The sequence below is a fragment of the Micromonospora inositola genome, from assembly GCF_900090285.1.
Classification (GTDB): domain Bacteria; phylum Actinomycetota; class Actinomycetes; order Mycobacteriales; family Micromonosporaceae; genus Micromonospora; species Micromonospora inositola.
In genome coordinates this window covers 2,588,609-2,699,516 of the sequence record NZ_LT607754.1, presented here as the reverse complement: position 1 = coordinate 2,699,516, position 110,908 = coordinate 2,588,609, and the positions used below count along the sequence as shown (strand labels likewise).

Genomic DNA, 110,908 nt, shown 5'->3' with positions numbered 1-110,908 from the left:
CGCAGGTGCTGGCCGGCGACGACCCGCTGGCCCGCTACCGGCCCCGGCCGGTGGTGACCCGGCTAAAGGCGGCCGGCATCGACCTGGCCGCGATGGGCGACGCCACCGACGGCCCGGGGATCGGCGGGCCGGTGGAGGAACTGACCTTCGCCGACCCGGCCCGGGGGACGTACGCCCGGTTGCGGATCCGCGACGAGCGGCTGACCGGGGCGATCCTGCTCGGCGACAACCCGGCGGTCGGCACCGTGGTGCAGCTCTTCGACCGGGGGGCCCAGGTGCCGGCGGACCGGCGGTCGCTGCTGCTCGGCCGGGCCTTCGGCACGGTCCCGGCCGCGCCAGCCGCGTCCCCGGCGCTGATGCCCGACGCGGCCACGGTCTGCCAGTGCAACGACGTCAGCAAGGGGGCGCTGGTGGCCTGCTGGCGCTCCGGCGCCCGGACGGTCGACGCGCTGTCCGGCGCGACCCGGGCCGGCACCGGCTGCGGCGGCTGCCGGGACGCCCTCGCCGGCATCGCCGACTGGCTCGGCGGGGCCGAACCGGTGGCGACGCGATGAACGGGATGGACGGCGACGCGGTGGAGGTGACGGGATGAGCGGCGGCGATCTGGTCGTCATCGGCAACGGCATGGTGGGGCAGCGCTTCGTCGAGGCGCTGCGCGCCCGGGACCACGACCGGCGCTGGCGGGTGACGGTGCTCGCCGAGGAGCCCCGGCCCGCGTACGACCGGGTGCGCCTCTCGGCCTTCTTCGACGGGGTGAGCGCCGAGGAGTTGAACCTGCACACCCGCGACGACGGGGTGGCGCTGCGGCTTGGCGAGCCGGCCCTCAGCATCGACCGGGCGCGACGGATGGTGCGCACGGCGGCCGGCGAGCACCCGTACGACGCGCTGGTCCTCGCCACCGGCTCGTACCCGTTCGTGCCGCCGGTCGACGGCACCGCGCTGCCGGGGGTCTTCGTCTACCGGACGCTGGACGACCTGGCGGCGATCCGGGCGCACGCCGTGGGCCGGCGGACGGGCGCGGTGATCGGTGGCGGCCTGCTCGGCCTGGAGGCGGCGAACGCGCTGCGGCTGCTCGGCCTGCAGACCAGCGTCGTCGAGTTCGCGTCCCGGCTGATGCCGGTGCAAGTGGACGAGGCGGGCGGCGCGATGCTCCGGCGCTACGTGGCGGAGCTGGGCGTCACCACGCACCTCGGAGTGGCCACCACCGCGCTCCGCCCCGGCCCGGACGGCGCGGTCGCCGCGCTGGAACTCTCCGACGGCAGCATGGTCTACGCCGACCTGGTCGTGGTGGCCGCCGGCATCCGGCCCCGCGACGAGCTGGCCCGGACCGCCGGGCTGGAACTCGGCCCGCGCGGCGGCGTGCTGGTCGACGCGACCTGCCGGACCTCCGACGAGCGGATCTGGGCGGTGGGCGAGTGCGCGGCCGTGGACGGCACCTGCCACGGCCTCGTCGCCCCCGGCTACGCGACGGCCGAGGTGGTCGCCGACCGGCTGCTCGGCGGGGCGGCCACCTTCCCCGGCGCGGACACCGCCACCAAGCTCAAGCTGCTCGGGGTCGACGTGGCTTCGTTCGGCGACGCGCACGGCACCACCCCGGGCTGTCTCGACGTCACCTTCACCGACCCGGCCACCCGGTCGTACGCGAAGCTGGTCCTCTCCGACGACGCGCGGACGCTGCTCGGCGGCGTGCTGGTCGGAGACGCGAGCGCCTATCCGACGCTGCGGGCCAGCGTCGGCGGGCCGCTGCCCGCTCCCCCGCTGGCGCTGCTGGCCCCGGCCGGCGAGACCGGCGGCGGGGTGGCCGCGCTGCCCGGCGCGGCGCAGGTCTGCTCCTGCAACGCGGTGACCCGGGTGGCTGTCGACGCGGCGATCGCCGGTGGCGCCCACGACGTGCCGGCGCTGAAGGCGTGCACCCGGGCCGGCACGAGCTGCGGCTCCTGCGTCCCGATGCTGGCTTCTCTCCTCGACGCGGCCGGGGTGCAGCAGTCCACCGCGCTCTGTGAGCACTTCGACGCCAGCCGGCAGGAGCTGTTCGAGATCGTCCAGGTGCGCGGCATCCGCACCTTCTCCCAGCTCATCGCCGACCACGGGCGCGGGCGGGGCTGCGACATCTGCAAGCCGGTGGTGGCCTCGATCCTCGCCTCGCTCGGCACCGGGCACGTGCTCGACGGCGAGCAGGCGTCGCTGCAGGACACCAACGACCACTTCCTGGCCAACCTGCAACGCGACGGCAGCTACTCGGTGGTGCCCCGGATCCCCGGCGGGGAGATCACCCCGGAGAAGCTGATCGTGATCGGCGAGGTGGCCCGGGACTTCCGGCTCTACACCAAGATCACCGGTGGGCAGCGGATCGACCTGCTCGGGGCCCGGGTCGAGCAGCTGCCGCAGATCTGGCGCCGGCTGGTCGACGCCGGCTTCGAGTCCGGCCACGCGTACGGCAAGGCGCTGCGCACGGTGAAGTCCTGCGTCGGCGAGACCTGGTGCCGGTACGGGGTGCAGGACTCGGTCGGGCTGGCCATCGCGCTGGAGCTGCGCTACCGGGGCCTGCGCGCCCCGCACAAGCTGAAGTCGGCGGTCTCCGGGTGCGCCCGGGAGTGCGCCGAGGCGCGCAGCAAGGACTTCGGCATCATCGCCACCGAGACCGGTTGGAACCTCTACGTCGGCGGCAACGGCGGCTTCCGGCCCCGGCACGCCGACCTTCTCGCCACCGACCTGAGCACCGACGAGCTGGTCACCCTCATCGACCGGTTCCTGATGTTCTACATCCGCACCGCCGACCGGCTGCAACGCACCGCCGCCTGGATCGAGGCGATGGAAGGCGGCCTCGACCACCTGCGCGCGGTCATCGTGGACGACTCCCTCGGGCTCTGCGCCGACCTCGACGCGGCGATGGCCCGGCACGTGGCGTCGTACTCCGACGAGTGGCGGGACGTCCTCGACGACCCGGACCGGCTGCGCCGGTTCACCTCCTTCGTCAACGCCCCGGACACCCCAGACCCGTCCATCACCTTCGCCGTGGAGCGCGGCCAACCCGTACCGGCACGCGGGGCCCCGCCGGCGGCCGGCGCGGACCGCCGCCGCCAGCCGGTCGCGCTCGGCCTTCCGGAGGTACGCCGATGAGCGAGGTGGAGCGATGAGCCCGACGAGCACGCTGGACTGGACGCCGGTCTGCCCCCTCGACCGGCTGGACCCGGACCGGGGCGTCGCCGCGCTGGTCGACGGCGTGCAGGTGGCGCTCTTCGTCACCGGCGGCGAGCTGTACGCGGTCGACAATCTCGACCCTTTCGGCGGGGCGTACGTGATGTCCCGGGGCATCGTGGGCAGCCGCTCCGGGGTGCCGACGCTCGCCTCCCCGCTGCACAAGCAGGTCTACGACCTGCGGACCGGGCGCTGCCTGGACCTGCCGGACCTGACGCTGCGGCGGCACGAGGCGCGCTGCCGGGACGGGGTGGTCGAGGTGCGGCTGCGACAGGAGGAGTGATGGCCGACGAACTGGCCGGCTTCACGATCGGGGTCACCGCGGACCGGCGGCGGGACGAACTGGCGGCGCTGCTCCAGCGGCGCGGCGCCCGGGTGGTGCTCGCCCCGGCGCTGCGGATCGTGCCGCTGGCCGACGACACCGACCTGCGCGAGGCCACCCGAGCCTGCCTCGACCGGCCTCCGGACATCCTGATGGCGAACACCGGCATCGGGATGCGGGGCTGGCTGGAGGCGGCCGAGGGTTGGGGGCTGGCCGAACCGCTGCGCTCGGTGCTCGGCCGGTCGTACGTGGTGGCCCGGGGGCCCAAGGCGCGCGGCGCGATCCGGGCCGCCGGCCTGCACGACCAGTGGTCGCCGGACTCGGAGAGCTGCGAGGAGGTGGTGGAGCACCTGCGCCGGCGCGGCGTCGCCGGGCAGGTCATCGCCATGCAGCTGCACGGCGACCGGCAGCCGGAGTGCACCGCCGCGCTGGAGGACGCCGGGGCCACGGTGATCGAGGTGCCGGTCTACCGCTGGGCCGCGCCGACCGACCCGGCGCCGCTGGACCGGCTGATCGACCTGGTCGCCGGCCGGCTGGTGGACGCGGTCACGTTCACCTCCGCCCCGGCGGCGGAGGCCCTGCTGCGGGCGGCCGGGGACCGGACCGAGGCGGTGCTGGAGGCGCTGCGCGGTGACGTGCTGGCCGGCTGCGTTGGCGCGGTCACCGCGGAGCCGCTCGTCCGGCGGGGGGTGCCGGTGAGCGCCCCGAGCCGGGCCCGGCTCGGGGCGCTGGTCCGCACGATCGTCGACGAGCTGCCGAGCCGGACGGTCAGCGTGAAGGCCGCCGGTCACCTGCTCACCCTGCGCGGGCACGCGGCCGTGGTCGACGGGGAACTGCGCCCGCTCGCCCCGGCCCCGATGGCGGTGTTACGGGCGCTGGCCCGGGCCCCGGGCCGGGTCCTGTCGCGGACCGCCCTGCTCCGGACGCTCCCCCGGGGCGCCGACGAGCACGCGGTGGAGATGGCGGTGGCCCGGCTGCGGGCGGGCCTGCGTGCCCCGCGCGTGGTGCAGACCGTCGTCAAGCGCGGCTACCGGCTCCGGGTCGACTGACGCCACGGCGGTCGGCGTGGTCTGCCCACCGGATCGATCTGCCGCTCACGACCGATATACCTGTGAGCCATATTTATGCCTCACAGGTATATCGCCGAACAGAGGTGCGTTCCGGAGCCGAGCAGCCGGCGGGATCCGTCAGCCGACCGGGGTCGGGTAACCCCGGCCGTGCTCGGCCTGGAGGCGGAGCATGGCGTGCTCGACGACCGTCACCAGCACCTGCTTGACCGACTCCCGCTGCCGCGCGTCGCACATCACCAGCGGCACGTCCGGGGAGATCGCCAGCGCCTCGCGGACCTCCTCCGGCTCGTACTGCGGCGCACCGTCGAACCGGTTCAGCGCCACCACGTACGGCAGGTTTCGGTTCTCGAAGTAGTCGAGCGGGGCGAAGGCGTCGGTGATCCGCCGGGTGTCGACGAGCACGGCGGCACCCACCGCGCCCCGGATGATCTCGTCCCACATGAACCAGAAGCGGGTCTGGCCCGGCGTGCCGAAGAGGTAGAGGATCAGGTCCTGGGCCATGGTGATCCGGCCGAAGTCCATGGCGACCGTGGTGGTCTCCTTGCCGGGCACCTTCGACGGGTCGTCGATGCCCACCCCGGCTGCGGTCATCAGCGCCTCGGTGGTCAGCGGAGTGATCTCGGAGATCGCTCCGACCAGGGTCGTCTTGCCCACGCCGAAGCCGCCCGCGACCACGATCTTCGCGGAGATGATCTCCCGGCTGCGGTGCGCCCCGGCGGGGTCATAGTTCGCGAAGTCCACTTAGCACCCTTCCAAGCAGGTTCATCCGCTCCTCGAACCCCGTCGCGGGAGCGGCAGTGTGTAGCGTCAGCAGGCCCTCGGCCACCATGTCGGCGACCAGCACCCGGGTGACGCCCAGCGGCATCCGGGTGTACGCGGCGATCTCCGCGAGCGACTGTGCCCGGCCCTCGCAGACCGAGGCGATGCGGTACTTGTCGTGCCCGGCGAACCGCGCCTCGGCCACCTGGGTGGGTGTGCACGACAGCACCGCTTCCAGGGCGATGTTCTGCAGCGGCTCGGTGCGGCCCCGGGTGACCGCGTACGGTCGCACCAGCGCGCCGCGCGGGTCCCGCCGTGGTTCCATCTCGCGATCACCTCCCTCCGTACGGAGCCGGGCCGGCTCCGGATCACCTGGTCACGCGGGTTCCGGTCAGGACCGCACGACGTCCCGGGGCAGCGGCACCAGGGCGGCACCCACCCGCTCCACCAGCAGCGCCATCTCGTAGCCCACCTGGCCCACGTCGCAGCTGCGCGCGGCGAGCACCGCCATCGACGAGCCGTCGCTGATCGACATCAGGAACAGGTATCCGCTGTCCATCTCGATCACGGTCTGGAGCACGCCGCCCGCGCTGAACATCCGCGCCGCACCCTCGGTCAGGCTCACCACGCCGGCCGTGATCGCGGCGAGCTGGTCCGCCCGGTCCCCGGGCAGGTCCCGGGAGGAGGCGAGCAGCAGCCCGTCCGCGGACACCGCCACCACGTGGGCGATGCCCGCCACGCTGTCGGCGAAGTTGGTGAGCAGCCAACCCATGTCCTGCATGGCCGCTGGCCTGTTCATCGGTTCGTCTCCTTGATCGAGGTGCTGTTCAGGTCCGCGCCGGCCGTCCGCCCCCGCTGCACACCGCGGTGGTAGGCCGACAGCAGGCCGCGTACTTCGTCCGGCGTGCGCCGGCTCTGGGACCGGCCCCCCTTCGGCTCGATGCCGCCGGGGACGAGCTGGGCCTGCGGCACCCGCTTCGGCAGGCCGGAACGGGTGGTGCCGCCGGTGGTCGGCTCGGCGGCCCGGGTCGCCCGCGACCAGCCCTCGTCGGCCGCCGTCCGCCAGGCGTCCGCGTCCGCCGCCGGCGGCGCCGACGCCGGCGCGGAGGCCGGTGGCACGGACGGGGGTACGGCCGGAGCGGGCGGCACGGACGACGCCGACGGCGGAGTGTACGGCGGCGGCGACGTCACACCCGACGCCTGGGCGCCCGAGGTACGGGTCGGCAGCGGCGGCCGCGACGCCGCGGCGACCGGCTGCTGCGCGGCCGGGGCGGGCTCGTCGAACCGGGGCCGGGTGAAGATCGTCGTCTCGTCGTCACCGTGTGAGCGGAACCAGACCGCCTCCATCTCCCGGAAGATCGGCGCCTCGGCCCGCTGGTCCGGCCGGGCGACCACCGGGGCGGCCGGGGCCACCGGCGCGGACGGAGTCACCCGTGCCGCCGCGACCGGCGGGATCACGGGCGACACCGGGGCCGGGCCGGCCGCGGCGGCGCCCAGCCCGGCGATCGGACCCACCGGCAGCCCCGAGGTGCCCGGGCTGGCGGTCTCCCCGCCGCGGTTCCGCTTCGGCAGCGGCTCGCGGATGGGGTGGGCGCCGGTGGGCGTACCCACCGACAGGCCGCTGGAGACGGGGGCCGGCGGCGGGGGCGCGGCCGGCGTGGTGGCCGGCATGGCGGGCAGGCTCGGCAGCGCGCCGGTGGAGCCCCCCACCTGCACCGCGGGGCCGGTGTCCCGCGCCTCGGTCGCCCCCTGCCAGCGGGCCGGCGAGGGCGCCGCGGTACGCCACTGGTCGGTCAGGGTGGCCGCGGCGGTACGCCCGGCGCCGTCCAGCGGGTCGGCGTGGCCGACCGGGGACAGCGGCGCCTGCTCGACAGCCAGCGGCTGGCGCGGCCGGGCCAGCGGCGCCGGGTCGTGGCCCCGGCTGGCCGGCAGCACCACCGTGGAGTTCGGCAGGGTCACCTGGACGACGGTCCCGCCCTCCACGTTCCGCCGCAGCTCCACGCGGACGCCGTAGCGGGAGGCGAGCCGACTCACCACGGCGAGGCCCATCAGCCGGAACGCGGCCACGTCCACCGTCGGCGGGGCGGCCAGCCGCCGGTTCAGCGAGTCGAGCTGCTCGTCGGTGAGGCCCAGACCCCGGTCCTCCACCTGGATCAGCACGTAGTCCCGGATCCGCCGGCCGTCGGCCACCACGGTGGTGTTCGGCGGGGAGAACCGGGTGGCGTTGTCCAGCAGCTCAGCGACCAGCCGGACCACGTCGTTGACCGCGTGCGCGGCGACCGACACGTCGGTGTCGACCGTGCCGAACTCGATCCGGTTGTAGAGCTCCACCTCGGACTGGGCGGCCCGCAGCACGTCCACCAGGAGCGCGTCGTCGCGGCGCGGCACGGCCGAGTCGGCCCCGGCCAGCACCAGCAGGTTCTCGTCGTTGCGGCGCATCCGGGTGGCCAGGTGGTCGAGCTCGAAGAGCTGGGCGAGGCGCTTCGGGTCCTCCTCGCCGCGCTCGATCGCGTCCAGCTCGCCGATCATCCGGTCGACCAGGGTCTGACTGCGCCGGGCCAGGTTGAGGAACATCGCCGACACGCTGGTCCGCAGCGCGGCCTGCTCGGCCGCCACCCGGACGGCCTCCCGGTGCACCACGTTGAAGGCCACCGCCACCTGGCCGACCTCGTCGCGGTTGCTGAGCTTGATCGGGTCCCGGACCTGCTGGACGATCTCCTCCACCCCGCCGTCGCCGATGGTGCCGACGTTCTGCAGGCGGCTGACCGCCTCCGGCAGGTCGTGGTTGGCCACCGCCAGGGCGCCCTCCCGCAGCCGGCGCAGCGAGTGGTTGAGCGAGCGGGCGAGGACCACGGCGAGCGTCACCGCGATGATCAGGGTGAGCAGCACGAGCGACGTCTCGACGACCGCCTGTCGGATGACCTCCGTACGGGCCGCGTCGGCCTCGGCGAACAGCCGGTCCTGGAGCTGGATCTCGGCCCACCGCATCAGATCGTCGACCGCGCCGATGGCGGCGGAGGCATCGTCCCGGGTGACCAGCGGGACCTGCCCGACCGACCGGGACAGGTCGGCCGCGACCCGGTCGGAGAGCTGCACCGCGTCGCCGGAGACCGTGCTGTCGACCAGGGCCCGCTGCTCCGGCTCGGCGGCGCGCGAGAAGGAGAGCAGCGCCTCCTGCTGGCTGGTCAGGGTGGCCACGAAGGAGGAGAACTGCTCCTCGTCGAGCCGCCCGGAGGCGAGCGCGGTGAAGGCCACCGCCTGTTCCTCGGCGACCGCCGCCTTGGCGTGGGCGAAGGCCGCCACCGCCCGGCGGGCGTCGGCCAGGCTCTCCCCGCCCGGCTGCTGGGCGAGGGTGTCGCCGTACGAGACGAGGTCGGTGAGGATGATGCCGTAGCGCAGGCTCGCCTCGGCCACCGGCATCTGCTGCCGGTCCAGCACCTCCTGCCGGGTGCCGTTCAGCGTCGCCAGGTGGTCGTCGATGACCTTGAGCCGGTCCCGGACCGAGGCCGGCAGCTCGTCGAGCCGGCCCCGCTCCTCCCGGTACGCCGTGATCCGCTCGTCGGTGCGGCGGACCCGCAGGTTGTAGTCGTCCGGCTTCTGGTCGGGGGCGGCCAGGTAGCCGGCCGCGGCCATCCGTTCCTTGTGCAGGTCCTGGCTGAGCGCCGAGATGTCGATCGACAGCGCGGTGAGGGAGCGGATCCGGGTGGCGTCGTAGGCGCCCTCACCGACCGAGACGAGTCGGATGGTCGCCAGTGCGATGACGGCGGCCACCGGGACGACCAGGATGAGGGCGAGCTTGGAACGGATCCGCGCGTCCCGCAGCCGGGGCAGCCGCCGTCGCCGGTTCCGCGGGTCGGCACCGAGGCGCTCGGGCAGGGTCGTAGGTCCGGTGCTCACGACATCGCCTCCGTCGTTTCTTCCACGCCTGACCCGCCGACCCGTGCCTGGTACAGCGGCCAGCGCCACGCGCGGCACGGCCGCGATTTCATCAGAGAAGATCCTGTTTGGGAAGCCGCAGTGAGGCAGGAATCGGTCGGCGGGCACTCAAGCCGGTCTGCGGTCAACTATTACCTTCTTTTCCCCAGCCCCCTGAACAGGGCATGTGCGTCCAGCGTGGTCGGTCGATCCGGCAAAGTGAGCAACCGTAAACATTCGATGTCCCCACCATGTGGGATGAGCGTCCCGAAAACGGCTCCCGGCTTCCGCGCTTGACCACAGGGCCCGGCGTTGGCAAGGTTTTGCAGGCTTCGCGCACACCGTACGGCAGACCAATCCCGTTCTCTACTGAGGACGGACAAGCGGCGGTGATCGGGCTGCGCCCGCGCCGCACCTGGAGGACTGAGTTGAGCCCCATCCGCTCCGCGAGCATCGCCGCGCTCGCATCGGCCGTGCTGGCCACCACGCTCACCGGCTGCCAGTTCGGCGAGGAGCAGCAGGACACCAGCCCGATCGTGATCGCCGCGGACCTCGAACTCTCCGGCGCCTCGGCACCGGTGGGCAAGGTGTACCAGCGGGCGCTGGAACTGAAGGTCGAGCAGTTGAACTCCTCCGGCGCACTGGGCGGCCGGAAGATCGAGCTCAAGGTGAAGGACAACCGCTCGGACGCCGCCGAATCCTTGCGCAACATCAACGATTTCAGCAACGACTCCAACGTCAGCGCCATCATCATGGGCGGCTGCAACGAATGCGCGGTGGGCGCCGCACGCACGATCGACGAGAAGCGCATTCCGACGATCGCGCTCGCCGCCTCCGGCGCCGTCACCGAGCCGATCGCGCAGCGCCGGTACGTCTTCAAGCTGGCCCCCAACGCGGTGGACAGCGCCGGCGCGCTCACCACCGAACTGACCCGCCGCAACATCCGCAAGGTGGCCGTGCTGCACACCGCCGACAACTACGGGAAGGAGGGGCTGACCGCGCTGCGCGGCGAGTTCGCCAAGGCCGGCATCCGGGTGCTGCGCGCCGAGGCCGTACGGACCACCGACACCGACGTCACCAGCCAGGTCTCGGCACTCGTGGAGCGGGGGCCCCAGGCGCTGATCGTCTGGACGCCGCCGGAGCAGGCGTCGCTCGCGGCCGCCAGCGCCCGGCAGGAGAAGTTCACCGGGTCGCTCTTCTTCGACGCGTCGGCGGCGGGCGACCTCTTCCTCGGCGGCTCGGCGCGGACCACCGAGAAGGCGACCCTGATCTTCACCCAGACCATGGTGATCGACGACGTCATCGCCACCACCCCGGCCAAGGCGGCCCGTCGCCAGTGGTTCCAGGACTACACCGCCCGGTTCGGCGGGTACCACGGCTTCTCGTCGTTCGCCGCCGACGCGGTCCAGCTCATCGCGGACGCCGAGCTGCGCTCCGGCGGGGAGCCCGGCCGAGTGGACCGGAACGCCCTCCGCGACGTCCTGGAGACGTCGCAGCTGGACGGCCTCTCCGGCCCGATCCGGATGACCCCGGACAACCACTCCGGCCTGATGCCCCAGGCGCTGACGACCCTGGTCGCCAGGGGCGGCCGCTGGCGGCTGGCGGGCTGAACTCGTCGGGATCCTGGGAGGGAAGTGGCCCCCGCCCAGGGGCGACTTCCCTCCAGGATCACCCGGTCAGCGGGATGAGGTGGTGGCGCGTACCCAGGGGAGGGCGAGGCGCTCGACGAGGCTGAGGGCGGAGTACAGCAGGATGCTCATCAGCGCGATCAGCACGATCGCCGCCCAGGCCGTCGCGGTGTCCCCGATCCCGTTGTACTGGAGGATCTGGAAGCCCAGCCCGGGCTTGTCCGAGTAGAACTCCCCGATCACCGCGCCGATCGCGGCGAGCGGCATCGCCACCTTCAACCCGACGAACATCTGCGGCAGGGCGGCCGGGAAGCGCACCTTGCGGAACGACTGCCACCAGGAGGCGTTCAGCGACCGGGCCAGGTCGGCCAGGTCGGCCGGGGTGGTGGTCAGCCCGGTCGCGGTGGAGAGCACGATCGGAAAGAAGCAGAGCAGGAACACCATGGTCAGGATCGGCTTCTGACCCCAGCCCACCGAGACCACCAGCAGCGGGCCGAGCGCGATCTTCGGCACCGCGTTGATCGCCACCAGCAGCGGCGCGAACATCCGCTCGACCCGCCGGGAGGCGGCCAGCGCCATGCCGATCAGCACGCCGGCCACCGAGGAGAGCAGGAAGCCGAGGACGGTCATCGCGGTGGTGATCCCCAGCGCCGGCAGCAGCACGTCGCTCGTTTCGGTCAGCGCGCTCCACACCGCCTGCGGCGGCGGCAGGGACGCCGGATGGACCAGGTGCAGGCCCGACGTCACCGTCCACCAGACCGTCACCGCGATCAGCAGCCCGAGCGCCGGCAGCCCCACCGCCGCCGGGCGTACGCCGCCCCGGCGCGGCGCGGCCGGCTCCGTCGTGGACCGCACCGGCGCCGGCGTGCCGGCCCGGCTCCGGGTCAACTCCGTCAAGGTGTCCTCCTCTGCTCGGCCGGCCCCACGACCGGCACGCGAAGGGGGTGCGCCCCACCGGAACCCCGGCGGGCCGCACCCCCGATCTCCGGGTCGACCGGTCAGGCCTTCGGCGCGAGGTTGAAGTCGATGATCTGGTCGGGGGTCAGGTTCTGCTTGAGCGCGCCCGCGCCCTGCAGTAGCGCGATGCTCTTGGCGACCCGGCCGCTGTCCAGGGTGCCCAGCGCGGTGCCGGAGTTGCTGGACCGGACGTACGCGGCCATCAGCTGCAGCTCGGCGGCGGCCGCGGCCGGGTTGGTGGCGGCCACGTTCTTCTTCAGGATGTCCGCCGCCTCCTGCGGGTTGGCCAGGGCGTACTCCAGGCCCTTGAGCAGCGCCGCGGTGAAGCGCTTGACCATCTCCGGCTTCTCCTTGGCGATCTTCGTGGAGGTGATCAGCGCGTTGCCGTAGAGGTCCTGCATGACGTTGCTGTACGGCAGTACGACCGGCTTCTTCTTGGTCACCGCCTCGACGGTGGGCTGACCGACCACGAACTGGCCGATGCCGTCGACCGAGCCGGAGGCGAGCGTGCCCATCAGGGTCTGCGGCTCACCGTTGACCCAGGTCACCTTGCTGGCATCGACGCCGGCCAGCTTGGCGTACGTGGGGAAGAGGTTGCGCACGACGGAGCTGGGGGTGTCGGCGAGCTTCTTGCCCTCCAGGTCCTTCGGCGTGGCGATGTTCTTGCCCTCGACCGAGACGATGGCGGCCATGGTGCGCTGCTGGATCGCCGCCACCGCGACGAAGTCCTTGGCCTGGCCGTTGCCGAGCTGGAGGATGCCGCCGGTGAGGTCGATCGGGCCGAAGTCGGCCTGGCCGCCGACCACGGTCTGGATGACCGCGCCGGTGCCCTGGCCGGGCTTGATCTCCACGTCGAAGCCGGCGTCCTTGAAGAAGCCCTTCTCCTTCGCCACCCAGGCGTAGGAGTCACGGCCGAAGTTGCCGAACGAGGTGAGATAGGTCACCTTCTCCACCGTCCCGGCACCCGCGCTCTTGGGGTCGCCGGACTTGTCCGAGCCGCTGCTGCAGCCGGAGACCAGGGCGAGGGCGGTGGCCAGCGCGGCCGCGGCGACCGTACGGGTCAGCCTTCTCATCAGTGCACCATGTCCTTTCCGACCAGGTCATGCCACCCGGACGGGTCGTGGGTCCGACGGTGCCGGCAGGAGGGGGCAGCCGACGGGACCGTCGTGAGGGGACTCTTCGCGGGCACAGCGTACGAGAAGGGCAGCGTCGCAAGGCCGGGCGTACCGGTTGCGGAACGGAAACGAAGTTGCGGAACGGAAACCGACCATCGTCCATCCTGGACGGTGCTATAGGGACGACATCCGGTTACCCTTGCCGGGCTCGTGGTCGTCGAGCGGGAGGGAGCCGGCCGGAGATGATCAAGCTGTCCGCGGTGTCCCGCACCTTCGACGGCCGCTCGGGTCGCGTCGAGGCGCTGCGCGGCATCGACCTCGACGTCGCGGAGGGCGAGTTCGTCGCCGTCCTCGGCCGCTCCGGCTGCGGCAAGTCCACCCTGCTCCGCATGATCGCCGGGCTGCTGCCGGTCACCGAGGGCGAGATCACCGTGGCCGGCACGCCGATCACCCGGCCCCGCCGCGACATCGCCATGCTGTTCCAGCGGCCCGCCCTGCTGCCCTGGCGCTCGGTGTTGGACAACGTCCTGCTCCCGGTCGAGATCTTCGGCTGGAGCCGGGCCAGGCACCGCGAGCGGGCCCGGGAGCTGCTGGACCTGGCCGGCCTCGGCGGCTTCGAGAAGCGCCTGCCGCACGAGCTCTCCGGCGGCATGCAGCAGCGGGTCTCGCTGTGCCGGTCGCTGATCGGCGAACCGCGGGTGATGCTGATGGACGAGCCCTTCTCGGCGCTCGACGCGCTCACCCGGGAAGAGCTCTCCGGCGAACTCCAGCGGGTGCACACGGAGACGAGCGCGACCATCGTCTTCGTCACCCACTCGATCGACGAGGCGGTGCTGCTCGCCGACCGGGTCGTCGTGCTCAGCCCCCGCCCCGGCCGGATCCGCAAGATCCTCGAGGTGGACATCCCCCGGCCCCGCACCCTCGGTCGCAACGCCCACCTGGCCGAGGTGGCCCAGGTCAGCGCCGACCTGCACGAGCTGTTGATGGAACGGGACGTCCCGGTCGTCGCGGCACAGACCGAGGACGCGGCGGCGGCCGGCCCGGCGGAGACGCCGGCGGGGTCCGGCACGGGAGGGCGGTGACCATGCGGGTGTCGGTCTTCACCGAGCCGCACCGGGGGGCCAGCTACGACGACCAGCTCCGGTTCGCCCGGCTGGTCGAGGCGGCCGGGTTCGAGGGCTTCCTCCGCGCCGACCACTACCAGTCGATGGGCGACGACCCCGGGCTGCCCGGTCCCACGGACGCCTGGCTGACCCTGGCCGGGCTGGCCCGGGAGACCTCCCGGATCCGGCTCGGCACCCTGGTCAGCTCGGCCACCTTCCGGCTCCCCGGGCCCCTCGCGGTGATGGTGGCCCAGGTCGACCAGATGAGCGGCGGCCGGGTCGAGCTGGGCATCGGCGCCGGCTGGTACGAGCGGGAACACCTCTCCTACGGCATCCCCTTCCCGGGGGTGACCGAGCGGTTCGACCGGCTGGCCGAACAGCTCGAGATCATCACCGGGCTGTGGCGCACCCCGCCCGGCGAGACGTACCGCTTCACCGGCGAGCACTACCGGCTGGCGGACGCGCCCGCGCTGCCCAAGCCGGTGCAGCGGCCCGGCCCGCCGGTGATCGTCGGCGGCCGCGGCCCCAAGCGCACCCCCGAGCTGGCCGCCCGGTACGCCGACGAGTTCAACATGCCGTTCAAGAGCGTCGCCGAGACGGCCGCCGCGTACGAGCGGGTGACCGAGGCGTGCCAGCGCACCGGCCGTACGGAGTCCGGGCGGGCACCGCTGGTGCTCTCCGCCGGGATCGTGGTGGCGATCGGCCGGACCGACGCGGAGGCGCAGCGGCGGGCCGCGCCGCTGCACGTCAAGAGCGCCCTGCCGCCGGAGGACCCGGTGGTCGGCTCCCCGACGCAGCTGGTCGACCGGCTCGGCGAGTTCGCCGCGATCGGCGCCACCCGGGTGCACCTGCGGCTGATCGACTTCGCCGACCTCGACCACCTGGAGCTCATCGCCGCCGAGGTGCTCCCCCAGCTGGACGGAACCCGATGACCGAACTGTCCCAGGACGTCGAACTCGGCCCGGTGGGCCAGGAGGTCGTCTACGAGAACGACCGGGTGCGGGTCTGGCACATCCGGCTGGAGCCGGGCGAGCGGCAGCCGCTGCACCGGCACGACCACCCGTACCTGGTGGTGGCGATCCAGGGCGCGAAGAACGTGGTGCAGACCGTCGACGGCACCCGGATCGACGCCGACGAACCGACCGGCGGGGTGGTCTACCGCGACCCGGGCGCCGTGCACCTGCTCACCAATGTCGGGGACACGACCTATCTGGCCCGCCTGGTCGAGCTGAAGTAGCCACACCGGCGGCGCGCGCCGCGCCGCGCTGCGTCAAGGTGGCGATCGGGCGCACCGCGCCGTAACGTGCCCGACATGGCCTTTCGGACGTGGGGCAGGCTGCTGCTCACGGCGCTCGGGGTGAGCGTGCTGGCCGGGGCCGGCCAGCTCGGCATCGCGTACGGGTTCGGCATCGTGCGCCTCAACGGCGCGTTCACCGACGGCTCGGTCAACCGGTGGCTGGCCCAGCTCGTCTGGGTGGCCTGGTTCGCGGCGGTCGCCGCGGTGGCCGGCGCCGTCGTCACCGGACGACTCGCCCGCCGGTACGGGTTCCCGGGCGGCACCACCGAACAATTCTCGGTCGCCGGGGCCGCCGCGCTGGGCGCGATCGTCGTCGCGCCGCTGTGCATGCAGCCCGCCCGCGCGACCGAGATCGGCGGCACGGTCGACCCGGTCTGGGCGGTCGGCATCTGCGCCATCCTCGGCGCGGTGGTCGGCGCCGGGGCGGCGCTCGCCGTACTGCTGAACCCGCCGCTGGGCTGGAACATCGTGATGACGGGCGGCGTGCTCTGGCTGCTCGCGCTGATCTCGGTGGCGCCGGCGCTGGCCTCGACCGGGCCGCTGCCCACCGTACGCCTCGGGGTCCTGGAGCCGTCGTGGTTGGACGCGGCGACGGCGCAGCGCCTGGCCATGCTGGTCCTGCCCACGGTGGCGCTGCTCGCCGGCGCGGCCGTCGGCGCGCTGGCCCGCCGGCACGGCCACCAGCCGCTGGTCGGCGGCGCCGCGGGCGCGGCCGGCCCGGTCCTGGTGGCGTTCGCCTACCTGACCGCCGGCCCCGGCGACGCGGCCGACCGGTACCAGCTCGCACCCTACTACGGGGCGCTCATCGCGGTCGCCGCCGGCGCGCTCGGCTCGACGGCCGCCACCGTGCTGCGTCGACCGTCCGAGACGCCGGCGACCAGGGCCATCGAGCCGACCGACATCCTCCAGCCCCTCCCGACCGGGCCCACCGCCTCCTCGGCGGGGTCCCCGGTGGACCGGACGGAGGACCACCCGGCCTCCTCGGCCGACCCGAGCCGTGCCGGCGCACCGACCGCGGCCGCGGGTGGCAGCGCTGTCGACCTCGGCACCCAGTCGGCCGCCCGGGACACCCACCCGGCCGGCGCCAACCGACCCACCCCCGCACACTGGGAATGGCCCGTGGCGTCCAGCGGCACGCCGACGCCGGCACCGCCCGGCGTCGCCCGGCCGACCATTCGTCGGAACGCCCGTTCCGGCGACGACCGGGGCCCGGCAGCCCCCGTCCCGGCGTCCGCCGACGACCGCGACCTCGCGGCCCGGTCCGTGGTACCCGCCCACGACCGCGACCTCGCAACCCCGCCCGTCGCGCCCGCCGACGACCGTGACCTCGTGACCCCGGCTCCCGTCTCCGCCGCCGAGGATGACCCGGCTCGCCTCGCCGGCGCCCCGGCGTCCGGCGCCGTGGCCCGCGACCGCACCATCGGCCCGCCGGCCGCGATCGGAGCGGCCGGGGCCGGTCCGGTGATCGAACGGGACGCCGACGACCCGACTCAGAGCCTTCCGGCACCCACCCCGCTCTCGTCGGCGAGGCGCATCTCGGCCGTGGACGTGGTCGCCGCCGGTCGGACGTCGACGCCGAAGGCGACGCGACCCGGTACGACCGCGGCCGGGACCGTGCCCGCCCCGGCGACACCCACGCCAAGACCCGGCCGCTCGGCCCCGGAGGCGGCGCCCACGCCCGCTACCGGGACGGCGACGCCCGCTCCTTCGGCCCAGGCGGCCACACCCATGCCCGGGACGGCGACCCCCGGCCCGTCGGCCGAGGCAGCGGCACCCGCGCCCTCGCCCAGGACGGCGACGCCCAAGGTCGGCGCGGAGGTGCCCGGACCCGTCGTCCCGGCGCCGGCGGCCACCGCCGGGGGCGGAGCGGCCACGCCCGACGTCGAGTCGGCACGCACGCCGGAAACTGACGCGCCCGGACCGGGCGTGGGCGGTCCGGACGGCACCGCCCTGACCGGGCTGACCGGTACGGCGGCCCACGCCCCGGCGTCCCGGTCCGGTTCGCCCGCCGGGTCCCGGTCGGCGTCCCCGACGTCGTCGACGGGCCGGCCGAAGCGGGCCCGCAGGTCGCGGTCGGCCGAGCCGACGGCGACCGCCCCGACGCCGAGCTCGACCGACGCCGCACCGGAGACCGGGCACCCGACATCGAACGGCGACCCCGCCCGCACCAGCCCCGCACCGGTGGCCGCCACATCCCGGCCTGCCGACGTGGCAACCACCGTTTCCACCACGGACCTGCCGACGGCCATCTCGCCCTCGACGCCGACCGCCACGTCCGCCGCCGACCTTGCCCCGGCCACCGCCGCCCGGCAGTCCAGCGCCGCCGGCCGGTCCAGCGCCGCCGGCCGGTCCAGCGGAGCCGACCGGTCCAGCACCGCCGACCGCTCCACCGCCGCTGATGAGGCCACCGCCGCGGACCGGGCCGGAACCGCCGATCCCTTCGGTGCCGCAGGAGCCAGCCGCGCGCCGGGGATCGCGACAGGCACCGGCCGACCCGGCGGGAGGCTGCCGGCGGCACCGCCCGCCGGCCCGGCGCACCAGTCGCCGGCGACGCCCGACGGCGCTGCGGCGGAGGCTCGGCACGGCTTCTCGCCGAGCCCCCGCCCGATCTTCTCCGGCGACGCGGATCGGCGCGGCGACGTCCGGCCGGCCTGGCCGGTCGCGCCCGCGCCGGCCGGGCCGGCCACCCCCCGGCCGGCCGCCGCCCCGACCGGGCCCACGACGGACGCCACCGCGGCCGTCGACAGCGGCACCCCGGCCGCGCCGGCGCCGCGCCCCCGGCACCGGGCGCTGCCCGACCTGGACCGCGCGGCCAGTTGGGACGCCCTGGCGAACGCGCGGCGCGCAGTCGGGCCGAGCGCGGTCGACCCGGCACCAGCCGGTTCCCCCGGCGGCGAGCGGGCACACCAGGCCGACGACCCGGGGCGGGAGACCGACGACCAGTCTCCTTCCGCGGCCGACGGCGATGAGGAGGCCGGCACCGGAAAGGGCCGGTCCCGCCGTGGCCTGTTCCGGCGGAACCGGGCGAAGGGCGGCGAGGAGAGCACGGCGGAGCGGAACAGCCGCGAGGCGGAGCCGGTGCCGCCGCACGACGAGGAGTACGTCGACTGGGTCACCGGGCTGGGCCGGCCGGCCGCGGACGGCGACTCGGGCTCGCTGCGTACCGGGCGGCACCACCGGGACTGACCGGAACGCCGGTCGGGCCGACCGCGCGGGACGGCCCGACCGGCGTGACCTCAGGCGAGCGGGAGGTAGACCCGACCGCCGGCGGACAGGAACTCCGCCGACTTGTCCCTCATGCCCCGGGCGGCGTACTCCTTCAGCTCCTGGGTGATCTTCATCGAGCAGAACTTCGGCCCGCACATCGAACAGAAGTGCGCGGTCTTCGCCGGCTCGGCGGGGAGCGTCGCGTCGTGGTACGCCCGCGCGGTCTCCGGGTCGAGCGAGAGGTTGAACTGGTCCTCCCAGCGGAACTCGAACCGGGCCTTGGACAGCGCGTCGTCCCAGGCCTGCGCCCCGGGGTGCCCCTTGGCCAGGTCGGCCGCGTGCGCCGCGATCTTGTACGCGATCACGCCCGCCTTCACGTCGTCCCGGTCCGGCAGCCCGAGGTGCTCCTTCGGGGTGACGTAGCAGAGCATCGCCGTGCCGAACATGCCGATCATCGCCGCGCCGATCGCCGAGGTGATGTGGTCGTACGCGGGCGCGATGTCGGTGGTCAGCGGACCGAGGGTGTAGAACGGGGCCTCGTGGCACCACTCCTGCTGGAGGTCCACGTTCTCCTTGATCTTGTGCATCGGCACGTGACCCGGCCCCTCGATCATCACCTGCACGTCGTACTCCCAGGCGACCCTGGTCAACTCGCCGAGGGTACGCAGCTCGGCGAACTGCGCCTCGTCGTTGGCGTCCGCGATGGACCCCGGCCGCAGCCCGTCCCCCAGCGAGAAGGTGACGTCGTACTTCGCAAGCAGCGAACAGAGCTCGCGGAAGTTGGTGTAGAGGAAATTCTCCTGGTGGTGCGCCAGGCACCAGGCCGCCATGATCGAGCCGCCCCGGGAGACGATCCCGGTGACCCGGTCCACCGCCAGCGGCACGTACGGCAGCAGCACCCCGGCATGCACCGTCATGTAGTCCACGCCCTGATCGGCCTGCTCCACGACGGTCTCCCGGAACACCTCCCAGCTCAGCTTCACCGGGTCACCGCCGACCTTCTCCAGGGCCTGGTAGATCGGCACGGTGCCGATCGGCACCGGCGAGTTCCGCACGATCGCCTCGCGGGTCTCGTGGATCCGCCTGCCGGTGGACAGGTCCATCACGGTGTCCGCGCCCCACCGGGTCGCCCAGGTCAGCTTCTCCACCTCCTCGGCCACCGACGAGGTGACCGCCGACGTACCGATGTTGGCGTTCACCTTGACCAGGAACGCCTTGCCGATGATCGCCGGCTCGCACTCGGGGTGGTTGACGTTGAGCGGCAGCACCGCCCGACCGGCGGCGATCTCCGCCCGGACGAACTCCGGGTCGACACCCTCCCGGATCGCCACGAACTCCATCTCGGGCGTCACCACGCCGGCCCGGGCGTACGCGAGCTGCGTCGGCCGCCTGCCGTCCGCGCCCGCGAGCGGCGTCCCGGCGCCGCGCACCGGTGCCACGTCGCCCCGGGCAGCGATCCACGGTCCGCGCAGCGGCGGCAGCCCCACCTCCGGGTCCGAACCCGGCCCGGACGTGTCGTAGAGGCGGAGCGGCGGGTTGTCCCCGGCCAGCTCCACCTCGGCGAACGGCACTCGGACGTCCGGCCGCGACCCCTCCGCGTAGACCTTGCGACGTGCCTGCATGACAGCCTCCCTGATGGTCAACAGGACCAGCCGAAGTGGTCCAGCGGGCCGCGTCCCGCGCCCAGCTCCCAACCCCGCGCGCCGGTCAGCGCCCGGGTGACGTACTCCTTGGCGGCGGCTACCGCGACCGGCACCGGGTCGCCCGCCGCCAGCCGGACGGCGACCGCCGCCGAGAACGAACAGCCCGTGCCGTGGTTGTGCCGGGTCGCCACCCGCGGCGCGCGCAGCAGCGTGGTCGTCCCGCCGCCGACCAGCACGTCGACCGACTCGCCGGCCGCGTCCACGTCGCCGCCGGTCACCACCACGTGCGCCGGGCCGCCGGCCGCGAGCGTCTCGGCCGCGGCGACCATCTCCTCGACCGTGGTCACCGGGCGTCCGGTGAGGGCCGCGGCCTCCGCGCAGTTCGGCGTCGCCACCTCCGCGTACGGCAGCAGCCGCTCGACCGCCTCCACCACGCCGAGCCGGTGTCCACTCGTGGCGACCAGCACCGGGTCGACGACCAGGCGCGGCAGGCGCCCGGCCCGCGCCGCGTCCGCCACCACGTCGGCGACCGCCGGGGTGCCGAGCATGCCGGTCTTCACCGCCCGTACGCCGAAGTCGGCGAGCACGCTGTCGAGCTGCTCGGTGACCGTGCGGGGTGGCAGCGGCAGGACGGCGTCGACGCCCCGGGTGTTCTGCGCGGTGACGGCGGTGATGACGGACGTGCCGTACGCGCCGAGGGCGGCGAAGACCTTGAGGTCGGCCTGGATCCCGGCTCCGGCGCCGGAATCGGAGCCGGCGATGGTGAGGATGGTGGTCGGAGTCACAGTCTCCCCCGGTGGTTGCGGTTGAGGGCTGCGGCCGCCTCGTTGAAGGCTTCGGTCAGCGTGGCGGCTGCCTCGGTCGGGTCCTCGGCTCGCATGACGGCACCGAGCACCGCCACTCCGACCGCGCCCGCCTCCACGCAGGCGGTGACCTGTTGCGGTGTCTCCACGCCGCCGAGTGCCAGGACCGGCACGGGGCTCTGCCGGATGAGCTCCCGCAGCCCGTGTGGGTGCAGGGGTGGGCCGTAGCCGGGTTTGGTCCTGGTCGGGTGGACAGGTGAGAGGGTGGCGTAGTCCTCTGTGGTGAGTCGGTGCAGCTCCGCCCCGTCGTGGCAGGAGCGGCCGACCATGCCGAGCCGGGGCGGTGGGTACGGTCCCGCCGAGGGCAGGTGGATGGCGTCGCCGTTGAGGGGGTCGGGGCCGGCGACGATCAAGGTGCCGCCGACCTCGGTGAGGATCGTGCGCAGGTCGGCGGCGAGCGCGGCCCGTTCGGCGCGCGGGAGGTCCTTCTCCCGCAGCACCACCCAGCGCACTCCCCCGACGACGGCCGCCGCGATGACCTCGTCCAATGGCCGCCGCGCCAGCCGCCGCTCGGTCAGCACCACCAGGCCCGCCGGCACCCGCCGGGCGCGGCCCAGCCCTTCGCCCGCCACCGGGATCACCGCCGCCCGGGTCACAGGGCGGGCCTTCCCTCGTCGGGAGTGGAGGGGAGGGCGTGGAAGCGGCGGGGGATCCGGCCGGCGTCGTGAGCGAGGCGGCCGGCCTCGACGGCGTACCGCATGGCGGTGGCCATCGCCACCGGGTCGGCGGCCCGGGTGACCGCGCTGGCCAGCAGCACCGCGTCGCAGCCCAGCTCCATGGCGAGCGCCGCGTCGGAGGCGGTGCCGATGCCGGCGTCCAGGATCACCGGCACGGCCACGCTCTGCCGGATCAACCGGATGTGGTGCGGGTTCGTGACGCCCAGCCCGGAGCCGATCGGCGCCCCGGCCGGCATCACCGCGGCGCAGCCCACGTCGGCGAGCCGGCGGGCCAGGATCGGATCGTCCGAGGTGTACGGCAGCACGGTGAACCCGTCGGCGACCAGCTCCTCGGCGGCGCGCAGCAGTTCCACTCCGTCGGGCAGCAGCGTGCGCTCGTCGCCGATCACCTCCAGTTTCACCCAGTCGGTGTCGAACGCCTCCCGGGCCAGGCGGGCCACCTTCACCGCCTCGATGGCGGTGTGGCAGCCGGCGGTGTTCGGCAGCACCTGCACCGCGCACCGGTCGAGCAGGTCGAGCAGTCCGCCGGCGGTGCCGGGGGCGGTGCCGACGCGGCGCAGCGCCAGGGTGACCAGCTCGGTGCCGGAGGCGCGGATCGCCTGCTCCAGCACGTGCAGGTTGGCCGCGCCGCCGGTGCCCAGGATGAGCCGCGAGCCGAACGTCTCGCCGCCGATCGTGAAGGTCACCGCGCTCACCCGCCCTGGGCGGCGCTGAGCACCTCGACCCGGTCGCCGTCCCGCAGCACCGTCGCCGGCCAGCCGCCGCGCGGCACCACTTCGCCGTTGACCGCGACCGCGAGGCCGCGCTGCTGGGCGGTGACCGCCCGGACCACGTCCGCCACCGTCGCCCCGCCGGGCACGGTCCGCCCGGCCCCGTTCACGGTCAGTTCCACGTCTGCTCCTTCTCGGACGTCGGGCCGACCCCGATCGGACCGGGCGTGCCGGCCCCGGCGAACCGGCCGTCGCCGGCGCAGTCCGGATCGGGGCTGCCGGCGTCGGCCGGCGGGAAAGCGGCGAACCGGTCCGGGCGGAAGGGCGTCAGCAACGGGTCCGCCTCGCCGGTGACGATCAGGTCGGCGACCAGGTCGGCGGTGACCGGGGTGAGCACGATGCCGTGCCGGTGGTGCCCGGTGGCGGCGAACACGCCGGGTCGGCCGGGCAGCGGCCCGACGATCGGCGCGTTGTCCGGCGTGCCGGGGCGCAGCCCGGCGGACGCCTCGACCAGGTCGTACTCGGCCAGCTCGGGCACCAGGTCGACGGCGGCGCGGAGCAGCCGCAGCACCGCTCCGGCGGTCACCTCGGTGTCGACGCGCTCCTCGACGGTCGCCCCGACCACCACCTCGCCGCCGTCCCGGGGCACCAGGTAGACCGCCTCGCCGTCCGCGTACCCCCGGATCACGTGCCGGAAGCCCGGCGCGCCGCGACCGGGCGCGCGGAGCCGGAGCACCTGCCCCTTCACCGGCCGGACCGGCAGCCCGGTGAGCGCCGCCGCCCCGCAGCCGGCCGCCACGACGGTGACGCCCGCGTCCACGTCGGACAGCTGGGCGACGCGGCCCGGCAGCAGGGTCACCCCGGCCCGCTCGGCCGCCGCCCGCAGCGCGGCGACCAGCCGCCGCGGGTCGACCTGGTGGTCGCCGGGGGCGACCGCGCCGCCGCGCACCCGCGGCGCCAGCGCCGGCTCGCGCTCCCGCAGCTCCGACGGGCGCAGCGGCGTGATCGGCAGCCCCAACCCCTGCTGGTACGACCACAGCCGCCGCGCCTCGGCCAGGTCGTCGCCGGTGAGCCCGACCACCAGCGTGCCCTCGGTGCGGTACCCGAATCCGGTGCCGGCGGCCTCGGCCAGCTCGGCGGCGAAGCCCGGCCAGCGGGCGGCGGACTCGGCGAGCAGCCCGGTCAGCTCGGGCTCCCCGAAGTACGCCTCGGCCACCGGCGCGAGCATCCCCGCCGCGACGTGCGACGCCCCGGAACCCGGGGCCGGATCGTGCACGACCACCCGCAGGCCACGCGACGCGCAGCGCCAGGCGATCGCCAGCCCGACGGGTCCCGCCCCCACCACGGCGACGTCCGGTCGGGTCAGCACGTCAGCGCCCCGAGCAGTTCGGCGGCGGCGCGGGCGGGATCCGGGGCCCCGGAGAGCGCCCCGACCACCGCCACCCCGTACGCCCCGGCGGCCCGCAGCGCGGGCACGCTCGCGGCGGTCACTCCGCCGATGGCGATCACCGGCACCTCCACCGCCTCGGCGACCGCGTGCACCCCGGCGGGGCCGATCGGCGCGGGCAGACCGGCCTTGGTGCCGGTGAGGTGGCAGGGGCCCACGCCCAGGTAGCTGGCCCCGGCGGCGACCGCCTCGGCGGCGCTCACCGGCTCCCGCGCGGTCGCCCCGAGCACGGCGGTCGAGCCGAGCACCCGACGGGCCGCCCGCACCGGCAGGTCCTCCGCGCCGACGTGCCCACCCGCGGCGTCGACCGCGAGCGCCACGTGCAGTCGGTCGTTGACCAGGCACGTCGCCCCGTACGGCCGGCAGAGCGCGACCACCCGCCGGGCCAGCTCGTACGCCTGGCGATCGGTGGCGTCGTCCTCCACCCGGACCTGGACGACCAGTTCGGCGCGGGCCACCGGCAGGGCGGCACGCAGCACCGCGAGCGGGTCCCGCCCCGGCCGGGTGTCGGTGATCAGATGCAGTCGTCCCAGGGGCGGCACGGCAACACTCCTCCCTGCGCCGGCATTACCCGGATCAGGTTCGACGGTCGGGGGCTTCAGCCCCCCTCTCAGCCCGGTGCACCGGGCTCCCGTGGGTCACTTGCGGCCCACCGTACGACGGATGGGCGGATCCGCCAAGAGCGGGGGTCCGCTTTTCCCACTGACCGTCCGATGTCGACGTCGGGGGCAGCGGGTGACCGCCCGCTCACGCCATGCTGTCCGGATGCCCGCGGCCCGCGCGTTCCCCGACGGCTGTCGTTCCTGCCGTTCGGCGGCAGCCGGGCCGTCGCCGACGGACTGCTCACCTGGACGATGCTGCGTGGACCGGTTTGGCGACGGCTCTTCCCCGACGTGCCCAAGGGGCACGCCCCGGTGCAGCGCTCAGGGCACGGCCCGGTGCAGGTGCGCGGGCACGGCCTGACACGGCACTTACGCACGGTGCGGCGCGGTGCGGGCGCGGTGCAGTGCCCGGGCGGCGTGCGGCACGCCGGTCGCCCACGGTGGGGCGGCCGGGCGTGGTCCGGGCAGGGTGGCGGGCGGGTGCTGTCAGAGGATGGCGTCGAGGGCGTCGAGGTCCTCGTCGGTCGGCTGCCAGGTGCCCGCCTCGGCGTTGGCGCGCACCTGCTCGGGCGTGGTGGCGCCGGCGATCACCGAGGTCACCGCGGGGCGGGCGGCCAGCCCGCCGATGGCCACCTGGAGCGTGGTGATCCCGCGCTCCGCGGCGTACGCCTCGATCGCCTCGATGGTGTCCCAGTCCGCGGCGGCCAGGCGCTCGGCGTACCGGCCGCCGCCGGAGAGCCGGCTGCCGGCTGGCGGCGCCTCGCCGCGCTTGTACTTGCCGGTGAGCAGCCCGTTGGCGAGCGGGAAGAACGGCAGCATGCCGAGGCCGAACCGTTCGCACGCGGGGATCACCTCGGCCTCGACGGACCGCTCCAGCAGCGAGTAGTGGTTCTGCGCGCTGATGAAGCGGGCCCGCCCCTGGGAGGAGGCGGTCCAGTCGGCATCGGCGATCTGCCAGCCGGCGAAGTTCGAGTTGCCGAGGTAGCGGACCTTGCCGGCCCGCACCAGGTCGTCCAGCGCGGCGAGGGTCTCGTCGATCGGGGTGCCGGGGTCGGGCTCGTGCATCTGGTACAGGTCGATGTGGTCGGTGCCGAGCCGGCGCAGCGACGCCTCGACCGCGCGGGCGATGTAGCGGCGGGCGCCGCGGGCGCCGAAGTCCGGGCCGTTGAGGCCGTGCATGTCCATGCCGAACTTGGTGGCGACCACGACGTCGTCCCGGCGGCCCTTGAGCGCCTGGCCGAGCAGTTCCTCGGAGCCGCCCTGCGGCTCGCCGTAGATGTCGGCGGTGTCGAAGAAGTTGATCCCGGCGTCGAGGGCGCCGTCCACCACCGCCCGGGTGCCGTCGAGGTCGAGCTTGCGGCCGAAGTTGTTGCAGCCGATGCCGACCACGGACACCACGAGCCCGGAGTCGCCCAACCGGCGGTAGGTCATCTCAGTCACGAGATCCACCCTATGCCCGCCGGGTTGTGGTCGTCGGGCCAGCCGGCCGACGGACGGCCCGGGCCGGTCCGGCGGTCCCACGGGCGGCGGACCGCTGACCCCGGACGGCTCGGGCGTCGCGGCCACGGCCCCGCCCCGGCACGAGGGGTGATTCGTTCACGACATCAGCTTCGTAGCGGCCGCGAAGCATCCTCCGGCAGAGCCGGGATCACCTCGCGACCGCTGCCGCCCAACTTCGCTCCCCGGATGCAGCGGCTGCTCACCCGCGGAGCCGGTCGACCAACTCCGCGCCGATCACTTCACGTCCCAGACCGGCTCAGTCGTCTCCACCACCTCGCCGTCGCCCCGGAACAGCACGAACCGGTCGAAGGAGCGGGTGAACCACCGGTCGTGGGTCACCGCGATCACGGTCCCCTCGAACGCGGTCAGCCCCGCCTCCAACGCCTCGGCGGAGGCCAGGTCGAGGTTGTCCGTCGGCTCGTCGAGCAGCAGCAGGGTCGCCCCGGACAGCTCCAGCAGCAGCACCAGGAACCGCGCCTGCTGCCCGCCGGAGAGGGTGCCGAACCGCTGGTCACCCTGGCCGGCCAGCTCGTACCGGCTGAGCGCGGCCATGGCCGCGTGCCGGTCCATCCCGGCGCGGTGCTCGTCGCCCCGCCACAGGATGTCGACCAGCGTCTTCGCCATCAGCTCGGGCCGGTCGTGGGTCTGCGAGAAGTGCCCGGGCCGGACCCGGGCGCCGAGCCGCACCACCCCGTCGTGGGTGACCGGCGCGAGCGCGCCCGCCCCGTCGACCGGGGTGTTGGCCGGCTCCGGGTCGGTGCCGCCCCGGGCGAGCAGCCGGAGGAAGTGGGACTTCCCCGTGCCGTTCGCGCCGAGCACCGCGACCCGGTCGCCGTACCAGATCTCCAGGTCGAAGGGGTAGGTCAGGCCGTCGAGCTCAAGCTGCGCGGCGATCACCGCGCGCTTGCCGGTCCGCCCGCCGGTGAGGCGCATCCGGATATCCTGGTCCTTGGGCGGTACGGGGGGCGGCCCGGCCTCCTCGAACTTGCGCAACCGGGTCTGCGCGGACTGGTACCGCGAGGCCATGTCGGAGTTGTACGCGGCCTTCTGCTTGTACATCAGCACCAGCTCGCGCAGCTTCTGGTGTTCCTCGTCCCAGCGCTTGCGGAGCTCGTCGAGGCGGGCGTGCCGGGCCACCCGCGCCTCGTACCAGCTCGCGAACCCGCCCGGGTGCACCCAGGCGCTGCCGCCCTCGACCGCGACCACCCGGTCGGCGGTCTGGGCCAGCAGCTCCCGGTCGTGCGAGACGTAGAGCACCGACTTGCCGGATTCCCGCAGCCTGGCCTCCAGCCACCGCTTGCCGGGCACGTCGAGGAAGTTGTCCGGCTCGTCGAGGAGCAGCACCTCGTCGGTGCCGCGGAGCAGCAGTTCCAGGGCGAAGCGCTTCTGTTGGCCGCCGGAGAGGGTCCGGACGGGCCGCTCCCGGGCGGAGTCCCAGGGCAGGTCGAGCACGATCGTGGCGACGGTGTCGAAGAGCACCTCGCCGTCGTACCCGCCGACCTCGCCCCAGGCCGCGAGCGCGTCCGCGTACGCGAGCTGGGCCTTGCCGGCGGCGGTGCTGTACTTGCCGCGGACCTCGGCGTCCCGCATGGCCGCCTCGGTGACGACGAGCTGGCGGCCGGCGGCGCGCAGCGCCGGCGGGGCGAGCGACAGCGCCAGGTCGGCGAGCGTGGTGTCGTCCCCGATCATGCCGATGAACTGCCGCATCACGCCGAGGCCGCCGGAGCGGGCGACCGCGCCGGTCTTCACCGGCAGGTCACCGGCGACCATCCGCAGCAGGGTCGTCTTGCCGGCGCCGTTCGGCCCGACCAGGGCCACCTTGGCGCCCTCACCGACCCGGAACGACACGTCGGAGAAGAGCTCCCGACCGTCGGGCAGGATGTGCCCGACCGCTGCCACGTCCACGTATCCCACGCCGGCATCCTGCCGGAGTGGCCGGGTGGGCGACACTCGATTACCGGGTGACCCGCAACACCCGGTAGCCCTTCTGGCTGGCGTGCCGTTCCACCTGCCAGCCCTGCTCGACGAGCCAGCGGTGCAGCGAGTCGCCGCCGAGGTGCCGGGCGACGACCAGCCAGGCGACGCCTTCCGGGGCGAGCCGGGGCAGCCAGCGGCGCAGCAGCTCGTGCAGCTCGGCCTTGCCGATCCGGATCGGCGGGTTGGACCAGAGCTCGGCGAAGGCGAGGTCCGCCGGAACGTCGTCCGGGGCCGCCACCCGCACCCGGTCGGCCGCGCCGACCCGCGCGGCGTTGGCGGCGGTGAGGGCGCGGGCCCGCTCGTTGACGTCGACCGCCCAGACGGTGGCGCCCGGGGCGCAGGTGGCGAGCACGCAGGTGATCGGGCCGAATCCGCATCCCAGATCGAGCAGCGGCCCGGTCTCGCCGGGCGACGGCAGCTCCGCCTTGCGCAGCAGCACTGCGGTGCCGGGGTCGAGGCGGTCGGCGGAGAAGACGCCGCCGGCCGAGGTGAGGTTGAAGTCGCGCCCAGCGGCGGAGAACTCGACCTCGCGCGGTTGGGCCGCGGTCGTGGGTTCAGCGGTGAAGTAGTGGTCGCCGGTCACGTCCCGCATTGTCGCACCGGCCCGGCGAGGGTCCGTGGACGGCGTCTCGGACAGCACGCCACGCCACCTCCGCTGGAATTTCCCAATATTACCCCCTAAAGGGACAATCGGCCCTAGTGTGGCCACATGGTGTATCGGTACGAGTCCGATGAGGACGCCTTCCTGGAGTACCCGGAGCCCGAGTCCGACCTGTCGGTGCTCGGCGCCGGTGCGCCTCCGCCCGCCGGGCCCTCGCCGTCCCGCTTCCCGACCCCGTCGCTGCCGTCACCGGCCCGGCCGGCCCGGCCGGTGGCTGCCGACGCGAGCCCGACCCGACCCGCGGTCGACCCGGCCCCACCCCGGGCCACCGTTCCGGGGCCACAACCCGTGCCCGCCGGCCTGTCGCAGCCTTCGGCGACGACGTCCGGCATCCCCACGGCGACGCCTCCGACCGAGGCCCACGGCACCAGCGAGCTGCTGGACCTGCCCCGGTCCCGTCGCGCCGACCGCACCGGCGGGGGCGGCCGGACCTGGCAGGTGCTGATCGGCGGCGCGGCCGTCCTGGTGCTGCTCGCCCTCTGCGGGCTGGCCGCCGCCGCCCTGCTCCAGGACCGGACCACCACGCCGCAGGGCGCCGCGCCGACCGACCAGCCGGTGGTGGAGCAGTCGGCCGCGCCGGACGACGGGGCCGACCTCAACTCCCGGGACACCGACCAACTGGCGCTGACCGTCAGGGAGGTCTTCCCCGGCAAGGCGCTGGTGGTCACCGACGGCCAGCCGGCCTACCCGGTGCTCAAGACCCACTCCAGCGGCAGCTGCGCGGTCGCGGCGACCGGCGAGGTCGCCGACCTGCTGGTCCGGCTCGGCTGCAACCAGGTGGTCCGGGCCACCCTCCGCTCCCCGGACGGCGCCCACCTGCTCACCGCCGGGCTGTTCAACCTGACCGACCTGGCCAGCGCCCAGCGGGCTCGGGACCGGATGCGGCAGTTGCTCGACGAGCGGCAGGGCCGCCTCCGGGGCATGGCCGCCGGGAACGACACCGAGGCCGTGGCGAGCGCCGCCGCCCGGGTCGGCTGGCAGGTACGCGGCCACTACCTCGCGTACTGCGTGGTGACCCGGGCCGACGGAGAACGGATCACCGCCAGCGACGCCAAGGTCCGCGAGATCCTGTACGACATGATCGAGGTGTACCTCAACCGCGGGGTGTTGGAGCGGCGGGCGAACGCCGGCGTGGCCAGCCAGCCCACCGACGCCCCGACGGACGGCACCGCCGGCCAGGAGGGCACCCGCGACGGCCAGGAGCCGCCCGCCAACTGACCGGCGACACGGCGGCCCGCCGTTGCATGGCGGGCGGGGTCAGCCCTCGACCACCGGCACCCGGAGCCGGCGGGTCAGGTCGGCGCGGCGGGCGTACCCGGCCGGATCGTCCGGGTAGCCGACCGCGACCAGGGTCAGCCCGTGGGCCGCCGCCACGGTGACCTCGCTGGAGCGTTCCCGGCGGGTGAGCAGGCTCGCCGGCCACCCGACCGGCCGGCGGCCGTCCCCGGCCACCAGCATCGCGCCGACCAGGCTGCGCACCATCGCCTGGCAGAACGCGTCGGCCTGCACCGTGGCGACCAGGATGCCGTCCGGGTCGCGCCGCCAGTCCAGCCGGGTCACCTCGCGCAGCGTGGTGGCGTTCTCCTTCCGCCGGCAGTACGCGGCGAAGTCGTGCTCCCCGACGAGGCCGGCCGCGGCGGCGTTCAACGCGGCCAGGTCCAACGGCTTGGGCCAGGCCAGGGTGTCGCGGCGGCGCAGCGGCTCGGCACCCCAGGGGGCGTCGGTGACCCGGTACTCGTAGCGACGGAAGGTCGCCGAGAAGCGGGCGTCGAAGTCGGCCGGAACCTCGGTCATCGCCCAGACCCGAACGTCGGTGGGGAGCAGCCGGGCCAGCCGGCGCAGCAGCCGGACCTCGTGCTCCCGCCACACGGCGGTGGGCAGGTCGAGGTGGCAGACCTGCCCGGTGGCGTGCACGCCGGCGTCGGTCCGGCCGGCCACGGTCAGCCCGGTCGCGGTGCCCGCACCGAGCACCAGGTCCAGCGTCTCGACGAGCACCCCGGCGACGGTGCGCCGGGTCGGCTGGGCGGCCCAGCCGGAGAAGTCGGTGCCGTCGTACGAGACGTCCAGCCGCAGCCGGGTCCGCTCGTCCACCTCGTACCTCCCGTTGACGCCGTCGGGCCCGGCACCCCACGCAGGGGTGCCGGGCCCGACGGTGGTGCCTCTGCTCAGGCCTTGGTCTCGTTGGCCTCGTCGTCGTCCTCGCGCGCCTGGGCCGTGTCGCCAGCGGCCGAGATCGGCGGCTCGGAGTCCTGGTCGGCCGGGGCCGACGCCGGGGTCTCCTCGGCCGGGGCGAGGGCCTCGACCTTGTCCTGCTGGGCGGCCTTGCGGGCGGCGGTCTTCTTGTTCGCCTTCGGCTCGGCGACCTGCAGCTCCTCGACGAGCTCGATGATCGCCATCGGAGCGGCGTCACCCTTGCGCGGACCGGTCTTCACGATCCGGGTGTAGCCACCGTTGCGGTTGGCGTACCGGGGCGCGATCTGGTCGAACAGGGCGTAGACCACGTCCTTGTCCTTGACGACGCCCAGCACCCGCCGCCGCGCGGCGAGGTCGCCGCGCTTGGCCTTGGTGATGAGCTGCTCGGCCAGCGGACGCAGCCGCCGGGCCTTCGTCTCGGTGGTCTGGATCTTGCCGTGCTGGAACAGCGCGGTGGCCAGGTTGGCCAGCATCAGCCGCTCGTGAGCGGGGCTGCCGCCGAGGCGGGGGCCCTTGGTGGGCGTGGGCATGCTTGGTGCTCCTCAGGTGTGGCGGCAGCGCGGACTAGAGCTGCTCGGTCTCGCGGTAGTCGTCGGTGTCGTAGTCGGCCTCGCCGAAGGCGTCCACGACGTGCGCCGGGTCGAAGTTCGGAGCCGAGTCCTTCAGCCCGAGACCCATCCCGGCGAGCTTCATCTTGACCTCGTCGATCGACTTCTGACCGAAATTCCGGATGTCGAGGAGGTCGGCCTCGGTACGCCCGATGAGCTCACCAACGGAGTTGATGCCCTCGCGCTTGAGGCAGTTGTAGGAGCGGACGGTGAGGTCCAGCTCCTCGATCGGCAGAGCCAGGTCCGCCGCCAGCTGGGCGTCCTGCGGGGACGGCCCGATGTCGATGCCCTCGGCGGTCTCGTCCAGCTCCCGGGCCAGCCCGAAGAGCTCCACCAGCGTCGAGCCGGCCGAGGCCAGCGCGGTACGCGGGCCCATCGACGGCTTGGTCTCGACATCGATGATCAGCCGGTCGAAGTCGGTCCGCTGCTCGACGCGGGTCGCCTCGACGCGGTACGTCACCTTGAGCACCGGCGAGTAGATCGAGTCGACCGGGATCCGGCCGATCTCGGCGCCGGCCTGCTTGTTCTGCGCGGCCGTGACGTAGCCCCGGCCCCGCTCGACGGTCAGCTCCATGTCGAGCCGGCCCTTGCCGTTCAGGGTGGCGAGCTTCAGGTCCGGGTTGTGCACCGAGACACCGGCCGGGGGCTGGATGTCACCGGCGGTCACGTCGCCCGGGCCCTGCTTGCGCAGGTACATGCTGACCGGCTCGTCGTGCTCGGAGCTGACGCAGAGCTCCTTGATGTTCATGACGAGCTCGACCACGTCCTCCTTGACACCGGGGATCGTGGTGAACTCGTGCAGCACACCGTCGATCTTGATCGAGGTGACCGCCGCGCCCGGGATGGACGACAGCAGCGTACGACGCAGCGAGTTGCCCAGGGTGTAGCCGAAGCCCGGCTCCAGCGGCTCGATGGTGAACCGGGAGCGGGTCTCGTTGATCGACTCTTCGGAGAGAGACGGTCGCTGGCTGATGAGCATTTCTTCTCTTCTCTTCCGGGACGCCCGCTATATGACGCCCACGACACAAACTGTTCCGGTGGCCCGCCCACCGGGGGCGGGCCACCGCAACGAGCCCTTACTTGGAGTAGAGCTCGACGATCAGCTGCTCCTGGACCTGGGTGTCGATCACCTGGCGGGCCGGGAGCGAGTGCACGAGAACCTTCATCTGGCTGGGGATGGCCTCGAGCCACGCCGGAACGCTCTTGGAGCCGGCCTGAGCCTGCGCCACGATGAACGGGGTGAGCTCCTTGCTCTTGCCCCGGACCTCGATGATGTCGTGCTCCTTGACGCGGTACGACGGGATGTCGACCTTCTTGCCGTTCACGGTGAAGTGGCCGTGCTTGACCAGCTGGCGGGCCATGTCCCGGGAGGTGGCGAAGCCGGCCCGGTAGACCACGTTGTCCAGCCGCGACTCGAGGATCTGCAGGAGGACCTCACCGGTCTTGGCCTGCTTGCCCACGGCCTCCTCGTAGTAACCGCGGAACTGCTTCTCCAGCACGCCGTAGACGCGGCGGGCCTTCTGCTTCTCACGGAGCTGGAGCAGGTACTCCGTCTCCTTGGTGCGGCCGCGGCCGTGCTGTCCGGGCGGGAACGGCCGGGACTCGAACGGGCACTTCGGACCATCGCACTTGCTGCCCTTGAGGAACAGCTTCATCTTCTCCCGCCGGCAACGGCGGCAGTCAGCACCGGTGTAACGAGCCATCTCTCTCTACCTCTCAGACCCGGCGACGCTTCGGCGGACGGCACCCGTTGTGCGGCTGCGGGGTGACGTCGGAGATCTGCCCGACCTCCAGCCCGACGGCCTGCAGCGAACGGATGGCGGTCTCCCGGCCGGAGCCGGGGCCCTTGACGAACACGTCGACCTTGCGCATGCCGTGATCCATCGCCCGACGCGCGGCGGCCTCGGCGGCCAGCTGCGCGGCGAACGGGGTCGACTTGCGCGAGCCCTTGAAGCCGACCTGGCCGGCGGAGGCCCAGGAGATGACCGCACCGGTCGGGTCCGTGATCGACACGATGGTGTTGTTGAAGGTGCTCTTGATGTGCGCCTGCCCGTGGGCGACGTTCTTGCGTTCCTTGCGCCGGACCTTCTTGACGGCGGCTCCGGCACGAGCCTTCGGTGGCATAAGTCTGTGCGCTCCTAGTTACTTCTTGCCGGGCTTCTTCTTGCCGGCGACGGTCCGCTTCGGGCCCTTCCGGGTCCGCGCGTTGGTCTTGGTCCGCTGGCCACGAACGGGCAGGCCCCGGCGGTGCCGGATACCCGCGTAGCAGCCGATCTCGACCTTGCGGCGGATGTCAGCGGCGACCTCGCGGCGCAGGTCGCCTTCTACCTTGTAGTTGCCCTCGATGTGGTTGCGGAGCTGGACCAGCTCCTCGTCCGTGAGGTCCCGAGCGCGCTTGTCCGGCGAGATGCCGGTGGCGGCGAGCGTCTCCAGGGCGCGGGTACGACCGACCCCGAAGATGTAGGTGAGCGCGATCTCCATCCGCTTCTCGCGGGGGAGATCCACGCCGGCTAGACGTGCCATGTGCGGGCGTACTCCTCGTGATGTTGTGGCGGAGGTGTGGACCCGTCCCACCCCGCTACCGGCCGTCCCTGTCCTTCCGACGCTGTCAGCGCCGGCGACCGGGATCGGTCGCTGCCCGAGCGGGCCCCGGCCTCCGACCGGGGGTCAACCACGATCCAGTACGCGCTGCGTACCGCTCGCGGCTGGGACGAGCTGGTGGTGTGCTGTCGGGATCTACGACACCCGGGCCGATCCGACCGGCCGTGTCACGACCGGTGGGACTGGTTCAGCCCTGGCGCTGCTTGTGGCGCGGGTCGCTGCTGCAGATGACCATGACCCGGCCGTGCCGGCGAATAACCCGGCAGTTGTTGCAGATCCTCTTGACGCTCGGCTTGACCTTCACGGTTGCCTTACTTCCCATCTGGCCCGGAGGCGCGACGACGCGCGACGCCGGACGTCGAAGACGGACACGGGGACGTTCCCGGCCGTCGTCAGGCTTACTTGTAGCGGTAGACGATGCGCCCGCGGGTCAGGTCGTACGGCGAGAGTTCGACGACGACCCGGTCCTCCGGCAGGATGCGGATGTAGTGCTGCCGCATCTTGCCGCTGATGTGAGCCAGCACCTTGTGACCGTTCGCGAGCTCCACCCGGAACATGGCGTTCGGCAGGGGCTCGATGACCCGACCCTCGATCTCGATGGCTCCGTCTTTTTTCGGCATGTCCTCCGCTGTCCTGACGTCGGTTACTCCGGACGGCCCACAACGTCTTACACAGGCTCCGACGAGAATCGCCGGGCCCGAGCCAGCCGCGGCTCCGACTCCCACCGAAGCGCAGGGTGGGCATGCCGGAGTGGACGCTGTGCGCCGATCAGAAAGTGTACGCCCGCCCGCGGGCCGTCGCCAAACCGGCCGCCCCGCAGGTCACCCGCCCGGGGAAACCGGACACCCGGCGCGGATCCGCGCCCTGACGAGCGACGACGCTACCGCTCCCCCGCCCGGCGGGCCCGGCGGCGCTCCCGCCGGTCGTGCCGGTGTCGAGGCTCACCGGTCGCCAGGCCGCCCGCCGTCCGCATCAACAGCAGCGCGCCCCACGGCCCGAGCGCCCAGACCGGCCAGTAGAAGACCAGTTCCCGGGCGCCGACGGCGGACAGCACCCAGATCGCGGTCAGGATCGCCGCGACCCGCAGCCACGGCATCCACACCTCGAACAGCCAGCCGGTCCGGGCGCCGGACGGCACCGGCCCGGACGCCGGCGCGGCCGGCGGCGGCACCGGCCCGGGCGCGGCGACGTCGGCCGGGCCCGGCTGCCGCGGAGCCAGCGCCGAGCGTTCCAGCGGCGCCGGTCCGGGCAGATCGGCCAGCACCTGGCCCAGTTCCCCGTACGTCTTGGCCCCGTAGGCCCGCTGCAGCCGCTCGTCGTACTCGTACAGGTCGATCCGGCCCTCTTCGAGCGCGACCCGGAGCCGTTCCGCCGTCTGCTGCCGATCCGCGTCGGCCGCCCGCATCCCGTCCCGCCCCTCCATGGCGGCAAGCATGCCACCGGCCCGCCACCCGTTCGCCGGCGGGCCGCTGCGGCCACAGCCGGATACCCGGACAACGGGAACGAAGCGGCCCGAAGGTGTCGCCGTGGACGCCCGCCCGCGCTCAGCCGACCCGACGGGTCAACGGGCCGGGGAGTCGGCCGACTGGCGAGCGGTGACCAGTTCGCCGAGGCGGGCTCGGCCGCCGTCCTCGGCGGTCAGCACCCAGACGCCGTCGTCCAGCAGCGCCATCGAGTGCTCGACGTGCGCCGCCATCGACCCGTCCCGGGTCACCACGGTCCAGCCGTCGGCCAGCTCCACGGTGCGCGGGGAGCCCATGGTGATCATCGGCTCGATCGCCAGCGCCAGCCCGGGGACGAGGTGAGGACCCTTGCCCGGCCGCCCGTGGTTGAGCACGTGCGGGTCCTGGTGCATCTCGGTGCCGATGCCGTGCCCGCCGTACCCGTCGACGATGCCGTACCGGCCCCCCTTGCGGACCGCGTTCTCCACCGCGTGCGAGATGTCGGTGAGCCGCCCCTTGCCGCTCGCCGCGCCCCGGGCGGCGGCGGCGATTCCGGCCCACATCGCGTCCTCGGCGACCGCGGCCATCTTCAGCAGGGCCGGGTCGACCTCGCCGACTCCGACGGTGATGGCGGCGTCGCCGTGCCAGCCGTTCAGCACCGCGCCGCAGTCGATCGAGATCAGATCCCCCTCGCGGAGCACCTGGTGCGACGACGGGATCGCGTGCACGACCTGCTCGTTGACCGAGGAGCAGATGGACGCCGGGAAGCCGTGGTAGCCCTTGAACGACGGGGTCGCGCCGGCCTCGCGGATGGTCGACTCGGCGATGGCGTCGAGGTCGGCGGTGCTGACCCCGGGGGCTACCGCCTCCCGCATCAGACGCAGCGCACGAGCGACCACCAGACCGGCGGCCCGCATCTTCTCGATCTGGTCTGGAGTCTTCAGCTGGATGTCCAGCTGGGGACGACGCATCGGAGCCGTTACCTTTCGTCGCGCGGAACAGCGGGGCACGTCGGACGTACCCCGCTGTTCGCACTCTATCCGCCGGAGACCCGGCGGGCCGTCAGCCGCCGTACGAGCGCAGGGCGTCGATTGCGCGGACGGTGACATCCTCCACCGGCCCGGTCGCGTCGATGCCGACGAGCTTGCCCTGGGCGCCGTAGTAGTCGACCAGCGGCGCGGTCTTCTCCGCGTACTCCCGGAGGCGGGCGGCGATCGTCTCCGGCTTGTCGTCGTCGCGCTGGAACAGCTCGGCGCCGCAGCGGTCGCAGACGCCCTCGCGGGTGGTCGCGTCGAACTCGACGTGCCAGATCTTGCCGCAGCCCCGGCAGGTCCGCCGGCCGGAGAGCCGCCGGATCACCTCGTCGTCGTCGACGACCAGCTCCAGCACCAGGTCCAGCGCGGTGCCGAGGTCGGCGAGGAGCTTGTCCAGCGCGGCGGCCTGCGGCGTGGTCCGCGGGAAGCCGTCGAGCAGGAAGCCCTCGGCGGCGTCCGGCTCGGCGAGCCGGTCCCGCACCATGTTGATGGTGACCTCGTCCGGGACCAGCTTGCCGGCGTCCATGTACCGCTTGGCCTCAACTCCCAGGGGCGTGCCCTGGGAGACGTTGGCCCGGAAGATGTCACCGGTCGAGATCTTCGGCACCGACAGGTGGGCGGCGATGAACTCCGCCTGTGTGCCCTTGCCCGCGCCCGGCGGGCCAACCAGAACGAGTCGCATCTACCGCAGGAACCCTTCGTAGTTCCGCTGCATGAGTTGGCTCTCGATCTGCTTCACGGTCTCCAGACCGACGCCGACCATGATGAGCACAGCGGTGCCGCCGAATGGGAAGTTCTGGAACTGCTGGTTGTCCAACCAGATGAAGAAGAAGTTCGGCAGGATCGCGATGATGCCCAGGTAGAGCGCGCCCGGCAGGGTGATCCGGCTGAGGATGAAGTCGAGGTACTCGGCGGTCGGCTTGCCGGGGCGGATGCCCGGCACGAAGCCGCCGTACTTCTTCATGTTGTCCGCGACCTCGGTCGGGTTGAACGTGATGGACACGTAGAAGTACGTGAAGAAGATGATCAGCAGGAAGTAGATCGCGATGTGCTCCGGCGCGCTCGCCTTCACGATGTGGTTCTGGATCCAGGCCTGGGTCTTGCCCGGGTTGGTCTGGCTGAAGAACTGGAGCGCGAGCGTCGGCAGGTAGAGCAGCGACGAGGCGAAGATGACCGGGATGACACCGGCCTGGTTCACCTTGAGCGGGATGTAGGTGGAGGTGCCGCCGTACATCCGCCGGCCGATCATGCGCTTGGCGTACTGCACCGGGATCCGGCGCTGCGCCTGCTCGATGAAGGTGACCGCGGTGATGACCAGCAGGACCAGCACGATCACCAGGGCGAACATCCCCCAGCCCTTGGTGGTCTTGATCTTCCAGCCCTCGCTGGGCAGCCGGGCTGCGATCGAGGTGAAGATCAGCACGGACATGCCGTTGCCGACGCCCCGGTCGGTGATCAGCTCACCGAGCCACATCACCACGCCGGTGCCGGCGGTCATCGTCATGACCAGGATGGTCAGGGTCAGCCAGTCCGGGATCCCGGTGCCCCTGGGGACGATCGGGAACTGGTCGCACCTGTTCTGGAAGAGCTGCCCGGAGCGGGCCAGCGCCACGAACGCCGAGGACTGGAGGATGCCCAGGCCCAGCGTCAGGTAGCGGGTGTACTGGGTGATCTTCGCCTGGCCGGCCTGGCCCTCCTTGCGGAGCTGCTCCAGCCGCGGGATGACCACCGTCAGCAGCTGCAGGATGATCGACGCGGTGATGTAGGGCATGATGCCCAGCGCGAAGACCGAGAGCTGCAGCAGCGCGCCGCCGGAGAAGAGGTCCAGCAGGTTCAGCACGCCGGTGCCGCTGCCCTGGATGGTGTCGAGGCACTTCTGCACGTTGCCGTACGAGACACCCGGGCTGGGCAGCGTGGCGCCCATCCGGTAGACCGCGATGATGCCTACTGTGAACAGCAGCTTCTTGCGCAGGTCAGGCGTACGGAACGCACTGAGAAAGGCGGACAGCAACTTCTTCCTCCTGCGCGAGGCGGGCCGCCGGTGATCCCTGGCGGGTCGGGGTGGGTGCCGGGCGAGTGCCCGATATCCATAGCTGGGATGGGACTCTAACAGCCCGCTCCCGGTCCGGGCAGACGTGCCCGGCTACATAAACCGAATCCGATGTTACCCGGCGCACACGGGCCGGGTAGACCACGGCGCCCGCCCAGTCGCAGACAACTGAGCGGGCGCCACGGGTACCTCTGCCTTACAGCTCGGTGACCGAGCCACCGGCGGCGGTGATCTTCTCCTTGGCCGACGCGCTGAACGCGTGCGCCGACACCTGGAGGGCCACCCCGCCGAGGTCGCCGGTGCCGAGGACCTTGACCGGCTGGCCCTTGCGGACCGCGCCGGCCTCGACCAGCTCGACGGGGCCGACCTGGCCGCCGTTCGGGAAGAGCTCGGCGAGCCGGTCCAGGTTGACCACCTGGAAGACGACCTTGAACTTGTTCTTGAAGCCCTTCAGCTTCGGCAGACGCATGTGGATGGGCATCTGCCCACCCTCGAACGCCGCCGAGATGTTCTTCCGGGCCTTCGAACCCTTGGTACCGCGACCGGCGGTCTTGCCCTTGGAGCCCTCACCGCGACCCACGCGGGTCTTCGCGGTCTTGGCACCGGGCGCCGGGCGCAGGTGGTGGACCTTGATCGTCATTACTCGACCTCCTCGACCTTCACGAGGTGGTTGACCGTGAAGATCATGCCGCGGATCTCCGGACGGTCCTCCTTGACCACCACGTCGTTGATCCGCTTGAGACCGAGCGAACGCAGCGAGTCACGCTGGTTCTGCTTGGTCCCGATCTCGGACCGGACCTGGGTGACCTTCAGGCGAGCCATCAGGAAGCCACCCCCGCCCGCGACGCCAGCATGGCGGCCGGCGCGACGTCCTCGACCGGCAGACCACGACGGGCCGCGACGGCCTCCGGGGACTCGAGCCCCTTCAGCGCCGCCACCGTGGCGTGCACGATGTTGATCGGGTTGGACGAGCCGAGGCTCTTGGAGAGCACGTCGTGGATGCCCGCGCACTCCAGCACGGCACGCACCGGACCACCGGCGATGACGCCCGTACCGGCCGAGGCCGGCTTGAGCAGCACCACACCGGCCGCGGCCTCGCCCTGCACCGGGTGCGGGATCGACTGGCCGATCCGCGGCACCTTGAAGAAGTGCTTCTTGGCCTCCTCGACACCCTTGGCGATAGCCGCGGGCACCTCCTTGGCCTTTCCGTAGCCCACACCGACGGTGCCGTCGCCGTCGCCCACGATCACCAGGGCGGTGAAGCTGAAGCGACGACCACCCTTCACGACCTTGGCGACGCGGTTGATCGCGACGACCCGCTCGAGGTGCGGGGTCTTCTCGGCGGGCGCGTTTCCGCGGCCGCCCTCACGGCGGTTGTCGCGGCGACCACCCTCGTTGCCACCGGACCCGCCGCCACGGCGCTGTTGACCTGGCATCAGCAGCCTTCCTTATCTCTCGTGACGGGGTTTCTAGAACTCGAGCCCGGCTTCGCGGGCGGCGTCGGCAAGCGCGGCGACCCGCCCCGCGTACCGGTTGCCACCGCGGTCGAAGACGACCTTCGAGATGCCGGCGGCCTTGGCCCGCTCGGCAAGCAGGGCGCCGACCTTGCCGGCCAGGGCGCTCTTGTCGCCCTCGGCGCCGCGCAGCGAGGCGTCCAGGCTCGAGGCCGACGCCAGGGTGTGACCCTTGGTGTCGTCCACGATCTGGGCGACGATGTGCCGCAGGGAGCGGGTGACGACCAGGCGGGGACGCTCGGTGGTGCCGCTGATGTTCTTGCGGACCCGGAAGTGTCGGCGCGCACGCCCGACGGCGCGCTTGGCGGCGACGCCGCGGCGGCGCTTGAGCAGCGTGGCGCTCACTTCTTACCTGCCTTTCCAGCCTTGCGGCGGATGACCTCGCCCTGGTACTTCACGCCCTTGCCCTTGTAGGGCTCCGGCGGGCGGATCTTCCGGATGTTGGCGGCGACCTCGCCGACCTGCTGCTTGTCGATGCCGGCCACGTGGAACAGGGTCGGCCGCTCCACCGTGAAGGTGATGCCGTCCGGGGCGGGGACCAGCACCGGGTGCGAGAACCCGAGCGCGAACTCCAGGTCCTTGCCCTTGGCGGTGACGCGGTAACCGGTGCCGGCGATCTCGAGGCTCTTGCGGTAGCCCTCGGTCACCCCGACGATCATGTTGGCGACCAGCGTACGGCTCAGGCCGTGGAGCTCCTTGGCCTTGCGCTCGTCGTTGGGCCGGTTGACGTGCAGCGCGCCGTCCTCGCCCCGCTCCGCCTTGATCGGCTCGGCGAGGACGTGGCTCAGCTCGCCCTTGGGTCCCTTGACCTTCACGGTCTGGCCCTCGATCATGATGTCGACGCCGGCTGGTACCGGGATCGACTTACGTCCAATACGCGACATTTCTACCTGTCTCCCGTTACCAGACGAAGGCGAGGACTTCCCCGCCAACGCTCCGCTTGCGGGCCTGCCGGTCGGTGAGCAGCCCCTGGGACGTCGAAATGATCGCCACGCCCAGCCCGCCGAGCACCCGCGGGAGCCCGTCCGACTTGGCATAAACCCGCAGACCGGGCTTGGACACGCGCTTGATGCCGGCCAGGCTCCGCTCCCGGTTCTGGCCGTACTTCAGCTCGACGACCAGTCGCCTGCCGACGGCGCCCTCCTCGGGCTCCTCGACCGACCAGGTGGCGATGTAACCCTCGGCCTTGAGGACCTCGGCGAGGTTCGCCTTGATCTTCGAGTAGGGCATCGTCACCCGGTCGTGGTACGCCTGGTTGGCGTTACGCAGACGCGTGAGCATGTCTGCGATCGGGTCGGTCATCGTCATGAATTCGTCAACCTTTCTCGCCGGGGTTCCCCGGGCATCGCCCGGGGCCTACGGCGAAGAGACAGTTCAGCCAACGCGCAGAGCGCGCTGAGCTATTACCAGGAAGCCTTGGACACGCCGGGCAGCTCACCGCGGTGGGCCATCTCCCGGAGGCACACCCGGCAGAGCCCGAACTTGCGGTAGACCGCCTTCGGACGCCCGCACCGCTGGCAGCGGGTGTACGCGCGAACCGAGAACTTCGGCTTCGCGGCCGCCTTGATGATCAGCGCCTTCTTGGCCATCTCAGTTCTCCTTGAACGGGAAGCCCAGGAGCTTGAGCAGCGCCCGGCCCTCGTCGTCGGTCGTGGCGGTCGTGACCACCGTGATGTCCATGCCCCGCTGGCGATCGATCCGGTCCTGGTCGATCTCGTGGAACACCGACTGCTCGGTCAGACCGAACGTGTAGTTGCCGTGCCCGTCGAGCTTGCGCCCGTCCAGGCCGCGGAAGTCGCGGATACGCGGCAGCGCGATGGACAGCAGCCGGTCCATGAACTCCCACATCCGGTCGCCGCGCAGGGTCACCTTCGCGCCGATCGGCATGCCCTCACGCAGCTTGAACTGCGCGATGGACTTGGTCGCCCGCCGCACCTGCGGCTTCTGGCCGGTGATGGTGGCCAGGTCGCGGACGGCGCCGTCAATCAGCTTGGCGTCCCGAGCGGCCTCGCCGACACCCATGTTGACGACGATCTTGACCAACCGCGGCACCTGCATGGGGTTGCCGTAGTTGTGCTGCTTCTGCAGCTCGGCCACGATCTCGTTGCGGTACCGCTCCTTGAGGCGCGGCATGGTCTTGGTTTCGGTAGCCGTGGTCATCACAGGTCCTTACCGGTGCTACGCGCGATGCGGACCTTCTGGCCGTTGTCGTCGATCCGGTAACCGACCCGGGTCGGCTTCCCTTCGGAGTCCAGGACCTGCACGTTCGAGACGTGGATCGGGGCCTCCTGGGTGACGATGCCACCGGTCTTGGCGCCACGCTGGGTGGTGCTGATGCGGGTGTGCTTCTTGACCCGGTTCACGCCCTCGACCAGGACCTTGTCCTGCCGCGGGTAGGCCATGATGACCTTACCCTTGGCACCCTTGTCCTTGCCGGCGATGACGACGACCGTGTCGCCCTTCTTGACCTTCACGGTCACAACACCTCCGGCGCGAGAGAGATGATCTTCATGAACCGCTTGTCCCGCAGCTCCCGACCCACCGGGCCGAAGATACGGGTACCGCGCGGGTCCCCACCGTCCTTGATGATGACGGCGGCGTTCTCGTCGAAGCGGATGTACGAGCCGTCCGGCCGCCGCCTCTCCTTGGCGGTGCGAACGACGACAGCCTTGACGACGTCGCCCTTCTTCACACCGGCACCGGGGATCGCGTCCTTGACCGTGGCCACGATGACGTCGCCGATGCTCGCGTAGCGCCGACCGGAGCCACCGAGAACCCGGATGCACAGGATCTCCCGGGCACCCGTGTTGTCGGCGACGCGCAGTCGCGACTCCTGCTGAATCACGTCTATCTCCTATGTCTGCCGGTTCTCCGGCCGCCCGGAGGCGGCCGGAGCCTGGCGGAACCTGCGCCCGACCTTGCCGGCCGAGCTCGAGCCTTCGCTACTTGGCCTTCTCGAGGATCTCCACGAGCCGCCAACGCTTGGTGGCGGAGAGCGGCCGGGTCTCCATGATGATGACCCGGTCGCCGATCCCGGCGGAGTTCTGCTCGTCGTGCACCTTCAGCTTGCTGGTCCGGCGCATGATCTTGCCGTACAGCGCGTGCCTGACCCGGTCCTCGACCTCGACCACGACGGTCTTGTCCATCTTGTCGCTGACCACGAGGCCCTCACGCACCTTGCGGCGGGCCCGCGCGGCGGCGGCGGTGGTGTTCTCGCTCATGATGCAGTCACCTCAGTCGGCGCGGCCGAGAGCCCCAGCTCGCGCTCACGCATGATCGTGTAGATCCGGGCGATCTCCCGACGGATGACCTGCAGCCGTCGGTTGTTGTCCAGCTGCCCGGTCGCGGCCTGCACGCGGAGGTTGAACAGCTCCGCCTTGGCCTCCCGCAGCTTCGTGACCAGCTCCTCTTCGGAGAGCTCACGCAGCTCGGTGGCCTTAACGCCCGCTGCCATCAGGATTCACCCACTTCGCGCGTAACAATGCGGCACTTCATCGGGAGCTTGTGGATCGCGCGACGCATAGCCTCTCGCGCGATCTGCTCGTTGGGGAAGGACATCTCGAAGAGAACCCGCCCCGGCTTGACGTTCGCGACCCACCACTCGGGCGAACCCTTACCGGAGCCCATCCGGGTTTCGGCCGGCTTCTTGGTCAGCGCCTGGTCCGGGAAGATCGTGATCCAGACCTTGCCGCCACGCTTGATGTGGCGGGTCATCGCGATACGCGCCGACTCGATCTGGCGGTTGGTCACGTACGCCGGCTCGAGAGCCTGGATCCCGAACTCGCCGAACACCACCCGGTTACCACCCTTGGACGCGCCGTGGCGGTCCGGGTGGTGCGGCTTGCGGAAGCCCTTCGGGGGCTTGCGCGGCATCAGCATCTGTCAGCCCTCCTGCTGCGTTTCTGCCGGCTGCGTGGCGGCCGGAGCCGTCGCGGCCGCGGCGACAGCGCCGGCGTCAACCGGCTCGCCGCTCGGCGTCTCGGCCTGCTGCGCGATCGTGGTCGCGGCGGCCCGGCCGGCCTCGGTGCCGCCGGCGGTGGTGCCCGACGAACCCGACCGACCACGGCGCGGACGCTCGGGGCGGTCGCCACGGTCACGACGCGGGCGGGCGGGACCGGTCTCAGCCGGAGCCTCCCGGCCCGGGACGAAGTCGCCCTTGTAGATCCAGACCTTCACGCCGATCCGGCCGAAGGTGGTACGGGCCTCGAAGAAGCCGTACTCGATGTTCGCCCGCAGCGTGTGCAGCGGGACGCGGCCCTCGCGGTAGAACTCGGTCCGGCTCATCTCGGCGCCGCCGAGACGACCCGAGACCTGGACCCGAATGCCCTTGCAGACCGGGTTCTTCATGGCCGACTGCATCGACTTGCGCATCGCCCGACGGAAGCTGACCCGGCTGGACAGCTGCTCGGCCACACCCTGGGCGACCAGCTGCGCGTCCGACTCGGGGTTCTTCACCTCGATGATGTTCAGCTGCACCTGCTTGCCGGTGAGCTTCTCCAGCTCGCCGCGGATCCGGTCGGCCTCCGCACCCTTACGGCCGATGACGATGCCCGGCCGGGCGGTGTGGATGTCGACGCGGACCCGATCCCGGGTGCGCTCGATGTCGACCTTCGAGATGCCGGCCCGCTCCAGGCCCTTGGACATCATCCGGCGAATCTTGACGTCCTCGCCGATGTAGTCCTTGTAGAGCTTGTCCGCGAACCAACGGGACTTCCAGTCGGTCGAGATGCCGAGCCGGAATCCAGTGGGGTGAACCTTCTGACCCATTACTCGGCGCCCTCCGTCTTGCTCTGCGTGTCAGCCGGCTCGGCCTGCTTCGCCGGGGCCGCCTTCTTCGCCGCCGCGGACTTCTTCGGCGTGGCCGGAGCCACCGCCTCGACCGCCATGGTGATGTGGCAGGTGCGCTTGCGGATCCGGTACGCCCGGCCCTGCGCCCGCGGCCGGAACCGCTTCATGGTCGGGCCCTCGTCGACGAACGCCTCGCTGACGAGCAGCGCATCGGGGTCCAGCCGCTCGTTGTTCTCCGCGTTGGCGATCGCGCTCGCGAGCACCTTGTACACCTGCTCGCTCGCCGCCTGCGGCGCGAACTGCAGCACCGTGAGCGCCTCCTTCGCGGGCAGGCCGCGGACGAGGTTGACCACCCGGCGCGCCTTCGTCGGCGAGATGCGCACGTGCCGCGCAACCGCCCGCGCGCCCGGAAGCACCGGAGCGTCGCCCTTTCCTGGCATCGCTGTAACCCCTTGTTCCTCTATCCGTATGCCCGCGGCGTCAGCGCCGACGGCTCTTCCGGTCGTCCTTCTCGTGACCCTTGAACGTGCGGGTCAGCGCGAACTCGCCGAGCTTGTGCCCGACCATCGCCTCGGTCACGAACACCGGGACGTGCTTGCGTCCGTCGTGCACGGCGATCGTGTGACCCAGCATCTCCGGGATGATCGTCGAGCGCCGCGACCAGGTCTTGATGACGTTCTTCGAGCCCTTGTCGTTCTGCGTCTCCACCTTCTTGAGCAGGTGGTCGTCGACGAACGGGCCCTTCTTAAGGCTGCGAGGCATGTTCTATCTCCCTCAGCCGCGCTTACGCGTGGCGTAGCGGCGGCGGACGATCAGCCGGTCACTCGGCTGGCCCTTACGACGGGTGCGGCCCTCGGGCTTACCCTGCGGGTTGACCGGGTGGCGACCACCGGAGGTCTTACCCTCACCACCACCATGCGGGTGGTCGACCGGGTTCATCGCGACACCACGGACAGTCGGGCGCTTGCCCTTCCACCGCATCCGGCCGGCCTTGCCCCAGTTGATGTTCGACTGCTCGGCGTTGCCGATCTCGCCGATGCTGGCGCGGCAACGAACGTCGACCCGCCGGATCTCACCGGACGGCATGCGGAGGGTCGCGTACGCGCCCTCACGGCCCAGCAGCTGGATGCCGACGCCGGCCGAGCGGGCCATCTTGGCCCCGCCGCCCGGACGCAGCTCCACCGCGTGGATGGTGGTACCGACCGGGATGTTGCGCAGCGGCAGGTTGTTGCCCGGCTTGATGTCGGCGCCCGGACCGGACTCGACAGCGTCGCCCTGCTTCAGGTCCTTCGGCGCGATGATGTAGCGCTTCTCGCCGTCGGCGTAGTGCAGCAGCGCGATCCGCGCGGTGCGGTTCGGGTCGTACTCGATGTGGGCGACCTTCGCCGGCACGCCGTCCTTGTCGACCCGCTTGAAGTCGATCAGACGGTACTGGCGCTTGTGGCCGCCACCGTGGTGCCGCGTGGTGATCCGGCCGTGGGCGTTACGCCCGCCCTTCTTCGGCAGCGGAGCCAGCAGCGACTTCTCCGGCGTCGACCGGGTGATCTCGGCGAAGTCGGCGACGCTGGAGCCACGACGGCCCGGCGTCGTCGGCTTGTACTTACGGATAGCCATTGTCTACACCCCTCAGCTGACCGGGCCGCCGAAGGCCTCGATACGGTCTCCGTCAGCCAGCTTCACGATCGCCCGCTTGGTGGCCTTGCGCTGACCGAAGCCGGTCTTGGTGCGCTTGCGCTTGCCCTGACGGTTGAGCGTGTTGACCGTCAGAACGCGGACGTCGAAGATCTGCTGAATAGCGATCTTGATCTCGGTCTTGTTCGCGTCCGGGTGCACCAGGAAGGTGTACCAGTTCCGGTTCAGCTCGCTGTAGCTCTTCTCCGAGACGACCGGCGCGACGATGATGTCGCGCGGATCGGCGATCGTGCTCACTTGCCACCCTCCTCGGTGGTCTCGGCGGGAACACCCAGGAACTCGTCCAGGGCGTCCTTGGTGAAGACCACGTCGTCGGCCACCAGCACGTCGTACGTGTTGAGCTGGCCGGCCTCGATCAGGTGCACCCGCGGCTCGTTGCGCAGCGACACCCAGTTCAGCTCGTCGGTGCTGCTCAGCACGACCAGGACCCGACGGGCCTCGGTGAACTTGGCCAGCGCGGCCAGCGCGGCCTTGGTCGACGGCTTCTCGCCCGAGACGAACGCCTCGACGACGTGCACCTGGCCGGCGCGCGCCCGGTCGGAGAGGGCGCCACGCAGGGCGGCGGCCTTCATCTTCTTCGGGGTGCGCTGGCTGTAGTCGCGCGGGACCGGGCCGTGCACCACGCCACCGCCGGCGAACTGCGGAGCGCGGATCGAGCCCTGCCGGGCACGACCGGTGCCCTTCTGCTTGTACGGCTTCTTGCCGCCACCGGCGACCTCGCCGCGGGTCTTGACCTTGTGCGTGCCCTGCCGGGCGGCCGCGAGCTGACCCACCACGACCTGGTGCATCAGCGCGACGTTGGCCTGGACGTCGAAGATGTCGCCGGGCAGCTCGACAGAGCCGCTCTTGGCGCCTTCGACGGTGAGGACGTCAACGGTGGTCACTTGGCCGCACCGCCCTTCTTCGCCTTGGTCTTGGCCGCGGTACGGACCAGGACCAGCGCGCCCTTGGGGCCGGGAATGGCACCACGGACGAGCAGGAGGTTGTTCTCGGTGTCGACCGCCTGAACGGTCAGGTTCTGAACGGTGTAGCGCACGCCACCCATCCGGCCGGCCATCCGGGTGCCCTTGAAGACCCGACCCGGGGTGGCGCAGGCGCCGATGGAGCCGGGCGAGCGGTGCTTGCGCTCGACACCGTGGCTGGCGCGCAGACCGTGGAAGCCGTGCCGCTTCATCGGGCCGGCGTAGCCCTTGCCCTTGGTCTTGCCGGTCACGTCGATCGAGATCCCGGCGGGGAACTCCTCGACCGTGACCTCCTGGCCCAGCGAGTAGTCCGCGGCGTCCGCGGTGCGCAGCTCGACGATGTGCCGGCGCGGCGCCACGTCTGCCTTCGCGTAGTGCCCGCTGATCGGCTTCTTGACCTTGCGCGGGTCGATCGTGCCGTACGCCAGCTGGACCGCTGAGTAACCGTCCTTGTCGGCGTTACGAACCTGGCTGATGACGCAGGGGCCGGCCTGAACCACGGTCACCGGAACAACGCGGTTGTTGTCCCAGACCTGGGTCATGCCGAGCTTTGCGCCCAGGATCCCCTTGACTTGCCTGTCCATTTGTCCGGTCCCTACAGCTTGATCTCGATGTCGACGCCAGCCGGCAGGTCGAGGCGCATGAGCGAGTCGACCGTCTTCGGGGTCGGGTCGATGATGTCGATCAGACGCTTGTGCGTACGCATCTCGAAGTGCTCGCGCGAGTCCTTGTACTTGTGCGGCGAGCGGATGACGCAGAAACGGTTGATCTCCGTGGGCAGCGGCACCGGGCCTGCGACCTGCGCCCCGGTGCGCGTCACCGTCTCGACGATCTTCCGAGCCGAGGAGTCGACGACCTCGTGGTCATAGGCCTTGAGCCGGATGCGGATCTTCTGTCCCGCCATGGTGGCTTCTGTTCCTTCTCTCGATGCCGCTGTGTTGCGGGCGCCCATACCGGCTGGTAGAGCCCCACTTCGCCGACCCCCGCGGTCGGGCGTGTCGCGCCCTCGGACCAGGCTCCGCCCCGAGGCTCCGGAGCGATTCTCTGACCATGCGGTGGGTCATGGCGCCGATCGCGTCTCCGCGACCTGGACGCCGTGCGAGGGTGGTTGACCGCCCAGTGGCGATCAACCACCCTGCGCGCGACTGCTCGTCTTCCGGAGGTCCAGTATTCACCGGACGCGGGCGACTAACCGTCGTTACGCAACCTGACTAGTATGCCGTACGACTGACGGCCGCGCTAATCGGGGTTACCCAGCTCACTTGATGATCTTGGTGACGCGACCCGCGCCGACCGTACGGCCACCCTCCCGGATCGCGAACTTGAGGTTGTCCTCCATCGCGATGGGCTGGATCAGCTTCACGGTCATCGTGGTGTTGTCGCCCGGCATTACCATCTCGGTGCCCTCGGGCAGCGTGACGACGCCGGTGACGTCCGTGGTCCGGAAGTAGAACTGCGGACGGTAGTTCTGGAAGAACGGGGTGTGCCGGCCGCCCTCCTCCTTGGAGAGGATGTAGACCGTCGCCTCGAACTCGGTGTGCGGGGTGCTGGTGCCCGGCTTGACGACCACCATGCCGCGCTCGACGTCCTCGCGCTTGATGCCACGCAGCAGCAGACCGACGTTCTCACCCGCGCGGGCCTCGTCGAGCAGCTTGCGGAACATCTCGATGCCGGTGCAGGTGGTCTTCATCGACTTCTCACGGATGCCGACGATCTCCACCTCCTCGTTCGGCTTGAGGATGCCGCGCTCGGCGCGACCGGTGACGACCGTGCCACGACCGGTGATCGTGAAGACGTCCTCGATCGGCATGAGGAACGGCTTCTCGGTCTCCCGCTCGGGCTGCGGAATCGCAGTGTCAACCGCGTTCATCAGCTCCATGAGCCGGTCGGTCCACTCCGGCTCGCCCTCGAGCGCCTTCAGCGCCGAGACGCGCACGACCGGCAGGTCGTCGCCCGGGTACTCCTGCGCCGACAGCAGCTCGCGGACCTCGAGCTCGACGAGCTCGAGCAGCTCCTCGTCATCGACCATGTCGCTCTTGTTCAGCGCCACGACGATGTAGGGCACGCCGACCTGTCGGGCCAGCAGCACGTGCTCGCGGGTCTGCGGCATCGGGCCGTCGGTCGCCGCCACCACCAGGATCGCGCCGTCCATCTGCGCGGCACCGGTGATCATGTTCTTGATGTAGTCGGCGTGACCGGGGCAGTCGACGTGTGCGTAGTGCCGCGCCTCGGTCTGGTACTCGACGTGTGCGATCGAGATCGTGATACCGCGGGCCTTCTCCTCCGGCGCCTTGTCGATCTCGTCGAACGGCGTGTAGGGGTTGACATCCGGATACCTGTCGTGCAGGACCTTGGTGATGGCCGCCGTCAGCGTCGTCTTACCGTGGTCGATGTGACCAATGGTGCCGATGTTGACGTGCGGCTTAGTCCGCTCGAACTTAGCCTTCGCCACTGGTGTCCTCCTGTGGACTTCTTGGTTCGTTCGCCCCGGCGCGCCGGTCGGCGCTTAGGACTCTGTCGACAGCCGTTCCGGCCTGGCGGCCGGAGCGCTTTTGTGGGTTCTGCGGCGATGAAGCCTACAGGCCCGGTCTCACGCAACCCGATCGAGGTGGCCGCGGGCGGGAAGCACCCTCCCGCGACCAGCCTCGGACCATCGGATCAGCTCAGGTGAGCGTCACTCACCCGTCGCCTTGGCGATGATCTCCTTCGCCACGCTCTGCGGAACCTCGGCGTAGGAGTCGAACTGCATGCTGTAGCTAGCCCGGCCCTGGGTCTTCGACCGCAGGTCGCCGACGTAGCCGAACATCTCCGACAACGGCACCAGAGCCCGGACGATGCGGGCGCCGCTGCGCTCCTCCATCGCCTGGATGATGCCGCGGCGGGAGTTGAGGTCGCCGATGACGTCACCCATGTTCTCCTCCGGAGTGGTGACTTCAACGGCCATCATCGGCTCGAGCAGCGCGGGGTCGGCCTTGCGGGCCGCCTCCTTCATCACCATCGAGCCGGCGATCTTGAATGCCATTTCCGACGAGTCGACCTCGTGGTACTGGCCGTCCAGCAGCGTCAGCTTGACACCCACCAGCGGGAAGCCGGCGAGAATGCCGTACTGCATGGCGTCCTGGGCGCCCGCGTCCACCGACGGGATGAACTCCCGGGGGATGCGGCCGCCGGTGACGGCGTTCGCGAACTCGTAGGTCGGCGAGTCGTTGTCCAGCGGCAGCGGCTCGATGCTCACGATCACGCGGGCGTACTGGCCGGAACCACCGGTCTGCTTCTTGTGGGTGTACTCGATCTTCTCCACCTTGCGGCGGATCGTCTCGCGGTACGCCACCTGCGGCTTACCGATGTTCGCCTCGACGTTGAACTCGCGGCGCATCCGGTCGACCAGGATGTCCAGGTGCAGCTCGCCCATGCCGGAGATGACCGTCTGACCGGTCTCCTCGTCCAGCTTGACGCGGAAGGTCGGGTCCTCCTCGGCCAGCCGCTGGATGGCGGTGCTGAGCTTCTCCTGGTCGGCCTTGGTCTTCGGCTCGATCGCGACCTCGATGACCGGCTCCGGGAAGGTCATCGACTCCAGGATGACCGGGTTCGCCGGGTCGCAGAGCGTGTCGCCGGTGGTGGTCTGCTTGAGGCCCTGCACCGCGATGATGTCGCCAGCCTGGGCAGAGCCACGCTCTTCCCGCTTGTTGGCGTGCATCTGGTAGATCTTGCCGATCCGCTCCTTGCGGTCCTTGGTGGAGTTGACCACCTGGGTACCGGTCTCGACCGTGCCGGAGTAGACCCGGACGTAGGTGAGCTTGCCGAGGTGCTTGTCGGTCTGGATCTTGAAGGCCAGGCCCGAGAACGGCTCGGACTTCGACGGCTTCCGCTGCATCGGGGTCTCACCGTCGGTGGCGGTGCCCTCGATGGCCGGGACGTCCAGCGGCGACGGCAGGAAGTCGACCACGGCGTCGAGCATGGGCTGAACGCCCTTGTTCTTGAACGCCGAGCCGCAGAGCACCGGGTTGGCCTTGCTGGCGATGGTGGCGCGCCGGATGGCGGCCTTGATCTCCACGACGGAGATCTCCTCGCCCTCCAGGTACTTCTCCATCACCGAGTCGTCGACGTCGGCCAGGGTCTCCACCAGCTTCTCGCGCCACTCGGCCGCGGAGTCGGCCAGCTCGGCCGGAATCTCCTCGATGGCGTAGTCCTCACCCTTCTGGGTCTCCCCGCGCCAGGTGAGCGCCTTCATTTCGATCAGGTCCACGACACCGATGTGGTCACCCTCGAGCCCGATCGGGATCTGGAGCACCAGCGGAGTGGCGTTGAGCCGGTCGATCATCATCTGCACACAGCGGAAGAAGTCGGCGCCGGTCCGGTCGAGCTTGTTGACGAAGCACATCCGGGGGACGTGGTACTTGTCGGCCTGACGCCAGACGTTCTCCGTCTGCGGCTCCACGCCGGCGACACCGTCGTAGACCGCAACCGCACCATCCAGCACCCGCAGCGACCGCTCGACCTCGACCGTGAAGTCGACGTGACCGGGCGTGTCGATGATCTGGATCGTGTGGCCCTTCCACTCACACTTGGTGGCAGCGGAGGTGATGGTGATACCACGCTCCTGCTCCTGCTCCATCCAGTCCATGACGGCAGCGCCCTCGTGGACCTCACCGATCTTGTACGTGATACCGGTGTAGAACAGGATCCGCTCGGTGGTCGTGGTCTTGCCGGCATCGATGTGGGCCATGATGCCGATGTTGCGTACGTTGGCGAGCGCGTCTGCGGCGGCCACTTCAATCCCTACTTATCGTCGTCTCGACACAACTGGTGGCGGTTCCGGCGCCGGTCCGACGCCGGAACCAGGGTGTTACCAGCGGTAGTGCGCGAAGGCCTTGTTCGACTCGGCCATCTTGTGCGTGTCCTCACGCCGCTTGACGGCGGCGCCCAGACCGTTGCTCGCGTCCAGCAGCTCGTTCATCAGCCGCTCGACCATGGTCTTCTCACGACGCGCCTTGGAGTACGTCACCAGCCAGCGCAGCCCGAGGGTGGTCGCCCGGACCGGACGGACCTCGACCGGCACCTGGTAGGTCGCGCCACCGACACGGCGGCTGCGGACCTCGAGGGTCGGCTTGACGTTGTCCATCGCGCGCTTGAGCGTGACGACCGGGTCGGTGCCGGACTTCTCGCGGCAGCCCTCCAGGGCGGCGTACACGATGCGCTCGGCGAGCTGACGCTTGCCGCGCATCAGGATCTTGTTCACCAACTGGGTGACCAACGGCGAGTTGTACACCGGGTCAGCGACCAGCGGCTTCCGCGGAGCGGGTCCCTTACGCGGCATGTCAGCTCTTCTCCTTCTTCGCGCCGTAACGGCTGCGCGCCTGCTTGCGGTTGCGGACACCCTGGGTGTCCAGCGAACCGCGGACGATCTTGTAACGCACGCCGGGGAGGTCCTTCACCCGGCCACCGCGGACGAGCACGATCGAGTGCTCCTGCAGGTTGTGACCCACGCCCGGGATGTAGGCGGTCACCTCGATCTGGCTGCTGAGCTTGACACGAGCGACCTTGCGGAGCGCCGAGTTCGGCTTCTTGGGGGTGGTGGTGTACACGCGGGTGCACACACCGCGCCGCTGAGGACTGCCCTTCAGCGCCGGGGTCTTGGTCTTGGTCGTCTTGGCCTGGCGGCCCTTTCGGACCAACTGCTGGATCGTGGGCACCGGGTTTCTCCGCTCCCTTCGGCCGCTGTCGCGGCCGCACCGTCTGCTCGTAGCCGCCTGATGGTCGGCTCTCCTACCTTCCAACCAGGGCCACCTGACGGAGGCCCCAGCACCCGCGGTCGGGCGTGTCGCCCGGATCGCGGTCCCGGTCGCGGCGCTTGCGCGTCGTACCGGGTGTCACCGGCACGCGGATCACCGAGCACCGGATCTTTTGGCTTTGATCGTGCCCCGCGCGATCACCGGTGGACCGGTTCCAGCACACGCACGCATTGCCCGGGCTGGCCCGGGCACAAGGGGAAAGAGTACCTACCACAGCCGCGCAGGTCAAAACGGAGCGGTCCGGGAGGACTGTGCCGCAGCCCGCCCGCCGAACCCGTCATACCTGCCCACCCGCGATGGGCACCTACGGTGACAAGTGTACCGGCTTACCCACGGACCGGCCCGGCGGCCCCGGTTCCGCCCGGATGCCGAAACGCCCAGGTCCGCCCGTACGGCAAGGTCACGGACGACCCGGCCGGATGGTGAGTCCGGTCACATCACTTGGACGACCAGCGCCAGGCCGAGCCCGAGCAGGCTGAGCAGCAACCCCACCCCGCCGCAGCTCAGGCCGGCGACGGCAAGCCCGTTGCCGGTGAAGCGGACCGCGGGCGGGGGCGCCGCCCGCCGGATCTGCCGCCGCGCCAGCAGACCGGCGACGATCGCCGCCGTCCCGGCCAACGCGCCGAGCACGGTGAACGCCCCGGCGGCCCAGGCGCCGCCGTAGTCCGGACCGGCGATCCCGAAGCAGAGCACCAGGAGCGAGACCAGGATGGCGGCGATCCCGGTCACCAGCGACCCCACGGCCAGCCCCGAGGTCACCGGCGGCACGTCCAGGTGGACCACGCCGAAGGGCGTGCCGGGGAGCGGGTCGACCCGCTTCGGTGGGCGGGCCGGCTCGCGCGGGGGCGGCGGCACCGGCCCGGGCCGGGGACCCACCGCCGGCGGCATCGGCCCCCAGCCGACGCCGGGCGGCGGCGCGTTGTTCGGGTACGCCCCCGGCGTCGCCCATCCGCCAGGGGCGGCCGGCGCTGCGGAGTACCCCCCGGGGCGGGTCGGCTGGGGGTACCCGACGTAGTGGGGCGGAACACCAGGCGGAGCCGGCGGTCGGCCCGCGGTGCCCGGGGTCGACGGGTCCACGGGCGGATACGACCCGGGCGGGGCGGACGGCGGGGTGACGGGCGGCGGCGCGTACCCGACGGGGGCGACCTCCGGCGGCGCACTCGGCCCCTCGTCGACCGCGGCGCCCGGCGCGGCCCACGGGCTGGTCGGACCCGAGTCCGGAGCGGAGTCGAGCGGCGCGGACCGGGCCGGGTCCTGACCGGACCGGATCGGCTCGCCGTCCGACGGTGCGGCCGGTTCCGTCACGAGGTCCTCCTGTCGACACGCCTGGCCCACCACGGCGCGGCGGACACCGGCCAGGCTACCGTCGCCGCTCCCACCGGCGGGCCCGGGCGCGGACGCCTCCCCCCGGTCAGTCGACGTTCGGGGCGTAGTCGTGCCCGAAGGGGGCCTCGGCGAGCCGGACCACCCCGATCACCACCGCCGCCACCACCGCGACGGCCGTCAGCACCAGACCGGTCCAGGCCAGCCACTCCCCGCGCCGCAGCCGGTCCCCGCCGGTCAGGAAGCCACCCGAGGCGTACGCCTCCCGACGGGCCTGCCGGGCGAGCTGGAGGGCGATCGTCGACGGCACCACCCCGCCGACGAAGAGCCCGGTCAACGCCCCGATCAGGCCCAGGGCGAAGACCGCGCGGGCCTTCGTCGACCGGGTCGGCTCAGGATCGAGCGGATGACGCGGCCCGTGCTGGGTGACGGGGGCCGGCCCGGGTGCGGTCGTCATGCCCTCATCATGCCTCGTCGGCGCGGCCGACAGTCCGGATCGCCCGCCGGCTCCCCCACGCGCCCCGCGTTCCGCAGGCTCCAGGGACGCGACGAGGCCCCCGGCGGGTGCCGGGGGCCTCGTCGTCTTCTACTGCTTAGCGGTACGACCCGAAGTCGAAGTCGTCCAGCGGCACCGCCTGGCCGCTGGCCGGCCCGAAGCCGTAGTCGGTCTCCGGGTAGCCGGTCATCGAGTAGACCTTGGCCTTCGCCTCCTCGGTCGGCTCGACCCGGACGTTGCGGTACTTGCTGATGCCCGTACCGGCCGGGATGAGCTTACCGATGATCACGTTCTCCTTGAGGCCGACGAGCGAGTCGCTGCGCGAGTTGATCGCCGCGTCGGTCAGCACCCGGGTGGTCTCCTGGAAGGAGGCCGCCGAGAGCCAGGAGTCGGTGGCCAGCGAGGCCTTGGTGATACCCATCAGCACCGGGCGACCGGCGGCGGGCTCGCCGCCCTCGCCGACGAGCCGGCGGTTCTCCGACTCGAAGAGCGCCCGGTCGACCAGCACACCCGGCAGGAACTCGGTCGAGCCGGAGTCGATGACCGTCACCCGCTTGAGCATCTGGCGGATGATGATCTCGATGTGCTTGTCGTGGATGAGCACACCCTGCGAGCGGTAGACCTCCTGGACCTCCTGGGTCAGGTGGACCTGGACCGACCGCGGGCCGAGGATCCGGAGCAGCTCGTGCGGGTCGATGGTGCCCTCGGTGAGCTTCTCGCCGACCTCGACGTGACCGCCGTCGTGGGTCCGCAGCTTGACCCGCTTGGAGATCTTGTCGTAGACGATCTCCTCGCTGCCGTCGTCCGGCACCACGATGATCTTCCGGGACCGCTCGCCGTCCTCGATCCGGATCCGGCCCGGGGTGTCGGCGATGGGCGCCTTACCCTTCGGGACCCGGGCCTCGAAGATCTCCTGGACACGCGGCAGACCCTGGGTGATGTCCTCACCCGCGACACCACCGGTGTGGAAGGTACGCATCGTCAGCTGGGTACCCGGCTCACCGATGGACTGGGCGGCGATGATGCCGACCGCCTCACCGATGTCGACCGACTTGCCGGTCGGCAGGGAACGGCCGTAGCAGGCCGCGCAGACGCCCAGCTTCGACTCGCAGGTGAGCACGCTGCGCACCCGCACCGTCTCCACCCCGGCCGCGACGATCCGGTCGACCAGGATCGAGTTGAGGTCCTGACCCCGCTCGGCGACGACGGTGCCGTCCGGCCCCTTGATGTCGTCGGCCAGGGTCCGGGCGTGCACGCTGGTCTCGGCGTGGGTGTGGACGACCAGCTTGTCGTCGAGCCGCTCGCCGATCTGCATCGGGATGGCCCGGTCGGTGCCGCAGTCCTCCTCGCGGATGATGACGTCCTGCGAGACGTCCACCAGACGACGGGTCAGGTAACCCGAGTCGGCGGTACGCAGGGCGGTGTCCGCGAGACCCTTACGGGCACCGTGCGTGGAGATGAAGTACTCCAGCACGGACAGACCCTCCCGGTACGAGGCCTTGATGGGCCGCGGGATGATCTCACCCTTGGGGTTGGCCACCAGACCACGGATCGCCGCGATCTGCCGGAGCTGGAGCAGGTTACCGCGGGCACCCGAGTTGATCATCTTCCACAGCGGGTTCTCCTGCGGCAGCGCGGTGTCCATCTCCTTGGCGACCTCGTTGGTCGCCTTGGTCCAGATCTCGATGAGCTCGCCGCGACGCTCCTCGGCGGTCATCAGACCACGCTGGTACTGCTTGTCGATCCGGTCGGCTTCCTTCTCGTACTTCTCCAGGATCTCCCGCTTGCGCGGCGGAGCGATGACGTCCTCCATGCCGATCGTCACGCCGGACCAGGTGGCCCAGTGGAAACCGGCCTCCTTGAGCCCGTCGAGGGTGGCCGCGAGGGCCACCTTCGGGAAGCGCTCGGCGAGGTCGTTGACGATCGCGGAGAGCTGACCCTTGCGGATCTCGTAGTTCACGAAGCGGTAGCCCTGCGGCAGCGTCTCGTTGAACAGCACCCGACCGAGGGTGGTCTCCACGGTCAGCGGCTCACCCTCGACCCAGCCCTCGGGCGCGGTCCACGGCTCGGCGCCGGCGCCGTTGTCGACCCCGATGACGCCGCGCAGCCGGATCTTGACCGGAGTCTGCAGGTGCAGCTCGCCGTTGTCGAACGCCATCCGGGCCTCGGCGTCCGAACTGAACGCCCGGCCCTCGCCCTTCTCACCGGGGGTGAGGTGGGTGAGGTGGTACAGGCCGATGACCATGTCCTGGGTGGGCATGGTGACTGGCTTGCCGTCGGCCGGCTTGAGGATGTTGTTCGACGACAGCATCAGGATCCGCGCCTCGGCCTGAGCCTCGGCGGACAGCGGCACGTGGACCGCCATCTGGTCACCGTCGAAGTCGGCGTTGAACGCGGTGCAGACCAGCGGGTGGATCTGGATGGCCTTGCCCTCGACCAGCTGCGGCTCGAAGGCCTGGATGCCCAGCCGGTGCAGGGTCGGCGCGCGGTTCAGCAGCACCGGGTGCTCGCCGATGACCTCTTCCAGCACGTCCCACACGACCGGCCGCTGCCGCTCGACCATCCGCTTGGCGGACTTGATGTTCTGCGCGTGGTTGAGGTCGACCAGCCGCTTCATCACGAACGGCTTGAACAGCTCCAGCGCCATCTGCTTGGGCAGGCCGCACTGGTGCAGCTTCAGCTTCGGGCCGACCACGATGACCGAACGGCCGGAGTAGTCGACGCGCTTGCCGAGCAGGTTCTGGCGGAACCGGCCCTGCTTGCCCTTGAGCATGTCGGAGAGCGACTTCAGCGGGCGGTTACCCGGACCGGTGACCGGCCGGCCGCGACGGCCGTTGTCGAACAGCGCGTCGACGGCCTCCTGGAGCATCCGCTTCTCGTTGTTGACGATGATCTCGGGCGCGCCGAGGTCGATCAGTCGCTTGAGGCGGTTGTTCCGGTTGATCACCCGGCGGTACAGGTCGTTCAGGTCGGAGGTCGCGAAACGGCCACCGTCCAGCTGCACCATCGGACGCAGGTCCGGCGGGATGACCGGGACGCAGTCCAGCACCATGCCGAGCGGCGAGTTGCGGGTGTTCAGGAACGCCGCGACGACCTTCAGCCGCTTGAGCGCCCGGATCTTCCGCTGCCCCTTGCCGGAGCGGATGGTCTCGCGCAGGCTCTCGGCCTCGGCGTCCAGGTCCATGTTCTGGACCAGGGCCTTGATGGCCTCGGCGCCCATGCCGCCGGTGAAGTACTCGCCGAAGCGGTCGCGCAGCTCGCGGTAGAGCAGCTCGTCGGTGACCAGCTGCTTCGGCTCCAGCTTGCGGAAGGTGTCGAGGACCTCGTCGAGGCGGTCGATCTCGCGCTGGGCCCGGTCGCGGATCTGGCGCATCTCGCGCTCTCCGCCCTCCTTGACCTTGCGCCGGACGTCCGCCTTGGCACCCTCGGCCTCCAGCTCGGCCAGGTCGGCCTCGAGCTTGGCGGCCCGCTTCTCGATCTCCGAGTCGCGGCTGTTCTCGGCCTGCCGCTTCTCGGCCAGGATCTCGTTCTCGATGGTCGAGAGGTCACGGTGACGCGACTCGGCGTCCACGCTCGTCACGACGTACGAGGCGAAGTAGATGATCTTCTCGAGGTCCTTGGGGGCGAGGTCCAGCAGGTAGCCCAGCCGGCTCGGCACGCCCTTGAAGTACCAGATGTGGGTCACCGGAGCGGCCAGCTCGATGTGCCCCATCCGCTCACGACGGACCTTGGAACGGGTCACCTCGACGCCGCAGCGCTCGCAGATGATGCCCTTGAAGCGGACCCGCTTGTACTTACCGCAGTAGCACTCCCAGTCCCGCTGCGGACCGAAGATCTTCTCGCAGAAGAGCCCGTCCTTTTCCGGCTTGAGCGTGCGGTAGTTGATCGTCTCGGGCTTCTTGACCTCACCGTGCGACCACTGACGGATGTCGTCGGCGGTGGCAAGGCCGATGCGCAGCTCGTCGAAGAAGTTGACGTCGAGCACTATGTCCCCTATGTCGTCGTCTGTACTGCTTAGCTAGTGGGTGGGGTCGGGAGCCGGCGAGCCGGCTCCCGACCACTCACCTCAGACCTCTTCGACCGAGCTCGGCTCGCGCCGGGACAGGTCGATGCCCAGCTCCTCCGCGGCCCGGAACACCTCGTCGTCGGTCTCGCGCATCTCCAGGGCCACACCGTCGCTGGAGAGCACCTCGACGTTGAGGCACAGCGACTGCAGCTCCTTGAGCAGCACCTTGAACGACTCCGGGATGCCCGGCTCGGGGATGTTCTCGCCCTTGACGATCGCCTCGTAGACCTTGACCCGGCCCAGGACGTCGTCGGACTTGATCGTCAGCAGCTCCTGCAGGGCGTAGGCGGCACCGTACGCCTGCATCGCCCAGCACTCCATCTCACCGAAGCGCTGACCACCGAACTGCGCCTTACCACCCAGCGGCTGCTGCGTGATCATCGAGTACGGGCCGGTCGACCGGGCGTGGATCTTGTCGTCGACCAGGTGGTTGAGCTTCAGGATGTAGATGTAGCCGACCGCGATCGGGTCCGGCAGCGGCTCGCCGGAACGACCGTCGAACAGCTGCGCCTTGCCGGAAGAGCCGATCAGCTGCTTGCCGTCCCGGTTGGGCAGGGTCGACGCGAGCAGACCGGAGATCTCCTCCTCCCGAGCACCGTCGAAGACCGGGGTGGCCACGTTCGTGTCCCCCTCGGACTCGTGGGCGTCGATCGAGCGCAGCTGCTTCTTCCACGCCGCGTCGTCGCCGTCCACGCTCCAACCGGTCTTGGCGACCCAGCCGAGGTGGGTCTCCAGGACCTGGCCGATGTTCATCCGGGAGGGCACACCCAGCGGGTTGAGCACGATGTCGACCGGGGTGCCGTCCTCGAGGAACGGCATGTCCTCGACCGGCAGGATCTTGGAGATGACGCCCTTGTTGCCGTGCCGGCCGGCGAGCTTGTCACCGTCCTGGATCTTGCGCTTCTGGGCGACGTAGACCCGGACCAGCTCGTTGACGCCCGGCGGCAGCTCGTCGCCGTCCTCGCGGGAGAAGGTACGCACGCCGATGACCGTGCCGGTCTCGCCGTGCGGCACCTTCAGCGAGGTGTCCCGGACCTCGCGCGCCTTCTCACCGAAGATCGCGCGGAGCAGTCGCTCCTCCGGGGTCAGCTCGGTCTCGCCCTTCGGCGTGACCTTGCCGACCAGGATGTCGCCGGGAACGACCTCGGCGCCGATCCGGATGATCCCGCGCTCGTCGAGGTCGGCGAGCATCTCCTCGCTGACGTTCGGGATGTCGCGGGTGATCTCCTCCGGGCCGAGCTTGGTGTCCCGGGCGTCGACCTCGTGCTCCTCGATGTGGATCGAGGTGAGCACGTCCTGCTGCACGAGGCGCTGCGACAGGATGATCGCGTCCTCGTAGTTGTGGCCCTCCCAGCACATGAACGCCACGAGCAGGTTGCGCCCGAGCGCCATCTCGCCCTCGTCGGTGCACGGACCGTCGGCGATGACCTGGCCGGCCTCGACGCGGTCGCCCTCGAAGACGACCGGCTTCTGGTTGACGCAGGAGCCGGCGTTGGAGCGGCGGAACTTGTGCAGCAGGTACGTCCGGCGGTGGCCGTCGTCCTGGTGGATGGTGATGTAGTCGGCGCAGAGGTCCTCGATCACACCGCCGACCTCGGCGACGACCACGTCGCCGGCGTCGACGGCCGCGCGGTACTCCATGCCGGTGCCGACCAGCGGAGCCTCGGCCTTGACCAGCGGCACCGCCTGACGCTGCATGTTCGCGCCCATCAGGGCGCGGTTGGCGTCGTCGTGCTCGAGGAACGGGATCATCGCGGTCGCGACCGAGGTCATCTGCCGCGGCGAGACGTCCATGTAGTCGACGGCGCCGGGAACCACGTCCTCGGTCTCGCCGCCCTTACGGCGGCAGAGGACCCGGTCCTCGGCGAACGTGCCGTCGGCCTTCAGCGGCGCGTTGGCCTGGGCCTTGACGAACCGGTCCTCCTCGTCCGCGGTCAGGTAGTCGATCTGGTCGGTGACCCGACCCTCGACGACCTTCCGGTACGGCGTCTCGATGAAGCCGAACGGGTTGACCCGGGCGAAGGTGGACAGGGCGCCGATCAGGCCGATGTTCGGGCCTTCCGGCGTCTCGATCGGGCACATCCGGCCGTAGTGGGACGGGTGCACGTCACGGACCTCGAAGCCGGCCCGCTCCCGGGACAGACCACCCGGGCCGAGCGCGCTCAGCCGGCGCCGGTGGGTCAGGCCCGCCAGCGGGTTGGTCTGGTCCATGAACTGGGACAGCTGCGACGTGCCGAAGAACTCCTTGATCGCCGCCACCACCGGGCGGATGTTGATCAGGGTCTGCGGCGTGATCGCCTCGACGTCCTGGGTGGTCATCCGCTCGCGGACGACCCGCTCCATCCGGGAAAGACCGACCCGGACCTGGTTCTGGATCAGCTCGCCCACGGTACGCAGGCGACGGTTGCCGAAGTGGTCGATGTCGTCGGCCTCGTAGCCGTCCTCACCGGCGTGCAGCCGGCAGAGGTACTCCACGGTGGCGACGATGTCGTCCTCGGTGAGCGTGCCGGTGGTGATCGGCACGTCCAGCTCGAGCTTCTTGTTGAACTTGTAGCGCCCGACCTTGGCGACGTCGTACCGCTTCGGGTTGAAGAAGAGGTTGTCGAGCAGGGTCTGGGCGTTCTCGCGGGTCGGCGGCTCGCCAGGGCGGAGCTTCCGGTAGATGTCGAGCAGCGCCTCGTCCTGGCCGGCGATGTGGTCCTTCTCGAGCGTGGTCATCATCAGCTCGGACCAGCCGAACTTCTCACGGATCTGCTCCGCGGACCACCCGATGGCCTTGAGCAGGACGGTGACGGCCTGCCGGCGCTTGCGGTCGATGCGGACGCCGACCGTGTCGCGCTTGTCGATGTCGAACTCCAGCCAGGCACCCCGGCTCGGGATGACCTTGACGCTGGAGAGGTCGCGGTCGGAGGTCTTGTCCGGCTGCTTGTCGAAGTACACGCCCGGGGACCGGACGAGCTGGCTGACCACGACGCGCTCGGTGCCGTTGATGACGAAGGTGCCCTTCGGCGTCATCATCGGGAAGTCACCCATGAACACCGTCTGGCTCTTGATCTCGCCAGTGGTGTTGTTGGTGAACTCCGCGGTCACGAACAGCGGAGCGCAGTAGGTCAGATCCTTCTCCTTGCACTCCTCGATCGAGGCCTTGACCTCGTCGAAGCGCGGAGCCGAGAAGGAGAGCGACATGGTGCCGGAGAAGTCCTCAATGGGACTGATCTCTTCGAGGATCTCCGCGAGACCCGAGCGTGCGTGCGGGTCGTCCGCCGACCGGCCCTGCCAAGCCTCGTTGCCGACGAGCCAGTCGAAGGACTCGTTCTGGATGGCGAGGAGGTTGGGGACCTCGAGGTGTTCGGTGATCCTGCCGAAAGAAACTCGGCGGGGAGCGAAAGCGCTCGACGTACGACTGGTCTTCGCAGGGCGGGAAGCTGCCAAGATGCGTCCTTCCGAGGACCGGTGCTGCAGAACGGCTGGTACGCGTGCACTCCAATGACCCCACCAGAATTATCCGTAAACGGACATTTCCGAGCAGGGGTCAAGTCGGAAGGCAGCGCAAACTAGCAGTGTAGCCGAGAGGCTAACCGCTGTCCAGCCCACCCCGCAGGTCGTCGCGGAACTTGCCTCGGGACCCCTGGAAAACGGGTCTCACCGGGCGCTCCGAACGCGACGTTCCTGCCGGTCCGCTCGGGTGGTGCGGCCGATGGTGCTGCCGCTGCCATTACCCAAGAGGTGGCCGTTGCAAGCGCGGAAGGTCTTGCTGGTGTCAGCGTGCCTGTCAGCCCGGTCTCGCGTCAAGGGCCGGTTACCGGTCGGGGTGTCTTTCCCACCGACGGACTACCGACAGGACCCGCTGCGCGGCGGCACGCCGGACGCCGGACGGCCTGCTGACGCCGCTGCCACCGGAACCACCAACGACCAGCGGGCGGTGATCCGTTCCCGGATCACCGCCCGCCGCGACGCGGTGTGCCGCGGCTCACGTGAGCCGGACGCGCGTCAGGTCGTACCCAAGGTCACTTGAGGGTGACCTTGGCGCCCTCGCCCTCGAGCTTGGCCTTGGCCTTCTCGGCGGTCTCCTTGTTGGCCTTCTCCAGGACGGCCTTCGGAGCAGCCTCGACCAGGTCCTTGGCCTCCTTGAGGCCCAGGCCGGTCAGCTCACGCACGACCTTGATGACCTGGATCTTCTTGCCACCGTCGGCGTCGAGGATGACGTCGAACTCGTCCTTCTCCGGCTCGGCCTCGGCCGGGGCGGCACCCGGGGCGGCAACGCCCATCGCGACCGGGGCCGCGGCGGTAACCTCGAAGGTCTCCTCGAACTGCTTCACGAACTCGGAGAGCTCGATCAGCGTCATCTCCTTGAACGCGTCGAGCAGCTCGTCGGTGCTGAGCTTCGCCATGTCTGGCGTCCTTTCTAAAAGTGAAAACTAAGAACGTGGGTGCGCCGGGAGGCCTCAGGCCGCCTCGGCGCTCTCCTTCTCGCGCTTGTCCTGCAGGGCGGCCGCCAGACGGGCGGTCTTGGAGAGCGGCGCCTGGAACAGGGCTGCGGCCTTGCTCAGGTTGCCCTTCATCGCGCCGGCCAGCTTGGCCAGCAGCACCTCGCGGGACTCCAGGTCGGCGAGCTTCGTGACCTCGGCCGCGGAAATGGCCTTGCCCTCGAAGACACCGCCCTTGATGACGAGCTTCGGGTTGGCCTTCGCAAAGTCGCGAAGCCCCTTCGCCGCCTCGACGACGTCGCCCGAAACGAAAGTCAGCGCGGTAGGACCGGTGAACAGCTCATCGAGGCCGGAGATGCCCGCCTCGGTCGCCGCACGCTTGGCCAGCGTGTTCTTCGCGACCGTGTAGGTGGTCTCCTTGCCGAGTGAGCGCCGCAGCTGGGTGAGCTGGGAAACCGTCAGACCACGGTACTCGGTGAGCACCGCGGCCCCCGCGTTGCGGAAGCTGTCGGTGAGCTCAGCGACGGCCGTGGCCTTGTCGGCCCGGATCGGCTTGTCCGCCATGTCCCTCCTCTCTCGTTGCTCGAGGCTGGTCGCCGTCGACGAGCGAAGCTCTGCGACGGCGCCGGAGGCATCACGACAACGAGAAAAGCCCCGGCGCAGGGCGCGCGGGGCGAGGGCCGGCCTGATCACCATGGTCGGCGGACCACGGGAAGAACCGATTTTCGCTTGCCGCCCTGCGCGGGTCGCCCGTCATCGCGGGACCTTCGACCGTGCCGGGGCACGGTGACCAGCGGTCTCTGGGTGGAACTACCGCATCAGGTTACGCGACGGGTCCGCGTACCGCCAAATCGCCCCCGGAGTGCGCCCGGTCACCCGCTCAGGCCCGGGAGCGGCGCCGCCAGGCGTAGCCGGCGAGCGCCACCGCGGCCCACGCCGCGGCCCAGAGCGACAGCAGCAGCACCGTCGGCGCGGCCAACGAGCCGGTCAGCGCCCGGGCGGTCGCCATCACCGTCTCCCGCAGCACCCACGGGCCGCGTCGGTGGTACCGCAACCAGACGTTCTCCAGCCGCATGCCGCGAGCCTGCCACAGCGGACAGACGACGGGGGCCCCGCCACGAGTCGTGGCGGGGCCCCTCACTCCAGGCGTGCTCAGCCCTCGGTCGAGGTCTCCTGCAGGTTCTTCACCACGTTCGGGTCGACCGGGACGCCCGGACCCATGGTGGTGGTCAGGACGACCTTCTTGAGGTACTTGCCCTTGGCCGAGGACGGCTTGGCCCGCAGCACCTCGTCGAGGACGGCAGCGTAGTTGTCGATCAGCTGCGACTCGGAGAACGAGGCCTTACCGAGGATCAGGTGCAGGTTCGAGTGCTTGTCCACCCGGAAGGTGATCTTACCGCCCTTGATGTCCGCGACGGCCTTGGTGACGTCCATGGTCACCGTGCCCGTCTTCGGGTTCGGCATCAGGCCGCGCGGGCCCAGGATCCGCGCGATCCGGCCGATCTTGGCCATCTGGTCAGGCGTGGCGATCGCCGCGTCGAAGTCCAGCCAACCGCCCTGGATCCGGGCGACCAGCTCGTCGGCGCCCACCTCGTCCGCGCCCGCCGCGGCGGCCTCTTCGGCCTTCGCGCCGGCGGCGAAGACGATCACGCGGGCGGTCTTACCGGTGCCGTGCGGCAGGTTGACCGTGCCGCGGACCATCTGGTCCGCCTTGCGGGGGTCGACGCCGAGGCGCATGGCGACCTCGACCGTGGCGTCGAACTTGACGTTGGTGGTCTCCTTGGCCAGCTTGACGGCCTCGGCGGGGGTGTAGAGCTTCGACCGGTCGATGACCTCGGCGGCCTTGCGGTAGCTCTTGCTGCGCTGCATTTCTGGTTACTCCTGTGGTCTATGGCGGGCCGCGGTGACCGCGCGCCCTCCCACGAACTGATCGGGTGAGTGGTGTCCGACGTCAGTCGGAGACGGTCAGACCCATCGACCGGGCGGTGCCGGCGATGATCTTCTCAGCCTGGTCGATGTCGTTGGCGTTGAGGTCGGCCATCTTCTTCTCGGCGATCTCGCGCAGCTGGGCGCGGGTCACGGAACCGACCTTCTCCGTGTGCGGGACGCCCGAGCCCTTCTGCACACCGGCGGCCTTGATCAGCAGCCGGGCGGCGGGCGGGGTCTTCAGGACGAAGGTGAAGGTCCGGTCCTCGTACACGCTGATCTCGGCGGGGACGATGTCGCCCCGCTGGGACTCGGTCTGCGCGTTGTAGGACTTGCAGAACTCCATGATGTTCACGCCGTGCTGGCCGAGCGCGGGGCCGACCGGCGGCGCCGGCGTGGCCTGGCCCGCCGGCAGCTGAAGCGTGAACGTCTTGACGAGCTTCTTCTTCGGAGGCATGTCTCTTCCTGGGGCTTGGAACTGGGAAAGATGCCGGCAGCGGGCGCGCACGGTCAGCGCGGTGCGACAGCCGACGTTCTAGGGTAGCGCAGACTTCCGCCGCCCCCGCCGCCGAGGTCCGGCGGGCGGGCGAAACGACGCACCGGCGGCGGGCCGAAAGCCCACCGCCGCCGCGACCGTACGTCAGATCTTGGCGACCTGGTTGAAGTTCAGCTCGACCGGCGTCTCCCGGCCGAAGATCGACACCAGCACCTTGAGCTTCTGCTGGTCGGCGTTGATCTCACTGATCGTGGCCGGCAGCGAGGCGAAGGCGCCGTCGGTGACGGTGACCGAGTCGCCGACCTCGAAGTCGAGGACCCTGACCTCGGGCTTGGCCTTCTTCTCCACGGCCTCGACCGCCGGAGCCAGCCACTTCAGCACCTCGTCGAGGCTCAGCGGCGCCGGCCGGTCGGCCCGGTCCGTCGCCCCCACGAAGCCGGTGACCCCCGGGGTGTTCCGGACGCAGGAGTAGGACTCGGCGGTCAGCTCCATCCGGACCAGGATGTAGCCCGGGAAGACCTTCGCCTGGACCTGGGACCGCTTGCCGTTCTTGACCTCGACCTCTTCCCGGGTCGGCACCTCGACCTGGTAGATGAAGTCCTCCATGTCGAGGGAGGTGATCCGGGTCTCGAGGTTGGTCTTGACCTTGTTCTCGTAGCCGGCGTAGGAGTGCACCACGTACCAGTCGCCGGGCGCGTAGCGCAGCTTCTGGCGCAGCTCGGCGACCGGGTCGTACTCCTCGTCCGGCGCGGGCTCGGTGGTCGGGAATTCCGGCTCGCTGGCGGCCTCGACCGACTCATCGTTGGCCGCCGTCGCCACCGTGGACTGCTCGTCCGTGGTCTCGGCGGTCTCGTCGTACTCAGGCACGCTCGCTCACTTCCGTCACTATCGGCACAGTCAGCCGGTCAGCTGGGGTTGCCGAAGACCCACAGCACGCCCTTCGCGAACGCGAAGTCGAGAAGGCCCACGATCGTCAGCATCACCGCGACGAAGGTGACCACCACGGCGGTGTAGGTCAGCAACTCCTTGCGCGTCGGCCAGATGACCTTACGCAGCTCGGCCACGACCTCGCGGAAGAACCGCGCGATGCGGGCGAACAGGCCCACCCGGTCGGTGTCCTTGCGGGTCTTCCGACCGTCGGCCGACTCGGCCCGGGCCCGCGCGCGGGTCGCGGTACCGCCCCGGGAGACCGGCTCGTCCGCCTCGGTGGCGTCGTCGTCGGCCACGTCGTCGACGACCGCGTCTTCGCGCAGACGCTCGTCGCCGGCGTCCTCGCCGCGCCGCTTGCTCTCGGCCACTTCGCCCTCCGTGCGGGTATCGGGTCGCACGCCGATGGGCGTGCGCGGCGTTTGGTCACGCCGGCCGGACCAACCGTCCCGCGACGGGCCGCGGCCGGCGGACCGACCAGGAGGGGCTCCGATTGCCTCGGAACCACCCCGCCGGCGCCACCACCACGGGCCGGACGCCGCCGTTCGGCGGCGCGACCCACGGGAACGGTCAGGCCTGAGGCGCAGGGGTGACAGGACTTGAACCTGCAGCCTGCGGTTTTGGAGACCGCTGCTCTGCCAATTGAGCTACACCCCTGTGCGGCAACTCTCGCCCCACCCGGCCATGCACGGCCGCGCAGGGGTCACTTGCCCCACGGCGGACCAGTGTACGGGTAGTCGTACGACTTTCCCAACCGGTCTGCCCCCAGCGCGTCGGAACGCCCCTCAGCGGGGCGTCCGGATGGTCGCCCGGGCCTGCGAGAGCACCTTCTCCCCCAGGCAGGTCGCGGTCACGTCGAGCCTAGTCAGGCCCGCATCGGTGACCTCCTTGACCACCGCCGAGACCTCGATCTCGGTGCCCTGGTCGTCGTCCGGGACGACCACCGGACGGGTGAACCGGACGCCGAAGTCGACCACCGCGTCCGGCGCGCCGGCCCATGTGGTGACCGCCCGGCCGACCAGCGCCATGGTGAACATGCCGTGGCCGATCACCCCCGGCAGGCCGACCTTGGTGGCGAACCGGTCGCTCCAGTGGATGGGGTTGAAGTCGCCGGAGGCGCCCGCGTATCGGACCAGGTCCGCGCGGGTCACCTGGAACGTCTGGGTGGGCAGTTCCATGTCAGGCCTCCCCGCGTACGACGATCTTGGACCAGACGGCGACCACCGGCTCGCCGGCGGCGGTGCTCACGTCCGTGCGGGTGGTCAGGAAGCCGTGCCCGCCCCGGCTGGTGATCTCCTCGATGGTGTTCACGCAGACCAGCTCGTCACCGGCCACCACCGGACGGGTGTACGCGAACCGCTGGTCGCCGTGGACCACCCGGCTGTAGTCCACGCCGAGGGCGGGATCCTCGATGATCTGCCGGCTGGCGGCCATGGTGACCACCACGGGGAAGGTCGGTGGCGCGACCACGTCGGGGTGCCCGAGCGCGCGGGCCGCCTCCGGGTCGTGGTGGGCCGGGTCGGTGGCGCCGATGGCCGTGGCGAACTCGCGGATCTTTTCTCGGCCCACCTGGTAGGGGGCGGTCGGCGGATAGGTCCGGCCGACGAAGGACGGGTCCAGGGACATGCCGCGAACCTACACGGAAAACACGAACGCCGATCCGTACGGGGCGGCGGCTGAGGGCCGTCGTCCGTGCGGACCGGCGTTCGGGGAATGCTGCGGGACCGGGCCGGCCGAGCCGGCCGCGGGTCAGCGGGTCTCGCGGTGGATGGTGTGCTTGCCGTCCCGGGGGCAGAACTTCTTCAGCTCGATGCGGTCCGGGTCGTTACGGCGGTTCTTGCGCGTGATGTAGTTGCGCTCCTTGCACTCCACACACGCCAAAGTGATCTTCGGCCGGACATCGGTCGCCTTCGCCACGGCGGAGTGCCTTCCTCGCTAACGGATAACAACTACGGCGCATCAGCCTACGGACTGACGGCGCGGACATGCAAAGTGGGCGCCTGTGGCGCCCATCCCACCGACCGCCGGGGAGCCCGGAGGACGAGAGTAGCGGTGGCCGGACTTGAACCGGCGACACAGCGATTATGAGCCGCTTGCTCTGCCATCTGAGCTACACCGCCGTGGCGGGTCCAGCCGGACCCTGTGAGCCCCCTTACGGAATCGAACCGTAGACCTTCTCCTTACCATGGAGACGCTCTGCCGACTGAGCTAAGGGGGCCTACCCGATCACCCCGGAGGGCGTCGCGCAGGAGAAACAGTACACGACCCCGCCGCCGAGGTGAAATCGGATCCCCCCCAATACCGGGAGCGGTTTCCGTCGTCCCAGCTCAGAGCAGGGTCGCCGAGCGGTCCGGGACCACCCGCAGCCGGGGTGCCTCGGCTGCGGCCTCCGGCTCCACCTGCGCGCCGAACCACGCCTGCAGCCGCTCGTACGGCAGCGGCCGGCTGAACAGGAAGCCCTGGCCGATCTCGCAGCCGATGTCCTGGAGCAGCTCGAGGGTCAGCTCGCTCTCCACCCCCTCGGCGACCACCGCGAGGCCGAACTGCTGGGAGAGCGTCACCACGGCGTTGACGATCGCCAGGTCGCCCGGGTCGGTCGCCATGCCCTGCACGAACGAGCGGTCCACCTTCACCTCGTGCACCGGCAGCCGGCGCAGGTAGGCCAGGGACGAGGAGCCCGTCCCGAAGTCGTCCACCGACAGCCGTACGCCGAGGTCACGCAGCCGGTGCAGGGTCGGTATCGGCCGGTCGGTGCCGTCCAGCACCCCGGCCTCGCGGATCTCGAAGGTGAGCCGCTGCGGCGGCACGCCGTACTCGTCGAGCAGCTCGCGTACCTGGTCCGGGAAGTGCGGGTCGGTGAGCGTACGCGCGGAGAGGTTGACCGCGACGGCGAGCGGCTGCTCGGCGTGGGCCCAGTCCCGACTGCGCCGCAGCCCCTCCCGGAGCACCACCTCGGTGAGCCGGCCGAGCTGGCCGGTGTGCTCGGCCACCGCGACGAAGTCCTCCGGGGCGACCGTGCCGTGCGTCGGATGCTCCCAGCGGGCCAGGCACTCGACGCCGAGCAGCCGCCGGTCCCGCAACGTCACCTTCGGCTGGAAGTAGACCTCCAGCGCACCCTCGTCGAGGGCGCGCCGCAGGTCGCCGGCGAGGCCGAGGCGGCGCAGCGACCGGGACTCCAGCGCCGGGTTGAACAGCTGCACGCTGCCCGGCACCGACTTGGCCGCCGTCGCGGCCAGGTCGACCCGTTGCAGCAGGCTTGCGGCGTCGCTGCCGTGATCCGGGTGTACGGCCACCCCGACGGCGGTGTCCACGTCGAGGGTCAGCGAGTCGAAGACCATCTCGTCGCGGATCTGCTCGCGCAGCTCGGCGGCGAGCTCCAGGGCCGCCTCGGCGTTCTCCAGCCGCAGCGTCACCAGGAACTCGTCGCCGCCGGGCCGGCCCACCAGCGCCGAGGAGGGGGCCGAGGCGCGCAGCCGGTCGGCCACCTCGGCCAGGACCTTGTCCCCCGCGGCGTGCCCGAGCGACTCGTTGACCTGGCGCAGCCCGTCCACGTCGAAGAGCAGCACCGCGACCACCTCACCGGGTGCCCAGATCTTCACCGCCTCGTCCAGCGCGGCGGTGATCCGCCGCCGGTTGGGCAGCTTGGTCAGCGCGTCGTGGTACGCGTCGTGGCGCAGCCGGTCGACCAGGCGGGAATTCTCCAGGGCAACGGCGACGTGCGCGGCCACCGTCTCGAAGACGGGGATGTCGGCCGAGGTGAGATGGTTGGTGTCGCCGAGCCGGTTGACGATCTCCAGGGTGCCGATCACGGCCTGACCGGACCGCAGCGGCACGACCAGGACGTCCTTGGCGGGGCCCGAGCCGGACCTGGGCAAATCCCGGTCGTCGCCGAGCTTCCGCCCGGCAGCCACGCGCTGACCCGACTCGAGCACCCGCTGCCGGATCGCCGCCGGCCCGGGTGCAAAGTCGAGCAGGCCGGGATCGTCGACCCGGGCGGTCAGCAGCACCTCCGGATGCCGTCCCTGCGGCGGCAGCCAGAGCGTGGCGTACTCGGCCTGCATGAGGCTGCGGATCCGGCCGAGCAGCGCGTCGACCAGGGTGCCGTCCTGGCCGCTCTGGGTCACGGCCTTGGTCAGGTCGTACAGGTCGGCGAGAGTGCGGTGTTGCCGGAAGAACCGGGAGTAGGACCGGTAGACGAAGGCCACCGCCACCGCCACCGCGGCGAGCAGGAGGATCGCCCACCCGCTGCTGGTGAGCACGATCAGGATGACCAGACCGATGGCGACGTTGACCGCCGCGGCCAGCAGCGTGGGCGCCGCCGTCCGGACCACCTGCCACCCGGCCTGCCACCCCTGAAGCAGGCTGATCACGCCACCCACGGCCACGAGCGTGACCAGCGTGTACGTGCTGACCGCGAGGAAGAGCACCCCCCAGGTCGGCGGCCCGACGCCCTCGACCGGCCGCATGGCGAGCAGCACCAGGCTGGCCACCGTGGCGGCGGCCCCGGCCTTCGCCACGTTGAACCACACCTTGGTCGGGGTGAGCCGGCGTCTCATCTGGCCGATCAGCGCGGCGAGCGCGGCCACCAGGACGACGGTGACCGGTTGGAGGTAGTGGAAGGCCAGCACAAGTGGGATCTCCGTCAGCGTGACGGAGAGTCCCTGCCGGAGCACGATGAACTGGAGGACCTGGGTGCCCGCGGCCACCAGGACGAAGAGCAGGACGGGAGCCGCCAGGGCGTCCTGCGCGGTCGGCGGGGTGGCCAGGCTCAGGATGATGAGGCCGACGACGGTGATCAGCGCGAGCGGACCGGTGATCAGCCAGGCTGAATCCGTCGTCGGCCGTGGCGACGGTCGACTCGTTGCCATCCCGCTCCTCAGAGAGTGACGCCTGGACGGACCCGCCAGGACGCGTGTGCCGCGGGAGGTTACGGAACGAGCGCGGTGACGATCGCGGCGGACCAGTCGTACTCAAACTGGTGCAGGTCGGGGTCGACACCGAGGACACCGCCGACGAGGGCGGCAAGGGCAACGAACGCCAGCGTCACGCCGAGCAGCCGGCCGGACCTACGACCAGACATCACTGTGCTCCTGTCGGCAGGGGGGGTGCAGAAAACAATGGAGATTCCATGATGGTGCCACAGCCTGCTCAGCCTGGAAAGCTGCAGCACCGCGCTCGAGACGCTGGCAGGGACGGCTCAAGCCGTCTGGTTGGACGCGTCAGTCTTGTGGCCAGAATCTTTGTCGGTTCCCCCGTCGCCGGTAGTCCCAAAAACCGACCTAACGTCAGAATCGGCATCTAGATCCTCTACCACCCGTAGCGGGCACGCAACCAGTCGTTCACCGGCACGTCTGACCGATCCGCGACACCCGCCCGGCCGCACCGGCCGTCGGATCCGTACGCGCCCGGGGCGCGGTGGATCGGACGGCCCCGGGACGACCGGGATCTACCCGCGCCCGGACATGACGAAGGCCCCCGACCGTTTGCCGTTTTGCCCGTTATCGCGATCATCGCTCGATGTTTCCGCAGCTCGGGGCCACTCTTTGGTCTCGCCGACCTGCACAGGCTCCCCCGCGTGCCCGTTGCGTGCCCCTTCGGAGGCGTTCCCGGCCCGGCGTTCCCGGCTCAGGAAGGCCGCCACCTCCGCATCCCGGCCGTTCACCGCGGGCGTAGTGCCGGGTCGTGGCGCTAGCGTTCGAGTGGCCCAGCCCGCGGGCGGCGACCAGGACGCCGTGCGAATCAGCCACCCAGCTACCGTGTGCTGCCCGAAGGTCGTGCGGAATCAGGTCGGTCAGGCCGGCGCCCTCGACCGCACGGTCAAATTTGTACGTCCAGCCGTTGTGGCTCTGCCGCCGGCCGGCGGTCCGCTGCTGTCGACCAGGAGAGAGGAAGGCGTCCAGGTCCTCGGGCCGCTCGGCGAGGTGCTGACGGAGCCGCTCGATCACGAACGCCGGCAGGGCGAGTCCCGCCGCTGGTGACTCTTCGGAGTGTCGATGACAGGGCCGCCCGGGAGCTGGGCCACCGACTCGGCGACGGTCATGCGGCCATCGCTGAGGTCGAGGTGGCGGCGCCGCAGACAGAGTGCTTCCCCGATCCGCAGCCCGCCGTCGGCGAGGACCGGGACCAGGAGGTCATCCGGCGGCGACAGCTCGGCCACCAGGCGGTCAACGTGCTCGGCGGTGAGGATGGTCGGGTTCGGCTCAGGTAGACGAGGCAGCTTGATGCCACGGCACGGTCACCGGAATCAGCCCGTTGTCGACAGCCGCACCCATGATCTGCGACAACAGCCGGTACGCCTGCCGAACCTGCGAGGCACCAACCCGGGTCGTCAGGTCGGCCCCCCAGCAGGCCACGGTCATCGGGCAGGACGGCGGCGAGCACCACGCGCGGAAGGATCATCCGGGTTAGCAGGGACCGGCAGGTGTGGCGGGTCTTCGCCTTGAGCCTCGGGGTAGAGGCGGCGAACCACTCCTCGGCCCACTCCCCTACTGTCGTCCGGCTCGCCTGCGGCGCGATCCACCGGCCCTGGGCGATGTCCGCCTCGGCCAAGGCGAGGAACCGCTCAGCGAGCCGCTTGCTCTCGAAGGTGGTCGGGGCAGGGTGGTCTCAGCCGTCCGGTCCCCGATAGCGCACCTGCCAGCGCCCACGCTGAAGGAACACAAGTCCCTGAAGACCTCGGGGCTCCGCCCCGAACCGCGACCCTTCTCGGAGATCATCAGGTGCGGTAGGTACCAGAGGGGTGAACGGACAGGTCGAGGCAGCTCGGGCCGGAGTTGAAGGCCTATTGGAATGGTGGGCTTTGAGCCTCAGACCGGGCTCTGACGAGGAGGGCCTTGTGATGGCTCCATAGCCACTGCAGGTACTGCTGTACTTCCTCCGGTGTGGCGACCCATCCTTTGCCCATGTAGGTGAGGATGCGTTTGACTTCCCCGGGTACGAGGTCGTAGGCGGTCGCTCCGGTTTCCGGGACGGGTGTGTCTGGGGGGACGGCCACGGGGAGCGGGATGATGGGGAGGCGAATACCACTCCTGATGAATGCTTTGAGGACCGTGAGGTAGACGCGGGCCAGGTGATAGGGGGAGACAATGAGCGCGAGGCTTGTGATGCCGCGGGCTTGGACCTGGTTGACGATCCATGCGGCCTGCATGCCGGTGTTGGGGGCCGGCTCGGCTTGGAGGTAGACCCCATTGACGCGACGAAGGCCGAGGCTCCGCAGGTAGTCGAGCGTGATCTTGACATAGGTCTCTTCAGCCGGGTTCCCGTTCGCTACTAAAAGGTAGCGGAGCTTTGGGTTCGCCTCCCAGTTACGGATCGCATGAGTGAGACGCCATTCTTCGCCCTGACCGATGGCTATGACGACTGCGTCGACGTGGTCGGCTGCTGACTGAGGCAGGGTCAGGATCACCGTGAGGGCTTTCATCACGCCCAGGAACTGGCCGGCTGTGAAGCCGACGAGATCCTCTTCGCTCACGATCCGAGGGGTCGCTCTGTTGGGATTCACCGAACCGCCCGGGCCGGGTCGTCGTTGAAGCCGGTGCGCAAGACCAGGGACGCCAGGTCGTCGGGTTGGGGCAGAGAGGTCATGCATGCGATCTTTCCAGCCCTGGTTTCAGCCTGGACCCGACCACTTCCGAAATACGGCCGAGAGACCGCGTCGACTTTGCAAGCCAGGGGCCGGACCTGCCTTCCCCTGCTAGCCGCTGCCGCGTGCAGGTCGCACGGGTGGACAACTTGATCTCGTAATGCAAAGGCACGCCGGCCGGTCGGGGCAGAGCGGCAACGGGTAGCGTCGACTTCGAATTCACCGACGAAACAGGCGGGTGCGAGGGGTTGTTCGGCCGTTCCTTAAGGCGCGCCCGCCTCTGACAGTCCATCGAAGGGGTCAAGCTCCGCCAGCAGAAGGCTGGCGGAGCTCGACCATCCATGGCACTCAGTTACTCAGCAGGCCATATCCGAAGTGGACGACGCGGAACCCGAGATCCGAGAAGTCCGCCGGGCGCTGCTGCTTCACCGGCACGAAGCGAAACGCGGGCGGCTGCGAAGAACCGCGCCGGAGCGTAGGAGCTTGGAGTCGCAGCGTCGTGACGAGGCCGTAAGGCTCCCCGGGCGCTTGCTGCCAGATGTCCTCGAATTTTGACTCGGCGAACATCTCCAGCGGTCCGGTTCCGTCCAGGTCGAGAATCGCCACGGACGACCCGAGGTAGTCGCCAGGTTCCGGGCGATCGCTGATCGCGCTGACCCAGTCCTCGAACTCGGCTTGCGGCTTGGGCCAGTTCCGGGCCACGACGTTCTGGGTATAGATGGCCGAGCCAGCCCCGGTCGGGCCCTGCGGCGTGCCGGGAATCAACGTGACTGAACCAGCATCCGCCACCGCTCCCACTGTCATCGCCATCGCGCCGACCAGCAGGTCCGGTATGCCGTCGCCGGTCGCGTCGCCGGTCGCGAGCGAGTGGCCGAAGAGGCCGCCGTTTGAGTCGTTGTCCGGTTGACCGGGAACCCCCGGGGTGTCCTGGTCGATCACACGGTGCTGCGCCCATCCAAGCCCGGAGACCGCGCCGCGGATATAGATGACCCTTCCACCTGAGCTACGGGGAAGCCCAAGGACGAGGTCCTCACGTCCATCCTGGTCCATGTCCGACATCACCATCACGTCTACGGGGATGCTGTCACCCCCGGTGTCGCTTTGACCTTCGATTTTCGTGACGTTGGCGACGCTTGGCCCGTTAACCGAGCCAGGGAAGAGCGTCACCATGCCATGCCAGTCGGACTCGGTCGTGCCGCGTCTAGACCCGTTGACGACAAGGTCGTCGTAGCCGTCGCCGGTGAAGTCACCCATCGCCAGCTGAGTGCCGAAGTTCTCCTCCACCAAGCCCGACCAGCGGGGCACAACCTGATAAACCTTCACTGAGCCGTCGAGGGTGAGCCCGTTCCTGGTGCCCGACAGCACCGTCACCGAGCCCCGGAACGGCCCGTCGCGGTCCGGGTTCGCGCCGCCGTCGGTGACGGCCAGTTCATCTCTGCCGTCGTTGTTGAGGTCACCCGAGGCGAGTGCGCCAACGTGCAGCCCCGCCAGGTATTTCACATGGTCGCGATCAAGCCCGCCGGAGCCGCCGTCGTACACGAAGATCCCGTGCTCGAAGACACCTTGGGAAAGCGTCCGATAGCTGGCAACCGCAAGGTCCTGGAAGCCGTCACCATTAAAGTCACCGGCGGCGAATTGGTGCGAGAGTTTGTGCGTGGGTTCGGCGGTGGCGGGCGCGGTCAAGGTATCCCGACGGGGGAGGCGGGAGTACTGAACGTGCAAGACGAACCCGCCCGGACTGGCAGAACTGCCAATGACCAGCTCGTCTTTGCCATCACCATCCATATCGAACCTGGGCATAGCGCGGCCAGCGGAAGTCGCCACCCTGATCTGTGGCGCGGCCGCCTCGGTCTGTATGACGGTGGTCTTGGGGGGCGCCGGCTCCGTCGCCGCGTTTGCAGGCACCTGATCGGCAACTTGCTCTCTGATGTCCTGCTCGATGCGGGCGTCGGCCGCATCAGCTGTCGCCTGAGCCGGCCTGCGCAGAGGCTCCGGCCTGCTGGCGGCGCTCGGTGAACACGCGGCGATGCTCAGCAGAGACAGAACTCCTACGGCGGCCCCACGTGTTGCCTGTGCAATCTTCACGCTTTTCCTTGTCAGCGGTGGGTCGCGGAGCATGAGGCTAGCCGATCTTTGAAGCGGTGTCACCGTGCCGCTGTCTGCAATGGAGCCACCGACGGAGCCAAGCCAGCCGACGAGGAATCTTTAAAACGCGTCCGACGTGCGAGCTGAGATAACGGCATCCAGCGCCGCCTGCCGACGGACGACGGCTCAAAGGTGGGCGACGCAGAAGAACGTCGCCGGATGCTCCGCAGAAAGCATGTAAGCGAGATGTCGCCGATTCGATCCCGGCCGGGGGCTCCAACCCAACGTCAAGGGCCCAGGCCCTCGGGCTACCCCCGGTCCTGGGCCCGTGCGTTGCCGAACTGTCAGTACAGGTACTTGGAGACCACGGCGGCGTCGACCACGGCCTCCTTCCCGCCTGCCAGGGTCACCCAGCCGCTGTAGCCGTACCTGCTGATGCCGAGAGGTTGTCGTAGTAGACCAGGTCCGACTCGGCCGAGTCGATGGCGACCATGTCGAGGACGTCGCCGGGCTGCGCCCCGGAGATCTCGGCCGCTACGGTCAGCAGGTTGCTCGTTTCGCCTGCCGAGAGCGGAGCGTAGGTGCAGCGGTAGCCGGGCAGTCCGTCGCCGGCCGTGTCGGCCCCCGACCGGCATCTCTGCTGGTCGGGGGCCGCCTGGTGGCAGGTAGAGGATGCGAACCTCTGTAGCTTTCGCCCGGATTTACAGAGAGCGCCTGATCTCGGGTGGCTCACCATGCGTGACCAGCAGCTTTGCAATGATCTTGTAGGCAGGGCCTCTCCCGTTCCCGTGATGTTCCCGCAGCCGGAAACACCTCATCCGAGTTGCCTCCCCGATCCGGGTCTCCGTTCGGTGGGAGGCGTTACCGCTCCGAGGGGTCGGGTAGACGTGGGTGACCTCGCCATGAATACGAACCGTGCCGAGGCCGAACTCGGCATCGGGGCGAGGGAGTGCAGGAACGACTCATCGCATCCAGGAGGAAAGATGAGCACACAGACTGCATCCAGACAGCAGGCACCCGACCGGGCGGTGGGAGTGCAGGAAGCACCCCGTTACGCGCCGATGATGATGGACGCAGAACGCCCGATGCAGGCGCCCGGAACGGAGACCAAGCCGTCGCTACGGACAACCGAGTTCTGGGTCTACATCGCGGCAGTGATCGGCGTGCTGGCCGCATCCCAGTTGGTCGGCAAGAACTCGGTCGGCGTGGACATCTTCCGCGCCAACCAGGCCTGGTTCCTCATCACACTGCTGACCCTCGGCTACCTGGGTAGCCGCGGTCTGGCCAAGGCCGGAAGCAACCACCGCAGCCAAGAGGAGCGCAAGGCACGTCACTGAGCCACCGACAGAGCGACGGTGGCCCGGGGAGCGTATCCCCGGGCCACCGAGGTGTGCCCACTACCCAGGTCATCCATAGAACCCGCCCCTGACGCTCGGAAGGGCCGCAGGGATCACCCTCAGACGAAACGGCCCCGTAGCGCGTTTCCGCAGCTCACAGGGCCGTTCTCGCATTTGGTGGCGGGTAGAGGATTCGAACCTCTGTAGCTTTCGCGACGGATTTACAGTTTTGCCCGTTGTCAAGGTTGCCGATGGAAGTCTGGGCAGCTCAGGGACGTTTTGGGGCATCGGCGGACCTCCCGGACTCCCCCGCATGCCCGTTGCGTGCCCCTTCGGAGACGTCGCCGGACCAACGTGCTTGATTCAGGAAGGCGGCCCCGTCCGTCGACCGCGCGGGCGTAGTGCCGGGTCATGACGCTGGCGTTGGAGTGGCCCAGCCGGCGGGCGGCGAACAGGACGCCGTGGGAGTCCGCCACCCAGCTACCGTGCGTCGCCCGAAGTTCATGCGGGATTAGGTCGGTCAGACCGGCCTGCTCGACCGCCCGGTCGAATCGGTACTTCCAGCCGTTGTAGCTCTGCGGCCGGCCGGCGGTCCGTTGCTGGCGACCGGGGAAGAGGAAGGCGTCCGGGTCCTCAGGCAGCTCGGCGAGGTGCTGCCGCAGCCGGTCGATCATGAAGGCCGGCAGGGCGAGTTCTGGCGCTGGTGACTCTTCGGCGTGTCAATCACCGGGCCACCGGGCAGCTGAGCCACCGACTCAGCGACCATCACGCGACCATCGGCCACGTCGACATGCCGACGCCGCAAACAGAGCGCTTCCCCGATCCGCAGCCCGCCGTAGGGGAGGACCAGGCCCAGGAGATCATCCGGCGGAGAGAGCTCGGCCACCAGCTGGTTGACGTGCTCGGCGGTGAGGATGGTCGGGTTCGGCTCAGGCAGGCGGGGCAGCTTGACGCCACGGCACGGGGTCACCGGGATCAGCCCCGTTGTCAACGGCAGAGCCCATGATCTGCGACAGCAGCCGGTACGCCTGCCGAACCTGGGAGGCACCAACCCGGGTATTCAGGTCGGCCACCCAGCGCCCCACGGTCATCGGCAGGACGGCGGAGATCACCACGTTGCCGAAACGCGGAAGGATCATCGGAGCCAGCAGCGATCGGTAGGTGTGCCGGGTCTGTGGTGCGCCTGTGGCAGACACCCTCTAGTTCAAACGACGGTAAAGGATCAGCCGAGACACGACATAGTTCAACCGACGGCTGTTGCCGAATTGACCTCTTTAAGATCAAGGCGGCCCGCAAGCGGGCCGCGCCGGCCCGGCCCCGGCCTGCTGGCGACCTCCGGCCGGCATCGGCCGAGCCGGCCGGCCACGCTTGGGACACAAGACCTGGAAGACCTCAGGGCTCCGCCCCGAACCCCGACCCTCCTCAGAGATGCCGCCGCAGATCACCTCGTCGGGCACCACAAGGGCTACCAGCCTCCCCGGACGGGGCCAAGGTCGTTCGTCCGGTAGGGCGCTCCACCTTGTCCCCGTCCGGGGAGGCTGGAAGGTCTACGACTGCCCGACGAGGAGATCCGCTTCAGCGCTAGCCGCCACGCCTCGCCAAGTCAGTGATGAACGTGCATGGCTGCTCGGCCCCCCGGTCCCAGGCGCTTCCTTTTACGGCGACGGGGTAGCTGACCTCTCTGACCTGTCGGTCGGCGGTCTCGACCGAGAACCGTATCGACAACGGCTCGCTCTCGAACGCGGTAGAGCACTCGATGCGCAGCTGGACATCGATCCAGCCGGTGCCGCCAGGGCGTAGCAGCCGAGACTGGCCGGTGTCACGGACCTGGATGCCGGGTCGTTGACCTGCAGCCGCACGAACCGTGATCGGCGCGGGGCCAGCGTTGATCACTGCCAGTTGCCCGCCCATCTGAACGACGGCCGTGATTGTCTCGATGTCCGTACGCCTGCTACCGCTGTATTCAGGGAAGGCCACGAGCGAGACCGAAGCATTCCGCTCCCGCTCGTCCCGCGAGTCTCGCAGCCCGCTGACCCCGACACCGCCGAGCACAGCGCCGACCACGAAGGCAGCGACAAGCCGTACATTCATCTTTCGTCTGGCCCCGAGGCGGTCAGGGGTGGTGCCGCCCGACTCCGCCGGCGGGTGATCGTGCTCGTCTAGGTCAATCACTTCGTGCTCCGCCGACATGGGCGTGAGCCTAGGGCTCTCCCTGGCCACGCGTTGGCCGGCCATACAGCCAAGAGAACCCCCAGACATCGGCGCTACCCGACAACAGCGGATGTACCGGCCAGGGGTGCAAACGCCTTACCCGCCATCCGCGATCTTCTTTAATCCGAAGGCCAGCATGGGCCATCCGTGGGCCAGTAACCGTGGCGCGCAGCGGGCACGAGCGGGCACGAGACGCAACCGGGCCGACCGCCGCCCGCAGGCGTTTCGGGCATCACGACCGCTTGAGCACGCTCTTCCAAACTGACGGTGCGATCGACCCTGGACTTCGACCTACCGCTTCGCGTTGTCGCCCGCAGCCTGCTCGCTTAGCCGCTGCCGTTCGAGGTCTGCGCGCCATCGCTCGTGCTCCTGCAACACCGAACTCAAGCCAAGCAGGGCAACGCAGACGATGAAGCAGGCGAAGGCCACCAAGGCAAGAATTGATGAGCGCCCACCATTGCCAGCAAGCAGCAGTATCAGCCCGCCAACGCCGGAAGCGACCATGAGGGCAGCCATGCCCCGGTTTTCCGGTGGGTCTACCTGCATGCCGGGGTCTCCCTACTCGTGGTCGGCTCATACTGTCGGCGAGCAAAGAGCGACGCAAGAAGCAGTATCTGCTCCGGGCCGACGAGAGAAGGCGCGTGCGGTGTCCTCCTAACCGGCCGGTCTCAGCCACCCTTGATAGGACAGCGCGGCCCACGAGTGGGCATGGAAGGTCCCCAGAGCGATCCCGGGACTGGATGGAGAAAGTCCACCGCGACCCACCCCACGCCACGCGCGAGACCGAGGACCAGGGCGCGACCAACGATTGGTGGGAAACCCCAAGATCCAACGTGCCCGTTGCATGCCCTATCGGCCGGTCGAGCAGGGGCAACAACGGTCAACCGCGGCAGGAGAGGACGAAGGCCCCTGACTTGCGTTTTCGCAGGTCAGGGGCCTTGCCGTTGCCTGGTGGCGGGTAGAGGATTCGAACCTCTGTAGCTTTCGCGACGGATTTACAGGGCGTTGCCGTTCCGCCTGCTTGCAACCCACCTGATCTGGGCTTTTGCGATACGGACAGGGCGAGAGCGGGCAGTCTTCCCCCCGATACGCCCCCGCCCCCGACTGGCTGATAGAGCCTGACTGATCTTGTCATTGACCGCCTCTTCCTCCCCGTCGATGCAGTTGGCGTAGACCTTCAGCAAGACGGCGACGCTGTGGCCAGCTCGTCGAGCAACCTCGGTTGCCGGTACTCCCCCGTTCAGCCAGAGCGACACGGCAGCATGCCGAAGGTCGTACGGCCGCCTGGCAAGCGGTGACGCGGCAATCTCGGTTGTGAGGGCGTGGGCCCGCGCCTCTTTCCAGACCCGGTCGTACGTCGAGGAGGCGAGCGGACCACCGCGGAGGCCCCGAAACAGGCGTCCGTCGGGCGTCGTCCCGTACCGCTCAAGGTGCTCACAAATCAACCCGACCAGCTCTGGGGGAATCGGGATAGTCCGGGTCTCCCCTTGGCCCCGGTGCTTCAGTCCACGCAGTTCGCGGCCGTCATCCGTCTCGCTCCAACTCGCTCCCGCGTAGGGGTTGGTTTCAGCGAGGACGATTCGGCCCCAGCCTGTTGGCGGAAGATCACAATCCGTCCGGCGCAGGCTCGCTGCCTCAGAGGGCCGGAGGCCGGCGTAGTAGAGGCAGCCAAAGAATCCGACGAACCGACCACCGTCGCGGACGACGTCCGGGATTGCCGCCAGGATTGCCTCGACCTGACCAGCGTTGGCGACAACCCGGCGGTCAACGGTCTCCCCAACCTCCGGCGCCTTCCACTGAATCTTGTCGAGGGGGTTGTAGTCCAGGAGGTCTTGCTCGACTGCAAAGCGCAGCGCGTTGTACAGGGTTGCCCGCTTGCGCTGCACAGTGCGAGCGGAGGCTGGCTTGCCATCGAGCTTGCGAGCACATGCGATCAACGCTTGTCGGAGGACGTCGGCCTTGGCGAGATCACTAACAGGACGGGATGCCCGGCCAATCCACGTCAGTGCGTCCGCGATCTCTCGCCGTTGCGGGACGTCTTGTCGGTTCGGGTTGAACGCCCAGGAGTAGAGGGCCTCGCGCAGAACGTCAGCCTGTGGAGCGCCGCGCGTGCCAGCGACGAGAGCGGCGGAGACGGTAACGAGAGCCTCGGCAGCCGAGCGACGAGATTTCGCGGCAAGGCTTGGCCACTTCACCTCAATATAGGCGCGGGCGTGGGCGTACCAGGTGACGCGGCTCTGCTCGGCGGCTGACTTCTCGGGCAGGCCAGTCAGCTCGTCGAACGGGGTGCCTGCCTTCACCGCCTGCATAAGGTCGGCCCGAAAGCGGTCCGCGAGTGCCTTGGTGATGAACGACCGCTCGCGACGCTGACCGGCAACGGCCCAGCGGACCCGGTAGGCCTTGCTCTTCCCCCGGTCAGCCCGCTTGCTGATGTCATGGATCTTGACGTTGTACGTGCTCACGCAGCGGCCTCTTCATGCTCGCGAAGCCATTTGTCGACATCAGCCGGGCGGTAGCGGATCTCACCATTGGGCAGCTTGATGGAGCGAGGCCCCAGGCCAAGCTGACGCCAGCGATAGAAGGTAGACCGTGGCACGTCTCCCAGCAGGACAAGAACCTCCTTCGTCGTGAGCAGCTTGTTCAACATGACCTCCTTAGCTACTAGGCAGCGGCCGGCGCTGTGCCGGCGACGGGGGTGGTGGCGAGTTCGTGGGCGAGTTCTTCGCGGCCGGTGGTTCGTCGTTCGCGGGCGAGGGCGGCGGCGGTGTTGGCGAGGAGGGCGTCTCCGGTGGTGTGCCAGCCGACGCCGGCGAAGGTGAGGGTGCCGACGATGAGCGTGGTTTCTTCGCCGAGTTGGTCGACGGGCTGGCCGCCGGCGGCCGGATGCTCGTGGGCCTGGTCCTCATGACGGCGGTAGGCGACGCGGGTGCCCCGCAGGAGTTGGAACGTCACCGAGTAGCGGCGGCCTTTGGTGAGGAAGTGGCCGCCGTAGCCGAGCATGTGCGCCCACCGCCGCAGCCGGGCGTAAGGGTTGGCCGTCGCGGGTTTCGCCGGTTGGGTGTCAAGGGCGGCTTGACGGGCGGCGGTGCAGGTGGGGCAGGCGGCGTAGCGGGTGTGGGTGCCGCAGTCGGGGCACTCCCAGCGGTCGACGAAGCCGGGCCGGGGCCGAGGGTCGCGGCGCCGCTGGGACAGCGGGGCCGGGGTTCCCGTGGGGCGGCCGATGCGCCAGCAGGCGTCGATGAGGCGGGCGGTGTGGTCGCCGTCGGGGTCGGCGTAGTCGTCGATGCTGTCCGCAGTCAGGCGGGTGGAGGTGTGCCCGGTGGCCTCGGTGCTCTTGGTGGCGTACTTGGCAAGGTATCCGGCGACCATGCCGTCGGTGACCTCACCGGTCCCGTCGGTGGCGATGGGCTCCAGGTCGACCTGCTCGCCCCAAGCGATCGACCAGCCCTCGGGCCGGTCCGGGTGTGAGGGCGTGTGGAAGGCGATCTGCGCGGCGGCGTGGCGGAGCGCGTCGACGAGGTCGGCGACGGTGAACCCGGCCGGCGGCGGCACTACCTTGTCGGGGTCGAGGGGGTCGACGCCGTCGAGGCGGGCGATGGCGTGGAAATGCACGGCTCCCCGGGCTTGGAGTTCGGCGACCTTCCCCGGCGTCAGCCGCACCGGCGACACCTTCCGAGTGCGCCCAGATGCGGTGACGACCTCGACGCGGGGGATGCCCCGGCGGCGGGCGAGCTTGGCCAGCCATCGTTCCGCGGCTTGCTGGGTGCGGTGCCACAGCTCGCCGGAGAACAGGTTCCACACGACCTGGTGGTCGTGGTCGTAGCAGTCCAGGCACAACGGCCGCCCGAGCACGGCGTCGCCGGTTTCGTGGCGGGCCCAGCAGACGGCGGGGCGGCCATGGGCGCAGACGCCGACATCCCGGCGGGCGTGGCACGGCTCGGCGCGGCAGTCGCAACGCTTCCGGTTGACGCAGGTGTGCCGCTTCACCACCCGGGCATGAACCGTCCCAAACGACGGGGCGGTGAAGGTGGCGAACACGGCCGGATGCGAGGCGACCGTCTCGGGGACGCCCTTGCCGCCGACCAGGCCGGCGCGCAGGAGTTGGAACGCGTCTCGCTGGTAGGTCTGGGCGCAGGAGGGGCAGACGGTGGCGCGGCGGTTGCCGCAGGCGGTGTAGATCGCGGCGTCGGGCATGGCGTCGGTGTGCCGGGAGTCGAGGACGCGGCCGGTGGCGGGGTCGACGGTGAGGAGTTGGCCGGCGAGGCGGATGGGGCGGGTGCAGCCGGCGGCGGAGCGGACGTGTTCGAGCCAGCCGAAGTAGTCGGGGCGGGTGGCGCGTTCGAACGCGGAGCCGGCGGCGGTGTAGCTGTAGACGATGGTGTCGGCGTTCGAGCCCACCCCCCGGGCCGTGGAGGCGCGGGGGGTGAGGTCCAGCGTCGAGGCCATCAGGCCGCCGCCCCGGTGGGGTGGTGGTTGGTGATGGTGCGTTCGGTGACGATGACCCGGCAGGCGCCGCATTGGCGTTTGGCCGGCTCGTGCCGATGGCAGGGAATGAGTGCGGTCTGTCCGCCGCAGCGGATGGTGACCGGTGCCCGGCAGGGTCCGCCGGGGATGACGTCGGCGAGTACCCGGCGGGTGTCGTAGGGGTGCGGGTCCGGGTGTGCGGGGCAGGTGTGGATGACCTGCTCGACGTCGACGAGGTAGATGGTCATCGGGCACCACCGGTCAGGGTGGTGAGGAGCTGCCCGGCGACGGGCGGGGGAACGTCGAGGCGGTCGGCCAGCTCGACGGCGGTGATGGGTGCCCCGGTGGACTGTTCGTGCTGCACACCCGCGAAGCGGGCCATCGGCAGCAGGTGGGCAGGGACGTCGACCGGCTCGGCCGGTGCGGTGACGGGCTCCCGCTCGACGGCCGGGCTTGGCGCGGTGGCCGGACTGATGGCAGCCGGCGGCTCGGTGACCTGCTCGGCCCCCTGGACTCGGATCGGCTCAGCCGCCGCAGCGGCCGTGGTGTGCTCCGGCGTCGGTGCCGGGGCGAGAACGAGCTTGACCAGGGCCATGAAGGCCAGCGCGGGTACGGCGGACAGGAGCCAGCCGGAGATGCCCGGCTTGGCGACCGCCAACTGGGCGGCGAGGGAGAGGCCGGCGGCGGCGATGAGCAGGGCCAGCGGGTAGCCGATCGGCGCGCCAGTGCGGCGCCGTCGGCGGATGGTGAGGAGGCAGGCGATGGGGACGAGTTCGGAGATGACGGCGTTGGCCCAGCCGAACCATGCCCCGGTGCCGGTCGGGGAGTTGGCGAGGGTCCAGTCCTTGACATGCGTGAAGGAAGCGGCTCCGGCGAAGCCGGCTACGGTGAGCAGGATGAGGACCAGGACCAGGCCCTCGACGCGGGTGCCCGTGGTGGGGCGGTCAGCGGCCATGGGTGGTCACCTCCCCGGAGGTGACGGCGCGTTGTTCGGCGGCCAGGCCGGCGAGGCCGACCCGGATACCGGCACAGGTGTTGCAGCCCTGCCCGTCGGGGACGGTGCAGTCGGCGAGGTGGGCTTCCTGGACGATGCGCAGGGACTCGGCGTAGTAGCCGGACAGGAACCGCTCGAAGGACAGCTCACCGCGTGCGGCGAAATCCTGGGCGAGGGCGGTGACGACGTAGTCGTCCGGCGTCATCCGCTCCTGAGCGGCGAGGTTGGTGACGGCGGTGGTCATCGAGCACCTCCCGGGGTGCAGTCGAGGCAGGAGCCGGTACGGCGGGGGATGTAGTAGGGCTTCAGGTGGCCGCAGTGGCGGCAGGTGCGCCGGGCGCGTAGGGCCTTGGCGATGGCCTCCCGCTGGGCGGGGGTGGCGGTCCGCTTGGGTGCGGCGAGGTCGAGGCGGTAGAGGTAGGCGACGCGCTTGCCGCGCCGCCAGAGGATCTGCGCTACCGGGTCGTGTCCTCCGGGTCGTAGGCCGGCGGCGCGCAGTTGCCGGCGAGTGGCCAGGCCGTCCGGGGCCATCCGGAAGGGGAAGGTCGGGAATCCGGTTTCGGTGCCGGTCCGGTCGTAGACGGTGGTCATGGCTGGCCTCCCCAGCGCTGCTGGGCGGCCTGGCGGGAGATGCCGAGCCGGGCACCGATCTCGGCCCAGGAGTAGCCGAAGGCGCGGAGGCCGATGACGGCTTCGCCGATGGCGTCGTCGATGACAGCGGAGAGGGCGACGAGGTCGCGGAGGGCTTCGACGTCGCCGGTGGCGACGCGGCGGCCGTGGGCGCGGATGATGCGGCGTGCGAACGCCGCGAATTCGTCGTTCTCGACGACCTCACGCCGGCGGCGAGATCGAGGGATGTGCGTCAAGGTGTGCTTGACAGTGCTCATCGGTTCTCGCCTCCCTGGGTGTGGAGGCGGTCCCACTCCTTCGCCGCGCCTTCCAGGGCGGCGATGACGTGCTCCGCGGTGCAGAGCGGGTCGTCGTTCCACGAGTAGGGCGAGGTGTGTTCGTCGAGCCAGAAGCCGTCGTCGTCGACGAGGTTGATGGGGTAGTGCTGGTCGAGGTAGTCGGTCAGGGCCGCGACCGCGCCGAGGTAGGTGGGCCGGTCGTCCGTGTCGAGGTCGGAGAAGTGGTGGACCGGGTATCCGGCGCAGGCCATGCCGATGGCCCCGACGGCGCAGGCCGGCGGGGTGGGCGTGTCGGTGGTGGTGGCGTAGTAGGTGCCCTGGTGCCAGCCGTGCCGGCGCAGGTAGAGGGCAGCCATCCGCAGCAGATCAGCAGGGGTGACCTGGACTCCGGTGGGTGTGTTCTGGGTAGCCTTCATGGCAGCCACGTCCTTTCGGTAGGGCTGTTGGTGGAGGTCGGCGGAACCGGATCGGCTTTGCAGGGCGTGAGCCGGTTCCGTCGGCCGATTCAGGTGGTGCGCAGCCGCAGGTAGCGGCGGTGGCGGGTGTCCTCGCCGCCCATGAGTTGGGGTGGGCCGACGTAGACGAGTCGGCCGCTGGCGGAGGCGACCTGGACCATGGCGGCGATTTCCGCCGGTTGGGCGATGATCCAGATTTCGGCGTACTGCGCGGCCCGTTGCTGGTTGGCGCGGGTGTAGGTGCGCTCCCGGGTGGTCATGCCGCCATCCCCAGGTCGACGCGGGTGAGGTCGGGAACGAGGGCCGGTAACGGCCGGGGCCGGCGGATCCAGGCGGCGTAGTCGGCGATGCCGGCGATCTGGCTGTCGGACAGGTAGGCGACCTTGATGCGCTGCGGGGTGCCGCCTTCGGCGATCAGGTACGCCGCGCCCTGATTCGACGGGGAGATGTCGGTGGCGGTGTAGCCCTGCTCGGCCCAGCCGTGGCCCAGGACGATGTTCGAGCTGTTCGGGGTGGTGCAGCGGAACGCGGCCCGGTAGCCGAACAGGTCCCGCAGGCTGGTGGGGATGATGTCGAACGACGGCCGCTGGGTGGCGGCGACGACCGGGATGCCGGCGGCCCGGCCCCGGGCGACCAGGTCGCGGAGCAGGGCGACGAACTCTTCCTGCTCCTGCTTGCTGCCGACGGTGGCGGAGTAGAAGGCGATCTCGTCGACCAGGACGGTGATGACCGACAGGCCGTCGGCGGCGGTGAGCTTGCGGCGCCCGTGGGCGCGGAGCCAGGCGTAGCGGTTGTTCATCACGACCTGCAGCCGCTTGAGGACGTCGAGGGCGGCGGTGATGTCGGGTCCGATGAACGCATCGGCGCAGTCCTCCCACTGGCCGAGCTCGACGAGCTTGCCGTCCAGCAGCACCAAGCGGCTGTCGACGGAGAGGGCGGCGTGGGCGGCGATGGTGTTGAGCAGGCCGGACTTGCCTCCGCCGGGTTCGCCACCAGCGAGGAGGTTGCGGTAGGCGAGGGTGATGTAGACGGGGTGACCGAACTCGTCGATGCCGACGAAGATGGGGTCGAACATCGACAGGCCAGGCCCCACCGGAATCCCGGCGGTCGGGGCGGTAGCGGTGGTCATGGGATGCCCTCCTTGGGCGAGGAAGTGGGCGCGAGGAGCTACACGAACGAGCCCGCAGGGCTCCTCGCGTCCGGGTTGGGTAGGCGGTTAGATCAGGCCGTCGTCGTGCTGCTCGTCGTGCCGGTCGGCGTCGAGCTCGGCGTCACGGCGGTAGTCCCACGAGCGGCCTTCGCGGCCGCAGTCGTAGCAGTGGAAGTAGAAGCCGTCGGTGGCCTCGTCGTACTCGATCTGTGTCATGGGTCAGATCCAGTCGGAGATATCGTCCTCAGGCGTGGAGGACGAAGCCGCGGGCTTGCTGCCGTTGGCCGAGTTGGTGGTGGCCGGCTTCTTCTGGATCGGCAGGGTGACGGTGGGGACGTCGACGTCGGGCAGGTCCAGGGCGGTCGGCACGGTGCCGGTGACCCGCTCGGTTGCCGGGGTTTCCGGGGTGATGACGTCGACCAGCGGGGAGCCCACCGTGGCGGTGAGGACCTCGCGGCGTTTGATGTCGAAGCGCAGGTAGGCGGCGTTGCCGTCGGAGGCCCGCTCGATCAGTGCGGTGGAGGCGTGGCAGGCGACCGCGATCCGGTCGAGACGGCCTTCCAGGTCGGCGAGGGACAGGCCGGGGCGCAGGTAGACCCAGATCCGCTCACCGACTGGGGTGGGCTTGGCCCACAGGATGAGCGGCAGGCTGCCGGACTGGTTGGCGATGATGAACTGCGCGAAGCACACGCGCAGGCGGTGCCGAACCACGAGGCACCAGGTCCAGGCGACCAGGGCGCGGCGGGTGACCGGCAGGGCGGCCGGGACGCCGACGACCAGGGCGACCACGAGCAGGGTCACCGGGGTCGGGGTGTGGTTGGTGAGCTGGACCCAGCCAGCACCGAGGAGCGTGGTTATCCCGATTTCGGGGGTCCACCACCACAGCACCCGCAGAACGGGCCAGATACGGACCAGGACCCAGGCGAGCCCACCGGTCGGTGCGCCGATGAGAGCGCCGACGAACAGGGCCAGGATGGGGTGCATGTAGGAGGCGGCCACCACGGCCGCGAGCAGGCCGACGATGACCGCCGTGAGGATGAACGCCAGCCGGGCGTTCCGTGCCGAGGAACGGTGGACCTTGGCCTCGATGACCGTCACCGTTCCGGTGTTCCGTCCGAAGGGGCGGCGGGGGCTAGACTTGGACACGACGAGTCCTCCCTTGCACGAGGGTGGATGAGTTGGAGGGCACGGGGTCGGCAGGTTTGGACGCCAGTACCGACCCCGCGCCAGCTCTTACGGGGTGTGACCACCGGTCGTGGTCACCAGGCCGGGAACGTTGGACGCCAGAGCCGTCCCCGGACTGCCTTGTTCAGTTGGATGGTTCAGCGGACCTCAGCCGCTTCGGGTTGCCACGGACACCAGTGGCTGACACAGCACGGTGATCGAGGACCTACTTGGCCGCCGAGGTACCCGCCTTCGGCTTCAGCGAGATGGCGCGGAACGCGACGCCGTTGCGCCCGTTGGTCGCCCACGGAATGGCCTCCAACTGCTCGACAGCGACGAGCTGTCCCACCGTCACGCCCGGCTTCTCACCCGCCGTGGTGATGGTGATGATCTCGCCGCCGGTCTCGTCGAGCACGAAGACCTGGGTGGACCACAAGGGCCGGCCAGTTCCCTTCTCCGTCTTCTGGTTGCCGCCGTTCGGGTCGTTCTTCGGCGCGGGGTCCTTCGTCACCTGGACCTGCTTGCTCTGGGTGTCCACGTACAGCTTCACGAGCTACCTCCTGTGTCTAGGCGCATCCCCTGATGGATGACTGCCTCGTTGCCAAAGTACCAACTCAGTTGGTACTACGCCAGACTCTAACCGGACTTCTTCCGGCCTTTCGCTGGCACTCACAACGATCGCCTTCACTGCGCTAGAACGACAGGTGTCACTGCGGTGACAGGTCTTAGTCCCCTCGCCATGTCCCCTTGATCGGGGCGATACTGGCCGCATGGCTGACGTAGCTGCTGACCTCGACCGACCCGTCTGGGCAACCAGGCTGAGGGCTGAGCGCACCGCACGGGGGTGGTCGCAGGGGGAAGCCGTGCGTGCCATGCGGGCACACGCCGCCGAGCAGCTTCCGGCCGACAGCACCCTGCTCCGGAACTGGAAGCGGTGGGAGGCAGGAGGCTCCGAGCCTGATGCCTTCTACAAGGCCCTCATCGCCAAGACGTTCGGCACCGTCACCGCCGCGTTCTTCCCGCCGGCGACACCGCATGAAGCTGATGCGGAACTAATCGCGGGAACCGGCATGGAGACGGTGGAAATTCTTGCCCGCCTCCGTAGCTCCGACGTATCGAACGCCACGCTCGAAGCGCTACGGATAACCGCTGACCGGCTGTGCTGCGAGTACCCCTACATGGCACCGGAGCAGCTACGGGTGGAGGGCCGTGCCTGGCTGCGCCGGATCACCGCACTGAGGGATCGCCGGCTAACCCTCGCTCAGCACCAGGAGGTGCTAACCCTGGCAGGCTGGGTCGCGTTGCTCGTTGGTTGCGTGGAATACGACATGGGCCTCCGTCGCGTTGCCGAAGGCACGCGCAAGGCGGCGTTGACGCTCGGCGAGGAAGCCGGCAATGCCGCCATCTCTGGTTGGGCATACGAGATGCGAGCCTGGTACGCGCTCACGCAAGGCGACTATCGAGGCGTCATCGCGGCCGCTGAGGCAGGCGAGGCAGTTGCCGCCCATGACAGGGCGGCTGTGCAGCTGGCCGCCCAGCGTGCCAAGGCATGGGCACGACTCGGCGACAGGCGACAGGTAGAGACAGCGCTGGACAAGGGCCGCACGCTGCTTGAGTCCTTGCCATATCCCGAGGACACCGACCACCACTTCGTAGTGGACCCGGCGAAGTTCGACTTCTACGCCATGGACTGCTACCGCATCGCAGGCGAAGACCGCCTCGCAGAGATGTACGCCCGTGAGGTAATCCGTTCCTCGACCGACCCGGACGGGACCGACCGGAAGCCGATGCGCCAAGCGGAAGCCCGGATAACGCTGGGCGTGGCAGCGGCTAGGGCCGGCGACCTAGAGAGGGCGGTCTCCTACGGGCGACGGGCGCTGGAGGGAGATCGCAAGTCCCTGCCCTCGCTGCTGATGGTCTCGAAGGAGCTGGCCACCCTGCTGCGGAAGCGATACCCGAAGGAGCCGGAGGCCACCTCATACCTCGATGAGGTGCGAGCCATCAGCGCGAGCTGACACCGTCGTCGTCTCCGCCCCCGCTTACTCGGCTCGGACGACCACCGACGCCTGGGCGTGGGCGACTTTCATGCCAGGACACGACCCGACTCGGGCGCCACATGTGAGTGCGGCCCACCGTGGCATCCGGCTCTGGCATCTGCCCCCGCTTCCGGTAGTTCGTCACCGTCGCGACCTTCACGCCGAGGTACGCAGCTACGTCGGAGGTTGTCCACCACTCCGCAGTCGTGTCCGGGCCAGCTCCCACGGCTTCATTCTGGCACCAACTGCGGCTGTCGTTCTCGGGTAAGGCGATCCACCGCTGTTACCCGTCACAGAGCCGGGAGGCGTTCTTCGAGGGGCACGTGGCCGCGTGCGAGGCACTAAGTGGTGTCCCTTGTGGGCGGATCCGGTGCAGGCGCAGTCGAGGTCCTCTTCGGGCCTGCCAGCGGACAGGTCGGAGGGTGGGACGCTGTCTGGGTAACCGTCGCTGCTGGCGAGGCAGATCGCGAAGCCCCAGGTGTGCCGGCTCCGGTGAACCGGAGCCGGCACAGCGCATGGTGTCCCCGTCGGTGGTGGTCGCATCGGCGTAGGCGAACCCGGCACGGAAACGGCCGGACACGTCGGCCAGTTGCGGCCAGCGGTGGCGGGAGTCCTCGTCGATGGCCTCAACGAGGCGGACCAGGGGCGTCAGAAGGGACGGTATTCGTTGTGGTTCGCACCGCAGCTGACGTCTCCACTGGTCCAGTAAAAGCAGACGGTCGTCTTGATTCGGTTGATGCCGCCAACTCGGTTGGTGTCACCGACGCTCCCGGCGTAGTACATCCCCGGCGAACCAACGCCGCCGGCCGGCAGCTTGGTGGTCACGAAGGTGTTGACCTTGGTGCTGCCGGCGTAAGCCTCAAAGATGACAGCCGCCTTGCCCGAGCCGAAACCGGTCTCGTTCCAGAGGTATCCCTCGATACTGGTTGTGCGGTTGTACCAGGTGAAATGCCCCACGCTGACGGTTGCAGGACATAGCTCCCACGCCAAAATCGGCTCATCCGCGCAGAGCTGCCCGCTGGTGGGGAAGTAAGTCACCGCAGACGCCGCCAGTGCGGGCGCAGGGTTCAGAGCGAGTAAGCAAGCCGCGGCCGTGAGTACGAGGAGCGCCCACCTTGCCAGAGCACGCACCGGCGCTGCCTTACCGGCGGAGGTCGCGTCGGGTGTGAGCCGACCGTCCTGGAAGGAGTCGAAGGCAGGGCCGTCGTCCAGCATTCGTCTCATCTGTTTCCTCCCGTGGTCACGCAGGAGCGACGGGAAGTCGCTCGCTCTGCTGTAGTAGGCAGAGTGTTCCACTAATCGATGAGCGCCGCGGCCCCGGCGATACCTGGAGGTGCCGAAGCCGCGTTCGGGGCCATCCTGCCCTAGAACAGGGCCTCGGCTGCGCCGCCGTATCGGGCCGCCACCCCCGACGCGACCGCCGCGGCGTACCCGGCCGTGCATGTCGATGCACCTCGCCGGCTGCGACGAGCTTTCGCAGGAGAGATCGAAACCTACGTTATCGACAAGAACACCACCGCCAAGCCCTACCGAGGGACCTACGACGGCACCCCTCTCAAGGCCGCATGACCCCCGAAGAACAAGCGCGGTGCTGCACTAGTGAGTCTGCCGGCGGTTTGCTTCCTGCCGGACCGCCTCCGTGAGATCCCGCCAAGTGCCGGCCGTGGTCTTCATCATCCGGTCGACCATCGAGCGGGCGGTTGCTTCATCCGGGAAGTCGTGGGTAACTTCTTGCCCTCCGTCGCCACCGAGGCGGCCACGGACGCGCCAGATCCGGCCGTCGGAGACCAACCAGATGTCGCGCCGGGCCATGCGACCCCACGACCCGTTCCAGTAGCGACCGTGTACCTCCACCGACAGCACCCTACTCGAACACACGTACGAGCCGGCCGCCTGCCGGCGAAGTCGTTCAAAGTTTCTGTACGTCTTCAAGGCGGCCCTGAGCGGGCCGCACGCGCCGTCGCCTGGGCGCGCGCCGGCCGCGCCGCTGTCGCTCTGCGGCCGTCACGCCTGACGCCCGGCGGCTGGCGCGGACAGCGGGAAGCCCGGAGGGCCGCCGCAGAACGACAGACCGTTGACCGGTGGGGTGGTGGGCCGGCAGCCGGCCGGGCCGCGCGGCCACGAGCCCGCGCGGCGTAGGAGAGGGCACGCCCGGCCGCGTCGGCGAGCGGGCGGCGGTCGCGGGGTTGCGGCTAATGCGCCTCCGGCGGGGGCGCTCCGGCTCCAGGATGGCCGGGGCACCGTCGGCGGGTCGCGGTCCGTGGGTGGTTGCGGTAAGCCATCCCGCCTGCCATCGACCCGGGCAAGCCGAGCAGACCACCGCCCGACCCGCCAGCGTCCGAACGGCCGTCAAGGTCCGCTTGACGTGGCGGGCCGGGCGGCGGCCCGCTCCCCGGGAGGGCGGGTCGACGGCAGACGGGATGGCAGATGATGTCGGCCGGGGTGCTTGAACTCGTCGTAGAGCATGGAGACAGTGCGGTGAGGCACAACCCACTCGTCTTGCCGCGCCGGGCTACCCCCGCCAACCCTCTTGGAAGAGCGATCGTGCCAACAGAACAGCTAGCCGCCTTAACGTCCTCAATCTTCGCGGTCATAATTTCCCTTGGCAGCTTGATTGTCTCCTATTTGAGCTTCAAGCGGTCGGGCCCGCAGTTGTCCGTAGAAGTAGAAGGAGTAATCGAGAGGGCGAACAAAAACGTTGCTTCCATAAGTCATGTTGGCCTCACTGTTACTAACAGTGGACAAGCTGCCATCCAGATCAAGGTAGTTGGGTTTGAGGTTAGCTACAAGCGAGGTTGGTTCCGATGGCGGCTCGGCACGAGGTGTGAGACCAGAGTCAAGAGTGGGACTACTCGACTGGAGGGCTACCACTCGAAAAGCTGCTACTTCCACGCCCCGCTGTTCGTTCTGTCGCTGTTTCACAACAAGGGCCGGGACGCTTGGCTTCGTGGGGTCGCATACACCGGTTCTGGCAAGCGGATTGTCAGTAGACCCGTGAAGGTATCTCGCTACGCGCTGAGTGATGGTTTTTCTACTTCCTGGGGATCAATTCGCAAGCGTCACGTACTCCCATCCATGCTTACGCTGAGGATTTGGGCAAGCGTCCACCTTCCAGAGCGGATCTCCTCGAAGGTTGGGCTGCCGCCACGGTATAAAAACCGTCAGAAGTGGCGAGAATGGCGGCTTGACCGTATTGAGTTCCTAGAGAAGGGCGAAGCCCCGCCTAAGGAAGTCGAGCTTATCGATGGCTAGCTGTGCGGCGAGGACGAGCATGATGCCGCCGAGGTAGTAGACGGCGCGGCTGCCGAACTGGTCGGCGAGGAGGCCGCGCCGTCTACTACCTGTGGTTGGTGAACTGAAGGGAAGCGACGACGCGTGCCAGATCCGTGCCAGGCCGACCGGTCGCGGCGGGGGTTGACGGGGACTGGCGGGGAGGGTTGCCGGCTGGACGCAGGTCACGGCACCGGCAGACCAGGGCGATTGGACACAGCCCCTGGCGGTGTGGGGCACACTGGGGGCACAAGACACTGTCAAACGTCGTCAACCAGCCACCAACGATGGCAGCCCGAGACGCCCCGTGAGCAGGTGTCGAAGTCCGTTGCCGCTGGTGGCGGCGTAGCGGCCCTTAGTTCCGCTTCAACGTCTGAGTCCCACGGAAGGTAGGTCGCGGGTAGGCACCGAGGGCGGGGGCGCTCTGGGCGTAGGCGAGGATTGCTTCTATGGCTGACACTCCGAGTGCAGTTCGCTGCTCCATCCAGCATCGTTGGGGAAGCGGCGAAGACGTTTCGTCGGTTGACCAGCTCGCGGACCTGCTGGATGAGCTAGAGGTCGATGACCCGGAGCATCCTGACGTGTGGATCAGCGATAACGAGGCTGGGTACAGCGTGTCGGTGTTCGCGGGAAGCCGAGGGCTTGTGATCTGGGAGGACCACGACGAGGTCCGCGGCCCGCCGTACATGGATGGCTACTCGCGGGCCGGGATGATGGACCTGTTCACAATGGTCTTGCAGGGGAGAACGACCGAGGTCGATTCGTTGCCTTGGTTGCCGGGATACGGGAGTTGAGGGCGACCGCGCCGGCGAAGCCCTCGTCTGAGCAGGCCGCCCGGTGCTGTCGACAGCAACGGCGACAGCAACAAGGCCGGACGGGGAGGGGCCAAGCCGTACAGCTATGGACCACGAGCCGAGGTCAGAGACACGCGCGGACCGGCCCGGACGGAGCGCCCAGAACTTACAAGCGAGGGGTCTACAACCCGCCGGTCGCGGCCACCGTTCGGGGCTGTGTCAGGACCCGGACGCGAGACCCGTACGGCCGCGCCGTCGAGACCTGTGGAGCCTCTGAACGAGCACGATGATCGCCGCGACAAGGCCGGCGAAGAGGACGGCCGCGGCTCCCTCGACCATATGATCAAAGGTGGCCAGAGGCGGATGGCCGGTGCGGCTGAGGCTCTTCGTGACCACATCGTCGGCGACGTCCACCGACTCCGCGCCGGGCGAGCTGGATGCGAGCAGCACCTGCGGCGCCCCAGCGGCAGCCAGGACAAGGACGCGGGTCCCGAAGACATTGTCGAGATTCTCGACGCCCGACATGTACAGGCCTGTTTGATCGATTCCGGCGTCGCTATGCGGCCGGAAATCCACGATCTGATATGACGGATCCAGGTCGGCCGCCGTCCCCGCGTCATACGTCGCCACCACTGGGCGGCCGGTATGTGTCCAACCGAGGATCCGGATCGCCACCACGCCATCCACGATGTAAGCCGTGCCCATGGTCGCACCGGTCGACGCATCGAGTGTAGTGAGCGTCCATCGCGCGTCGTACGTCCGCCCACAGCCGCACGGCCGCTCAGCAACCACGGCGAGCGCGCTTCCGTCGCGGGTCCATGCGCCCTTGCCGGCGATGCGGGTGCCGGCGGGAACGGCGAATGCGGCGATCGGGGCGCCCGCCGGGGTAACCACGACGATCCGGTTGCCGGACTGGTACGCGAGCTTCGTGCCATCCGGTGAGAACGCGGCGAGCCAACCGTCGAAGTTCGCCGTCATGTCTACGTCAGCGATCGTTGTCTCATGCCCGTCCGAGGTGTCAACGACCGACAGCACCGCGTGCGTCACCGGTGACGTCCACGCACCGCCGAACGTCTCCGGCGCCTCGAAGTCCGGCTGCGTGTAGGTCACCGTCGCGAGATACCGGCCGTCCAGTGACCACGCCTCAGGATGGCGGTAGTTGCCGCCGTCCGGCGGCAACCGCGTCGTCGCACCGGTGGCGAGGTTAACGATCCCGTTCTCGACCGCGAGCTGTGTCCCGTTCGGAGACAGGATCGCCGTAATGCCCGCGGTGGAGTTAAACGATTCCGGTAGCGTCCGGTATGCATCGCTGCGCAAGCCGGTGAGGGCGATGTCGAATTCCGATCCGTCCAGACGCCACGCCCTGCTTGTAAAAACGACGCTGGCGGCCCCGATCGGCGTATGACGTGCGTCTGGCGTAAAGACGCCCGGCGCACCGAGGCGGCGTGGCAGGGACGGGGACGCGGTCACTGTCGCGTCGGTGGAACGAAATAGGACGAAGCTGGCGATGGTCGCCACGACCAGTAACGCGAGCCCGCCCGCGACCCACCTCGTACGCCAGATGCGCCACCATCGGTTCCCCACCATGGCGATGTTCTTATCACCTGTCAGCGACCATGTGAATGTCCCCACTGGTGGCCACCGAATGCCCTCACCCCGGTGGTCACCTCGGTCAGGTCATCATCGGTGGCCACAAGCCCGTCTCAGTTCCGCTTCAACGTCTGACGCTCCCGGCTGAGTGACCGACTGGACGACGGACGCGAACAACGCCTGACGCCCGTGGACGCTGTCGCACCGTTCGGGCAGGCCAGCCCCTTCCTCCCGCGGCTCATCGAGTAGTGAATGTTCCTTGGCCCGGAAGAGGTCCGCCCGGCTGCGTCGAGCAGCCAGGAGGCAGCAAACGTGTCGACAACTGATGGCAACAGACGACAGGGAACGCCGAGCTTGCTGCGGCGACGTGTACCGGATGACACCAGCCGTTGCCCGTTGATGCCGCCAAGCCTCGTTCACACCGAAGCGCTCACCGCAGCTCGAACTCAAACCGCTCGTCGTAGCCCAACTCCTGGTCCTCGGCTTGGACGGCGTGCAGGAGGTCGCAGATCCTTTTGAACCTCTGCGCTCCGAGGTTCCTCTTGCTGACCTGCCAGTGCGTCCAGACCACTCTGACCGGGCGGGGGACATCCCTGCTCAGCCGGTCCCACAGGGCATCCAGTTTCGAACCGTAGTAGGGCCAGAAGTCGAGAGCGCAGCCGAGGCGCCGATGAAGGTCGCCTTCGGCCCGTACCTCGCGGCCATCGATCTCGACGAGCACTCGGTTCAACCTCCTTCACCCGGCAGTCGCGGATCGACCGCCACGATGTAGCGACGACGTGTAGCTATCGCTGTAGCAACGGTGACAGACGATGGTGTACCCGCACGACATCCACGGACCGTCTGCGCTGAGAGCGCAGACGGCGAAGTACCGCACGGGATGCGTGCCCAGAACTTACAAACGAGGGGTCCGACTGCCACGACGGGCACTGCCACCGGCCGGTGCCGGAGCGTCGAGCCAGGCGGAGAGGCGGGCGGGCCAGTCTTCGGTACCGAAGTCAGCTCCGACCAGGAGATCACGCCAGTCGTCTTGGGCCAGACGTGTGGCACGGTCGAGCTTGTCGGGTCGGCCCTGGGCGAGGCGCACAACCGCTGCAAACATCCGTTCCGGATCCTGACGGGAGTCCGCGACCAATTGATCGAGGCTGTGTAGCCGGTTCACCACCACGTCGGCGTGTTGGGGGAAGTCGGTTTTGATGCGTCGTCGGAGTCGAGGAGAGATGTCCGGCATCTATGGAGGCTACGTGGGGGCGAGGCCGAGTCGGTACCTGCCCGAAGGAGACCCACGGTCGGCCGCACTGGCCTACCCGTCAAAGCGGACGTCGCCGACGTGGCTCCCGAGGAGCGGCAAGATCCGGAACATGCGCGGAATGATCAAGCACATCCGTGGCGACAGTTCGGGCGTATGCGCTGGTAGGAGGAAGGCCGGCGCCGCAAGGGCTAAACCGTTCCTAAACCGTGTGCGCGGTGGCGACGACGCGAGCCAGGATGGGCGCCAGGTCGACGACGACCAGGGCCAGGCCGTCACCAGGCCGTCAGAGGCCGATCGCGAGCGACCAGCGACAACCAATGGTGACGACGTCTGCCCAGGTAACAGGGCGTGGCCGGCCCGGTCACCAGGCCGGCCGTGGCCGCCCTACCTGTAGTTGGTGAACTGCTGATACTGCCCTGAGGCTACCGGTGCTGTCGACAGCAACACCGACAGCAACGGGGCGACACCTGGACGCACGGGGTCGGGGACGGACCACGGCCGAGGTGGCAGACGGGCGCGGACCGAGCTGGACGAGACGCCTAGAACTTACAAACGAGGGATCGGAATAGCACCAGGAGGAGCTACCCGGCGCGTGGGGCGTTCATGATGACGGCGACGCCGACGAGGCAGATGGCTACGCCGATCATGTTTGACCAGGTATTTCGCTGAGCGCAAGATCAACGGGCGCAGACCGGGCCCAAGTCAGCTTTGATCTTGTTCGCTCTAAGCCTGTAGGCACCTGCACGGATAGGATGCGCCGATGCAGGGGCCGGCCTGGCAACACACGATCAACCATCTCGGTACGGCCAGCGTCATCACGCTGGCGGGAGAACTCGACTTCGCCGCCGACGGAGACGTGCGACAACTCCTCGACGCCGAGCTCCAGCAGCCCAGCCTTACCGACCTGCGCATCGACATGACGAGAGTTACCTTCATCGACTCCACCATGCTCGGCACGCTCGTCCACGCCTACAACGCCATTGACGACACGGACCGCCAGCTCACCATCTCGCCTAGTCCGGTTGTGCGACGAATCTTGGAGATCACCGGCCTGTCCCACCTGTTCAACGTGGCCGACGTAGACCCTCCGGATGCGCCAGGCCGCGCTAGTTAACATCCACGCGCCAACGGGGTCCTTCTTCATGTGCCTCACGGTCGCAGCGGCGCCGTTGGTCATCTCGTCCGGCGGCGTCGGTAGGCCACGATCGTGAGGGCGGCTGCGGCGCCGGCGGCCGCGAGGACCGGCATGGGTTTGGCGCGTACCGCGGTGCCGACCTTCGCTGTCACGGCACGTGCGGAGGTTACCTCGGTGGACTCGGTCTTGCCGGTGGTCTGGGTACCGGCTGAGGCCGAGCCGCGTGCCGTGGCCATGGCCTGACGGGTCTTTTGCTTGGCGGTCGCGGCGCGCTGGGAGGCTTTCTGGCTCACCGTGCGGAACATCTGGGTTGCCGAGGTCTTCGCCGACTGGCTGGCTGTGGTCAGGCGCTGCCGGAGTCCACCGGCCGCTGAGGTGGCCTTGCCGCCGAGGCGGGTCTTGACGTCGGTCTTGGCCGCCAGGGCGGCGACGGTTTCCCCCAGCTCCGCCCGCGTGTGCTGGATGTCCTGCCGACCTTTATCCGGATCGCTTGGGCTTGCCGTGCTCATGGCCGCCTCCGACCTGCCGCGCCGCGTATCGTCTCGATGTCTGCTTGCACGCTGTCCCTGGTCGCCGTCGGCGTGGCCGGCATGGCCTTTGTGACCTGCTTCTTTCCGCGCCGGGCCGCTACTGCTGCGGCGATGAACAGGATGACTGCGACGATGAGCGCGGCCAGCGCGTCCGGCATGAACGCGCCCAGGGTCAGCACCGCTGCGGCGACGACGGCACCAACGCCATAGAAACCGAGCATGGCGCCGCCGCCGAGCAACCCGGCGCCCATGCCTGCTCGCTTGCCCTTCGCGGTCATTTCCGCACGGGCCATCGTCAGCTCGTCCCGGACCAGCCGGGTGATCTGTTCGGTGGCGCGCTGCACCAGCTCAGCGACCGGCGTGTCAGCAGAGGCAGCGCCAGAGCTGCCGCTGGAATCTTCTGGCATTCGTGCCCTCACTAGTTTTCGCGTACTGGAATGGCCAGCGACGCCGACGACGGTGGTTGGACAAGTCCGACTGATGCTGGGTGGCCCCGTCAGCCTTGCTGCACCGCTGGCGTTCTCACCGAGCCCGGCGAGGGTTCGTCGGATCGCCAGTCCAGTGGCGGCAAGGCGGTGTCTCCCAGGTGGCCGGCGACATCAGCCGCTGGGATGTCGCCCGCGTGCCTGCGACGTTGCAGTGTCAGCGCGCCGGTCGCCCCGGTCAGCGCCCCCACCCCGAACGCGAGGATCAACGCATGCCGAATGCTGGAGTGGCTCCTGCGCCTCATGATCGCTCCCTGAACCCAACGTGTCCGCACGGCCCTGATTGTCCGACTCGACCACGGAGGCCGGACGCCTAATCGGCAGACTTGTATGGCAGCCACGGGCCACCGCAACCATGGCTGCTCGGTGAGCCGCCGTTTGGGCTCCGCGAGGGGCAGCCATGAGTGAGACTGGAGCCGCGGCCTGGCGCGGTGGTCGCCATGTGGACTGGGGCGGCACAGCAATCACGATCACGTCTTCCAGTGCCGGTGGGATGACGAGGGCGGCGCCGTGCGGATATCTCGGACGGCCGAGCGCCGAGCGCAGCGGGAGTCGCAGCCTGCGGTGGAGTGCGCTGGCTCGGGATCAGCATCGCTGGCCGTGGACCGGCTGCGGACGGTGGGCCCGCCTGCTAGGGCCCGTGCCTGTCGGTTTGCGGTCGACATCGCCGGACCGGACGTGTCGATTGGTGCAGCTTTCAGGAGTAACGAGGGTGAGCGACACGAATCTTGGTGCTCGCAGCGAGCGGGGCAGTGAGTACGCTGACCTGTCCCGCCTCGTGCGGGGTGCTGGACTCCTGCACCGGCGGCCAGGCCACTACGCGTTGCGCATGGGGTTGGTGCTCGGTTGCCTCGGCGTGGCGGGCGTGGTGTTCGTCCGGCTCGGGCAGTCATGGTGGCAGACCATGCTCGCGGCGTTCGTTGCGGTGATCTTTGCTCAGGCGGGGTTCATCGGCCACGACGCTGGGCATCGGCAGATCTTCCGCTCCCGCCGCGCCAACGACGTTGTCGGCCTGGTGTTCGGTAACCTGCTGATCGGTCTCAGTTACGGGTGGTGGGTGGACAAGCACAACAGGCACCACGCCCATCCCAACACTGAGGGCCATGACCCGGACATCGCGGTGGTGCCCTTGTCGTTCACTTCCGGGCAGGCCGAGGCGCGGCGCGGAATCGGCGCGGTGTTCGTCCGGCACCAAGCCACGCTGTTCTTCCCCCTGCTGCTGCTGGAGGGTCTGCACCTGCACGCCGCCAGCGTCAAGGCGGTGCTCGGCCGCGGCCGGCTCAAGCACCGCCCGATCGAGGCCAGCCTGCTCGCCCTGCACATCGGCGGCTATCTCACGGCCGTGTTCCTGCTCCTGGACACCTCGCAGGCGATCGTGTTCATTCTGGTCAACCAGGGCCTGCTCGGCTTGTACCTGGGTTGCTCGTTTGCGCCCAACCACAAAGGCATGCCCATCCTTGACCGAGCCGACAGCCTCGACTATCTGCGGCGGCAGGTGCTCACCTCTCGCAACGTGCGTGGTGGATGGCTCATCGACGTCCTGCTAGGTGGGCTCAACTACCAGATCGAGCACCACCTCTTCCCCAGCATGCCCCGACCGAACCTGCGCCGCGCCCAGCCACTGATCCGCCAGTTCTGCATTGAGCACGGCGTCTCCTACCACGAGACCACGCTGCCCCGGTCGTGGGCGCAAGCGCTGCGGCACCTGCGGACAGTCGGCAGGCGACCGACCCAACCGGCAACCAACAGAACCTGAAGCCGCGACCTGACATCAGCCGGTGACATCAGCAGTGGCGGCCGAGGCCGGACGAGCGCGGACGGTGCAGCCTCGGATATCCGAACCCATGGACGTCAGCGGACGCTGCGACTCTTGCCGGAAGCGCCTTGTAAGCGAGACGTCACTCGCAGCTAACCGCTCGCGTACCCTTCCTGGCATGGACCTCGATGATCTTCCGCGGGCGGAGTTCGCGTTTCCCGGGCCGCTACGGGACAAACTAGTGGCCGCGATCCTGTCCGGCGCGAAGACCTCGACTTCCGCCCTGGTGCTCGGATACGAGCGCGCGAACGAGCCGCTGCCGGAGGTCGGCCAACGATCGGCGGTGGTGGACTCTGAAGACCGGCGGGTTGCGGTGATCGAACTGACCGAGGTGCGGGTGGTCCGGCTGGCCGATGTTGACCTGCAACACGCCCTCGACGAGGGCGAGGGTGATGAGTCGGTGGCGCAGTGGCGGGCGGGGCACGAGACGTTCTGGCACAGCGCGGAAGTGCGCGCAGAGCTCGACGACCCCGGCTTCACCGTCGATGACGACACGCTGGTGCTGACCCAGCGCTTCCGGCTGGTGCGCTGCGCCTGAGCAGACGCCGGCGGTTGTCCGATTTCCCGACGGATGATCCGGGCGTCCGATGCTCCCCCCGATACGCCCCCGGACTGTGAGCGATGGCGGGTAACGGCTGGACTCAGCGGGACTAGACAAGATCGGCCCCCGACCGCATTTATGCTGGTCAGGGGCCGTTCTCGCACCTGGTGGCGGGTAGAGGATTCGAACCTCTGTAGCTTTCGCGACGGATTTACAGTCCGCTCCCATTGGCCGCTCGGGCAACCCGCCAGGGCGTCGCCACCACGCCGAGCGCGGCAGCGGAAGCAAGGATAGCGGTTGCCCCCGGGACCGCCGCAACCGGGTACCGTCAGGGGGTCGTGCCGCTGGTCAGCGGGCGACGGAACACCTTCGGACCGCCGGACAGCAGGAGCATGAGCATGGCAGCGAACCCGTCGTTCGACATCGTGAGCAAGGTCGACCGTCAGGAGGTCGACAACGCCCTCCGCCAGGCGGAGAAGGAGCTCGCGCAGCGGTTCGACTTCCGCGGCACCGGCGCCGAGATCTCCTGGTCGGGCGAGGAGGCGATCAGCCTCCAGGCGGAGACCGAGGAGCGGGTCCGGGCGGCGCTGGACGTCTTCAAAGAGAAGCTGGTCAAGCGGAACATCTCGCTCAAGTCGCTGGACGCCGGCGACCCCCGCCCTTCGGGCAAGGTCTTCAAGATCGATGCCAAGGTCATCCAGGGCATCGACACGGACAAGGCCAAGGCGATCAGCAAGAAGATCCGCGACGAGGGGCCGAAGGGCGTGCAGGCGCAGATCCAGGGCGACCAGCTCCGGGTCACCGGCAAGAAGAAGGACGAACTCCAGGCCGTCATCGCGCTGCTCAAGGGCGAGGACTTCGGCGTCGCCCTGCAGTTCACCAACTACAGGTAAGGCAGCACCTAACTCACAGGTCACGGCCCCCGTCACGCCGCGCTAACTGCGCACACGTCGTCGTTGATGGTCATCGTTGGTTGGCCTTGTTCGACCTCCGACGGCCTGGCGACGGCCTGCGGCCTGGCTTGGTGGTGACGGAGGGCGTGAGGTCTGCTACGACTTCCCGAATGAAGGATCTGCCCGAGCAATGGTCGACCGGATGATGAAGAAAGACCTCGGCCGGTACCTGGCGCGACCTCACGGAGGCGGTTCGGCAGGAGTCCAGCCGACGGCGCGCTGACTAGGTGTGCCCTGTCGCTCGTCAGAGGCAGACGACATCCCCGTCAGGTGCCGAGACCACGAGCGCAGTGGTGACGAGCGTGTGAAGTTTGAGCCTGTAATGCCGGAGCAGGCTAGCTTGTCCGTGAAGCTAGGAAATGTGCCGGAAGAGCCTTTTCGCGGCTGCGTCGGATCACGGCGGACTGCGGGTCCGGCCGGCTCGCGCTGGCCGAAGACCGATGAATGGCGCCGGCGGCGACAGCCGTGCGCTGTCACCGCCGGCGAGGGCTTCCTGGGCTCGCTTAGCTTTGGCGCTTTCCTCGGGCTTGCAAGTCGGCAGCCACTACCAGGCCGCCGCACCGAGCAGGGTGCGGCCAGCAACCCGCCAGTCAAATGGGGGCCTTGTCAGGCCATGCTCGGGGCGGCGGCTTGCGGAGCGTCCTTCGGGTCGGCGCCGTACCGGTTACTTCCACGAGTGCCGCCCATTACGAAGAACACGAGCAGGACGATGCCCCCCACGAGAGGCACGAGTCCGATCAACAGCCACCAGCCCGAGCGGTCGGTGTCGTGAAGTCGCCGCACGGCAACGGCCAGGCCCGGCAGCAGCAGGGCCAAGCCGACGACGAGCCCGACGACGCCGGTAGAGCTCGGACCCGACCCGATGCTGGTTCCCAGCGCGCCGTCCAGAATTCCGGCGATGAAGCTGAGGATCAGGGTGAAGAGGAAGAACCACCAGTACTCGGACCGGCGAGCTCGACCGGCGAAGCCCGCGTACTGGGAGAAGACGGATTTGATGGCATCAACGGGGGACATAGCATTCTCCAACGCAGTGAGAGATTGAGACCTGCAAGGTCAACTGCGACGCAGCCAAGCAGACGGCCAGCGGGCGGTCAATGGCCGTTACGGTCTAGTGACCTGCGCCGGTAGCGCTCAACGGCAGGCGTCTGCCCTGACGTGCACATCGCACCACTCCGGCAGATCGGCTGCCCACACCCGCCAGCCGCCGGCGTCTCGCCGGGTCTCGAATCGCCAGGGGTGGGCGGTGCCGCTCAAGCTGGTCGGCCCGTTCCACCAGATCGGCCGGACTTGCTCGGTCACCGTCGCGCGGTCATCGCCCTGGTCCTCGACGTCGACCGGTCCCACCGTCTCGAGCTTCGACGGAGCCTTGGCGCGTTCCATCTCGCCGCGGTACTGACGCCACTGCCGAAGCAGCTCGGTAAATCGAGTTGTACAGCGTGGTGTCGTGGTAGTGCACCCAGCAGCGCTCAACACCTCTAAGGCGGTTAGTACCGCATCACGTTGTGAATCTTCGCCGCCATGACGCCGGGGGTGCCTTCTTCCACGCTGCGTCTCAAGACGGCAGGTGACTCAGGGTCTCCCAACAGGATCCGGATTTCGACGCCGGCTGCCGCCTTCTGCTTTAGGGCCTCGACGAGCTTTGGCTCCTGCTCGACCAAGAAGAGCCCTGCGTAGGCGAGGATGTCGATCTTCTTCTCCGCCCTGTTGATCAGCCGGTGCCAGAGATCGTGCGGCACGGCAACTCGTCGCGAGTAAAGCTGGATCAGCTCTGATTGCCCGATTCGGGCTGCCTTCTCTGGAGTCACAGCAGCTGGCCATAGTTACTCCTCGCCCTCCCGCACGAGAGCCGCAATCGCGTGGCGGTAACGCGGATAGGGGGTCCTGTCTTGCGTGATCCAACGCTCGACAGTCTTCGGGTCCACGCCAAGGTCCTCGGCAACCCGAACGGGAGTGAGGCCATTTCGGAGCACCTCATGCCGTCGATCGAGGACCGGACCCGGCGGGCCATCGACCAGGTCCTCACGCTGCCGTCAGACGGCCTGACGACGGCCTAGCGGAGATCATGGTTGCGTTTTGGCTGGTAGCAGGCGGTATCTCTGCAGTTCACCAACTACCGCTGACGGCGCCGGTCAGCGCGAGAAGATCAACAGCAGGATCACCGTCAGGATCGCGCTGATCAGGATCGACCCCAGGCAGCCGATCCGGCTCGAGAAGAAGACGAACACTCCCCTGCTGTACCCGTCCGGGACGGGTTGAGTCCCGCCAGCCGATCCCCCGCGTGTCGAGCGGTCACCCCGATGAGGTGACCGCTCGACCCGTGTCCGGGGTACTCAGACGGCGACCGGGGCTTCGGCGCGCACCGCCGAGGCCTCGGCGCGGGCGATGGGACCGGCGGGCAGCGCGGCGACCGCGGCGCCGACGGCGACCGCCGCCCCAGCGAAGAGGAACGCCCAGGGCACGCCGCCGGCGTGGTCGACGATCAGGCCGGCCACCGCGCCGCCGGCTGCGCTCGCCGCCACCGACATGGTGACCACCCAGGTGTACGCCTCGTTCAGCATGCCGGCCGGGGCGATCCGCCCGACCAGGGTGTTCTCCAGGGTCAACGCGGGCGCGATGGTGGCGCCGCCGAGGATCAGCGCGACGCCCAGCGCCGCCGGGCCGGGCATCATGGCGAAGACCGCGAAGCTGGCGGCCACCGCGCCGAGCAGCCAGGCGAACTGGCGGGTCATGTTGGCCGCCGGCCGGCGTACGCCGAACCAGAAGCCGCCCGCGGCGCTGCCGATGCCCCAGACGGCCAGCAGCAGGCCGGCGAGGCTCTCCGGGTCGTCGGCGGTGGCGTTGCCGGCGAAGGCCGGCACGATCACCCCGGCGGCGCCGAACGCGATGCCGAGGCTGGCGACGCAGAGCAGCAGCGCGGGGAAGCCGCCCACCCGCAGCGGGCCGAGGCCCTTGGCGTGGTGCTCGCGCGGGTGCGGCCGCCAGCCGCGCATCACCCGGCCGAGGGCCACCGCGGCGGTACCGACCAGGGTGACCACGGCGGCGCCGACGAGCGCGGCGGCGGCGTCGGCAACCAGCACGAACGCGGCCACCAGCAGCGGGCCGAGCACGAAGACGATCTCGAAGAGCGAGGTCTCCGCGGCGAGCGCCGTGTTCCGCAGGTGGTACCGGCCGGAGGTCGGGCCGGTGAGGTCGTTCCAGGCGCCGCGGATGGCGGCGGTCAGCGGCGGGTAGGTGGCGCCGGCGACCCCGGCGGCCAGGTAGATCAGGCCCAGGTTGCCGGTCTCGGACCGGCTGGCCCCGAGCAGCCCGAAGAGCGCGAGGGGATGGGCGACGGCGGTGGCCAGCAGCACGGGGGTGGGGCCGACCCGGTCGGCGATCCGCCCGGCGACCGGGCTGAGCGCGGCGCCGGAGAGGGCATAGATGCCGGCGGCGACCGCGGCGAGGGCGTACCGCCCGGTCACCTGCTCGACGACGAGCAGCAACGCCAGCGAGGTCATGCCGATCCCGAGCCGGCCGATGATGCCGAGGATCAGCAGCATCGGCGCGCCGGGGATCCGCCAGACGCCCAGGTACTGGCGCAGTGCGGCCACCGTCGACCTCCGAGAGATGTAATGGGTGAGAGACGTTTCGACCCTAACGCCGGGCAGGACGGGAGGGAATCGGTTTGTGCCCCGACACACGACTCCGCCCGCGTCCGGACCGGACGCGGGCGGAGGTGTCGGCGTGGGTCAGCGCTGGAACTGCACCGGACCGCCGCTGGCTGCCATCCGCTCCAGCCGGGCGACCCGCTCCTCCATCCGAGGATGGGTGGAGAAGAGCGCGGCGATACCGCCGCCACGCTTGAACGGGTTGTCGATCATCAGGTGGGCGGTGCTGGTCAGCTGCCCCTGCGGCGGCAGCGGCCGGGCCTGGGTGCCCATGTGGATCTTCCGCAGGGCGCTGGCCAGGGCCAGCGGGTCCCGGCTCAGCTCGGCGCCGGACTGGTCGGCCTGGAACTCGCGGCTCCGGCTGATCGCCAACTGGATGATGGTGGCCGCGATCGGGCCAAGGATGAGGGTGAGCAGCAGCACCGCCGGGTTCGGGCGATCCTCGTCGTCGGAGGAGCCCAGCGGGATGAACCAGGCGATGTTCGCCAGGAAGGTGATGATGCCGGCCAGCCCGGCCGCCACGCTGGAGATCAGGATGTCCCGGTTGTAGACGTGCGACAGCTCGTGTCCGATCACCCCGCGCAGCTCGCGGTAGTCGAGGATCTCGGTGATGCCCTGGGTCACGCAGACCGCCGCGTGCTGCGGGTTCCGCCCGGTGGCGAACGCGTTGGGCTGCGAGGTCGGGCTGACGTACAGGCGGGGCATCGGCTGCCGCGCCTCGGAGGCCAGCTCACGCACCATCCGGTACAGCTCGGGGAACTCCGCCTCGCTGACCGGTTGCGCCCGCATCGAGCGCAGCGCGAGCTTGTCGGAGTAGAAGTAGGTCACGCCGTTCATCAGCAACGAGGCGACGACGGCGATGACCAGGCCGCCGCTCCCGCCGAACCAGTAGCCGACCGCAAGGATCAGCGAGGTCAACAGGCCGAGCAGCGCTGCGGTCTTCAGACGGTTGTGATGCACGATCGCTCCTTCGGTGCGCGGATCCGTGCGGGAATCCGCTGACCGGTTCAACAACCCGGTACCCGCCAACCATCCTGCTCATGGCTGAAAGTTGCCTGGAAAAGCCTGTGCGCCGGCTGTGCGGCCGGCTCAGCGGGCCACCAGGTCGAGCAGGAGTTGCGGGGCGAAACCGACCACCACGGCCACCAGGGTCGCGACCGCCAGGGCCAGCCCGACGCTCGCGGCCGGACGGGCCACGGCCGGTCCGTCCGCCGGAGCGGGCCGGGCGGCGGCGTCCGGGGCGGCCCAGAGGGTGGCGGCGAGGCGCAGGTAGTAGGCGAGGCCGATGACCGCGTTGACCGCCACCACCAGGGCGAGCCAGCCGGCGCCGCCGTCCAGCAGCGCGCGGACCACGGTCACCTTGGCGAACAGCCCGGCCAGTCCGGGCGGCAGCCCGGCCAGCCCGATCAGCGCGAGCGCGAACGCGCCGCCGACCCACGGGTGCCGGCGGGCCGCCCCGCGCAGGTCGTCCAGGGTGCCGCCGTCGGCGTCCGCCGGGCGCAGGGCCACCACCGCGGCGAAGGCGGCCAGCTCCAGCACCACGAAGAAGATCGCGTACGCGACCGCGGCCGCGTACGCCCCGGCGCGGGCGTCGGCGGTGCGGCCGGCCGCCAGCGCGAGCGCGCCGAGCGGGGCGAGGATGTAGCCGGCCTGGGCCACCGAGGACCAGGCGAGCAGCCGGACGGTACGCCGCTGGCGCAGCGCCACCAGGTTGCCGACGGTCATGGTGAGCACAGCGAGCAGGGCCAGCACCGGACCGGTGACGGTGGCCGGCAGCGCCCGCTGGACCACGGCGAGCAGGGCGATCACCCCGCCCAGCTTCGACGCGGTCGACAGGTACGCCGCCACCGGCAGCGGCGCGCCGTCGTACGTAGCGGGGGCCCAGGCGTGGAACGGCACCGCCGCCACCTTGAACGCCAGCCCGAGCACCACCAGCGCCACCGCGACCGTGGTCAGCGGCAGGTCCAGCAGCTCCGGCCGCTCGGTGAGGGTGACGCCGAGCCGGTCGAGGTGCAGCCCGCCGGTCACCGCGTACAGCAGCGCCGCGCCGAGCAGCGTCAACGTCGTCGCCACCACGCTGACCACGAAGAAGGTCACCGCCGCCTCGGCGCTGGCCAGGCTGCCCCGGCGCAGGCCGACCAGGACGTAGAGCGGGAGGGTGAGCGTCTCCAGTGCCACGATCAGGGTGATCAGGTCGCCGGCCGCGCCGAGCACCACGCCGCCGGTCATCGCGCAGGCGAGGAGGAAGCAGTACTCCCCCACCGGCGTGCGGCCGGCCCGCAGCAGCGGCCCCGACAGCGCCAGCACCCCGAGGGTGAGCAGCGCGAAGACCGCCGCGACCAGGGCCGCGCGGCCGTTGAACACCCAGGAGCAGTCACCGCCCACGCAGAAGGTGCGCCGCTCGCCACCCGCCCCGACCACCGCCGCGCCCACCGCGCTGGCGACGGCGCCCGCGGCGGCCACGGCCACCGTCGCGCCGGCGCGGGCCACCAGCAGGTCGGCCAGGAGCACGAGTACGGCGGTGCCGGCGGCCAGGTACGCCGGCAGCAGCGCCACGTTGTCCACGCTCTGCACCAGACTCATGCCGTCACCCCACCCCACCAACGATCCCGGGACCCGTTCACTTGAGCACCCCCACCAGGGCGTCCACCGGGCCGGTCGCGTACCCGAGCACCAGCACGGGGGCCAGGCCGACGGCCAGCGCGAGAAGCACCAGCGGGGCCCACGCGGTCAGCTCGGCCCCGGCCAGCCCGGGCGCCAGCCGGCCCACCGCCGGGCTGGGCCGCCCGTGGGTGATTTGCCGCAGCAGCCGCAGGAAGTACGCGGCGGTCAGCGCCCCGCCGACCGCGGCCAGCACCGCCAGGGTGGTCCAGAGCCCGCCGCCCCGCCGGACGGCGGCCACCACGGCGAACGCCTCGCCCCAGAACCCGGCCAGCCCGGGCAGCCCGAGCGAGGCGACCGCCGCGAAGCCGAGCAGCCCGGCCAGCCGGGGCGCGGTCTCCCGCAGCCCGGAGAGTTCGGCGAGCGCGCCGGTGTGGGTCCGGTCCTTGACCGCCCCGGCGAGGAAGAAGAGCAGGCCGGTGATCACCCCGTGCGCGATGTTGCCGATCAGCGCCGCCTGGATGCCGGTGGCGGTGAGCGTGGCCACCCCGAGCAGCACGAAACCCATGTGCCCGACGCTGGAGTACGCGATCAGCCGCTTCAGCTCGTCCTGGGCGAGGCAGACCAGCGAGCCGATCAGGATCGCGGCGACGGCGAGCACCCCGAGCACCGGGGCGGCCCAGCGGGCGCCCTCCGGGGCCACCCCGACCGCCACCCGGATCAGGCCGTACGTGCCCATCTTGAGCAGCACCCCGGCCAGGATGACGCTCCCGACGGTCGGCGCCTGGGAGTGCGCGTCGGGCAGCCAGGAGTGCAGCGGCCAGAGCGGGCTCTTCACCGCGAAGGCCAGCGCCAGCAGGGTGAACGCGGCGAGCTGGGTGCCCCGGGACAGGCCGGCTCCGCCGGTCAGCGCCACGAGG

122 protein-coding genes, 4 tRNA genes and 1 riboswitch (2 of these 127 cut by a window edge) are annotated in these 110,908 nt (G+C 70.2%); of the genes, 20 read left to right on the top strand and 106 right to left on the bottom strand.

Translation table 11 applies throughout. The features are described from left to right. The 4 genes in view from GA0070613_RS13020 to GA0070613_RS13005 are tightly spaced (at most 34 nt apart) and all read left to right on the top strand, a layout consistent with a single transcriptional unit that may run on beyond the window. On the top strand, positions 1 to 554 hold the 3' portion of the coding sequence (locus GA0070613_RS13020) for an FAD-dependent oxidoreductase (RefSeq protein WP_089012539.1). 889 nt of this gene lie to the left of the window's left edge; only the last 554 of its 1,443 coding nucleotides appear in the window; its start codon lies off the left edge, out of view; it ends in the stop codon at positions 552 to 554. A gap of 34 nt (positions 555 to 588) precedes the next feature. Further along, complete coding sequence (gene nirB / locus GA0070613_RS13015; RefSeq protein ID WP_089012538.1) at positions 589 to 3,120, top strand: nitrite reductase large subunit NirB; 2,532 nt, start codon at positions 589 to 591, stop codon at positions 3,118 to 3,120. A gap of 13 nt (positions 3,121 to 3,133) precedes the next feature. After that, entirely contained in the window at positions 3,134 to 3,481 is a 348-nt protein-coding gene (gene nirD / locus GA0070613_RS13010; RefSeq protein ID WP_089012537.1) for a nitrite reductase small subunit NirD, read from the top strand. Next, positions 3,481 to 4,569, top strand: coding sequence for a uroporphyrinogen-III synthase (locus GA0070613_RS13005; RefSeq protein ID WP_089012536.1), 1,089 nt, complete (start codon positions 3,481 to 3,483; stop codon positions 4,567 to 4,569). Before nirD ends, GA0070613_RS13005 begins: the two co-directional genes overlap by 1 nt. A 138-nt stretch (positions 4,570 to 4,707) precedes the next feature. Here the strand turns inward: GA0070613_RS13005 and GA0070613_RS13000 are convergent, their stop codons facing one another. The 4 genes from GA0070613_RS13000 to GA0070613_RS12985 form a co-directional block, all read right to left on the bottom strand. Then, a complete protein-coding gene (locus GA0070613_RS13000) occupies positions 4,708 to 5,331 on the bottom strand; it encodes a GTP-binding protein (protein ID WP_089012535.1) in 624 nt (207 codons plus the stop codon). Further along, entirely contained in the window at positions 5,312 to 5,674 is a 363-nt protein-coding gene (locus GA0070613_RS12995; RefSeq protein ID WP_089012534.1) for a DUF742 domain-containing protein, read from the bottom strand. The genes GA0070613_RS13000 and GA0070613_RS12995 overlap by 20 nt, the downstream gene beginning before the upstream one ends. A gap of 66 nt (positions 5,675 to 5,740) precedes the next feature. Beyond that, positions 5,741 to 6,148: a roadblock/LC7 domain-containing protein gene (locus GA0070613_RS12990; protein ID WP_089012533.1), complete on the bottom strand. Its 408-nt coding sequence runs from the start codon at positions 6,146 to 6,148 to the stop codon at positions 5,741 to 5,743. Beyond that, positions 6,145 to 9,246, bottom strand: coding sequence for a sensor histidine kinase (locus GA0070613_RS12985; protein WP_089012532.1), 3,102 nt, complete (start codon positions 9,244 to 9,246; stop codon positions 6,145 to 6,147). Before GA0070613_RS12985 ends, GA0070613_RS12990 begins: the two co-directional genes overlap by 4 nt. A 446-nt stretch (positions 9,247 to 9,692) precedes the next feature. On the opposite strand from GA0070613_RS12985, the gene GA0070613_RS12980 reads away from it, so the two are divergent. Next, positions 9,693 to 10,874 carry an ABC transporter substrate-binding protein gene (locus GA0070613_RS12980; protein ID WP_089012531.1) on the top strand — a complete coding sequence of 394 codons (1,182 nt, stop codon included), beginning with the start codon at positions 9,693 to 9,695 and terminating at the stop codon, positions 10,872 to 10,874. A gap of 66 nt (positions 10,875 to 10,940) precedes the next feature. Here the strand turns inward: GA0070613_RS12980 and GA0070613_RS12975 are convergent, their stop codons facing one another. Beyond that, entirely contained in the window at positions 10,941 to 11,747 is an 807-nt protein-coding gene (locus GA0070613_RS12975) for an ABC transporter permease (RefSeq protein ID WP_231929826.1), read from the bottom strand. 143 nt (positions 11,748 to 11,890) lie between these two features. Then, positions 11,891 to 12,922, bottom strand: coding sequence for an ABC transporter substrate-binding protein (locus GA0070613_RS12970; protein WP_089012529.1), 1,032 nt, complete (start codon positions 12,920 to 12,922; stop codon positions 11,891 to 11,893). A gap of 284 nt (positions 12,923 to 13,206) precedes the next feature. Between GA0070613_RS12970 and GA0070613_RS12965 the strand changes: the two genes are divergently transcribed. The 4 genes from GA0070613_RS12965 (at position 13,207) to GA0070613_RS12950 (ending at position 18,550) form a co-directional block, all read left to right on the top strand. Then, positions 13,207 to 14,046 (top strand): ABC transporter ATP-binding protein, encoded by an 840-nt coding sequence (locus tag GA0070613_RS12965; RefSeq protein ID WP_231929766.1) that lies wholly within the window; start codon positions 13,207 to 13,209, stop codon positions 14,044 to 14,046. Between the two features lie 2 nt (positions 14,047 to 14,048). After that, positions 14,049 to 14,999 carry an LLM class F420-dependent oxidoreductase gene (locus GA0070613_RS12960; protein WP_089015913.1) on the top strand — a complete coding sequence of 317 codons (951 nt, stop codon included), beginning with the start codon at positions 14,049 to 14,051 and terminating at the stop codon, positions 14,997 to 14,999. Further along, positions 14,996 to 15,304, top strand: coding sequence for a cupin domain-containing protein (locus tag GA0070613_RS12955; protein WP_089012528.1), 309 nt, complete (start codon positions 14,996 to 14,998; stop codon positions 15,302 to 15,304). Before GA0070613_RS12960 ends, GA0070613_RS12955 begins: the two co-directional genes overlap by 4 nt. A gap of 75 nt (positions 15,305 to 15,379) precedes the next feature. Further along, complete coding sequence (locus GA0070613_RS12950) at positions 15,380 to 18,550, top strand: hypothetical protein (RefSeq protein WP_089012527.1); 3,171 nt, start codon at positions 15,380 to 15,382, stop codon at positions 18,548 to 18,550. Between the two features lie 50 nt (positions 18,551 to 18,600). On the opposite strand, the gene thiC is transcribed toward GA0070613_RS12950, so the two are convergent. From thiC to GA0070613_RS12900, 10 genes are all read right to left on the bottom strand, one after another. Beyond that, positions 18,601 to 20,193 (bottom strand): phosphomethylpyrimidine synthase ThiC, encoded by a 1,593-nt coding sequence (gene thiC / locus GA0070613_RS12945; protein WP_089012526.1) that lies wholly within the window; start codon positions 20,191 to 20,193, stop codon positions 18,601 to 18,603. Positions 20,194 to 20,210: 17 nt separating this feature from the next. Next, positions 20,211 to 20,999 (bottom strand): bifunctional hydroxymethylpyrimidine kinase/phosphomethylpyrimidine kinase, encoded by a 789-nt coding sequence (gene thiD, locus GA0070613_RS12940; protein ID WP_089012525.1) that lies wholly within the window; start codon positions 20,997 to 20,999, stop codon positions 20,211 to 20,213. Then, positions 20,996 to 21,616 (bottom strand): thiamine phosphate synthase, encoded by a 621-nt coding sequence (locus GA0070613_RS12935; protein ID WP_089015912.1) that lies wholly within the window; start codon positions 21,614 to 21,616, stop codon positions 20,996 to 20,998. Before GA0070613_RS12935 ends, thiD begins: the two co-directional genes overlap by 4 nt. Before the next feature lie 53 nt (positions 21,617 to 21,669). Further along, a complete protein-coding gene (locus GA0070613_RS12930) occupies positions 21,670 to 22,449 on the bottom strand; it encodes a thiazole synthase (protein WP_089012524.1) in 780 nt (259 codons plus the stop codon). Next, entirely contained in the window at positions 22,446 to 22,646 is a 201-nt protein-coding gene (thiS, locus tag GA0070613_RS12925; RefSeq protein ID WP_089012523.1) for a sulfur carrier protein ThiS, read from the bottom strand. Before thiS ends, GA0070613_RS12930 begins: the two co-directional genes overlap by 4 nt. Next, positions 22,637 to 23,833, bottom strand: a complete 1,197-nt coding sequence (gene thiO / locus GA0070613_RS12920) for a glycine oxidase ThiO (protein ID WP_089012522.1) — start codon at positions 23,831 to 23,833, stop codon at positions 22,637 to 22,639. The genes thiS and thiO overlap by 10 nt, the downstream gene beginning before the upstream one ends. Further along, positions 23,827 to 24,453, bottom strand: coding sequence for a thiamine phosphate synthase (gene thiE, locus GA0070613_RS12915; protein ID WP_089012521.1), 627 nt, complete (start codon positions 24,451 to 24,453; stop codon positions 23,827 to 23,829). The genes thiO and thiE overlap by 7 nt, the downstream gene beginning before the upstream one ends. Further along, a riboswitch (TPP riboswitch) is annotated at positions 24,448 to 24,555 on the bottom strand. It overlaps the preceding gene by 6 nt. 444 nt (positions 24,556 to 24,999) lie before the next feature. Further along, positions 25,000 to 25,962, bottom strand: coding sequence for an aldo/keto reductase (locus GA0070613_RS12910; RefSeq protein WP_172875807.1), 963 nt, complete (start codon positions 25,960 to 25,962; stop codon positions 25,000 to 25,002). Positions 25,963 to 26,247: 285 nt separating this feature from the next. After that, the gene (locus GA0070613_RS12905) at positions 26,248 to 27,927 is read right to left on the bottom strand and encodes an ABC-F family ATP-binding cassette domain-containing protein (RefSeq protein WP_089012519.1); all 1,680 of its coding nucleotides are present in this window, start codon (positions 27,925 to 27,927) and stop codon (positions 26,248 to 26,250) included. A 40-nt stretch (positions 27,928 to 27,967) separates the two neighbouring features. Continuing rightward, positions 27,968 to 28,573 (bottom strand): class I SAM-dependent methyltransferase, encoded by a 606-nt coding sequence (locus GA0070613_RS12900; protein WP_089015911.1) that lies wholly within the window; start codon positions 28,571 to 28,573, stop codon positions 27,968 to 27,970. Between the two features lie 126 nt (positions 28,574 to 28,699). Here GA0070613_RS12900 and GA0070613_RS12895 point away from each other — a divergent pair, with 126 nt between their 5' ends. After that, complete coding sequence (locus GA0070613_RS12895; RefSeq protein ID WP_172875806.1) at positions 28,700 to 29,869, top strand: hypothetical protein; 1,170 nt, start codon at positions 28,700 to 28,702, stop codon at positions 29,867 to 29,869. Between the two features lie 39 nt (positions 29,870 to 29,908). On the opposite strand, the gene truA is transcribed toward GA0070613_RS12895, so the two are convergent. The 56 genes from truA to GA0070613_RS32050 all read right to left on the bottom strand — a co-directional run bounded on the left by truA (position 29,909) and on the right by GA0070613_RS32050 (position 72,068). Then, positions 29,909 to 30,742 carry a tRNA pseudouridine(38-40) synthase TruA gene (truA, locus tag GA0070613_RS12890; protein ID WP_089012518.1) on the bottom strand — a complete coding sequence of 278 codons (834 nt, stop codon included), beginning with the start codon at positions 30,740 to 30,742 and terminating at the stop codon, positions 29,909 to 29,911. Positions 30,743 to 30,816: 74 nt separating this feature from the next. Next, the gene (rplQ, locus tag GA0070613_RS12885; protein WP_089012517.1) at positions 30,817 to 31,374 is read right to left on the bottom strand and encodes a 50S ribosomal protein L17; all 558 of its coding nucleotides are present in this window, start codon (positions 31,372 to 31,374) and stop codon (positions 30,817 to 30,819) included. A 34-nt stretch (positions 31,375 to 31,408) separates the two neighbouring features. Next, the gene (locus GA0070613_RS12880) at positions 31,409 to 32,431 is read right to left on the bottom strand and encodes a DNA-directed RNA polymerase subunit alpha (protein WP_007073009.1); all 1,023 of its coding nucleotides are present in this window, start codon (positions 32,429 to 32,431) and stop codon (positions 31,409 to 31,411) included. A gap of 97 nt (positions 32,432 to 32,528) precedes the next feature. After that, positions 32,529 to 33,155, bottom strand: a complete 627-nt coding sequence (gene rpsD / locus GA0070613_RS12875; protein ID WP_089012516.1) for a 30S ribosomal protein S4 — start codon at positions 33,153 to 33,155, stop codon at positions 32,529 to 32,531. Positions 33,156 to 33,168: 13 nt separating this feature from the next. After that, positions 33,169 to 33,576, bottom strand: coding sequence for a 30S ribosomal protein S11 (gene rpsK, locus GA0070613_RS12870; RefSeq protein ID WP_076466649.1), 408 nt, complete (start codon positions 33,574 to 33,576; stop codon positions 33,169 to 33,171). Positions 33,577 to 33,594: 18 nt separating this feature from the next. Then, positions 33,595 to 33,975 carry a 30S ribosomal protein S13 gene (gene rpsM / locus GA0070613_RS12865; protein ID WP_089012515.1) on the bottom strand — a complete coding sequence of 127 codons (381 nt, stop codon included), beginning with the start codon at positions 33,973 to 33,975 and terminating at the stop codon, positions 33,595 to 33,597. Between the two features lie 265 nt (positions 33,976 to 34,240). Beyond that, positions 34,241 to 34,357, bottom strand: coding sequence for a 50S ribosomal protein L36 (gene rpmJ, locus GA0070613_RS12860; RefSeq protein WP_089012514.1), 117 nt, complete (start codon positions 34,355 to 34,357; stop codon positions 34,241 to 34,243). A 94-nt stretch (positions 34,358 to 34,451) separates the two neighbouring features. Then, the gene (gene infA, locus GA0070613_RS12855) at positions 34,452 to 34,673 is read right to left on the bottom strand and encodes a translation initiation factor IF-1 (RefSeq protein WP_007073013.1); all 222 of its coding nucleotides are present in this window, start codon (positions 34,671 to 34,673) and stop codon (positions 34,452 to 34,454) included. A 260-nt stretch (positions 34,674 to 34,933) separates the two neighbouring features. Further along, complete coding sequence (locus GA0070613_RS12850) at positions 34,934 to 35,476, bottom strand: DUF1707 SHOCT-like domain-containing protein (RefSeq protein ID WP_231929765.1); 543 nt, start codon at positions 35,474 to 35,476, stop codon at positions 34,934 to 34,936. Positions 35,477 to 35,614: 138 nt separating this feature from the next. Further along, on the bottom strand, positions 35,615 to 36,466 hold the full coding sequence (gene map, locus GA0070613_RS12845) for a type I methionyl aminopeptidase (RefSeq protein ID WP_089012512.1): 852 nt from the start codon (positions 36,464 to 36,466) through the stop codon (positions 35,615 to 35,617). Positions 36,467 to 36,557: 91 nt separating this feature from the next. Then, a complete protein-coding gene (locus GA0070613_RS12840; RefSeq protein ID WP_089012511.1) occupies positions 36,558 to 37,211 on the bottom strand; it encodes an adenylate kinase in 654 nt (217 codons plus the stop codon). Continuing rightward, on the bottom strand, positions 37,212 to 38,540 hold the full coding sequence (secY, locus tag GA0070613_RS12835; RefSeq protein ID WP_089012510.1) for a preprotein translocase subunit SecY: 1,329 nt from the start codon (positions 38,538 to 38,540) through the stop codon (positions 37,212 to 37,214). 235 nt (positions 38,541 to 38,775) lie between these two features. After that, the gene (gene rplO, locus GA0070613_RS12830; RefSeq protein ID WP_089012509.1) at positions 38,776 to 39,219 is read right to left on the bottom strand and encodes a 50S ribosomal protein L15; all 444 of its coding nucleotides are present in this window, start codon (positions 39,217 to 39,219) and stop codon (positions 38,776 to 38,778) included. Beyond that, entirely contained in the window at positions 39,219 to 39,401 is a 183-nt protein-coding gene (rpmD, locus tag GA0070613_RS12825; protein WP_012015110.1) for a 50S ribosomal protein L30, read from the bottom strand. The genes rplO and rpmD overlap by 1 nt, the downstream gene beginning before the upstream one ends. Next, positions 39,401 to 40,015 (bottom strand): 30S ribosomal protein S5, encoded by a 615-nt coding sequence (gene rpsE / locus GA0070613_RS12820; RefSeq protein WP_089012508.1) that lies wholly within the window; start codon positions 40,013 to 40,015, stop codon positions 39,401 to 39,403. The genes rpmD and rpsE overlap by 1 nt, the downstream gene beginning before the upstream one ends. A 33-nt stretch (positions 40,016 to 40,048) precedes the next feature. Then, complete coding sequence (rplR, locus tag GA0070613_RS12815) at positions 40,049 to 40,438, bottom strand: 50S ribosomal protein L18 (protein ID WP_089012507.1); 390 nt, start codon at positions 40,436 to 40,438, stop codon at positions 40,049 to 40,051. Further along, a complete protein-coding gene (gene rplF / locus GA0070613_RS12810; RefSeq protein ID WP_089012506.1) occupies positions 40,435 to 40,977 on the bottom strand; it encodes a 50S ribosomal protein L6 in 543 nt (180 codons plus the stop codon). Before rplF ends, rplR begins: the two co-directional genes overlap by 4 nt. A 16-nt stretch (positions 40,978 to 40,993) precedes the next feature. Further along, positions 40,994 to 41,401: a 30S ribosomal protein S8 gene (rpsH, locus tag GA0070613_RS12805; protein ID WP_089012505.1), complete on the bottom strand. Its 408-nt coding sequence runs from the start codon at positions 41,399 to 41,401 to the stop codon at positions 40,994 to 40,996. A gap of 95 nt (positions 41,402 to 41,496) precedes the next feature. Then, positions 41,497 to 41,682 carry a type Z 30S ribosomal protein S14 gene (locus GA0070613_RS12800; RefSeq protein ID WP_074314593.1) on the bottom strand — a complete coding sequence of 62 codons (186 nt, stop codon included), beginning with the start codon at positions 41,680 to 41,682 and terminating at the stop codon, positions 41,497 to 41,499. Position 41,683: 1 nt separating this feature from the next. Beyond that, positions 41,684 to 42,253, bottom strand: a complete 570-nt coding sequence (rplE, locus tag GA0070613_RS12795) for a 50S ribosomal protein L5 (protein WP_089012504.1) — start codon at positions 42,251 to 42,253, stop codon at positions 41,684 to 41,686. Then, positions 42,253 to 42,573, bottom strand: a complete 321-nt coding sequence (rplX, locus tag GA0070613_RS12790) for a 50S ribosomal protein L24 (RefSeq protein WP_172875805.1) — start codon at positions 42,571 to 42,573, stop codon at positions 42,253 to 42,255. Before rplX ends, rplE begins: the two co-directional genes overlap by 1 nt. Next, positions 42,570 to 42,938, bottom strand: coding sequence for a 50S ribosomal protein L14 (gene rplN, locus GA0070613_RS12785; protein WP_007465279.1), 369 nt, complete (start codon positions 42,936 to 42,938; stop codon positions 42,570 to 42,572). Before rplN ends, rplX begins: the two co-directional genes overlap by 4 nt. Before the next feature lie 97 nt (positions 42,939 to 43,035). Continuing rightward, positions 43,036 to 43,314 (bottom strand): 30S ribosomal protein S17, encoded by a 279-nt coding sequence (rpsQ, locus tag GA0070613_RS12780; protein ID WP_089012503.1) that lies wholly within the window; start codon positions 43,312 to 43,314, stop codon positions 43,036 to 43,038. Further along, positions 43,311 to 43,547 carry a 50S ribosomal protein L29 gene (gene rpmC / locus GA0070613_RS12775; RefSeq protein ID WP_007465283.1) on the bottom strand — a complete coding sequence of 79 codons (237 nt, stop codon included), beginning with the start codon at positions 43,545 to 43,547 and terminating at the stop codon, positions 43,311 to 43,313. The genes rpsQ and rpmC overlap by 4 nt, the downstream gene beginning before the upstream one ends. After that, entirely contained in the window at positions 43,547 to 43,972 is a 426-nt protein-coding gene (gene rplP, locus GA0070613_RS12770; RefSeq protein WP_073834927.1) for a 50S ribosomal protein L16, read from the bottom strand. Before rplP ends, rpmC begins: the two co-directional genes overlap by 1 nt. Positions 43,973 to 43,975: 3 nt before the next feature. Next, entirely contained in the window at positions 43,976 to 44,860 is an 885-nt protein-coding gene (rpsC, locus tag GA0070613_RS12765) for a 30S ribosomal protein S3 (protein ID WP_089012502.1), read from the bottom strand. Beyond that, positions 44,860 to 45,321: a 50S ribosomal protein L22 gene (gene rplV, locus GA0070613_RS12760; RefSeq protein ID WP_089012501.1), complete on the bottom strand. Its 462-nt coding sequence runs from the start codon at positions 45,319 to 45,321 to the stop codon at positions 44,860 to 44,862. The genes rpsC and rplV overlap by 1 nt, the downstream gene beginning before the upstream one ends. Positions 45,322 to 45,361: 40 nt before the next feature. Continuing rightward, positions 45,362 to 45,643: a 30S ribosomal protein S19 gene (gene rpsS / locus GA0070613_RS12755; RefSeq protein ID WP_007073032.1), complete on the bottom strand. Its 282-nt coding sequence runs from the start codon at positions 45,641 to 45,643 to the stop codon at positions 45,362 to 45,364. Positions 45,644 to 45,655: 12 nt separating this feature from the next. After that, positions 45,656 to 46,495: a 50S ribosomal protein L2 gene (gene rplB / locus GA0070613_RS12750; protein WP_089012500.1), complete on the bottom strand. Its 840-nt coding sequence runs from the start codon at positions 46,493 to 46,495 to the stop codon at positions 45,656 to 45,658. Between the two features lie 12 nt (positions 46,496 to 46,507). Next, a complete protein-coding gene (gene rplW / locus GA0070613_RS12745) occupies positions 46,508 to 46,810 on the bottom strand; it encodes a 50S ribosomal protein L23 (RefSeq protein WP_088998352.1) in 303 nt (100 codons plus the stop codon). Next, positions 46,807 to 47,457, bottom strand: a complete 651-nt coding sequence (gene rplD, locus GA0070613_RS12740; RefSeq protein ID WP_089012499.1) for a 50S ribosomal protein L4 — start codon at positions 47,455 to 47,457, stop codon at positions 46,807 to 46,809. Before rplD ends, rplW begins: the two co-directional genes overlap by 4 nt. After that, entirely contained in the window at positions 47,454 to 48,119 is a 666-nt protein-coding gene (gene rplC, locus GA0070613_RS12735) for a 50S ribosomal protein L3 (RefSeq protein WP_089012498.1), read from the bottom strand. Before rplC ends, rplD begins: the two co-directional genes overlap by 4 nt. Before the next feature lie 11 nt (positions 48,120 to 48,130). After that, the gene (gene rpsJ, locus GA0070613_RS12730) at positions 48,131 to 48,439 is read right to left on the bottom strand and encodes a 30S ribosomal protein S10 (protein ID WP_007073037.1); all 309 of its coding nucleotides are present in this window, start codon (positions 48,437 to 48,439) and stop codon (positions 48,131 to 48,133) included. 354 nt (positions 48,440 to 48,793) lie between these two features. Beyond that, positions 48,794 to 49,987, bottom strand: a complete 1,194-nt coding sequence (gene tuf, locus GA0070613_RS12725) for an elongation factor Tu (RefSeq protein WP_089012497.1) — start codon at positions 49,985 to 49,987, stop codon at positions 48,794 to 48,796. Between the two features lie 222 nt (positions 49,988 to 50,209). After that, positions 50,210 to 52,306 (bottom strand): elongation factor G, encoded by a 2,097-nt coding sequence (gene fusA / locus GA0070613_RS12720; RefSeq protein WP_089012496.1) that lies wholly within the window; start codon positions 52,304 to 52,306, stop codon positions 50,210 to 50,212. A 75-nt stretch (positions 52,307 to 52,381) separates the two neighbouring features. Next, positions 52,382 to 52,852 (bottom strand): 30S ribosomal protein S7, encoded by a 471-nt coding sequence (gene rpsG / locus GA0070613_RS12715; RefSeq protein WP_089012495.1) that lies wholly within the window; start codon positions 52,850 to 52,852, stop codon positions 52,382 to 52,384. A 1-nt stretch (position 52,853) separates the two neighbouring features. Beyond that, positions 52,854 to 53,228, bottom strand: coding sequence for a 30S ribosomal protein S12 (gene rpsL / locus GA0070613_RS12710; RefSeq protein ID WP_007465318.1), 375 nt, complete (start codon positions 53,226 to 53,228; stop codon positions 52,854 to 52,856). 531 nt (positions 53,229 to 53,759) lie between these two features. Then, entirely contained in the window at positions 53,760 to 54,215 is a 456-nt protein-coding gene (locus GA0070613_RS12705) for a hypothetical protein (protein WP_231929824.1), read from the bottom strand. A gap of 523 nt (positions 54,216 to 54,738) precedes the next feature. Next, positions 54,739 to 55,107 (bottom strand): hypothetical protein, encoded by a 369-nt coding sequence (locus GA0070613_RS12700; RefSeq protein WP_089012494.1) that lies wholly within the window; start codon positions 55,105 to 55,107, stop codon positions 54,739 to 54,741. A 136-nt stretch (positions 55,108 to 55,243) separates the two neighbouring features. Then, complete coding sequence (locus GA0070613_RS12695) at positions 55,244 to 59,131, bottom strand: DNA-directed RNA polymerase subunit beta' (RefSeq protein ID WP_089012493.1); 3,888 nt, start codon at positions 59,129 to 59,131, stop codon at positions 55,244 to 55,246. Between the two features lie 81 nt (positions 59,132 to 59,212). After that, positions 59,213 to 62,644, bottom strand: a complete 3,432-nt coding sequence (gene rpoB, locus GA0070613_RS12690) for a DNA-directed RNA polymerase subunit beta (protein WP_089012492.1) — start codon at positions 62,642 to 62,644, stop codon at positions 59,213 to 59,215. A gap of 575 nt (positions 62,645 to 63,219) precedes the next feature. Beyond that, the gene (rplL, locus tag GA0070613_RS12685; RefSeq protein WP_089012491.1) at positions 63,220 to 63,603 is read right to left on the bottom strand and encodes a 50S ribosomal protein L7/L12; all 384 of its coding nucleotides are present in this window, start codon (positions 63,601 to 63,603) and stop codon (positions 63,220 to 63,222) included. Positions 63,604 to 63,657: 54 nt separating this feature from the next. Next, positions 63,658 to 64,203, bottom strand: coding sequence for a 50S ribosomal protein L10 (gene rplJ / locus GA0070613_RS12680; protein ID WP_089012490.1), 546 nt, complete (start codon positions 64,201 to 64,203; stop codon positions 63,658 to 63,660). A 316-nt stretch (positions 64,204 to 64,519) separates the two neighbouring features. Beyond that, on the bottom strand, positions 64,520 to 64,714 hold the full coding sequence (locus tag GA0070613_RS12675; RefSeq protein WP_089012489.1) for a hypothetical protein: 195 nt from the start codon (positions 64,712 to 64,714) through the stop codon (positions 64,520 to 64,522). Between the two features lie 77 nt (positions 64,715 to 64,791). After that, entirely contained in the window at positions 64,792 to 65,508 is a 717-nt protein-coding gene (gene rplA, locus GA0070613_RS12670) for a 50S ribosomal protein L1 (RefSeq protein WP_089012488.1), read from the bottom strand. Positions 65,509 to 65,590: 82 nt separating this feature from the next. Next, positions 65,591 to 66,022: a 50S ribosomal protein L11 gene (gene rplK / locus GA0070613_RS12665; RefSeq protein ID WP_089012487.1), complete on the bottom strand. Its 432-nt coding sequence runs from the start codon at positions 66,020 to 66,022 to the stop codon at positions 65,591 to 65,593. A 183-nt stretch (positions 66,023 to 66,205) separates the two neighbouring features. Continuing rightward, the gene (nusG, locus tag GA0070613_RS12660; protein ID WP_089012486.1) at positions 66,206 to 66,928 is read right to left on the bottom strand and encodes a transcription termination/antitermination protein NusG; all 723 of its coding nucleotides are present in this window, start codon (positions 66,926 to 66,928) and stop codon (positions 66,206 to 66,208) included. Positions 66,929 to 66,966: 38 nt separating this feature from the next. Further along, on the bottom strand, positions 66,967 to 67,359 hold the full coding sequence (secE, locus tag GA0070613_RS12655; protein WP_089012485.1) for a preprotein translocase subunit SecE: 393 nt from the start codon (positions 67,357 to 67,359) through the stop codon (positions 66,967 to 66,969). A gap of 213 nt (positions 67,360 to 67,572) precedes the next feature. After that, a tRNA-Trp gene (locus GA0070613_RS12650) sits at positions 67,573 to 67,645 on the bottom strand. 128 nt (positions 67,646 to 67,773) lie between these two features. Next, positions 67,774 to 68,166 carry a MaoC family dehydratase gene (locus GA0070613_RS12645; RefSeq protein ID WP_089012484.1) on the bottom strand — a complete coding sequence of 131 codons (393 nt, stop codon included), beginning with the start codon at positions 68,164 to 68,166 and terminating at the stop codon, positions 67,774 to 67,776. 1 nt (position 68,167) lies between these two features. Further along, positions 68,168 to 68,614, bottom strand: coding sequence for a MaoC family dehydratase N-terminal domain-containing protein (locus GA0070613_RS12640; RefSeq protein WP_089012483.1), 447 nt, complete (start codon positions 68,612 to 68,614; stop codon positions 68,168 to 68,170). A 123-nt stretch (positions 68,615 to 68,737) separates the two neighbouring features. Beyond that, the gene (gene rpmG / locus GA0070613_RS12635) at positions 68,738 to 68,905 is read right to left on the bottom strand and encodes a 50S ribosomal protein L33 (RefSeq protein WP_067301359.1); all 168 of its coding nucleotides are present in this window, start codon (positions 68,903 to 68,905) and stop codon (positions 68,738 to 68,740) included. 130 nt (positions 68,906 to 69,035) lie between these two features. Then, positions 69,036 to 69,108 (bottom strand) — tRNA-Met (locus GA0070613_RS12630). A gap of 25 nt (positions 69,109 to 69,133) precedes the next feature. Continuing rightward, positions 69,134 to 69,206, bottom strand: a tRNA-Thr gene (locus tag GA0070613_RS12625). 109 nt (positions 69,207 to 69,315) lie between these two features. Continuing rightward, a complete protein-coding gene (locus tag GA0070613_RS12620; RefSeq protein ID WP_089012482.1) occupies positions 69,316 to 71,856 on the bottom strand; it encodes a putative bifunctional diguanylate cyclase/phosphodiesterase in 2,541 nt (846 codons plus the stop codon). Between the two features lie 59 nt (positions 71,857 to 71,915). Then, positions 71,916 to 72,068 (bottom strand): hypothetical protein, encoded by a 153-nt coding sequence (locus GA0070613_RS32050; protein WP_157746348.1) that lies wholly within the window; start codon positions 72,066 to 72,068, stop codon positions 71,916 to 71,918. Between the two features lie 619 nt (positions 72,069 to 72,687). Here GA0070613_RS32050 and GA0070613_RS32745 point away from each other — a divergent pair. Together GA0070613_RS32745 and GA0070613_RS32740 are read left to right on the top strand one after the other, a co-directional pair. Then, entirely contained in the window at positions 72,688 to 72,966 is a 279-nt protein-coding gene (locus GA0070613_RS32745) for a hypothetical protein (RefSeq protein WP_172875804.1), read from the top strand. After that, positions 72,963 to 73,196: a hypothetical protein gene (locus GA0070613_RS32740; protein WP_089012481.1), complete on the top strand. Its 234-nt coding sequence runs from the start codon at positions 72,963 to 72,965 to the stop codon at positions 73,194 to 73,196. Before GA0070613_RS32745 ends, GA0070613_RS32740 begins: the two co-directional genes overlap by 4 nt. A gap of 573 nt (positions 73,197 to 73,769) precedes the next feature. Here the strand turns inward: GA0070613_RS32740 and GA0070613_RS12610 are convergent. Both GA0070613_RS12610 and GA0070613_RS12605 read right to left on the bottom strand, forming a co-directional pair. After that, the gene (locus tag GA0070613_RS12610; RefSeq protein WP_089012480.1) at positions 73,770 to 74,459 is read right to left on the bottom strand and encodes an ElyC/SanA/YdcF family protein; all 690 of its coding nucleotides are present in this window, start codon (positions 74,457 to 74,459) and stop codon (positions 73,770 to 73,772) included. 459 nt (positions 74,460 to 74,918) lie between these two features. Beyond that, a complete protein-coding gene (locus GA0070613_RS12605) occupies positions 74,919 to 76,655 on the bottom strand; it encodes an FG-GAP and VCBS repeat-containing protein (RefSeq protein ID WP_172875803.1) in 1,737 nt (578 codons plus the stop codon). 983 nt (positions 76,656 to 77,638) lie between these two features. Between GA0070613_RS12605 and GA0070613_RS12595 the strand changes: the two genes are divergently transcribed. After that, positions 77,639 to 77,992 (top strand): hypothetical protein, encoded by a 354-nt coding sequence (locus GA0070613_RS12595; RefSeq protein WP_089012477.1) that lies wholly within the window; start codon positions 77,639 to 77,641, stop codon positions 77,990 to 77,992. Positions 77,993 to 78,231: 239 nt separating this feature from the next. Here the strand turns inward: GA0070613_RS12595 and GA0070613_RS34380 are convergent, their stop codons facing one another. The 18 genes from GA0070613_RS34380 to GA0070613_RS12505 form a co-directional block, all read right to left on the bottom strand. Beyond that, positions 78,232 to 78,666: a tyrosine-type recombinase/integrase gene (locus GA0070613_RS34380; protein ID WP_089012476.1), complete on the bottom strand. Its 435-nt coding sequence runs from the start codon at positions 78,664 to 78,666 to the stop codon at positions 78,232 to 78,234. Beyond that, positions 78,663 to 78,983, bottom strand: coding sequence for a site-specific integrase (locus GA0070613_RS12585; protein WP_157746344.1), 321 nt, complete (start codon positions 78,981 to 78,983; stop codon positions 78,663 to 78,665). Before GA0070613_RS12585 ends, GA0070613_RS34380 begins: the two co-directional genes overlap by 4 nt. Positions 78,984 to 79,573: 590 nt before the next feature. Continuing rightward, positions 79,574 to 80,182, bottom strand: a complete 609-nt coding sequence (locus tag GA0070613_RS12580) for a hypothetical protein (protein ID WP_157746343.1) — start codon at positions 80,180 to 80,182, stop codon at positions 79,574 to 79,576. Positions 80,183 to 80,494: 312 nt separating this feature from the next. Next, positions 80,495 to 80,749, bottom strand: a complete 255-nt coding sequence (locus GA0070613_RS12575; RefSeq protein WP_157746342.1) for a hypothetical protein — start codon at positions 80,747 to 80,749, stop codon at positions 80,495 to 80,497. Positions 80,750 to 81,198: 449 nt separating this feature from the next. Beyond that, on the bottom strand, positions 81,199 to 82,665 hold the full coding sequence (locus tag GA0070613_RS12565; protein WP_089012472.1) for a tyrosine-type recombinase/integrase: 1,467 nt from the start codon (positions 82,663 to 82,665) through the stop codon (positions 81,199 to 81,201). Continuing rightward, entirely contained in the window at positions 82,662 to 82,850 is a 189-nt protein-coding gene (locus GA0070613_RS12560) for a helix-turn-helix transcriptional regulator (protein ID WP_089012471.1), read from the bottom strand. The genes GA0070613_RS12565 and GA0070613_RS12560 overlap by 4 nt, the downstream gene beginning before the upstream one ends. Positions 82,851 to 82,864: 14 nt before the next feature. Continuing rightward, positions 82,865 to 84,649 (bottom strand): replication initiator, encoded by a 1,785-nt coding sequence (locus tag GA0070613_RS12555; RefSeq protein ID WP_089012470.1) that lies wholly within the window; start codon positions 84,647 to 84,649, stop codon positions 82,865 to 82,867. Continuing rightward, complete coding sequence (locus GA0070613_RS12550; protein WP_089012469.1) at positions 84,649 to 84,915, bottom strand: hypothetical protein; 267 nt, start codon at positions 84,913 to 84,915, stop codon at positions 84,649 to 84,651. Before GA0070613_RS12550 ends, GA0070613_RS12555 begins: the two co-directional genes overlap by 1 nt. Then, a complete protein-coding gene (locus tag GA0070613_RS12545) occupies positions 84,912 to 85,622 on the bottom strand; it encodes a hypothetical protein (protein WP_089012468.1) in 711 nt (236 codons plus the stop codon). Before GA0070613_RS12545 ends, GA0070613_RS12550 begins: the two co-directional genes overlap by 4 nt. Next, entirely contained in the window at positions 85,612 to 85,905 is a 294-nt protein-coding gene (locus GA0070613_RS12540) for a hypothetical protein (RefSeq protein ID WP_089012467.1), read from the bottom strand. Before GA0070613_RS12540 ends, GA0070613_RS12545 begins: the two co-directional genes overlap by 11 nt. Then, a complete protein-coding gene (locus GA0070613_RS12535; protein WP_089012466.1) occupies positions 85,902 to 86,252 on the bottom strand; it encodes an RRQRL motif-containing zinc-binding protein in 351 nt (116 codons plus the stop codon). Before GA0070613_RS12535 ends, GA0070613_RS12540 begins: the two co-directional genes overlap by 4 nt. Continuing rightward, entirely contained in the window at positions 86,249 to 86,548 is a 300-nt protein-coding gene (locus GA0070613_RS12530; protein ID WP_089012465.1) for a hypothetical protein, read from the bottom strand. The genes GA0070613_RS12535 and GA0070613_RS12530 overlap by 4 nt, the downstream gene beginning before the upstream one ends. After that, positions 86,545 to 86,985 (bottom strand): DUF6197 family protein, encoded by a 441-nt coding sequence (locus tag GA0070613_RS12525; RefSeq protein ID WP_089012464.1) that lies wholly within the window; start codon positions 86,983 to 86,985, stop codon positions 86,545 to 86,547. The genes GA0070613_RS12530 and GA0070613_RS12525 overlap by 4 nt, the downstream gene beginning before the upstream one ends. Positions 86,986 to 87,074: 89 nt before the next feature. Then, on the bottom strand, positions 87,075 to 87,284 hold the full coding sequence (locus GA0070613_RS12520) for a hypothetical protein (protein ID WP_089012463.1): 210 nt from the start codon (positions 87,282 to 87,284) through the stop codon (positions 87,075 to 87,077). Beyond that, entirely contained in the window at positions 87,281 to 88,153 is an 873-nt protein-coding gene (locus tag GA0070613_RS12515; protein WP_089012462.1) for an FtsK/SpoIIIE domain-containing protein, read from the bottom strand. The genes GA0070613_RS12520 and GA0070613_RS12515 overlap by 4 nt, the downstream gene beginning before the upstream one ends. An 87-nt stretch (positions 88,154 to 88,240) precedes the next feature. Further along, entirely contained in the window at positions 88,241 to 88,390 is a 150-nt protein-coding gene (locus GA0070613_RS32035; RefSeq protein WP_157746341.1) for a hypothetical protein, read from the bottom strand. Positions 88,391 to 88,393: 3 nt separating this feature from the next. Further along, complete coding sequence (locus GA0070613_RS12510; protein WP_231929764.1) at positions 88,394 to 89,320, bottom strand: hypothetical protein; 927 nt, start codon at positions 89,318 to 89,320, stop codon at positions 88,394 to 88,396. Between the two features lie 244 nt (positions 89,321 to 89,564). Next, the gene (locus tag GA0070613_RS12505; RefSeq protein ID WP_089012460.1) at positions 89,565 to 89,888 is read right to left on the bottom strand and encodes a hypothetical protein; all 324 of its coding nucleotides are present in this window, start codon (positions 89,886 to 89,888) and stop codon (positions 89,565 to 89,567) included. A 220-nt stretch (positions 89,889 to 90,108) separates the two neighbouring features. Between GA0070613_RS12505 and GA0070613_RS12500 the strand changes: the two genes are divergently transcribed. Then, positions 90,109 to 91,353: a tetratricopeptide repeat protein gene (locus tag GA0070613_RS12500; RefSeq protein ID WP_231929763.1), complete on the top strand. Its 1,245-nt coding sequence runs from the start codon at positions 90,109 to 90,111 to the stop codon at positions 91,351 to 91,353. Between the two features lie 669 nt (positions 91,354 to 92,022). Here GA0070613_RS12500 and GA0070613_RS32025 read toward each other — a convergent pair. Continuing rightward, positions 92,023 to 92,589 carry a hypothetical protein gene (locus GA0070613_RS32025; RefSeq protein WP_157746339.1) on the bottom strand — a complete coding sequence of 189 codons (567 nt, stop codon included), beginning with the start codon at positions 92,587 to 92,589 and terminating at the stop codon, positions 92,023 to 92,025. Positions 92,590 to 93,816: 1,227 nt separating this feature from the next. On the opposite strand from GA0070613_RS32025, the gene GA0070613_RS32020 reads away from it, so the two are divergent. Both GA0070613_RS32020 and GA0070613_RS12480 read left to right on the top strand, forming a co-directional pair. Then, positions 93,817 to 94,626, top strand: coding sequence for a hypothetical protein (locus GA0070613_RS32020; RefSeq protein WP_157746338.1), 810 nt, complete (start codon positions 93,817 to 93,819; stop codon positions 94,624 to 94,626). 467 nt (positions 94,627 to 95,093) lie between these two features. Further along, positions 95,094 to 95,438 carry a hypothetical protein gene (locus GA0070613_RS12480; protein ID WP_089012456.1) on the top strand — a complete coding sequence of 115 codons (345 nt, stop codon included), beginning with the start codon at positions 95,094 to 95,096 and terminating at the stop codon, positions 95,436 to 95,438. Between the two features lie 219 nt (positions 95,439 to 95,657). Here the strand turns inward: GA0070613_RS12480 and GA0070613_RS12475 are convergent, their stop codons facing one another. From GA0070613_RS12475 to GA0070613_RS32015, 3 genes are all read right to left on the bottom strand, one after another. Then, entirely contained in the window at positions 95,658 to 96,956 is a 1,299-nt protein-coding gene (locus GA0070613_RS12475; protein WP_157746337.1) for a PD40 domain-containing protein, read from the bottom strand. 502 nt (positions 96,957 to 97,458) lie between these two features. Continuing rightward, positions 97,459 to 97,749, bottom strand: a complete 291-nt coding sequence (locus tag GA0070613_RS12470; protein WP_089012454.1) for a barstar family protein — start codon at positions 97,747 to 97,749, stop codon at positions 97,459 to 97,461. A gap of 174 nt (positions 97,750 to 97,923) precedes the next feature. Continuing rightward, positions 97,924 to 98,259, bottom strand: coding sequence for a hypothetical protein (locus tag GA0070613_RS32015; RefSeq protein ID WP_157746336.1), 336 nt, complete (start codon positions 98,257 to 98,259; stop codon positions 97,924 to 97,926). 781 nt (positions 98,260 to 99,040) lie between these two features. Here GA0070613_RS32015 and GA0070613_RS12460 point away from each other — a divergent pair. Further along, positions 99,041 to 99,394: an STAS domain-containing protein gene (locus GA0070613_RS12460; protein ID WP_089012452.1), complete on the top strand. Its 354-nt coding sequence runs from the start codon at positions 99,041 to 99,043 to the stop codon at positions 99,392 to 99,394. Positions 99,395 to 99,453: 59 nt separating this feature from the next. Here the strand turns inward: GA0070613_RS12460 and GA0070613_RS32960 are convergent, their stop codons facing one another. Beyond that, a complete protein-coding gene (locus GA0070613_RS32960; protein WP_197699073.1) occupies positions 99,454 to 99,924 on the bottom strand; it encodes a DUF3618 domain-containing protein in 471 nt (156 codons plus the stop codon). Further along, on the bottom strand, positions 99,921 to 100,352 hold the full coding sequence (locus GA0070613_RS12450; RefSeq protein WP_089012451.1) for a phage holin family protein: 432 nt from the start codon (positions 100,350 to 100,352) through the stop codon (positions 99,921 to 99,923). The genes GA0070613_RS32960 and GA0070613_RS12450 overlap by 4 nt, the downstream gene beginning before the upstream one ends. 790 nt (positions 100,353 to 101,142) lie before the next feature. On the opposite strand from GA0070613_RS12450, the gene GA0070613_RS12445 reads away from it, so the two are divergent. Continuing rightward, positions 101,143 to 102,186 carry a fatty acid desaturase family protein gene (locus GA0070613_RS12445; protein ID WP_231929762.1) on the top strand — a complete coding sequence of 348 codons (1,044 nt, stop codon included), beginning with the start codon at positions 101,143 to 101,145 and terminating at the stop codon, positions 102,184 to 102,186. A gap of 178 nt (positions 102,187 to 102,364) precedes the next feature. Beyond that, positions 102,365 to 102,784 carry an ASCH domain-containing protein gene (locus GA0070613_RS12440; RefSeq protein WP_089012449.1) on the top strand — a complete coding sequence of 140 codons (420 nt, stop codon included), beginning with the start codon at positions 102,365 to 102,367 and terminating at the stop codon, positions 102,782 to 102,784. A gap of 168 nt (positions 102,785 to 102,952) precedes the next feature. Here GA0070613_RS12440 and GA0070613_RS12435 read toward each other — a convergent pair. Further along, positions 102,953 to 103,036 (bottom strand) — tRNA-Tyr (locus tag GA0070613_RS12435). A gap of 149 nt (positions 103,037 to 103,185) precedes the next feature. On the opposite strand from GA0070613_RS12435, the gene GA0070613_RS12430 reads away from it, so the two are divergent. After that, positions 103,186 to 103,680: a YajQ family cyclic di-GMP-binding protein gene (locus GA0070613_RS12430; RefSeq protein WP_089012448.1), complete on the top strand. Its 495-nt coding sequence runs from the start codon at positions 103,186 to 103,188 to the stop codon at positions 103,678 to 103,680. Between the two features lie 666 nt (positions 103,681 to 104,346). On the opposite strand, the gene GA0070613_RS12425 is transcribed toward GA0070613_RS12430, so the two are convergent. The 7 genes from GA0070613_RS12425 to GA0070613_RS12395 form a co-directional block, all read right to left on the bottom strand. Beyond that, a complete protein-coding gene (locus tag GA0070613_RS12425; RefSeq protein ID WP_089012447.1) occupies positions 104,347 to 104,754 on the bottom strand; it encodes a DUF805 domain-containing protein in 408 nt (135 codons plus the stop codon). Positions 104,755 to 104,871: 117 nt separating this feature from the next. Beyond that, entirely contained in the window at positions 104,872 to 105,120 is a 249-nt protein-coding gene (locus GA0070613_RS32735; protein ID WP_089012446.1) for a hypothetical protein, read from the bottom strand. A gap of 104 nt (positions 105,121 to 105,224) precedes the next feature. Further along, positions 105,225 to 105,545 carry a phospholipase D-like domain-containing protein gene (locus GA0070613_RS33390; protein ID WP_231929761.1) on the bottom strand — a complete coding sequence of 107 codons (321 nt, stop codon included), beginning with the start codon at positions 105,543 to 105,545 and terminating at the stop codon, positions 105,225 to 105,227. 525 nt (positions 105,546 to 106,070) lie between these two features. Continuing rightward, a complete protein-coding gene (locus GA0070613_RS12410) occupies positions 106,071 to 107,330 on the bottom strand; it encodes an MFS transporter (RefSeq protein ID WP_089012444.1) in 1,260 nt (419 codons plus the stop codon). Positions 107,331 to 107,468: 138 nt separating this feature from the next. Next, positions 107,469 to 108,347 carry a zinc metalloprotease HtpX gene (gene htpX / locus GA0070613_RS12405; protein WP_089012443.1) on the bottom strand — a complete coding sequence of 293 codons (879 nt, stop codon included), beginning with the start codon at positions 108,345 to 108,347 and terminating at the stop codon, positions 107,469 to 107,471. 129 nt (positions 108,348 to 108,476) lie between these two features. Continuing rightward, positions 108,477 to 109,970 carry an NADH-quinone oxidoreductase subunit N gene (locus tag GA0070613_RS12400; RefSeq protein ID WP_089012442.1) on the bottom strand — a complete coding sequence of 498 codons (1,494 nt, stop codon included), beginning with the start codon at positions 109,968 to 109,970 and terminating at the stop codon, positions 108,477 to 108,479. A 37-nt stretch (positions 109,971 to 110,007) separates the two neighbouring features. After that, on the bottom strand, positions 110,008 to 110,908 hold the 3' portion of the coding sequence (locus GA0070613_RS12395) for a complex I subunit 4 family protein (RefSeq protein ID WP_089012441.1). It continues 602 nt past the right edge of the window; the window shows 901 of its 1,503 coding nt (coding positions 603–1,503); its start codon lies off the right edge, out of view — the gene reads right to left on this strand; its stop codon occupies positions 110,008 to 110,010.

Coding starts and splice junctions, on each gene's coding strand:
- rplC (WP_089012498.1), bottom strand. CDS start 48,119: ATGGACAGGCAAGTCAAGGGGATCCTGGGCGCAAAGCTCGGCATGACC.
- GA0070613_RS12560 (WP_089012471.1), bottom strand. CDS start 82,850: ATGTTGAACAAGCTGCTCACGACGAAGGAGGTTCTTGTCCTGCTGGGA.
- GA0070613_RS12430 (WP_089012448.1), top strand. CDS start 103,186: ATGGCAGCGAACCCGTCGTTCGACATCGTGAGCAAGGTCGACCGTCAG.
- infA (WP_007073013.1), bottom strand. CDS start 34,673: ATGCCGAAAAAAGACGGAGCCATCGAGATCGAGGGTCGGGTCATCGAG.
- rpsH (WP_089012505.1), bottom strand. CDS start 41,401: ATGACGATGACCGACCCGATCGCAGACATGCTCACGCGTCTGCGTAAC.
- GA0070613_RS12545 (WP_089012468.1), bottom strand. CDS start 85,622: ATGGCCGCTGACCGCCCCACCACGGGCACCCGCGTCGAGGGCCTGGTC.
- GA0070613_RS12450 (WP_089012451.1), bottom strand. CDS start 100,352: ATGCCAGAAGATTCCAGCGGCAGCTCTGGCGCTGCCTCTGCTGACACG.
- GA0070613_RS32025 (WP_157746339.1), bottom strand. CDS start 92,589: ATGCTGGACGACGGCCCTGCCTTCGACTCCTTCCAGGACGGTCGGCTC.
- rpmD (WP_012015110.1), bottom strand. CDS start 39,401: ATGGCTCGCCTGAAGGTCACCCAGGTCCGGTCCGAGATCGGGACCAAG.
- rplE (WP_089012504.1), bottom strand. CDS start 42,253: ATGACCACGGCTACCGAAACCAAGACCATGCCGCGCCTCAAGGAGCGG.
- GA0070613_RS12970 (WP_089012529.1), bottom strand. CDS start 12,922: ATGAGAAGGCTGACCCGTACGGTCGCCGCGGCCGCGCTGGCCACCGCC.
- GA0070613_RS12640 (WP_089012483.1), bottom strand. CDS start 68,614: ATGTCCCTGGACCCGTCCTTCGTCGGCCGGACCTATCCGCCGACCGCC.
- GA0070613_RS12400 (WP_089012442.1), bottom strand. CDS start 109,970: ATGAGTCTGGTGCAGAGCGTGGACAACGTGGCGCTGCTGCCGGCGTAC.
- rplA (WP_089012488.1), bottom strand. CDS start 65,508: ATGCAGCGCAGCAAGAGCTACCGCAAGGCCGCCGAGGTCATCGACCGG.
- GA0070613_RS12555 (WP_089012470.1), bottom strand. CDS start 84,649: ATGGCCTCGACGCTGGACCTCACCCCCCGCGCCTCCACGGCCCGGGGG.
- rpsC (WP_089012502.1), bottom strand. CDS start 44,860: ATGGGTCAGAAGGTTCACCCCACTGGATTCCGGCTCGGCATCTCGACC.
- GA0070613_RS12840 (WP_089012511.1), bottom strand. CDS start 37,211: ATGCGACTCGTTCTGGTTGGCCCGCCGGGCGCGGGCAAGGGCACACAG.
- GA0070613_RS12675 (WP_089012489.1), bottom strand. CDS start 64,714: ATGCGGCTGGAGAACGTCTGGTTGCGGTACCACCGACGCGGCCCGTGG.
- GA0070613_RS12700 (WP_089012494.1), bottom strand. CDS start 55,107: ATGACGACCGCACCCGGGCCGGCCCCCGTCACCCAGCACGGGCCGCGT.
- nirB (WP_089012538.1), top strand. CDS start 589: ATGAGCGGCGGCGATCTGGTCGTCATCGGCAACGGCATGGTGGGGCAG.
- GA0070613_RS12705 (WP_231929824.1), bottom strand. CDS start 54,215: ATGCCGCCGGCGGTGGGTCCCCGGCCCGGGCCGGTGCCGCCGCCCCCG.
- GA0070613_RS12520 (WP_089012463.1), bottom strand. CDS start 87,284: ATGACCACCCGGGAGCGCACCTACACCCGCGCCAACCAGCAACGGGCC.
- rpsK (WP_076466649.1), bottom strand. CDS start 33,576: ATGCCACCGAAGGCTCGTGCCGGAGCCGCCGTCAAGAAGGTCCGGCGC.
- rplV (WP_089012501.1), bottom strand. CDS start 45,321: ATGCCAGGAAAGGGCGACGCTCCGGTGCTTCCGGGCGCGCGGGCGGTT.
- GA0070613_RS32050 (WP_157746348.1), bottom strand. CDS start 72,068: ATGTCTGGTCGTAGGTCCGGCCGGCTGCTCGGCGTGACGCTGGCGTTC.
- GA0070613_RS32735 (WP_089012446.1), bottom strand. CDS start 105,120: ATGGAACGCGCCAAGGCTCCGTCGAAGCTCGAGACGGTGGGACCGGTC.
- GA0070613_RS12525 (WP_089012464.1), bottom strand. CDS start 86,985: ATGAAGGCTACCCAGAACACACCCACCGGAGTCCAGGTCACCCCTGCT.
- GA0070613_RS32960 (WP_197699073.1), bottom strand. CDS start 99,924: ATGAGCACGGCAAGCCCAAGCGATCCGGATAAAGGTCGGCAGGACATC.
- GA0070613_RS32015 (WP_157746336.1), bottom strand. CDS start 98,259: ATGCCGGACATCTCTCCTCGACTCCGACGACGCATCAAAACCGACTTC.
- GA0070613_RS12425 (WP_089012447.1), bottom strand. CDS start 104,754: ATGTCCCCCGTTGATGCCATCAAATCCGTCTTCTCCCAGTACGCGGGC.
- GA0070613_RS32035 (WP_157746341.1), bottom strand. CDS start 88,390: ATGACACAGATCGAGTACGACGAGGCCACCGACGGCTTCTACTTCCAC.
- GA0070613_RS12965 (WP_231929766.1), top strand. CDS start 13,207: ATGATCAAGCTGTCCGCGGTGTCCCGCACCTTCGACGGCCGCTCGGGT.
- rplL (WP_089012491.1), bottom strand. CDS start 63,603: ATGGCGAAGCTCAGCACCGACGAGCTGCTCGACGCGTTCAAGGAGATG.
- GA0070613_RS12530 (WP_089012465.1), bottom strand. CDS start 86,548: ATGAGCACTGTCAAGCACACCTTGACGCACATCCCTCGATCTCGCCGC.
- GA0070613_RS12595 (WP_089012477.1), top strand. CDS start 77,639: ATGAGCACACAGACTGCATCCAGACAGCAGGCACCCGACCGGGCGGTG.
- GA0070613_RS12995 (WP_089012534.1), bottom strand. CDS start 5,674: ATGGAACCACGGCGGGACCCGCGCGGCGCGCTGGTGCGACCGTACGCG.
- rplB (WP_089012500.1), bottom strand. CDS start 46,495: ATGGCTATCCGTAAGTACAAGCCGACGACGCCGGGCCGTCGTGGCTCC.
- rpsM (WP_089012515.1), bottom strand. CDS start 33,975: ATGGCACGTCTAGCCGGCGTGGATCTCCCCCGCGAGAAGCGGATGGAG.
- GA0070613_RS12535 (WP_089012466.1), bottom strand. CDS start 86,252: ATGACCACCGTCTACGACCGGACCGGCACCGAAACCGGATTCCCGACC.
- GA0070613_RS12580 (WP_157746343.1), bottom strand. CDS start 80,182: ATGTCGGCGGAGCACGAAGTGATTGACCTAGACGAGCACGATCACCCG.
- GA0070613_RS12850 (WP_231929765.1), bottom strand. CDS start 35,476: ATGGAGGGGCGGGACGGGATGCGGGCGGCCGACGCGGATCGGCAGCAG.
- rpsE (WP_089012508.1), bottom strand. CDS start 40,015: ATGCCAGGTCAACAGCGCCGTGGCGGCGGGTCCGGTGGCAACGAGGGT.
- GA0070613_RS12460 (WP_089012452.1), top strand. CDS start 99,041: ATGCAGGGGCCGGCCTGGCAACACACGATCAACCATCTCGGTACGGCC.
- map (WP_089012512.1), bottom strand. CDS start 36,466: ATGCGTCGTCCCCAGCTGGACATCCAGCTGAAGACTCCAGACCAGATC.
- GA0070613_RS12440 (WP_089012449.1), top strand. CDS start 102,365: ATGGACCTCGATGATCTTCCGCGGGCGGAGTTCGCGTTTCCCGGGCCG.
- thiC (WP_089012526.1), bottom strand. CDS start 20,193: ATGCAGGCACGTCGCAAGGTCTACGCGGAGGGGTCGCGGCCGGACGTC.
- GA0070613_RS12880 (WP_007073009.1), bottom strand. CDS start 32,431: ATGCTCATCAGCCAGCGACCGTCTCTCTCCGAAGAGTCGATCAACGAG.
- GA0070613_RS12575 (WP_157746342.1), bottom strand. CDS start 80,749: ATGCAGGTAGACCCACCGGAAAACCGGGGCATGGCTGCCCTCATGGTC.
- GA0070613_RS12800 (WP_074314593.1), bottom strand. CDS start 41,682: ATGGCCAAGAAGGCGCTGATCATCAAGGCGGCCGCGAAGCCGAAGTTC.
- rplQ (WP_089012517.1), bottom strand. CDS start 31,374: ATGCCCACGCCCACCAAGGGCCCCCGCCTCGGCGGCAGCCCCGCTCAC.
- GA0070613_RS12645 (WP_089012484.1), bottom strand. CDS start 68,166: ATGGAACTGCCCACCCAGACGTTCCAGGTGACCCGCGCGGACCTGGTC.
- rplJ (WP_089012490.1), bottom strand. CDS start 64,203: ATGGCGGACAAGCCGATCCGGGCCGACAAGGCCACGGCCGTCGCTGAG.
- GA0070613_RS12990 (WP_089012533.1), bottom strand. CDS start 6,148: ATGAACAGGCCAGCGGCCATGCAGGACATGGGTTGGCTGCTCACCAAC.
- GA0070613_RS12550 (WP_089012469.1), bottom strand. CDS start 84,915: ATGACCATCTACCTCGTCGACGTCGAGCAGGTCATCCACACCTGCCCC.
- GA0070613_RS12620 (WP_089012482.1), bottom strand. CDS start 71,856: ATGGCAACGAGTCGACCGTCGCCACGGCCGACGACGGATTCAGCCTGG.
- rpmC (WP_007465283.1), bottom strand. CDS start 43,547: ATGGCAGCGGGCGTTAAGGCCACCGAGCTGCGTGAGCTCTCCGAAGAG.
- rpsJ (WP_007073037.1), bottom strand. CDS start 48,439: ATGGCGGGACAGAAGATCCGCATCCGGCTCAAGGCCTATGACCACGAG.
- GA0070613_RS34380 (WP_089012476.1), bottom strand. CDS start 78,666: ATGATCGACCGGCTGCGGCAGCACCTCGCCGAGCTGCCTGAGGACCCG.
- GA0070613_RS13005 (WP_089012536.1), top strand. CDS start 3,481: ATGGCCGACGAACTGGCCGGCTTCACGATCGGGGTCACCGCGGACCGG.
- GA0070613_RS12955 (WP_089012528.1), top strand. CDS start 14,996: ATGACCGAACTGTCCCAGGACGTCGAACTCGGCCCGGTGGGCCAGGAG.
- rplP (WP_073834927.1), bottom strand. CDS start 43,972: ATGCTGATGCCGCGCAAGCCCCCGAAGGGCTTCCGCAAGCCGCACCAC.
- rpsQ (WP_089012503.1), bottom strand. CDS start 43,314: ATGAGCGAGAACACCACCGCCGCCGCCGCGCGGGCCCGCCGCAAGGTG.
- GA0070613_RS12950 (WP_089012527.1), top strand. CDS start 15,380: ATGGCCTTTCGGACGTGGGGCAGGCTGCTGCTCACGGCGCTCGGGGTG.
- rpsG (WP_089012495.1), bottom strand. CDS start 52,852: ATGCCGCGTAAGGGACCCGCTCCGCGGAAGCCGCTGGTCGCTGACCCG.
- nirD (WP_089012537.1), top strand. CDS start 3,134: ATGAGCCCGACGAGCACGCTGGACTGGACGCCGGTCTGCCCCCTCGAC.
- GA0070613_RS12500 (WP_231929763.1), top strand. CDS start 90,109: ATGGCTGACGTAGCTGCTGACCTCGACCGACCCGTCTGGGCAACCAGG.
- GA0070613_RS12960 (WP_089015913.1), top strand. CDS start 14,049: ATGCGGGTGTCGGTCTTCACCGAGCCGCACCGGGGGGCCAGCTACGAC.
- GA0070613_RS12540 (WP_089012467.1), bottom strand. CDS start 85,905: ATGACCACCGCCGTCACCAACCTCGCCGCTCAGGAGCGGATGACGCCG.
- rpsS (WP_007073032.1), bottom strand. CDS start 45,643: ATGCCTCGCAGCCTTAAGAAGGGCCCGTTCGTCGACGACCACCTGCTC.
- GA0070613_RS12480 (WP_089012456.1), top strand. CDS start 95,094: ATGGCTGACACTCCGAGTGCAGTTCGCTGCTCCATCCAGCATCGTTGG.
- rplF (WP_089012506.1), bottom strand. CDS start 40,977: ATGTCGCGTATTGGACGTAAGTCGATCCCGGTACCAGCCGGCGTCGAC.
- rplO (WP_089012509.1), bottom strand. CDS start 39,219: ATGACGATCAAGGTCCACCACCTGCGCCCGGCGCCCGGTGCCAAGACC.
- GA0070613_RS12895 (WP_172875806.1), top strand. CDS start 28,700: ATGGTGTATCGGTACGAGTCCGATGAGGACGCCTTCCTGGAGTACCCG.
- rpsD (WP_089012516.1), bottom strand. CDS start 33,155: ATGGCTCGTTACACCGGTGCTGACTGCCGCCGTTGCCGGCGGGAGAAG.
- GA0070613_RS12515 (WP_089012462.1), bottom strand. CDS start 88,153: ATGACCACCGCTACCGCCCCGACCGCCGGGATTCCGGTGGGGCCTGGC.
- rplK (WP_089012487.1), bottom strand. CDS start 66,022: ATGCCTCCGAAGAAGAAGCTCGTCAAGACGTTCACGCTTCAGCTGCCG.